Raw genomic sequence first — 113546 nt, forward strand, 5'->3', positions numbered from 1 at the left:
TAATACTAGTGTGAGACTTGATACTTTCGCTTATGCCAGACTCCGAAGAATCCGGCTCGCGTCGCGCATCAAGCGCCCACACTTATCGGCTGTTAATTTTTAAAGATCGAGTACGCATTCACTACCAAACCAGCACCGTGTCGCACACTTCGCAACCACCGGCNACCGCTTCGTTCTGCGTCGCTGCATCAGCAGCAGAGAAACGAGATTATGAAGAACTTTCGCTACATCGTCAACAGGTTTTTGAAACTTTCTTAACCCGCTCACTTCGCGCAAAGCCTTGCCACTACTGGCTCTCCCGCTTCCCGTGCCCCGGCGTCCGGAGCACGAAAGAGCGAGATTCTAGCGAGCCAGACCGGCCCTTGCAAGCGTTATCTGGGATTTATTTCAAGGCGCTTTTTCTATGCGCTTTTGCTCGTCGACAACCGGCACTTCCACGTCGGATGCCTGAGCGCGTGCTGCCGGGGCGCCAATCGTCCAATCGTGCAGCACGGTATAGGCAACCGCGAGCAACGTTGGGCCGATGAAAACACCAAGGAAGCCAAAAGCAAACGCACCGCCCAGGATACCCAGCATCACCAGGATCAGCGGCATGTCACTACTCTTGCCGATCAAAATCGGCTTGATGACATTGTCGGACATACCGACGACCAACACGCCCCACACAACCAGAAAGATGGCCCAACCCGTTGCATCGCCGTGATACAGCCAGATCGCCGCGGGCAACCAGACGACAACCGGCCCACCCGGTATAACTGACAGGAAAAACGTCGCCAATCCAAGTAGCGCCGGTGCCGGGACGCCCGCAATCCAGCAACCAAATCCGGCAAGAATGCCTTGCACAAGCGCGGTGCCGAGGATTCCATAAACCACGCCCTTCACCGTGCTGCCAGCCAGCGTCAGCAAGTAATCGGCGCGTTCGCCGGCGATGCGCCGCATGCCCGCCCGCAGCCATGCTGCCGCGCCCTCTCCACCGGTGTAAAAGAAGAACGCGAGCACGATACTGAGTGCCAGCAATCCCAGACCGTGCGTCACGGCGATCGCAGCCGCCAGAATCCACTTCCCAGCCGGCGCCGCAAGCGCACGCATTTGAGCAATCAGTTCAGAGTTGCTACTCGTTACGTTCGCCCAAAAGGTCTCGATGTTCGAACCAACCAGCGGGATTCGCCCCACCCACGGCGGTAAATCCGGCAAGCCAGCCTCGAAGAGCCTCTGCACCAGCGCGACGATCTCGTGAACGTGCGCACCGAAAGCAAAGCCCGCATAGACGAATGGACCAAGCACTACGACCAGAATGATGAGCACGATCAATGTCGCCGCCAGCTTTCGCCGGCCCCCAACTGCTGCAGTGAGGCGCCGGTACAAGCCCCACGAGCTATAACTGAGGATGGCGCCCCACAGTAGCGCGGTCGTAAAAGGCGCAAGCACCAGCAGGGAGCCGCCCACCAATATGATCAACGCAAATACCGCGGCGAGACGTTCAATCAGTTGGTCCGATTTCACTATGAATCTCCTGTTGTGCCAGACCACAGCGACGAATAGACACGCACCAGCCAGGTGCCCACTGACCACGGGCAGTATAGAAGCGAGCCCCGCCTCTGGGCATGTCTTATATCATCCGGCCAGGATGCCATGCAACGCGTCTGATGGCGCCAGCCACAGGCTTATTTTCAATGCGAGAACCTCCCAATCCATCCCGCATAGGCGGCCAAATAATATGCCGGCATAGAAAAGACTAGAATATAAGGTTCTGTGCTTCCCAATTCCTGGATTTATGCGCTCGCGAATCGCCAAACGTCTCCCTCCCGATGCCGACAAGCTTGTCGGTCTTTCGCTCGCGCTTTTCGCGTCGGGCAGCCGCACCGAGGACCGCTTCTGGGAAGCGAAACTCGATGTGTTGCTGGCCAAGATCATCCGCAACGCCAACCAGACAACGCTGGACGCCGCGCTCGACCATCTGCAGCAGAATCATCCTGATGCTTACGGCGCGCTCGCCGATATGGCGGAAACGCACAGCGAGTCGTTCATCGTCGAGCATGAAGGCGCTCCTTACGAAGCGCTGCTGATTGCCGCGCCGGTGCTGGCCTGGACTCGCTACATGATTCCATCCGGCCCGCTCAAAGCGGACGCGGCCGACGCGTTGCGCGCGCACCTGCAGGCGCATGTGCTCGCGGCCAATACGCGTGTCGCCATGGTGCCGTTCCTTTACAGCATCGACCAACTGCCGCGTCACCACGTCGAAACCTGGCGTATTGCCCAGCAGCTGGCTCAGGCAGCAATGGCTGGCGGCAACGTCAAACTTAATTTTGGCGAACTGCCGGAAACCTCGCCAATCCTGGCCGACCCGCGCTTTCTGCTAGCGGTGGTCGCAGCGCCAGTGGGCGAACCGGCGTTTCGCTGGCAGGAAGAAGAGAACGGCAGCCGGATCGAGCGCGGCCAATGCCTCGAACAATGGGCAACGCAAGGCGGCGCCAATCTGTCGCTGGTGCTGCCCGGATGTGAATTCGAGTGCCTGCTGCCGGACGCCTATTATTCAGCCTGCCGCGACGCCGACGAAAGCGTGCGCCCTCACACGGTTAGGACCGCCGTGCGTTATCTATTCGACACAATCGGCGCGGCGCCACAGGAGTTGCGCGCTGTTGTCGCAGGCTTCGGCGAGCGCCGTATCGACGAATATCGCGTCGGCTTCACACGCAAGGGCAGCAATGATGTGATCTACGGCGTCGTGTGGCCACTCTATGGCCGCGAAAACGGCGAACCCGGAATTGATGAAGAACCGCAAGAGACCGCTGCGTCAGACGATCCGCTCGAAGAAATCGTCGCACTGCTCAAGGAAACCGGTGTGACAGACGTACGCCGCCACGCGGGCCGCTTCGAGCCGGAATATTGCGATGACTGCGGCGTCCCGCTCTATGCAGACCCGCTCGGCGAAATCGTCCACGCCGAAATGCCGGAAGACGCGGAACCCGCGCAGCCGCATTTCCACTGATCTACCGGCGCGGCGTCATTGCGCCGCACCGTCGACATCAGAAAGCCCCGCTGCACGCGGGGCTTTTTTTATGTCATTCCTCCTATGCCTTTTGGACAGGCCGTCAAAGCGAAGGGAATTTGTCATCATAGTGCCGGTGGCGCTTCGCAATGCTCCTGGCACCTTCGCCAGCTAGCACGCATCGCGCCCCCTCATCCGATTCATCTGGAGACATGGCATGCGATTCTCAATACTCAACTCAGACGCGGAACGACGCGATGGGCTCAAAGCACTGCTGCGGCAAATCGACCGGCTGGCGCGCTTTAACGAAGCACAGGATTGGCGTCAGGTCGAACGCACGCTCAAGCGCCTGCGGCCCGACCTGCTTGTGATCGATTGGCAGGACTGGATGTCGGTTGGCGATACCCGTCATCTGCTTAGCCATTACCCGGACCTGCGCATTGCAGTGCTAACCGACGAGGCCTCTCCAACCGTCGTTCGGAACCTCATGGACGAAGGCGTACTAGGCGTGGTTCCGCGCGAAACCGACCCGTGTCTGATCGTGCGCGCTTTCGAGATGGTTCTGCTGGGCGGTCACTATGTGCCGCCGGGCGCGTTGGCGCTCGATCCCCCGCTGCCTCCGGATGCCACCATCCGGCCATTCGACGAGAAGAATCCGCCGCCACGCCGAACCAGGCTTTCCAGCGGTCTGTCGCCCCGCCAGCAGCAGATCATGCGCTGCGTTCACATGGGCAGCACCAACAAAATGATCGCGCGCACGCTTGGCATCAGTGAAGGCACTGTCAAGATCCACCTGACCAGCATATTTCAGCAACTTGGAGCACCCAACCGCGCCGCCGCGGTAGCGCTCTACAACGGCTGGATGTCCGCTCACCTGGAAGTACTGCGCAACGACGACGATGGTCCGGTTCGTCCGGCCATGGGGCAAGCCGGCGTGGTGCCATTGCGGCGCCGTGCGCCGCGGCGCTTCCAGTATCCGTTGCCCGCGAACGACACGGCCGACACGCTGCCAATGGCGGCGGAACCCAACACGCCATACGGCGATGCGTCCGACGGGTTGGTGGCAGAGCAGGTCACGCAAGGTTCGGTATGACCTCAGCCGGCGCGCGCGCCAGAATCGTAACGCGCACTTTCTGGCTGCGTTCGTGTCGGCTGGCATGGAATCCGCTCACACCTTTTCTCGTCCAACGAGTAATATGAGATACATGGGTTTCCTCTACACACCGCTTCCGTTCTGGGTCGCTGTCGGTGGCTGGATCGCCACTGCGATAGTGGTCGCGCTCGCGCTGTGGAAAAATCCTTTCAAACGACTTCAGGACGGCACACTCCAGCATGTCTGGCTCGCGATTATCGTCGCGGTGTCGGTGCTGTGGGCGAGCAACGCATGGCTCGACGACGGCACGGTCATGCATCTGCTGGGCGCCACGCTAGTCGTCACGTTGTTCGATTGGGGACTGGCGCTGATCGCCATGGCGATAGTCACCGGTCTTGCCGCCGTCGTCTTCGACGCCCCCTGGCAGGGCATCGCGCTGACTTTCCTCGTGTTCGGTGCGCTGCCCGTCGGTATCTCGACGCTGATCCAGCGCGCCAGCATCGCCTGGCTGCCGCGTAACCTCTTCATGTTTATCTTCGGCCAGGGTTTTGTCTCACCCGCCATTGCCGTATCGCTCACGGCGGCGGCGGCGCTCGGCATTCACATCGTGCTCGCCGACGGCTCAATGGCTGTGGTGCCAGCCGGATACGCGTTCAGCGTGCTTCTGCTGGCCACCGGGGAGGCCTGGTTCACGGGTATGTCGACGGCATTGATCGCGGTCTATCGGCCGGCGTGGGTTACCACTTATGATGTGCGGCGATATCGATTGGGCGGGCCACGCACCTGACACGAGCGCGACGTCGAGCACATGTCCGCTGCAACTGGCCATCCCGGCCCATCAAACGCCTGAGTTCACGCACCACGACAGGACAAAATATTTGTGTCAGGATTGAACTCATTCCTCTCGCCAGGCATCTTACGTGCCTCATGTCTCATTAGCGTCTAACGAACTAGATGGATCGCACCAACGTACCGCGCCGATTGCGGCGGCTGGTCGGCCGGTTAGCAACACTTGCAGCGAGTCTCTCGCTCATTTGCGCTGCTCCCGCATACGCCGATCAACTCGAACAGCACAACGATCTCGTCAACAAATTTGTCAATGACATGCATGCGGACCCGCTTGTCGCAGACTGCGCCGCTCATGGCAATTTTGTTGCAAGTACATCGACCGCCTTCGACCATGTCGAATTCCCCCCCAGCTCTTTCGACAGCGCGCATGCATCGGTCACGCCCTGGAACGATTCGTTCGACGAGGGCAAGCAGCGCGTCAAGGTAGACAGCATCGTTACCGTCGAGGGTCTCGGCATCCCTCAGAGCGGCGGCGATCCAGCCGATCTCAAGTTCCGCTGCGGCTACGTCGGCTCACAGATGCTCGCGTTCAGCTGGAACGATCCCGTGCCGCCAGCCCGTGCGCATAGCTCCGGCTCCAGCGGAGCACGAGCGTCCTCGGGCAAGCATAAGAGCGTGAAGGGTAAGCACTCCGCTAGTGGTAAAACCACGAAGAAAGCGACCGGAAAGTCCTCGAAGGCAAGCTCGGGGAAATCTTCCCGAGCAACTTCCAGCAAATCTTCAGGCAAGCCTGCAGGCAAATCGACCGCGAAGAAGTCACCGGCGAAAAAGACTCAATGACGAGCATGGCTCCCGGCCGGTTCAACTGACCCGCGCGGCGGGTCATACCTCCCCCAAAAAACGGGGCACACACTTGCGAAAGTGTGTGCCCCGTTTTCATACGGCGTCCAGTCAGGCGAATGTCTCAACGTGCCGCAAAATCGCCTGCAGCATGGCGGCGCCCAATGACGCGCTACGCTCGCCGTTCCACCCCACCCGCTCGTCCGGCAAATTGGCGTTGTCCTTGAATGGCATCTCGAGCGTCAACGACAGGCAACCGAATTCGTTACCGATGTACTTCGACGCCAGCTTGAGCGCGTCTTCACGATACTTGCTCGCGGCATAGCCATATTTGTCCTGGAAATCGGGACTCGCATGTTTGAATGCTTCGATGAACGCTTTCTGCTCTTCGCCCTGACGCTCCGTGAAGCCCGGCAGCATTTCGGAGCCGGCCACGAACACGTACGGCAGCGCCTCGTCACCGTGGATATCGAAAAAGAGGTCGCAACCCAACGCGTGAATTGCATCACGCACCACCAGCACCTCGGGACTGCGAGCGGCGTCCGGCTCCATCCATTCGCGGTTCAGATTTGCGCCCGTCGCGTTGGTGCGCAGATTGCCGCGCACGCTGCCGTCCGGATTCATATTCGGCACGATGTAGAACACCGCGTGATCGTAGAGCTTGCGCGCCACCGGATCGCCCGCCCAATCGCCCCAACCCGCGAGACGCTTGACGAAGCCTTCGATGAACCACTCGGCCATCGTCTCGCCAGGATGCTGGCGCGCGATCAGCCAGATTTTCTTCTTGGCCACATCGCCGGTTTGCGGTGTGCCAAGCGTCAGCAGAGACATCGGCCGGCCCTCGACGGTCTTGCCCAACTCCGTCAGCGTGGCCTGTGGCATCTGCTGGATCGCACCGAGAAACTCCGAGTGACGTTCCTCGCTGTACGGCTCGAAATACGCGTAGTAGATGCGGTCGAAATCCGGCGTGTGGTCGATCGTCAACACCCGGCCGTCGTAGGAAGTCGGCACGCGGAACCAGTTCACCCGGTCATAGCTTGCCACTGCCTGGTAGTCGCGCCAGCCTTCGGCGAAGGCGCACGCCGCGGCATTTTCGAAGGTCATCACGCAGCGTTCGCCGGCCGCGCCCGACAACCGGAAATAAAACCACTGCGCGAACTCAGCGTGACTGTCGGGCCGCACGCGCAGACGGATGTTGCCGGCATCCTCGCAGGCCAGCACTTCGATCGCACCCGCATCGAAGTTGCTCGTAATCGATAACGTCATGATGTTCTTCCCTGCTTGTGTACGCCGCGATCGCCTAGTCAGCGATACGGCGACGGAATACGTAAGTGGAATCGTTCGAAGCCTCGGCGTTGAACGCGTAGCCTTCGGAGTCGAAGTCCTTCAGTTGCTCGGGCCTGTCGAGACGGTTTTCGACCGCGTAGCGCGCCATCAGACCGCGCGCACGCTTTGCATGGAAACTGATGATCTTGTAGCGGCCGCCCTTCCAGTCTTCAAACACCGGGGTGACGATCGGTGCTTCGAGCACCTTGGGCCTGACCGACTTGAAGTACTCACCGGAAGCACAGTTGACCAGCACGCGCGAGGCCGCTGCGCGCTTCTTCAGTTGCGCATTCAAAGCCTGCGTGATGCGCTCGCCCCAGAACGCGTACAGATCCTTGCCGCGAGTGTTGGCAAAGCGCGTACCCATTTCGAGGCGGTACGGTTGCAGCAGATCGAGCGGGCGCAGCAATCCATACAGACCAGAAAGCACGCGCACATGATTCTGCGCGTAATCCAGATCGGCCGAGGACAAGGTCCTGGCGTTGAAGCCTTCGTACACATCGCCGTTGAATGCGAGCACAGCCTGCTTGGCGTTGTGCGTGCCGAAACTGGGCGACCATTGCGCATAGCGCTCGAAATTGAGGTGGGCAAGCTGATCGGAAATGCTCATGAGCGAGCCGATCTGCTGCGGCGACAAAAGACGCAATCCGCCGATCAATTCGGCTGCATCGTCGACGAAATCGGGGATCGTGTGCTTTTTGACATGCGGAGGGGTTTCGTAGTCGAGCGATTTAGCCGGCGACAGAACGATTATCATAGAGGCCTTGCAGGCACGCCGTGCCTGGCGGTCAAAGACGAAAGCCAGATTGTAACGAATGCCCGGTTCCCATGCCTCACACGGCGCTTTGCGCGTCGTCCTCGACTCCAATGTCTGGATCGATATTCTCGTGTTCGACGATCCGCACACGCGGCCGATCCGCGCCGCGCTCGAAAGCGGTGCGCTCGCCGCGCTGATCGACGCGCGCTGCCTCGCCGAACTCACCTACGTGCTCGACTATCCGCAATTCGTGCATCGCAATGTCGACAAGGCGGCGGCGCTTGCCGTCGTCGCACGTCTTGCGCAGCTGGTCGAACCCGCCGCGCCCGCGGAAGATGCGAAGCCCTTGCCCAAATGCAAAGACCGCGACGACCAGAAATTCCTCGAACTCGCGCACGCCGCGCAAGCCGACTGGCTGGTGTCGAAAGACCGCGCGGTGTTGAAACTCGCCAAGCGGATTGCGCGCGACTTCGGTTTCCAGATTGCACAGCCGGCGCCGTTCGTTAGCGCGTGGATGGCGATCGCGGACGAACCCGCATCGGTATGAGACTTGGCCGGATGGCCAATGTTGAACCGGCTGCGCGCACGCAGCGCCGCGATTCCCTACAATCAGGCTTCGTCCTTTTCGAACGACGTCTTTCGCCAACTCACTCGACCACGCTCCGGACAGCGCCATGAATGCACCGCACGACACGCCCATGAGTCCCTCGTTTCCGTCTCGCCTGCCGGACGTCGGCACGACGATTTTCACCGTGATGAGCGCGCTCGCCGCCGAAAAAGGCGCAGTGAACCTCGGCCAGGGTTTTCCCGATTTCGGCTGCGATCCCCGCATTGTCGACGCGGTCGCGAACGCCATGCGCGACGGCCACAATCAATATCCGCCGATGGCCGGCGCCGCGCCGCTGCGTCAGGCGATTTCGGACAAGATCGCAAACCTCTACGGCCGCCGCTACGATGCGGCAAGCGAGATCACCGTGACGGCGGGCGCCACGCAGGCGCTGCTAACCGCGATTCTCTGCACCGTACATCCCGGCGACGAAGTAATCGTGGTCGAGCCGACCTACGACAGCTACGTGCCGTCGATCGAACTGGCCGGCGGCAAGCCGGTATTTGTCACGCTGGACGCCCCTGACTACGCAATCCCGTTCGACAAGCTCGCCGCCGCGATCACGCCGAAAACGCGGCTCCTCCTGATCAACACGCCGCACAATCCGACCGGCACGGTCTGGCGCGCAGAAGACATGCGCAAGCTCGAGGAAATCGTGCGCGGCACCAACGTGCTGATCCTGTCGGACGAGGTGTACGAGCACATGGTGTACGACGGCGCGCCGCACGAAAGCGTTGCGCGCTATCCGGAACTGGCGCAGCGCAGTTTCGTGGTGTCGAGCTTCGGCAAGACCTATCACGTCACCGGCTGGAAAATCGGTTACGTGGCCGCACCCGCCGCGCTCACCGCTGAATTTCGCAAAGTGCACCAGTTCAATGTGTTCACGGTCAACACGCCGATGCAGGTCGGCCTCGCTGAATACATGAAGGATCCGGCACCGTATCTGGACCTCCCCGCGTTTTATCAGAAGAAACGCGACTTCTTCCGCGCCGGCCTCGCGAATTCACGCTTCAAGCTGCTGCCTTGCACGGGCACCTACTTCCAGTGCGTCGACTATTCGGCGATCAGCGATTTGCCCGAAGCCGAATTCGCACAGTGGCTGACCGGCGAGATCGGGGTCGCGGCGATTCCGGTGTCGGCGTTCTATCACGAGGCACATGAATCCGGCGTGGTGCGCTTCTGCTTTGCCAAGCAGGAGGCAACCCTCGCCACCGCACTCGACCGGCTGGCGCGGCTCTAGGGCGCCCCGCGCGATGTCGCGAACGAACCCACGTTCCTCGCCATCGCGCGCAGCGGCTCACGCGTGCGTTGCACGCCCGATTTCATGTCACCGGCAAGACACCCGTGGGTCAAGCCGGGCGCGAGGCCGCAATGTGCGCCTTGCGATCTTCGGTCACGCGCTGTGCAGCCGGACGGGCGTTGATCGCCTTCACATAGCTTTTCCAGTCCACGCCGGCGTCGAGCAGAAAATCGCGGCCGTAGACAATCTGCGTTGCCATGCCGACCAGCGGCAAGCTCACAAAACCCGCTGCGTCGGCGATACTGAAACGCTCGCCGCGCAAATACGGCCCGAATTTTGCGAGCCGCTTGAAGCCGGCAATGTGATGCGCGAGCAGCTTCTCGACACGCCCCTTGGTCGCGTCAGTCACGGTACCGCCGAAGAACGCTTCCTTGTAAAGATTGCGCACGGTCAGTTCGAGATGCACATCCACGAACGTGATCAACTCGCGCTCCTTGGCCGCTTCCCATGGGTCAGCAGAAAAAATCGCCTTGTCGGGAAAACGTGCGGCCAGATACTCGACGATGGCTTGCGATTCGCACAGATCGCCATGCTCGGTCTGGATATAGGGAACCTTGCCGAGCGGAGAATGCTCGAGCATCGTCTCTTCCTGACTCGGCATCACGAGCACTTCCTCGAACGGAATGCCGTGTTCGAGGAGCACAAACTTTACTTTGTTGTAGTAGTTAGAAAGCGCGAAACCGCACAGCTTGATCATCGGGTGTCTCCTTCCTTCGGGTTGTTTGAGACCGCGCCTCACAATCAAAGCAGCGGCCTGCGATCAATCATCCAGTAAATTGCACGATCGTGCTATTCTAAAATAACCATGGAGTCGAGCATCACAATGACCTCTCGCAATTTCAGCATCGAGACTATCGGCATTGTCGGAACCGGCGCAATGGGCCGCGGCATTGCCCAGATCGCCGCGCTGGCGGGTCTCACCGTGCGTCTTTACGACACCAACCCCGCTGCGATCGGCGCCGCACGCGACTACCTTGCCGAGACTTTCGCCAAATTGACCGCCAAAGGCAAGCTCGATCAGGCTCGCTCACTCGCCGCGCTGGCGAACGTGAGCGGCGCGCAGGTCGTCGGCGATCTGGCCGATTGCGATCTGGTCATCGAGGCGATCGTCGAAAAACTCGAGGTCAAGCAGGCCCTCTTTCGTGAGCTCGAAACGGTGGTGAGCGGCCGTTGCGTACTGGCATCGAACACCTCGTCGCTGTCGATTACGGCGATCGCGGCGGGCTGCACGAATCCGTCGCGAGTGGCCGGATATCACTTCTTCAATCCGGTTCCGCTGATGAAGGTCGTCGAGGTGATCGACGGCCTGCGCAGCGATCCCGCCGTTGGCGATGCGCTGATGGACCTCGCGCGCCGCATGGGGCACACGCCGGTGCGCGCGAAAGATATGCCCGGGTTCATCGTCAATCACGCGGGCCGCGGCATGAATACCGAAGGCTTGCGCGTGGCCGGCGAAGGCGTGGCGAGCTTCGCCGACATCGACCGCATCATGCGCGAGCAGGCAGGCTTTCGCCTCGGGCCGTTCGAACTGCTCGACCTGACCGCGCTTGACGTATCGCATCCGGTGATGGAATCGATCTATCACCAGTTCTATGAAGAACCGCGCTTCACACCCTCGCCGATCACCGGCACGCGCCTCGCCGGTGGCCTGATCGGCCGCAAGACGGGCGAAGGCTTCTATCGCTATGAAGACGGCAAGCAGCAAGTGCCTACGGAAGCGCCCGCGCCAACCGAACTGCCGCGCAGCGTGTGGGTCAGCAAGCGCTATCCGCAGGCGCATGATGCCGTCGTGCAACTCATCGCCAAGGCCGGCGTCAAGCTCGACGAAGGCGCAACGCCCACAGCGGATTCGTTGATCGTCGTGACACCGTTCGGTCACGACGCGACCACCGCCGCCGTCGACGAAGCACTCGATGCCGCCCGCGTTGTCGCTATCGACACCCTTTTCCCGCTGGCCACCGCACAACGCCGCACGCTCATGACGACGCCCGCCACCAGCCGCGCGGCACGTGAAACCGCGCACGCACTCTTTGCCGCCGACGGCGTTCCTGTCACCGTGATCCGTGACTCGACCGGCTTCGTCGCGCAACGCGTCGTGGCGACCATCGTCAACATCGGCTGCGACATTGCGCAAAAACAGATCGCGACGCCGGACGATATCGACCTCGCCGTAACGCTCGGCCTCGGCTACCCACGCGGGCCACTCGCACTCGGCGATGCCCTCGGCGCGAAAACGATTCTCACCATCTTGCGCAATATCTTTAGCGTGCTCGGTGATCCGCGCTATCGTCCATCGCCCTGGCTGGCACGGCGTGCGCAACTTGGCCTGTCGCTCACGCAACGCGACGCTGCAGACACTCAAACGGAGACCCAACAATGAGCGCCGAACTGCTGACCTCGCGCCCGACTGAAAGCGAATCGACGCTAGTCCTCACATTGTCGAACCCCGGCGCACGCAACGCGCTGCATCCCGACATGTATGCCGCGGGCATCGAAGCGCTCGAGTCCGTGGAGCGCGATCCTTCCATACGCGCGGTCGTGATTACCGGCGCTGACAATTTCTTTTGTGCCGGCGGCAATCTGAACCGCCTGCTGGAAAATCGCGCGAAAGATCCGTCGGTGCAGGCAGAAAGTATCGACCTGCTCGGCGAATGGATTTCGGCGCTGCGCCTGTCGTCGAAGCCGGTGATCGCCGCCGTCGACGGCGCAGCCGCCGGTGCGGGATTTTCGCTCGCGCTTGCGTGCGATCTGATAGTCGCCGCGGAAGACGCCAAATTCGTCATGTCGTATGCACGCGTGGGGCTCACGCCCGATGGCGGTGGCTCGTGGTTTCTCGCACAGGCCCTGCCGCGTCAACTGGCGACCGAAGTGCTGATCGAAGGCAAACCGATCGGCGCCGCGCGTCTGCACGATCTCGGCGTCGTCAACAAACTGGCGAAGACCGGCACCGTGCGCGACGCCGCGCTCGCCTGGGCCGACGAAATCGGCAAGATCTCGCCGAATTCGGTCGCGCGCATCAAGGGGCTCATCGGCGCGGCAGGCGCACAGCCGCTTGCTGAACATCTGGTCGCCGAGCGCGACAGCTTTGTTGCCTCACTGCACCATCGCGACGGGCTCGAAGGGATTTCCGCCTTCCTCGAAAAACGCGCGCCAGTCTACAAATGAACGCGAGTGAACCGAATTGAGCGAAGGGACCATGCCTGACTTTCAACTCCCCAAACGCCGCCGCATCTTTCTGATGCGTCATGGCGATGTGACCTACTTCGACGACTCCGGCCGCGCGATCGACCCTGAAACCGTGCCGTTGAACGCAAACGGCCGCGAGCAGGCAAGCGCGGCAGGCCGGGTGTTCGCCGAACAGCACATCCGGTTCGATCGGGTGATCGTAAGCGGTTTGCCGCGCACCGTCGAAACCGCCCAACGCGTGCTGGCCGAAACCGGTCAGCAGATCGAGTTCGATATCGAACCCGCGTTGCAGGAGATTCGCGGCGGCAAGCTCAGCAACATTGCGCCGCAGGATATCGAAGCAGCGTTTCTCGGCGCGTTCGACGGCATCGTGCCGGAAAGCACCCGCTTTCTCGACGGCGAAACCATCGGCGCGCTGTTCGACCGGGTGTTGCCCGCAGTGGCGGCGCTGCGCGAGGACACGTCATGGGACACCGTGCTGCTGGTGCTGCACGGGGGCGTGAATCGCGCGATTCTGTCGCATGCGCTCACTGCGGGCGGCCGTACTTTTTTCGGCCATCTGGCGCAGGCCACCGGTTGCATCAACGCGCTCGATGTCGGCGCCGCACCGCGCGACTGGGTACTGCGCACGATCAACTATGCCCCGCCGTCGCCCTTACACCGCGACGTTCGCAACACCACGATGGAAATGCTCTACGCACAATTCATTCAATACCAGCGTAGTTGAACCCGAACTGGAGGAGACACATGGTGCAAGCCACACAGACCGGCGAACCAGAACACAAGCCGGATTACTCGGCCTTCGAGGGCACGCGGCCTGTCAACGAGCGGCAACGCTTCGACAGCGACGCGCTCGCCGCGTGGCTAAGCCAGCATGTCGATGGGTTTTCCGGACCACTCACGCTGGAGCAATTCGCCGGCGGCCAGTCGAATCCCACCTTCAAACTCGTTACGCCCACGCGCTCGTATGTGATGCGCGCGAAGCCCGGGCCGGCCGCGAAGTTACTGCCCTCAGCGCACGCTGTCGAACGCGAATACCGCGTGATGCATGCACTCTCCGGCACCGATGTGCCGGTCGCGAATATGCTCGCTTTGTGCGAGGACGAAAGCGTGATCGGCCGGGCGTTCTACGTCATGGAGTTTGTCGAGGGTCGCGTGCTGTGGGACCAGTCTTTGCCCGGCATGACGCCTGCGGAACGCACGGCCATTTACGACGAAATGAATCGCGTGATTGCCGCGCTGCATAGCGTCGACGTCACGGCAATCGGTCTTGCCGACTACGGCAAACCGGGCAACTATTTCGCCCGCCAGATCGGCCGTTGGAGCAAGCAGTACATCGCGTCCGAAACCGAGCCGATCGACGCGATGCAACGCCTGATCGAATGGCTGCCACAGCATATGCCGGCGGAAACGGGCGAGCGCGCCTCGGTCGTGCATGGCGATTACCGGCTCGACAATCTGATCTTCCATCCCACCGAGCCACGCGTACTGGCCGTACTCGACTGGGAACTGTCAACGCTCGGCGACCCGCTCGCTGACTTCGCCTATCACTGCATGGCGTGGCACGTCGATCCCACGCAGTTTCGGGGCATTGCGGGCCTCGACTGGGCGGCCCTCGGCATTCCTGACGAAGCGCAATACGTCGAGCGCTATTGCAAGCGCACCGGCTTCGAGATCCACGGCGACTGGAATTTCTATCTGGCGTACAACATGTTCCGCATCGCCGCCATTCTGCAAGGGATCATGAAACGCGTGGTCGACGGTACAGCAGCCAGTGCTCAGGCGCTCGACGCCGGGCGCCGCGCGAAGCCGATGGCCGAACTCGCCTGGCGCTACGCACAGAAAGTACGTTAAGCCAATCGGCGCACCAGGTTGCGCTCCTGAACACACGTCATTCGTCATCCGCGAGGTCACACATGAATTTCGACTACACCCCGAAGGTTCAGGCGCTGCGCGAGAAACTGCTCGCCTTCTTCGACGAGCACATCTATCCGAACGAGCAGGCGTTCTACGCCGAGATTGCGCGCAATCGCCAGAACGGCAACGCGTGGCTGCCAACCGAGCTGATCGAGCAACTGAAACAGAAGGCGCGGGACGCCGGCTTGTGGAACCTGTTCCTGCCTGAATCGGTGCGCGGCGCCGGCCTGACGAATCTTGAGTACGCGCCGCTGTGCGAGATCATGGGCCGTGTACCCTGGGCACCGGAAGTGTTCAACTGCAATGCGCCCGACACTGGCAACATGGAAACAATCGAACGCTACGGCAGCGACGACAACAAGCGCGAGTGGCTCGAACCGTTGCTGCAAGGGCACATCCGTTCGGCGTTTCTGATGACGGAACCGGAGGTGGCATCCTCGGACGCGACCAATATCCAGACGAGCATCGTGCGCGATGGCGACACCTACGTGATCAACGGCCACAAGTGGTGGTCCTCCGGTGCAGGAGATCCGCGCTGCAAAATCTACATCGTGATGGGCAAGACTGACCCCGAAGCTGCGCGCCATGCACAGCAGTCGATGATTCTGGTTCCCGCCGATGCCACCGGCATTACCGTACACCGCCCTCTCACCGTGTTCGGCTACGACGACGCGCCGCATGGTCATATGGAAATTACGCTTGAGAACGTGCGCGTGCCGGCCACCAACATGCTGCTCGGCGAAGGACGCGGTTTCGAAATTGCCCAGGGCCGCCTCGGACCAGGACGCATCCACCACTGCATGCGTTTGATCGGTCTCGCCGAGCGCGCGCTCGAACTCATGGCGAAACGTTCCATGCAACGCATCGCTTTCGGTAAGCCGGTTGCCGCGCAAGGCGTCACGCAGGAGCGCCTCGCCGAAGCACGTTGCATGATCGAACAGGCGCGTCTGCTGACACTGAAAACCGCGTACATGATGGACACGGTCGGCAACAAGGGCGCGCGCGGCGAGATCGCCATGATCAAGGTGGTCGCGCCGAATATGGCATGCCAGGTGATCGACTGGGCGATCCAGGCGCATGGCGGCGGTGGTGTCAGCGACGATTTTCCGCTGGCGTATGCCTATGCTTGCGCACGGACGCTACGCTTCGCCGACGGTCCCGACGAAGTGCACCGCAACGCAATCGCAAAGCTCGAACTGGCACGCTACATGGATGCGGGCGCTGCGGCGCGCGTGGAGATGCCGGTTACGCGGGTTTGAACGCTTGAACGTATGAGCGGGCGTTCGAGCCTGGCTTCGCAGTGGTCGATCAGGCCGCGAAGTCGAGATCAGGCTCATAACGGCGCGCCCAGCAGCGTCGCTCGATCTGTGCTCTAATTTTCGTCAATTGTGGCGCCCTTTGCGGCGCCGCTTTCACAAAACGAAGGAGCCAGGATGATCGACGTCTATAGCTGGGCAACCCCGAACGGCCATAAAGTTCACATCATGCTCGAGGAAACGGGCCTCGCGTACGCGGCGCATGGCATCGACATCGGTGCAGGCGACCAGTTCAAACCCGAATTCCTTGCCATCAGCCCGAACAACAAGATTCCCGCGATCGTCGATCCGGAAGGTCCCAAAGACGCCGACGGCAAACCGTTCGCACTGTTCGAATCGGGCGCGATTCTGATTTACCTCGCGGAGAAGACCGGTAAATTCCTGCCCACCGATCCGGCCGCACGCTATGCGACGCTGCAATGGCTGATGTTCCAGATGGGCGGCCTCGGTCCGATGCTTGGGCAAACGCATCATTTCCGTATCTACGCGCCGCAGCCGCTCGAATATGCGATCAACCGTTACACGAACGAAGCGCGGCGTCTGTACGGCGTGATGGATACGCAACTTGGCAAGACGCGGTATCTGGCCGGCAATGACTACACGATCGCTGACATCGCGGCATTTCCGTGGACACGCTCGTGGCAAAACCAGGGCATCGAACTGGATGCGTTGCCGAATGTGAAACGCTGGCACGAAGAAATTGCCGCACGTCCGGCGGTGGTGCGCGGCGTCGAAGTGTTGGCGTCGGCCCGTAAGCCACTCATGGACGATAAAGCCAAAGAAATGCTGTTCGGTGCGACGCAGTACGCCAAGCGGTAGTCGTGCCGTCGATGCGCGGTCTCGGTGCGGTGCTCATTCGCATTGACGATGAGATGAGCGCAATCGCAGCATCTCCGTCCGTAGAGGCATCGACATAAAAAAGCGCGAGACGGCATCACGGCCGCTCGCGCTTTTTTTCCCAACCTGCCGGCTATGGACGGTTAGAAGTAGTGCCGCGTGATGAACTCCGCGACACATACCGGCCGCTCACTGCCCTGCCGCTCCAGCGTCACATTCCATTCAACCTGCACGCCTGCGTTGTCGACATCAGTGACGGCTTCCACTGCAAACCGTGCACGCAACTGCGAACCGACCGGCACGGGCGACGTGAATCGCACGCGATTCAATCCGTAATTGACACCCATGCGCTGCTCGAGCGCCACCGTCTTGCCGAGCAAGGCCGGAATCAACGACAGCGTAAGGAACCCATGTGCGACCGGACCACCGAACGGTGACTCACGCCGTGCCCGCTCGGGATCGACGTGAATCCACTGGTGATCGCCGGTAGCTTCGGCGAAACGATCGACGCTCGCCTGATCGACCGTCAGCCAGTCGCTGACGAGCGGTTCAGCGCCAATCAGCGCGCGCAAAGCCGCTGCGTCGCCAAACGTTGCGGCTGCCGCCGCACTGCTGCCCGTCACGACGCAGCTCCCGGATTGCGTAGTCCGAACAGGCCTTTGGAGCGCACAGTAATCACCGTCTCACCGTGTTGGTTGATGCCCTCCCACTGTGTCGACACGATGCCCCGATCCGGTTTGCTCTCCGAAACACGCTTGTCGAGCACAGCGTTCATCATCGTGATCGTGTCGCCGACGCGCACCGGCTTCAACCAGCGGATTTCGTCGATACCGGGCGACCCCATCGACGTAGAACCCGCGATCAGATTACGCACCAGCATGCCCATCATGACCGAACAGGTATGCCAGCCGCTTGCAATCAATCCGCGAAACGGCGACTCTGCGGCAGCGGCATCGTCCACGTGAAACGGCTGCGGATCGAACCTCTCCGCGAACTCGACAATCTCTTCACGCGTGAACGTATGCTTGCCGATTTCGGTAGTCGTGCCGACTACCATGTCCTCGAAACTCAAACCCATCGCCACACCTCCTTCCCATCCGATTCGACCGGCTGATCAAGCTTCGGCAGTGACAAAACCGGGCAGCGCGGCAAACCGCGCAAGATGGTGATCGACATCGCCCAAAGTGGTTTCGATAATAGCAAGGCGCTTGAACAGATGCGCCGCCGCGACTTCGTTCGTGACACCCATGCCGCCGTGCAACTGGACGGCCTGCTGCCCCACGAACCGCGCGGCCTGACCAACGCGTGCCTTCGCCGCGGAGACCGCACGGCGGCGTTCGTCGGCGTCTGCGCTCGTGTAGCGCATCGCCGCGAGATAAGTGACCGAACGCGCCTGCTCGGCCTGAATCAGCATCTCGACCATGCGATGCTGCAAAGCCTGAAAACGCGCGATCGGCTGACCGAACTGCTGGCGCGTTTTGGTGTATTCGACCGTTGCATGATTCAGCGCATCGAGCGCGCCAATCGCTTCGGCACAGAGCAGCACCGTGCCGTAATCCGCGATGTGCTCGAGTGCTGCGGCGCCGGCGTGCTTGCCCGTGAGCCGGCGTGCAGGCGTGCCCTCGAACTTCAGTGTTGCCGCGCGCTGGCCATCGATTGTGCGGTAGTCGGTCACTTTGACGCCCGCGGCATCGCGAGCGACCACAAAGAGCGCGATCTCGCCATTCAGTCGAGCCGGCACGATCCAGTAATCTGCTTGCGCGCCGTGCAGCACAACCGACTTCGTGCCGGTCAACGTCTGCTGATCACCCTGAGTGCTCGCCGCGGTCTCGACCTCGAACAGGTCGTAACGTGCATGCGGCTCGTGAAATGCCACTGCGAGCTTGATCTCACCCTGGGCCGAGCGTTCGAGCAGCGATGCGTCTTCGCCCTGCGCGCTGCCCGCCAGCCGCAGCGCTTCGACACCCACCGCAGTCGCCCAGTACGGCTCGACCACCAGAGCACGGCCGAGTTCCTGCATCACCACCAGCATATCGATCGGGCTGCCATTAAAGCCACCTTGCGCTTCCGGCACCGGCAACGCGGTCAGCCCCAATTCGGTGAAGGCCGCCCAGTGCGTATCCGATACACCGGCTTCCGATTGCACAATCGCCTGGCGCGCCTCGAATCCATAGCTCTTGTCCAGATAACGGCGCAGCGCGTCAGCAAATTGCTGTTGTTCGTCGTTGAAAGTGAAGTCCATGCGCCGCTCCTCAAAGTCCCAGAATCATCTGCGCGATGATGTTCTTTTGAATTTCGTTCGAGCCGCCGTAAATCGACGTCTTGCGGAAGTTGAAGTAGTACGCGGCCAGCGGCGCGGCGTCATCGTCGCCGGCGACACTATGTTCGCGTTCGCCTTCAAGGAAGGGCACGTCGAACGGTGCGGCGAGTGGTCCAACGGCTTCGAACATCAGTTCGGTTAGCGCCTGCTGCACTTCCGTGCCCTTGATCTTGAGCATCGAGGCTTCCGGTCCAGGCCCGCGCCCGCCGGTTTCATTGGCGACTACGCGTTGCACGGTGACTTCGAGCGCCATCAGTTCGATCTCGAGGCTTGCGACTTTCGCGGCGAACACAGGATCTTGCAGCAGCGGCTTGCCGTTCTTCTTCTGGTCCAGCGCGAGGCGCTTCAGGAATACGAGTTCGCGCTTCGATTGGCCGACGCGCGCAATACCCGTGCGCTCGTGTCCGAGCAGGTACTTCGCATAGGTCCAGCCACGATTCTCTTCGCCAACCAGATTGTCGAGCGGCACCTTCACGTCTTCGAAGAAGACTTCGTTGACTTCGTGGTCTTCGTCGAGCGTGATGATCGGACGCACCGTAATACCGGGTGTCTTCATGTCGATCAGCAGGAACGAGATGCCTTCCTGCTTTTTCGCGCCGCTGTCGGTGCGCACGAGGCAGAACATCATGTCGGCGTACTGGCCCAGCGTAGTCCAGGTCTTCTGGCCGTTGACCACATAGTGATCGCCAACGCGCTCGGCGCGTGTGCGCAGCGAGGCCAGATCGGAGCCGGAGCCGGGTTCGGAGTAGCCCTGGCACCACCAGTCCGTACCGTCGAGAATCCGCGGCAGATAGTGGCGCTTCTGCGCCTCATTGCCGTACTTCATCAGTACAGGCGCAACCATCGAGACGCCGAACGGCAACACGGACGGCGCGCCGATACGCGCGCACTCTTCGTCCCAGATATGCCGTTGAGTCGCGTCCCAGCCCGGGCCGCCGTATTCTTTCGGCCAGGCGACGACTGACCAGCCGCGCGTGCCGAGCAGCTTGTGCCAGCTCGCGAAGTCTGCGCGATTCAAACGCTTGTGGTTGAGTACTTTGTCGCTCAGCTCGCGAGGCAGATTCGCTTCGAGCCAGGCGCGGATGTCGGCGCGGAACGCGTCGTCAGCGGGGGAATAGTCCAGATTCATGCGTAGTGTCTCCTGGCCGCAACCGCCCGCTGCCAGTGAGCCACTGCGCTATTGCAGCGGTTCCTTCAAGGCAGCCGGGACCGGCAGCGGCATCACTTCGATGCCTTCTTCGACCAAGGCTTTCGCGTCTTCCGGTGTCGTAACACCGCGAATATTGCGTGCGGGCGCTTCGTTGTAGTGAATGCGCCGTGCTTCCTCGGCGAAGCGGTCGCCCACGTTCTCAGTCTTTTCCAGTACCTCGCGCAATGCGCGCATTACACGCGCCTGCATGTCCCCCGCGCCCGCAGGGACTTTCGTGTCGGTCGCGCCAGACAGATTCAGCCGGGGCGCCGACGGCAAACGGCTCACTTCGTGCGCACCGCAGATCGGACATTCGACGAGCTTGCGGAGCTGCTGCGACTCGAAGTCATCAGCCGAAGCAAACCAGCCTTCGAACCGATGGCCATGCGGACACTGTAAATCGAGGACCTTCATGTGGAATCAGGGCTTGCGTGCCAGTTTAGCGCAAAATGGAAATTTGTGAACGATCGTTCGTAAATTTTTACGGCCGACGCGTCGACACCAGGCGTCGCCTACAAATCGAACGCGGTGCGCGATTTTAACGCTTTGCGCAATAGACTGCCGGAGGTGGCCAAACCGGAGAATGGCACACCGGGAACCCGTGGATGAAATGGCGTGCTGATCGCATGGCACTCGTGGATCCGCGCGCATGCCGCCCCGCGCCGTTTAAGCCACGAGGAATCCGAGCCGGCGGTTAAGCCGCGGTTCGATCTGAAGCGCCTCTTTGGCGAGGTTGATCTGCTTGGCCGATGTCGCGACATCAAGTACGTCCGCCTTGATCTCATACCCGCCACGCGCAGTCAGCCAGCCAAGGATGTCCGACAGATGCCATACCGATGCGCTGCCCTCATGAACGGGCGGCGGGAAGTCGAGTGAGTGATTCAACATCAGCTTACGCATGTTTTGCCGTGAGACGCCCGCTACCTCCGCGACATCCGTGAGGCCGACAAAATCCGGCCCCGCTTCGACAAGGCGTGCGGACGGCACCGCCTGCTTGATATCCTGGAGCGCGCTAAAAAGCGCCTCGAATGCCGACGCGCCTTCGCGCGCGAAAACCAGCGCAATACGCCCCGGCTGCCCTACGCCGATCGTGGCGTCGTCGCATCCGGCCTCGCCCAGGCGCTCGACGATCTCGTCAAGGTCGCAATCTTCCGCCGCGAGCTGGTACTTCAAAGTGAATACATATTCCATAAGCTACTCCTGCCTTCATTCAGCTTCGGGTTCTACCCTTCGAACATTTCTACCGCCGGCGTGTCGTGCAATTGTCGACGATGCGCCTGAGGTGCTTAGCGTGGTTGTCGGGATTCTTCGGTGTACTCCACACACTCGAGATGCAGAACTCGCCGCAACGACATTCCGCGTCGTTGTATGGACAGTACATCTTTCCCCAAGCATGACCTTTGCCGCCGCCCTGGATGCGCCAGCCGTGGCTTTCCGCGTAAGCCATCGCAGCCTCAATCTCCTTTTTGGAATGGACTCCACGAACCATCTATACCCTCCAATCTAGTGCATACGTCCAAGGTTGTCAACTGACAACTTTTAACGCAATCAACTCCGCCCCACACCCTTCGTTATCCAAAATAAATGCGATAACAAACTTCACTGCCAGAGATCGATACTAGAGCGGTAACGCCCGCGAGGCGAGACTATCGAATGGCATAGGACAAAAGCCCTTCAGGGCACTGATGCGAGTTATTGAGTCGATACCGTGCCCCAATGACAAAGCCCCTGCCGGTCATAGACCAACAGGGGCTTTTTGGGTGGTTTATCCGCAGGGCGCGACTCGTGCTCACCCTGGGTTCAGGACTGAGCGTGTTACTGCGGCGCGGCCGTTGGCCACACCCCCGACATCACCTTCTCCAGCCAGAACGTGCCGATAACGGTTTTCACGTCAGTGATCTTGCCGGTACGCACCCACTCGGATACATCGGCAACAGTCGCCGTGAACAGCTCGAGGAACTCGCCGTCGTCGAGTTTGCGCTCGCCGGCAGTCAACCCACGCGCGAGGTAGATGTCGATGAATTCAGTCGAATAGGAAATGATGGGGTGAATGCGCGTCAAATAAACATATTCGCGCGCCGTATAGCCGGTCTCTTCCCGCAGTTCCCGTTTGGCGCAGGCCAGCGCGCCCTCGTTCGGGTCAAGCTTGCCCGCCGGATACTCCACCATGACCTTGCCCATCGGATAGCGATACTGGCTTTCCAGCAACACGCGGCCATCGTCGAACAACGGGATCACCATGACGGCGCCCGGATGCTGAACGTACTCGCGAGTGGCCTGCTTGCCGTCGGGCAAGCGGACCGTATCGCATTTGAGTGTCAGGAACGGCCCTTGATGGATCGTTTTGCTCTCGAGACAGGTCTCGGTGAGTGCTGCGTCGTGATCGGGAAGCTCAGCCATAGTGCGCCTTAGAACAGCGTGGTGCGCGACGGCGAGACGCCGTCAGCGACGTTTGACGAGATACTGGAAGGTGAAGCCGGGGAATGCAAACACGATGAACAGCGCGAATGTGATCGCGTAGAACTGCCACCCCTGTTCGAAGCGGTTACCCGCGCGCGCTTCCAGCAGAAAACCGAGCGCGCCGACCACAAAGTACAGCACGATCAACTCGGCAATCCGGATCCAGGCGCTCTTCTTCGCCGCTTTCAAGGGCACAGCGGCGAAGAGACGCTGATTCAGGAACGGCAGGTTGGCGCCGACCAGCGCCAACAATACGATAAACCAACCCGCAGCCGACATCAGAGCAGCAGCGTGTGCTGGATAGCCTGCAGGCAGGCCTTCAGCAGCGGGTCCGGCACAATGCCGAGCACCAGCACGGCAACACCATTGAGCGCGAGCAAAGCACGCGTGCTGGTGTCGGCGACGATCGGAGACTTGTCTTGCGGCTCGTCGAAGTACATCAGCTTGACGATACGCAGGTAGTAGAACGCACCGAACAGCGACGTAATCACGGCCAACACGGTCAGCCAGGTCAATCCGGCATTCATGGTTGCCTGCAGAACCGCGAGCTTGGCGTAGAAGCCGACCGCAGGCGGAATGCCGGCGAGCGAGAACATCATCACCATCATGACGAATGCGAACACCGGGCTGCGTTGATTCAGGCCCTTGAAGTCTTCGAGCGTGTCCGCTTCAAAATCACGGCGTGCCAGCAGCATGATGACGCCGAAGGTGCCCAAGGTCGTAATCAGGTAGACGATGCTGTAGAACATCGCCGAACCATACGCATTAGCGGCGCCCGTGGTCTTCTGATCCACCACACCAGCCAGCAGACCGAGCAGCACAAAGCCCATGTTCGAAATCGCCGAGTACGCGAGCATACGCTTGACGTTGCGTTGCACGATACCGGTGATGTTGCCGACGATCATCGACAGCGCAGCCAGAATCACCAGCATTTGCTGCCATTCGACCGCCAGCGGCAGCAGGCCCATCACGAGAAAGCGCAGGCCCCACGCGAATGCCGCCACCTTCGGGCCGCCGCCGACCATCAGCGTCATGGCCGTCGGTGCGCCCTGGTACACGTCGGGCACCCACATATGGAACGGCACCGCGCCCATCTTGAACGCCACGCCTGCCACGATGAAGATCACGCCGAACAGCAGCACGCTCGGATCGTAGTGGCTCGTGCCGATCGCCTTGAACACTTCGTTCAGGTCGAGCGAACCGGTCGCGCCATACAACATGGAAATGCCGTACAGCAGGAAACCGGAAGCCAGGGCGCCAAGCACGTAGTACTTCATTGCCGCTTCGTTCGAAGGCGCTGCGTCACGACGCAATGCGATCGCACCGTACAACGACAGCGACATCAGCTCCAGACCGAGGTACAGCGTCAGGAAGTTGTTGCCGGAGATCATCACGAGCTGGCCAAGCAGCGAGAACATGCCCAACAGGAAGAACTCGCCGCGGAACAACCCGCGATCATCGAGGTAGCGCCGCGAATAAACGATCGACACGGCATAGCCGAGCGTCACCACCGCCTTCATCACACTGGCGAACGAGTCCACCACATACATGTGACCAAAGAAGTAGTGCACCTGCGGATCGAACGCGTTCACCGCGAACCAGATGCCGGCAATCAGCGTCGAGAAGAACGCGATGAAATACGTGGTACGGCGACCGGCCTGGCCGACGAACGTGTCGTTGAGCCACGCAACGACAACGGCGAGCATCACCAGTGCGTCGGGCAACAGGGCAGTCATAGGGGCGTTTTGCATGATCTTTAAATTCCTCCGCTCTGCATTACTGTGGCAACGGCAGCTTGGACTGCGCGACGTGGGAGAGGAGGTTTTCCACGGATACGTGCATCACATCGGTAAAGGGCTTCGGATACAGACCCATGAACAACGTCAGTGCGGCGAGCACTGCCAGCATGAAAAATTCACGGCGGTTGATGTCGACGAGACTCTTCACGTGATCGTTGGCGATCGCGCCGAAATACACACGCTTGTACATCCACAGCGTGTAGGCCGCACCGAGAATCAGCGTGACAGCCGCGCCGCCTGCGATCCAGAAGTTGTACTGGACAGCAGCCAGAATCACCATGAATTCGCCAACGAAACCCGAAGTACCCGGCAAGCCGCAATTGGCCATCGAGAACAGCATCACGAATGCCGCGAACTTCGGCATTACGTTCACGACGCCGCCGTAATCGGCGATCTGGCGCGAGTGCATACGGTCATACAGTACGCCGATGCTCAGGAACATCGCGCCCGACACGAAACCGTGCGAAATCATCTGCACGATCGCGCCTTCCACGCCGAGCTGATTGAAGATGAAGAAGCCCAGCGTCACAAAACCCATGTGCGCGATCGACGAATACGCGACCAGCTTCTTCATGTCGGCCTGCACCATGGCGACCAGACCGATGTAAATCACCGCGATCAGCGACAGCGTGATGACGACCGGTGCGAGGAAGTGGCTTGCGTCCGGCGCGATCGGCAGGGAGAAGCGCAGGAAACCGTAGGCGCCCAGCTTCAGCATGATCGCGGCCAGCACGACCGAGCCGCCGGTCGGCGCTTCCACGTGGGCGTCAGGCAACCACGTGTGAACCGGCCACATCGGCACCTTCACGGCAAAGGCCATGAAGAACGCGATAAATAACAATATCTGCGGCGTCATGCCGATCTGCGCGTTCTGCCACGTAGCCAGATCGAACGTGCCGGTCTGGATGTACAGGTACAGCAACGCGACCAGCATCAACAGCGAACCCATCAGCGTGTACAGGAAGAACTTGAACGCCGCGTACACGCGGTTCGCCCCGCCCCACACACCGATGATGATGTACATCGGAATCAGCGTCGCTTCGAAGAACACGTAGAACAGCATGCCGTCCGCTGCGCTGAACACGCCGACCATGATGCCGGACAGGATCAGGAACGCAGCGAGGTACTGCGCGACGTTCTTCGTGATGACTTCCCACGCGGAGATCACGACGATCACCGTAATCAATGCGGTCAACACGACGAACCACATCGAGATGCCGTCGACACCGAGGTGGTACGTGATGTTGAAGCGCTCGATCCAGTTTGCCTTTTCGACGAACTGCAGATCGGCGGTACTCGAATCAAAACCAGTGATCAGCGGGATCGTCACGAGAAAACTGACGACCGAGCCGATCAGCGCAATCCAGCGCGCCGGAGCCGGGTTCCTGTCGGAACCAATAGCCAGGACCAGGAGACCTACGAGGATCGGTAACCAGATCGCGATACTGAGAATCGGATAAGCGTGCATTAGTGTCCCTCGCCTTATTTGCCGCCGAGCGTTACAAACAGGGTCAGGAGCCCCAACATGCCGATAATCATGGCAAACGCGTAGTGGTAGATGTAGCCGGATTGGAGGAAGCGGATCACGCCGGCAAACCAGCCGATAAAGCGTGCGCTGCCGTTGACGATGCCGTCGATAACCACGACGTCGCCTTCCTTCCAGAGACCACGGCCAATTGCCACGGCGCCCCGCGCGAACACGACTTCGTTGATCTTGTCCATGTAGTACTTGTTGTCGAGCAGCGTATAGATCGGACCGAACGCACGCTTGATGACAGCCGGCAGATCAGGACGAACCAGGTACAGGAACCACGCGGTCACCACACCCGCGAGCGCCAGCCACACCGGCAGACCTGAGACAGAATGCAGGCCCATCGACGCCCAGCCCTGGAATTCTTCCGCCATCTCATGCAGCGCCGGATGGTTTTCGCCGATGAAGATCACCTTGTCGAACGCCACGCCGTGCTGGAAGAAGTCGCCAAACAGCATCGGACCGACACCGATCGCACCGATCACGATCGACGGAATCGCCAGCAGCACCAGCGGCAGCCACACCACCCACGGCGTTTCATGCGGTTCATGCGCGTGGTCGTCGTGACCATGACCATGGCCGTGTGCATCATGGCCGTGACCGTCATGCGCGTGCGCGGCTGCTTCGATGCCCATCGGCGATTCCGGATGCTTCGGATCGCGGAAGCGCTCCTTGCCGTGGAACACCAGGAAGTACATACGGAACGAGTACAGCGCAGTAACGAACACGCTCGCCACCACCGCGAAATACGCGAAACCCGAACCCGGCAGATGCGACAGCTTCACTGCGTCGATGATCGAGTCTTTCGAGTAGAAGCCCGAGAAGAACGGCGTACCGATCAGCGCCAGCGAACCGACCAGCGACGTGATCCACGTGATCGGCATGTACTTGCGCAGGCCGCCCATGTTGCGGATGTCCTGATCGTGGTGCATGCCGATAATCACGGAACCCGCGCCGAGGAACAACAGCGCCTTGAAGAACGCGTGCGTCATCAGGTGGAACACGGCGACCGAGTAAGCCGATGCGCCAAGCGCAACCGTCATGTAGCCGAGCTGCGACAGCGTGGAGTAAGCCACCACGCGCTTGATGTCGTTCTGGACGATCCCGAGGAAGCCCATGAACAGCGCCGTGATCGCGCCGATCACCATCACGAACGACAACGCCGTATCCGACAGTTCGAACAGCGGCGACATGCGCGTCACCATGAAGATACCGGCCGTCACCATGGTTGCCGCGTGGATCAGTGCGGAAATCGGCGTCGGGCCTTCCATCGAATCCGGCAGCCAGACGTGCAGCGGGAACTGCGCCGACTTACCCATCGCGCCGATGAACAGGCAGATGCAGGCCACCGTTAGCAGACCCCAGTCCGTGCCAGGGAAGCTCAATGCCGCGAGTTCGGTGCGCTTCGCGAATACATCGCCGTAGTTCATCGAACCGGCGAACGCGAACAGCAAGCCGATACCGAGCAGGAACCCGAAGTCGCCGATGCGGTTCACGATGAACGCTTTCATGTTGGCGTAGATCGCCGTCGGACGCGTGAAGTAGAAACCGATCAGCAGGTACGACACCAGACCCACTGCTTCCCAGCCGAAAAACAGTTGGAGGAAGTTGTTGCTCATCACGAGCATCAACATCGAGAACGTGAACAGCGAGATGTACGAGAAGAAACGCTGGTAGCCGTCGTCATCGGCCATGTAGCCGATCGTGTAGATGTGCACCATGAGCGACACGAAGGTCACCACACACATCATCATTGCCGTCAGCGAGTCGACGAGGAAGCCGATCTCGAACTTGGTCTGGCCGATCTGCATCCAGTTATAGACCGTCGCGTTGAAACTTGCCCCATCCATCACCTGGAAGAAGACGACGGCCGAAAGGATGAACGAGATCGCGACGCCGAGGATCGTCACCGAGTGCGCCCCGGCTCGCCCTACCGCTTTCCCGAACAGCCCCGCAATCAGGGAGCCGGCCAGCGGTGCCAGCGGGATCGCCAGCAGCAGGTTTTCATTGAGTATCGTTGACATAACCGCTTTACCTGAAATTAACCTTTGAGCTGATCGAGATCCTCGACATTGATCGTGTCGAGGCTACGGAACAGGGTCACCAGAATTGCGAGTCCGATCGCCGCTTCAGCTGCTGCAACCGTCAGCACGAAGAAGACGAAGATCTGACCATGCACGTCGCCGAGGTAATGCGAAAAGGCGACAAAATTGGTGTTCACCGCCAGCAGCATCAATTCGATCGCCATCAGGATGATGATGACGTTGCGACGGTTCAGGAAAATACCCACCACGCTGATCGCAAACAGGATCGCGCCGAGGACAAGGTAATGAGCAAGGGTCAACATGATTTCTATCTCCTGTCCGCTCAGCTGTTTTTAGCGGGGGCCGAGTCGGCCGCTGCTGCTGCCGCTGCGGCGGCTTCTTCCGCCGCGACAGTTGCCGCGGTCTTTTCAGATGCCATCTTCACAATGCGCACGCGGTCCTGAGCACGCACCTTGACCTGCTCGCTGACGTTCTGACGCTTGCTGTCTTTCTTGTGGCTCGTGGTCAGCGCGATCGCCGCGATGATGGCCACCAGCAGCACGAGGCCGGCGACTTCGAACGCGAAGATGTAGTCGGTGTAGATAATCTTGCCGATCAGGCGGGTGTTCGACCAGTCGCCCATGCCGTTCGCCGCCGCCGTGGTGTCACGCAGCGCGGTGGCGGTTGCGCCATAGCCGTGCCACAGAATCAACGCGGTCTCGATCACGATGATCGCGCCCACTAGCGTGGCCATCGGCACGAAGCGTTTGAAGTCTTTTCGCAGCACGTCGATATTGATGTCCAGCATCATCACGACGAACAGGAACAGCACCATCACCGCGCCGACATACACCAGCACCAGCAGGATCGCGAGGAACTCGGCCTGCAACAGCATCCAGATGGCGGCTGCGTTGAAGAACGCCAGCACCAGAAACAGTGCGGACGAAACCGGGTTGCGCGAGGTGATCACCTTCAGCCCTGAAACCACCAGGAGCAGCGCGAAGATGTAGAACAGTACGGTCGTGAATTCCATGATTACCGGTTCATCGTTAGGCCATCGTCAGGCATTGTTCTTTGGCACGTGGCGGGTAAAAGCGGCCGAAACCGCCAGAACATCCGCACAGGTGCGCCGTGCCGCGGCGGTCAGACCGCGGCGCTCGGCCCGACAACAGGCCGTATTACTGCTGCATTTACTGCCGCATTTACCGCTTTAACAGAAGCGCTTCAACGATACGGTGCGTCGGCTGCCTTGTTCGCAGCGATCTCCGCTTCGTAGCGATCGCCCACGGCCAGCAGCATATCCTTCGTGAAATACAGGTCGCCGCGTTTTTCGCCGTGATATTCGAGAATGTGCGTTTCGACAATCGAATCGACCGGGCAACTTTCTTCGCAGAAACCACAGAAGATGCACTTGGTCAGGTCGATGTCGTAACGCGTCGTGCGGCGTGTGTTGTCCGCGCGGGTTTCCGATTCGATCGTAATGGCGAGTGCCGGGCACACCGCTTCACACAGCTTGCAGGCGATGCAGCGTTCTTCGCCGTTTTCATAGCGACGCAGCGCATGCAGGCCGCGGAATCGCGGCGAAATCGGGGTCTTCTCTTCCGGGAATTGCACCGTCACCTTGCGCTGGAACGTGTAACGTCCGGTCAGCGCAAGGCCTTTGAGCAACTCCGTCAGGAAGAAGGTCTTGAAAAAGTTTTGGATTGCGGTCATGGGTTCATCCGCCCTTTATTTCCAGATATTCAACGGCGACATGATCCAGAAGCCGACCACGATGAGCCACACCACGCAAACCGGAATGAAAACCTTCCAGCCCAGACGCATGATCTGGTCATAGCGATAGCGAGGGAACGTGGCGCGCGCCCAGATGAATACCGACAACAGGAAGAAAACCTTGGCGACGAGCCAAACGATGCCCGGGATAAACGACAGGAAGCCGAACGGTGCGCTCCAGCCGCCGAGGAACAGTGTTGCAGCCAATGCCGAAATCACGATCATGTTGATGTACTCGGCGAGGAAGAACAGCGCGAACGCCATCCCCGAGTAATCGATCATGTGACCGGCGACGATTTCCGACTCACCTTCCACCACGTCGAACGGGTGACGGTTCGTTTCGGCGATGCCCGAGATGAAGTACACGACGAACATCGGCAAGAGCGGCAGCCAGTTCCACGACAGGAAGTTCAAGCCGTAGCTGGCGAAAATGCCGCGTTCCTGCGAACCGACGATCTCCGACAGATTCAGACTGCCCGCAGTCATCAGCACGACGACGAGCGCAAAGCCCATCGAAATTTCGTACGAGACCATTTGAGCGGCCGCGCGCATGGCGCCGAGGAACGCGTATTTCGAGTTCGACGCCCAGCCCGCCAGAATCACGCCATACACGCCGACGGACGAGATCGCCATCGCGTAAAGCAGACCCGCGTTGATGTCGCCAAGGACCGCGCCAGCCTGGAACGGAATCACCGCCCAGACCGCGAAGGCCGGCACCACCACCATGATCGGCGCGATCATGTAGATCCAGCGGCTCGCCTGGGCCGGCTGAATCACTTCTTTCAGCAACAGCTTCAGCACGTCTGCGATCGGCTGCAGCAAACCTGCGGGGCCCACGCGATTCGGGCCGAGACGCACGTGCATCCAGCCGATCAGCTTACGCTCCCACAGAATCAGGTAAGCCACGCACAGCAGGATCACGACGGCCACCACCAGGATGCGCACCAGTGCCCACACCGTGGGCCATGCCACACCGAGAAGCTGGGTGCCGCCCGAGTTGATCGTATCGAACAAGCTCATTTACGCCTTCTCCACCACCAGTTCACCGAACAGGCTGCCCAGCGCTGCACCGGCAGGCGTAGCCGCCGATACGCGGACGACCGTCTCCGCAAGATTTGCGTCGCGCACGGCCGGCAACTGCACCGATTGCTCGCCCTGGCGCACGCGCACCGCGTCGCCTTCCTTCAAACCCAGTTTGTCGAACAACGCAGCCGGCAGACCGACCGAATTCGCTGCGCGCGCCGCTGCCGTCAGATGCAGCGATTCGGCGCGGCGCACCACAGCGTCGGCGTGGTAGATCGGCACGTTGGCGATACGCTCGAACTTGCCTTCCGCTGCCTTCGTTGCCTTGCCGCGCGCAACCGTAGCGCCCGTCTTGTTCGACAGACGCGATTTGATCTCGCCGTCACCAAGCGCTGCCGTGCGCACTTCTTCCGAGGTGTCGAATTCGAAGCCCGGCACGCCCAGCAGGCTGCCCAGCACACGCAACACCTTCCATGCCGGACGCGTATCGCCGAGCGGACGCACGACGCCATTGAACGTCTGCACCGTACCTTCGGCATTGACGAACGTGCCGGCCGTTTCCGTGAACGGTGCGATCGGCAGCAGTACGTCTGCATAGTCGGCGCCGATCTGGAACGGCGACATCACGACGACCATTTCCGCCTGCTTCAGCGCGGCCAAAGCCTGCACCGGATTAGCCGTGTCGAACTCAGCTTCGACATTCAGCAGCACATAACCCTTGCGCGGTTGCTCGAATACTTCGCGAGCGTTCAGACCGCCCTCACCCGGCAATGCGTTCACAAGATGCGCGCCGACCGTGTTGGCGGACTCCGTGAGGAAACCCAGCGTGGCGCCGGTCGTGTCTGCAATCCATTGCGCCGCGGCGTGGATCGCGGCGAAATCCGGATGACGGACCGCGGCGTTGCCGAGCAGCACGACACGCTGCTCACCGGTGACGAGCGACTTTGCGACGAGTTTGTCGGCGTCCGTCGGCTGCGTGCCGGCGAAGGCTTCCGGGAGTGCCGCGCCGTTCGCTTCCGACACCGCGCCAGCAATGCCAGCCAGTGCGTCGAGCCATGCCGACGGTGCGGCAACCACGCGTTGCGCTTGCGGAATCAGCGCGTCGTCATTGGTGGCTTGCACGAGCGTGAGTTTCGTCCCGGTCTTGGCGGCTTGACGCAAACGCGCGGCAAACAGCGGATGATCGCGACGCAGGTCCGACCCGATCACGAGCGCCGAATCCAGATTCGACAGATCGGCGATCGTCGTGCCAAGCCACGGTGCGCCAGTGACGGCTGCGGAGAAATCCGTCTGACGCAGACGGAAGTCGACGTTAGGCGTGCCGACCGCTTGCGCCAGTTGCTTCAACAGGAACAGTTCTTCGACCGTGCTGTGGGCGCTGCCGAGAGCGGCCAGCGCGTTCGCGCCGTGGTCGCCCTTGATGCCCTTAAGACCCTTGACCACGTATTCAAGCGCGGTTTGCCAATCGGTCTCGACCCACTTGCCGCCTTGCTTGAGCATCGGCTGCGTCAGACGTTCCGGGCTATTCAGGGCTTCGTACGAGAAGCGGTCCTTGTCCGAAATCCAGCATTCATTGATGGATTCGTTTTCGAACGGCAGAACACGCATCACGCGGTTGTTCTTGACTTGCACCACAAGGTTCGCGCCGACGGAATCGTGCGGGCTCACCGACTTGCGGCGCGACAGTTCCCACGTGCGGGCGCTGTAGCGGAACGGCTTGCTGGTCAGCGCGCCGACCGGGCACAGATCGATCATGTTGCCCGACAGTTCGGAGTCGACCGTCTTGCCGACGAACGACGTGATTTCCGAATGCTCGCCGCGGCCCAACATGCCGAGTTCCATTACGCCGGCGACTTCCTGGCCGAAACGGACACAACGCGTGCAGTGAATGCAACGCGACATTTCTTCCATCGAGATCAGCGGGCCGACGTTCTTGTGGAACACCACGCGCTTTTCTTCGCTATAACGCGACGACGACTTGCCGTAACCCACGGCCAGATCCTGCAACTGACACTCGCCGCCCTGATCGCAGATAGGGCAATCCAGCGGGTGGTTGATCAGCAGGAATTCCATCACGGCTTGCTGGCCCTTCACCGCCTTCTCGGACTTGGTGCGCACAATCATGCCGGCCGACACCGGCGTGGCGCATGCGGGCACGGCCTTCGGCATCTTTTCGACATCGACCAGGCACATCCGGCAGTTGGCCGCAATCGACAGCTTCTTGTGATAGCAGAAGTGAGGAATGTACGTGTCGACCTTATGCGCAGCCTGGATCACCATGCTGCCCTCAGGCACCTCTACTTTCTTGCCGTCTATTTCAAGTTCAACCATGATGGTCAATCTTCCTTAACCTGTTACCGCTCAATCGTTCGCCCTGTTCATCGCCCATTCCGGACAATGAATCCCGCGGTTGACGTGTTCTGGTGCGCTATCTGGCGTACTCAGGCAGCCACTGTTTCTGACGCCGCCGCCGCACCGGCGTGACCACCGACGAGGCAATGCTTGTGAGCGACGTGGTATTCGAATTCATCCCAGTAGTGCTTGAGCATGCCGCGAACCGGCATGGCTGCTGCATCGCCGAGCGCGCAAATCGTGCGGCCCATGATGTTTTCAGCAACTGAGTTCAGCAGGTCCAGATCTTCCGGACGGCCTTGCCCGTGTTCGATGCGATGCACGACGCGATACAGCCAGCCGGTACCTTCGCGGCACGGCGTGCACTGACCGCACGACTCTTCATAGTAGAAATACGACAGACGCAGCAGCGAACGCACCATGCAACGCGTCTCGTCCATCACGATAACCGCGCCGGAACCGAGCATCGAGCCAGCCTTGGCGATCGAGTCGTAGTCCATGTCGGTCTGCATCATGATGTCGCCCGGAATCACCGGCGCCGACGAGCCGCCAGGAATCACGGCCTTGATCTTCTTGCCGCCGCGCATGCCGCCGGCCAGTTCCATCAGCGTCGCGAACGGCGTGCCGAGCGGAACTTCATAATTGCCCGGACGCTCGACATCGCCTGCGACCGAGAAAATCTTCGTGCCGCCGTTATTCGGCTTGCCGATCTCGAGGTAATTCTGCGGACCGATCGCGAGCAGGAATGGAACCGCTGCAAACGTCTCGGTGTTGTTGATCGTGGTCGGCTTGCCATAGACGCCGAAGCTCGCCGGGAACGGCGGCTTGAAGCGCGGCTGGCCCTTCTTGCCTTCGAGCGATTCGAGCAGCGCGGTTTCTTCGCCGCAAATGTAGGCGCCGTAACCGTGGTGCGCATGCAGTTCGAACGAGAAGCCCGAACCCATGATGTTGTCGCCGAGGAACCCGGCGCGGCGAGCTTCATCCAGCGCCTGTTCGAAGCGCTTGTAGACTTCCCAGATTTCGCCGTGGATATAGTTGTAGCCGACCGTAATGCCCATGGCATACGCGCCGATGGCCATGCCTTCGATCAGCGAATGCGGATTGAAGCGAAGGATATCGCGATCCTTGAACGTGCCCGGTTCGCCTTCGTCCGAGTTGCAGACGAGATACTTCTGACCCGGGAACTGGCGCGGCATGAAGCTCCACTTCAGGCCGGTCGGGAAGCCCGCACCGCCACGCCCACGCAGACCCGACGCCTTGACGTCGGCAATCACCTGCTCGGGCGGAATCTTTTCTTCGAGAATGCGGCGCAACTGGGCGTAACCGCCGCGTGCCACATAGTCTTCGAGATGCCAGTTGTCGCCGTTCAGGCCGGCGAGAATCAGCGGTTTGATGTGACGATCGTGTAAAGACGTCATTTCGAAAGTTCCTCAAGCAGCTGGTCGATCTTCGCGCGGCTCATGAAGCTGCACATGCGATGGTTGTTCACCAGCATCACCGGCGCGTCGCCGCACGAACCCATGCATTCACCCTCTTTCAGGGTGAATTTGCCGTCGGCCGTGGTTTCGCCGAAGTCGATGCCGAGCTTCTGCTTCAGATATTCAGCCGCGCTGTCGGAGCCGCCGTCCGGGCCGAGCTGGCACGGCAGGTTCGTGCAGAGCGTGATCTTGTACTTGCCGACCGGCGAGGTCTCGTACATCGTGTAGAAGGTAGCCACCTCCTGCACGGCGACCGCCGGCATGCCGAGATAGTCCGCGACGAACTGCATGAGTTCGGGCGACAGCCAGCCATGCTCTTCCTGAGCAGTAGCCAGCGCCGACATCACGGCGGACTGTTTCTGATCGGCGGGATACTTCGCGATCGCACGATCGATTTCTTTCAGGCCTTCAGCTGAGATCATTTTCAGACACGACTCTTTCAATTCCTACCGAACGAAAACCCGTCGCGCGTTGCATGTTGCGACAGACCCGGCGTTCCTGTGCTTGACGCGTGCTTCGATGCCATCTGAAGGCACGCGCCGATGAATACGTCCTAGCGATCCACTTCGCCGAACACGATGTCCTGCGTACCGATGATCGTCACAGCGTCGGCGATCATGTGACCGCGCGCCATTTCATCCAGCGTGGACAGATGCGCATAGCCCGGTGCGCGAATCTTCAGGCGATACGGCTTGTTCGCGCCGTCCGAGATCAGGTAGATACCGAACTCGCCCTTCGGATGCTCGACCGCGGCATATGCCTCACCTTCCGGTACATGGAAGCCTTCCGTGAAGAGCTTGAAGTGGTGAATCAGGTCTTCCATGTTCGTCTTCATGCCGACCCGCGACGGCGGTGCGACCTTGTGATTGTCGACCATCACCGGACCCGGATTCTTACGCAGCCACTCAACGCACTGTTTCACAATCCGTGTGGACTGGCGCATTTCTTCGACGCGAACCAGATATCGGTCATAACAATCGCCATTCACGCCGACCGGAATGTCGAAATCCAGCTTGTCGTAAACCTCGTACGGCTGCTTCTTGCGCAGATCCCACTCGATACCCGAGCCGCGCAGCATTGCGCCCGTCATACCGAGGTTCAGCGCGCGTTCCGGGCTGACCACGCCGATGCCGACCAGACGTTGCTTCCAGATCCGGTTATCGGTCAGCAGCGTTTCGTATTCGTCAACGCACTTCGGAAAACGCGTAAAGAAATCGTCGATGAAGTCGAGCAACGAGCCTTGACGGTTCTCGTTCATCCTCGACAACGCCTTCGCATTGCGGATCTTCGACGCTTTGTATTGCGGCATTGCGTCAGGCAGATCGCGATACACGCCACCCGGACGGTAGTAGGCCGCGTGCATCCGTGCGCCGGATACCGCTTCGTACACGTCCATCAGGTCTTCGCGCTCACGGAACGCATACAGGAACACCGCCATCGCGCCCACGTCCAGCGCGTGTGCGCCGATCCACATCAGGTGGTTCAGGACGCGCGTGACTTCATCGAACATGACGCGGATGTACTGCGCACGCACCGGCACTTCGATGCCGAGCAGCTTTTCAATCGCCATCACGTAGCCGTGCTCGTTGACCATCATCGACACGTAGTCGAGGCGGTCCATATACGGCACGGACTGAATAAAGGTTTTGGTTTCCGCGAGCTTTTCGGTCGCGCGATGCAGCAGGCCGATGTGCGGATCGGCGCGCTGGATGACTTCGCCGTCGAGTTCGAGCACGAGGCGCAGCACACCGTGCGCGGCCGGATGCTGAGGGCCGAAGTTGAGCGTGTAGTTCTTGATCTCTGCCATGGCGTTCTCTTAGTGTTTCAGACCGCCATAGCGATCCTCGCGGATCACGCGCGGCGTGATTTCCCGCGGCTCGATCGTCACAGGCTGATAGACGACGCGCTTCTCTTCCGGGTCGTAACGCATTTCGACGTAGCCGGAGACAGGAAAATCTTTACGGAACGGGTGACCAATGAAACCGTAGTCGGTCAGGATGCGGCGCAGGTCCGGGTGACCCTCGAAGACGATGCCGTACAGGTCGAATGCTTCACGCTCGTACCAGTTGGCCGAGCTCCAGATATCGACGACTGACGCGACGATCGGCATTTCGTCATCTGGTGCGAAGACGCGCAAACGCAGGCGCCAGTTGTTCTGCACCGACAACAAATGCAAAACGGCCGCGAAACGCGGACCGTCATATCCGCCGTCGGCGTAGGTCTGATAATCGACGCCGCACAGATCGACCAGTTGCTCGAAACCGAGCGAGCGGTCATCGCGCAGACGCGTTGCCACATTGATGTAGTCGCTCGCCTTCACGACGATCGTCAACTCACCGATTGCCTCGGTGGTACTCAACAGGAGGCCGCCGAAGGCCGCCTCGAGGTTCGCTTTCAGGGTCTCGAGTTTGCTTGCCATATTGTGGGGGAGGCGTTGGCCTTATTGACGGGCGATTGTGTTGGTGCGACGGATCTTGGCCTGCAACTGGATCACGCCATACACCAGCGCTTCCGCTGTGGGCGGACAACCCGGCACGTAGACGTCGACCGGCACGATCCGATCGCAACCACGCACCACCGAATAGGAATAGTGGTAGTAGCCGCCGCCGTTCGCGCACGAGCCCATCGAAATCACCCAGCGCGGCTCGGCCATCTGGTCATAGACCTTGCGCAGAGCCGGCGCCATCTTGTTGCACAGCGTGCCGGCGACGATCATCACGTCCGACTGACGCGGACTCGGACGAAACACCACGCCGAAACGATCAAGGTCATAACGGGCAGCACCCGCATGCATCATCTCGACCGCGCAGCACGCAAGACCGAACGTCATCGGCCACAACGAGCCGGTGCGCGTCCAGTTGATCAGTTTGTCTGCCGTTGTGGTGACAAACCCTTCCTTCAAGACCCCTTCGATACTCATTTGCTTTCCACTCCAGACGGGGCGGCAAGCCTGGCCACCCACGCAAACCGGCGATTAATCCATCATTCCCAGTCGAGGCCGCCCTTCTTCCAGATATAGGCGAAGCCCAGCAGGAATTCGAGCAGGAAAATCATCATCGCCATGAAGCCCGTCCAGCCGATGTCGCGCAGGGCTACGCCCCACGGAAACAGGAACGCGGTTTCAAGGTCGAAAATGATGAAGAGAATGGCGACGAGGTAGTAACGCACATCGAACTTCATGCGCGCATCTTCGAATGCTTCGAAGCCGCACTCGTATGGTGCGTTTTTCTCGGTATCGGGCTTGTTGGGACCGAGGATCTTGCCGATGCTGACCAGTGCTACGCCTAAACCGGTGCCCACAATGAGGAACAACAAGACGGGGAAATAGGCTGCGAGGTTCAAGACTATCCTCTATCGGTTGGTTCTGAATGCCGCCAAGAGCATAGCACTCTTGACGCGAAATCACTTCGGCAACACACATGGTGCCCAACGCAAACCGTGCGTCAGAAGTGAAAATGCCAGCCGAAGCGAAGCAAGCGGCTGGCATTTAGATAACATTTGGTGCCGACGGCGAGACTCGAACTCGCACAGCTTTCGCCACTACCCCCTCAAGATAGCGTGTCTACCAATTTCACCACGTCGGCACTAATTGCAATCCGGGAAAACAACTTATAAAACCCGCGAATCGCTTCAAGACTTAGATTGTAACTGGTCTAAACAGTTTGTTCAACGCACAAAAGCACTTTGAACGAAAAATTTATTTCGGAACGTCGGTTGCCGGGACGGACGCAGCCGACGCCGGCAATACTGCCGAGCCAGCGACCGGCGCCGACGCGGCAGACGCTGCAACCGGTGCGGTCACAGCCGCGCCCAGCAAGCCTGCGGACGGTTTCGCGCGATACGCGCCGAGGTAGGTAAGCGTCAATGTCGTGACAAAAAACACGGCTGCAAGCACGGCCGTGGTACGCGACAAAAAGTTGGCCGAGCCGGTCGCGCCGAACAGGCTGCCGGATGCGCCGCTGCCGAAAGCGGCACCCATATCGGCGCCCTTGCCGTGTTGCAGCAAGACGAGGCCGATGACCCCAAGTGCCGACAACAGCTGAACGACGATAATCAATGTTTTCAAATACAGCATCACACTCACCTGAGTCTTTATTTAACCGCGCCACACAAACTGTGCCGCGCGGGATTGGGGCATCCTCGCCAAGGCGCCCTGCTTAACCGGCGACGCTCGTTGCGGCCGCCGCCCTGCAGATCGCCAGAAAATCCTGGTCTTTCAACGACGCGCCGCCGATCAGGCCACCGTCGATATCCGGCTCGCGGAACAATTCTTCCGCATTCTCCGGCTTCACACTGCCGCCATACAACAACGGCACGCCTGCCACCGCCACGCCTTTTGCCGCCAGACGGGAGCGCAGGAAAGCGTGCACCGCCTGCGCCTCGTCCGATGTAGCACTCTTGCCGGTACCGATCGCCCAAACCGGCTCATACGCGACGACGATGCGCGCCGCATCGTCTGCGGACAGCGCCGCCAGCACTTCATCCAGTTGCGCGCCGACCACCTGCTCCGTTGAACCGGCCTCACGCTCTTCGAGCGTTTCGCCGACACATACGATCGGGGTCAAACCTGCTTCCAGTGCCCGCTGCGTCTTGACCGCAACCAACGCTGAGCTTTCACGATGGTAAGCACGGCGTTCCGAGTGCCCAACAATCGCAAACGTGGCGCCAAAATCCACCACCATCTGCGCCGCCACTTCACCGGTATAGGCGCCGTGCGTGAATGCAGAGACATCCTGCACGCCCCACACGACCTTGCTGCCATCCAGCAACGATTGAGTCTGCGCGAGATAAGGGCACGGCACACAGACACCGACGCGCACCTCAGCGGGCAATTCGCCCGCACCTTGCGCCACGGCCTGCAACAGCGTTGCGTTCGCGGCGAGGCGCCCGTGCATCTTCCAGTTACCGACTACCAGCTTGGCTCGTTGTTTCGACATCGTCTCGTCTTGTATTGGCGGCGGACTTGGTTTGCGCCTATGCCCGCCTTTCGGATTCATGCGGCGTGCGCAAAACGCGCAATTTTACTGCGTGGGGTGGATCGGGTCAAACCGACCGTGTCAAGCGTCCTGACCCCAAGTCAGCACGATCTTGCCGACGTGCGTGCTGCTTTCCATCAGCGTGTGCGCCTCAGCGGCTTGCGCAGCGGGAAACACACGGTGCACCACCGGCTTGATGCGGCCGTCTTCGAGCTGCGGCCACACGCGCTCTTTCAATTGGGCGGCAATCTTCGCCTTGAACTCGATTGGCCGCGGACGCAACGTCGATCCCGTCACCGTCAAACGGCGACGCAATACTTCGTTCAGATTCAGCTCCGCCTTCGCGCCGCCGAGCAAGGCGATCAGCACGATACGGCCGCCGTCGGCCAGCGCGGTCAGCTCGCGGGGCACGTAGCTGCCCGCCACCATGTCGAGAATCACGTCGACACCGCGATCGTTCGTCAGCGACTTGATGACGTCGACAAAATCCTCAGTCTTGTAGTTGATCGCCCGCTCCGCGCCGAGCGCTTCGCACGCCCGGCACTTGTCGTCCGATCCGGCCGTGGCGAACACGCGAAAACCCAGCGCATGCGCGATCTGGATCGCCGTCACACCGATGCCGCTCGAGCCGCCCTGCACCAGCAGCGTCTCGTTCGGCGCGCCTTCGCCATTACCGAGTTGCGCGCGGTCGAACACATTGCTCCATACCGTGAAGAATGTTTCCGGCAGCGAAGCCGCCTCGACGTCCGACAAGCCCGCAGGCACCGGCAAGCACTGCAAAAGTGGCGCGGTCGCGTATTCCGCGTAACCACCGCCAGCGAGCAAGGCGCACACGCGGTCACCCACCTTCAGGTCGAACGGGTTGTTCTTCGCGTCGATGGTCCCGCCAACAATCTCACCCGCCACTTCCAGCCCCGGCAGGTCCGAAGCGCCCGGCGGCGGTGCATAGCCACCTTTGCGCTGGAACACGTCCGGACGATTGATGCCCGATGCCGCCACCTTGATCAGCACTTCGCCCGCTTTCGGCTGCGGCATGGGCCGCTCCGCCAGCTTGAGCACTTCCGGCGCACCGAATTCGGTGATTTCGATCGCTTTCATCTGCGTCAACTCCAAGATTGGATTGCGTTGCCTACTGTCGGAAATCGTCTGAACCGAGACGAAACGCCTCGCTCAGACAGAGTACCCGTTTGTGCCCGCTTGCACCTGCCGGCAACGCAATCCACCCTGCACCCCTCATGAAAAACGGCCGGCACGCATTCGCGCTGCCGGCCGTCGCCCTGCTACCGCATTACTGCGGCGTCGATTCGCCTTGCGGCGCGCCGTTCGGGGCGTCGTTCAGCAACGCCTTGGCCGACAGGCGCACGCGGCCCTTTTCGTCCGTCTGGATGACCTTGACCTTCACCTGCTGGCCATCTTTGAGATAGTCGTTGATGTCCTTGATACGCTCGTTGGCGATTTCGGAGATGTGCAGCAGACCGTCCTTGCCCGGCAGGATATTCACGATCGCGCCGAAATCGAGCAGCTTGAGCACGGTGCCTTCGTAGACCTGACCCACTTCGACTTCCAGCGTGATGTTCTCGATACGCTTCTTCGCTTCGGCCATACCTTCGCTGCTGGTGCTGGCGATGGTGACGACGCCGTCGTCCGAAATATCGATCGTCGTGCCGGTTTCTTCGGTCAGCGCGCGGATCACCGAGCCACCCTTGCCGATCACGTCGCGGATCTTTTCCGGATTGATCTTGATGGTGATCATGCGCGGAGCGTAGTCCGACAGCACCGTGTTCGCGCCCGACACAGCCGAGGTCATCTTGCCGAGGATATGCATACGGCCTTCCTTCGCTTGCGCGAGGGCAACCTGCATGATTTCCTTGGTGATGCCCTGGATCTTGATGTCCATCTGCAGCGCGGTTACGCCTTGCTCGGTACCCGCCACCTTGAAGTCCATGTCGCCGAGGTGATCTTCGTCGCCGAGGATGTCGGTCAGGACGGCAAACTTGTTGCCTTCCAGAATCAGGCCCATTGCGATGCCGGCGACGTGCGCCTTCATCGGCACGCCGGCGTCCATCAGTGCGAGGCAGCCGCCGCACACCGAAGCCATCGACGACGAACCGTTCGATTCAGTGATTTCCGACACGACGCGAATCGAGTAGCCGAACTCGTCAGCGCTCGGCAGGCATGCAGCCAGCGCGCGCTTGGCCAGACGGCCGTGACCGATTTCACGGCGCTTCGGCGAACCGACGCGGCCCGTTTCGCCGGTCGCGAACGGAGGCATGTTGTAGTGAAGCATGAAGCGTTCGCGATACTCGCCTTCGAGCGCGTCGATGTTCTGCTCGTCACCCTTCGTGCCCAGCGTTGCGACCACCATGGCCTGCGTTTCGCCACGCGTGAACAGTGCCGAACCGTGCGTACGCGGCAGCACGCCGGTACGGATTTCGATCGGGCGCACGGTGCGCGTGTCGCGGCCGTCGATACGCGGCTCGCCGTTCAGGATCTGCGAACGGACGATCTTCGCTTCAATGTCGAACAGCACATTGCCGACGCTAGCCTTGTCCGCCGCAACCGTGCCGGCTGCCGCAGCTTCTTCTTCCAGCTTGGCCGACGTCGCTGCGTAGACTTCCTTCAGCTTCGCCGAGCGAGCCTGCTTGTCGCGGATCTGGTATGCAGCGAGCAGATCGGCTTGCGCCAGCTCAGACACGCGGGCAATCAGCGGCTCATTCTTGGCGGCCGGCTTCCAATCCCATTCCGGCTTGCCGCCTTCGGCGACCAGTTCGTGGATCGCGTTGATCGCGATCTGCATTTGCTCGTGGCCGAACACCACGGCGCCGAGCATCACTTCTTCGGTCAGTTGCTGCGCTTCCGATTCCACCATCAGCACCGCGCGTTCCGTACCGGCGACGATCAGGTCGAGCGCCGATTCCTTCATTTGCGGACGCGTCGGGTTCAACACGTATTCGTTGTTGATGTAGGCCACGCGTGCTGCGCCGACCGGGCCGTTGAACGGCAGACCGGACACGGCGAGTGCCGCCGACGCGCCGATCAGCGCGGGAATGTCAGCGGGAATTTCGGGGTTCAACGACAGGACGTGGATCACGACCTGGACTTCGTTGTAGAAGCCTTCCGGGAACAGCGGACGCAGCGGGCGATCGATCAGGCGCGAGATCAGCGTTTCGCCTTCCGACGGGCGGCCTTCGCGGCGGAAGAAACCACCGGGGATCTTGCCTGCAGCGTAGGTCTTTTCGAGGTAATCGACGGTCAGCGGGAAGAAGTCCTGGCCGGGCTTGGCGGTCTTGGCGCCGACCACGGTAGCCAGCACAACGGTGTCTTCGACGTCGACGATCACCGCGCCGCTCGCCTGACGAGCGATTTCGCCCGTTTCGAGGCGAACGTTGTGTTGTCCCCACTTAAATTCTTTGACGATCTTATTGAACATAGTCATTGCTTTTCCTCTTCGTTATGCCGCGCGGACCAGAAGCGGCGCGGCAACGCCAGGACCGGCGCCACAGGGGAAGAGTAGTGTTATGCCATTCCAGAGAACCACGCCCTACGTGATGTACGCGCGCGAACCGCTGGAATGACACAAAGCTCTGCCCTGAGGCCCGGCCGTATTTCTGCTTTTTTGCTACTTTCTTACTGCTATTTTCCTGCTAGCCGCCACATGAATCGTCACGCTACCGCGACTGGCAGGCGGCGCGCATCACATGAAGCGCACCGTGCAAAAACAAAATGCCTGTATCAGTTGAACTGACACAGGCATCTTGCTGAACGACCGGCCGATTACTTACGCAGACCCAGCTTCTCGATCAGTGCGCGGTAACGATCCGCGTCCTTACCCTTCAGGTAGTCGAGCAGCTTACGACGGCGGCTCACCATGCGCAGCAGACCGCGGCGGCTGTGGTGATCCTTCGTGTGAGCCTTGAAGTGAACGGTCAGTTCGTTGATACGGGTCGTGAGCAACGCGACCTGAACTTCGGGGGAGCCGGTGTCGTTAGCTGCGCGTGCGAATTGCGCAACGACGTCGGACTTCTTGCTTGTTTCAACTGCGGACATGTCGATTTCCTTGAGAACTAGACAGGCGGTCACGGAAGAAAGGCCGTGCCGTGGGTTACCCGTGTATGCATATTTCTAGCCATGCCTTACAACGGGACGCGTATTGTAGCACAGCCCGATCCGGCCGCGAACCCTGCTGCGCCGGGCGGGATCATGGACCGCCCGGGTGGCCCGGGGACCGCTCGATGGCCACTTTACGGCCGCTTCATCCTGCAAACGGTCGGCGGAACGGTTCGCTCGGCCGGCAGCGCCAGCACCGTGCGGAAACCGTATCCCGAGCCTTCGTTGTCGAACTTGACGCCCGGGGTGCCGGCCTTGTCCATCTCCATCACGTAAAGGGGCTGGATCAGCTGGTGGTCTTCCGCGCGCATCCACGATGCATGGAAACCGTTATCGAATTTGATGCCTTCGAGCGCCTTGGCGACAGCCGTCGGGTCGGCACTGCCGGCGCGGTTCATTGCGGCGGCGAGGGTTTCGATCATCAGCGGCATGCGCAACACCGGGTAATCGTCCTGTGCCTGAGGGAAACGGGCACGAAACGCCGCGTACCAGGCGTCGGAGGGCGCGCCGCCGGCGTTCGGGTGCCAGTCGGCTACCGCGATCACATGTTTGACGCCGGCGTCGCCCAACGCGGCCGGCGCGCCGAGACTGTTGCCGTAGAACGTGTAGAACTTCGTATCCAGACCCTGCTCCCTTGCCGCCTTGACGAGCAGTGTCAGGTCGTTGCCCCAGTTGCCGGTGATGACGGCGTCCGCGCCGCTCGCGCGGATCTTCGCGATGTATGGCGCGAAATCCTTCACGCGGCCGATGGCATGAAATTCGTCGCCCACTACCGTGATATCCGGCCGCTTGGTGGCCAGCGTCGAACGCGCGAGGCTGCTGACGTCGTGACCGAAGCTGTAATCTTGATTCAGCAGATAGACTTTCTTCACCGATTTATCGCGCTGGATCACGTCACCGAGCGCATCCATCCGCATGCCCGCGTGCGCGTCGAAACGAAAATGCCAGAAACTGCAGTCCGCGTTGGTCAACGCGGGATCGTCGGCGGAATAGTTGAGGAACAGTTCGCGATTACCCGGCTCGCGGCTGTTCTGCTTGTCGATCGCGCCGATCAGCGCCGCGGCGACCGCCGAGCTGTTGCCTTGCATGATGTAGCCGATATGGCGATCGGCGGCAGCGCGCAGTTGCACGAGCGCTTCTTCGGTGCTGCCTTTGCTGTCGAGCACGACGAGTTCGAACGGATGCGTGCCGTCGGCGAGCTTCACGCCGCCTTGCGCGTTCACCTGCTCGACGCCGAACCGTAGATTGCGCTCCACCGCCGCGCCCGCGTTCGCGAACGGGCCGGACATGCCTTCGATCAGCGCCAGCTGGATCGGCGCGCCTGTGGGCTTATTGACCGGCTTGCCTGCCGGACCCGATGCCGCCTCTGCCGCGGCGTGAGACGCCACGGCCGTCGAAATCGCCGCCAGTGCGATGACTGCCGCTGCTGCCGCCCGTTGCCACTTCGCCATCGTCATTGCCCCGTCTGATTCGTTGAAGCGCGGATCATAGGGCGTTCCGGACGGAATAAGCAAGCCGGCGAATTCGTTAATGTGCATTCAGCGGCGCCGTGCACGAAGCGCAAATCTTTTGCTGCCGCCCGTGTCAAAATAATGCGTCTCGATGATAAAAACCGCTACTCAAATGCCATCGGAGGAATTCATGTTCAACCGCCATCCATTCACGGCGGCCTCGACCGAAGTTCAGCCCGCCGCACGCCTGCGCCGCGCCGCGCTCGTCTGCCTGAGCGCGCTCACGCTCACGGTTACCCTCGCCGGTTGCGCACAGCCGTGGCAGCAGTACCAGCAAGGCGCGGACGAATCGACCATCGTCGCCCGCCTCGGCGCACCGCGTGAAAGCTACGATCTGCCCAACGGCGGCAAGCGCCTGATGTGGCCGACCCAACCGATGGGTGAAACCACCACCGCCGCCGACATCGACGCGTCCGGCAAGATCGTCACCGTGCGCCAGGTGCTGCAGCCCAACGAGTTCTACCGGGCGGAAATCGGCAAGTGGACAAAGAGCGACGTGCTGGTGAATTTCGGCCGCCCGGTCGAAACGTCGTACTTCCCGCTGATGAAGCGTGAGGTCTGGACGTATCGCTATCTGGAAGACAACGTCTGGTACATGATGTACAGCTTTTATTTCGACGATCAGGGCATTGTGCGGCTCACGCAGAAAACGCCTGATCCGCTGCACGATCCGGATCGCCGCAGCCTGTTCTGAGCACCCGCGCGAACCTGTTGCGCATGAATCTGCGAAGCCGCCTCCTCAGGCGGCTTTTTTTTATTTATGTCGCATGACGGCGAATTTTATTTCGTGCACGGCGGATTTATTTTTTGATAGAAAGCTATTCGTAAGCATTGATTCGGCGTTGTCCACGCTCCCGCGGTCCGCGCACAGCCGTGAATCCGGCTACGAATCGGTGCACCCTTCTTACGGAACCGCTATCGATGAACCGTCCGAAACGCCTGCTGGTCGCCAACGTCGCGTGGGCGCACGAAACCGCCGCGCGCAACCCCGAATTTTTCCGTGATCTGGTGCGAGGACAGAATCCGCACGTGCTGTGGGTCGGCTGCTCGGACAGCCGCGTGCCCGCGGAAACCATTACGCATTGCGAGCCGGGCGATCTGTTCGTTCACCGTAACATCGCCAACCTCTTCCATCCCGACGACGACAACACCGCGAGTGTTCTCGAGTACGCGGTGCGGGTGCTGAAAGTGGGCCACGTGATCGTCTGCGGCCACTACGGCTGCGGCGGTGTGCGCGCCGCGTTGCTGCCGCCGGAACCGACATTGCCGCACGTGAATCGCCGGATCGCGCCGTTATGCGCGCTAGCAAAAGCACATGACGCCGAGCTCAAAAGTCATGCGCGCGAGCAGGAGCGTGTCAATCGCCTCGCGGAACTGAACGTGCTCGAACAGGTGCGCCAGTTGCGCGCGAGTTCGATCGTGCGGGACGCCGGCCCGGCGCCTCTTGTTCACGGCTGGATCTTCGCGCTCGAGGACGGGCGCATCAAGGTACTCACGTCCGGCTATGAAGCCGACGACGCGATGACCTGCACCACCGCCGCCCATAGTGCGGCCGCCTGATGCGCAGCTTTCAGCGCGAACGGGCCTCGGTTTGACCCTCGCCGCCTGCGCGACTCCACACACTACCGCACCGACTCCATGAACCTTCGAGCTTTTTTGTCCACGTTTCAACGCGATCTGCTGGCCGGCACGGTCGTTTTCCTGGTGGCGTTGCCGCTATGTCTGGGCATCGCCAATGCGTCGGGCGTCGAGCCATTTGCCGGGCTTGTGTCGGGCATCGTCGGCGGCCTCGTGGTTGCCGTGCTGAGCGGCTCGCGCCTGAGCGTCAGCGGGCCGGCGGCGGGCCTCGTCGTAATCGTCGTCGACGGAATCGCGCAACTCGGCAGTTTTTCCGCGTTTCTGCTGGCCGTGCTGCTGTCCGGCGCGATCCAGTTCGGCTTCGGCATGTTGAAAGCCGGTAGATTCGCGGCCTATGTGCCCTCGCCGGTGATCAAAGGCATGCTTGCCGCGATCGGCGTGCTGCTGATCGTCAAACAATTCCCGCTTGCACTCGGCCTGTCCGGTTCGAATACGCCGGCTGGGTCGCAAGCTGCCGCTCAGGTGGCCGGCAGCGTCACCACCCCGTTCGGCTCGATATCGCTCGCGGCCTGCGTGATCACGTTGCTGTCGCTGGCGATTCTGGTGGGTTGGGAAACGCGCGCGCTACGCCGCTTCAAGCTCGTGCGTCTCGTCCCCGCACCGCTCGCCGTGGTTCTGCTGGGGATCGGCGCGACGTTGTTGCTCAACCTGCTCGGCCCGTCGTTCGCGCCGCCTGCCGAGCATCGCGTGGCGCTGCCGTCGCTCGAATCGTTCGGCGCGTTGCGACTTGCCCTCGAATGGGTCGACTTCGGCCCGCACTTCGCGCAACTGCTCAATCCGGATGTCTGGCGCGTCGCCATCACACTGGCGATCGTCGCGAGTCTCGAAACGCTGTTGAGCCTCGAAGCCGTCGAACAGATCGATCCCGCGCGCCGCACCGCGCCACCGGATCGCGAACTGAAGGCACAAGGGGTGGGCAATCTGATCGCCGGCGCGATCGGCGGTCTGCCGATCACCTCGGTCATTGTTCGCAGTTCCGCCAACGTGCATGCGGGCGCGCAGAGCCGGCTCTCCGCGATCATCCATGGCGTATTGCTGCTGGTGAGCGTGTTCGCGCTCACCGGTGTCATCAATCTGATTCCGCTTGCCTGTCTCGCCGCAATTCTTATCTTCACCGGCGTGAAACTCGCCAAGCCTTCGTTGTTCGTCGCCGTCGCGAGGCAAGGGTTCGCGCCGTTTGCGCCGTTCATCGTCACGCTGGTTGGCGTGCTCGCCACCGATCTGCTGATCGGTATCGTGCTCGGCATTCTGTGCAGCGTGCTGCTCGCACTGTACGCGAATCTGCGCAGTCCGATCGTGCTCGCGCAACATGGCGATCACTATCTGCTGTCGTTTCGCAAAGACGTATCGTTTCTCGGCAAGGTGCCGCTCAAGCATTATCTGCAGCAGATTCCCGATGGCGCGACCTTGATCGTCGACGCAACACGCGCCGACTTCGTCGATCACGATGTGCGTGAATTGCTGGACACGTTTGTCGCCGATGCGCCGCGCCGCGGGATCGCGGTTGAAGTGCGGCATCAGGTGCAGGCACAGGCCCGCGCGGCACGTGGGTGGTCAATGCGGCGCGCGGCCACGGAGTAGCGCGAGCCGGGATCATGCACATGGCGGCGGCTGCAAAAACGCGAAACCCCGTGCTTTTCAGGGCACGGGGTTTCGCGTCAATCTGCTTCAGCTAGCACGCAACCGGCGCGCCGGCCCTTTCACTCCGAACGTTGCGGATTCAACTTGTCGGCGTTCGAATACAGTTTGTTGAGCGCCGAGATATAAGCCTTCGCAGAAGCCGCGACGATATCCGGATCGGTGCCCACACCGTTCACGATCCGGCCGCTCTTCGACAGCCGCACGGTCACTTCGCCCTGCGCCTGCGTACCGGTTGTGATGGCGTTCACCGAATACAGCAGCAGTTCCGACCCGCTTCCCACTTCCGTTTCGATCGCATTGAGCGTTGCATCCACCGGACCGTTGCCGCGCGCTTCCCCGGTTACTTCCTTACCTTCGACCGAGAACACGATCTTCGCGTGCGGCTGCTCGCCGGTTTCCGAATGCTGCGACAGCGACAGGAACTTGTAGTGCTCTTTCTCCTGCGCTTCGGCCGATTCCTCGGTGACGATCGCGATGATGTCCTCGTCGAAGATTTCGGATTTGCGGTCGGCCAGCTCCTTGAAGCGTGCGAACGCGGTATTCAGTTCGCCTTCGCTATCGAGCGCGATGCCCAGTTCCTGCAGACGCTGCTTGAACGCATTGCGGCCCGACAACTTGCCCAGCACGATCTTGTTCGCGCTCCAGCCCACATCTTCGGCACGCATGATTTCGTATGTGTCGCGCGCTTTCAGCACGCCGTCCTGGTGAATGCCGGACGCGTGCGCGAATGCGTTCGCGCCGACCACCGCCTTGTTCGGCTGCACGACAAAACCGGTGATCTGCGACACCAGCTTCGAAGCCGGCACGATCTGCGTGGTATCGAGACCAATATCGAGGCCGAAGTAATCTTTGCGGGTCTTCACCGCCATCACGATTTCTTCGAGCGACGTATTGCCCGCGCGCTCGCCGAGACCGTTGATGGTGCATTCGACCTGGCGCGCGCCGCCAATCTGCACGCCGGCCAGCGAGTTCGCCACCGCCATGCCAAGGTCGTTATGGCAGTGCACCGAGAACACCGCCTTATGCGAGTTCGGAATCCGCTCGCGCAGCGTCTTCACCAGCTGGCCGTACAACTCCGGCACGCCATAGCCGACCGTGTCAGCGATATTGATGGTGGTGGCGCCCTCGGCAATCACCGCTTCCAGCACACGGCACAGGAAGTCCATGTCCGAGCGGCTGCCGTCTTCCGGCGAAAACTCGACGTCGTCCGTGAACTTGCGGGCAAATCGCACCGCCAGTTTCGCCTGCTCGAACACCTGATCCGGCGTCATGCGCAGCTTCTTTTCCATATGCAGCGGCGACGTTGCGATGAACGTGTGGATGCGGAAATGATCGGCCGGTTTGAGTGCGTCCGCAGCGCGTTGAATGTCTTTGTCGTTGGCACGGGCCAGCGAGCAGATCGTGCTGTCCTTGATCAGGCCCGCGATCGTCTGGATCGAATCGAAGTCGCCATTCGAGCTGGCCGCGAAGCCGGCTTCGATCACGTCAACTTTCATCCGTTCGAGTTGCTTCGCGATACGGATTTTTTCTTCCTTCGTCATCGACGCGCCGGGCGATTGCTCGCCGTCACGCAACGTAGTGTCGAATATGATCAGTTTGTCGGACATGTCGGGTCTCCTGGGGAGTCGGTCAATTGCGGGGATCGGATCTTGGAATGTTGGCGTTTGCGCCACCGTTAGCGACGCTACAAACCACAGACGAGGCAGACGGAGGGCAAAAAACCCAGCGATCAGCGAGGGTAACGCGCCGCACTAGCGCGCCTCGCCGAGCACCGGCTTGTTGAGGCTCATGTGGTGGCTCAAATGGGAACGCGAACGCATTTATCAATCGACTATAGCGGCATTCCCCTCATCGTGCAATTGGCGTCAGACCTGCCTGCCGCGCACCACGGGAGGGGGCCCAGAACGAAAAACGGCAGCCTGGAAAGGCTGCCGTTTTCTCATGTCGCTTTCATGCACCGACGGAGGCGTTTTATCTGTCCCGCGCCACGGAGCGAGCCGGATTCGCCCGGCCCCGCAGCGCCTGGTAGCCCCAGAACACGTAGCCCGACAGGCCGTACAGCACGAACAGGCCAAACAGCATCAGCGGCGGATCGGACGACACCAGCACGAACGCCACCACCACCAGCAGAATCACGCCGAACGGCACGCGATGCCGCACGTCGAGCGCCTTGCCGCTGTAGAACGGCGCGTTGGACACCATCGTCACACCCGCGTAGATGGTCAGCACAAAGGCAACCCACGGCAGCCACACGAGCTTGAGCGGCACGCGGTTGTCGGTGGCGAGCCACACGAAACCGGCGATCAACGCCGCGGCAGCCGGACTCGGCATGCCCTGGAAGAAACGCTTGTCGACCACGCCGATGTTGGTGTTGAAGCGCGCGAGCCGCAACGCCGCCCCTGAACAGTAGACGAACGCGGCAAGCCAGCCCCAGCGCCCGAGATCCTTCAGAATCCACTCGTACATCACGAGCGCCGGGGCCACGCCGAACGACACCATGTCCGAGAGGCTGTCGAACTGCTCGCCGAATGCACTCTGCGTATGGGTCATACGGGCAACGCGCCCGTCCATGCCGTCCAGCACCATCGCCACGAAGATCGCGATCGCCGCGATTTCGAAGCGCACGTTCATTGCCTGCACCACGGCGAAGAAACCGCAGAACAGCGCGGCGGTGGTGAACGCGTTCGGCAGCAGATAGATGCCACGTTTTCTCAGGAACTGCTGACGCTGCGCGCGCCGGCTGTCGACTGCCGGCGACTCCGCCACGATCGGCTTGTTACGGCGGAACGGACGCGGGAGCGGTCCACTGTTACGGGGTCGACGCGGTTTGAATGCGGCCATTCGGAAAACCTCCTTGGTGCCGCTTTATAGTTCAGCGAGGATCGTGGACGACGCGGAAACCTTCTCGCCGATCGACACCCGCGGACGGCTGCCAACCGGCAGATACACGTCGACGCGCGAGCCAAACCGGATAAATCCATAACGTTGACCACGCGTGAGCGGCTCACCCGCCCGCACGTAGCAAAGAATACGGCGTGCGATCAGGCCGGCGATCTGCACCGAGGTCACCGTCTGGCCGCCGGCCATTTCGATCACCACCGCGTTGCGCTCGTTTTCGGTCGAAGCCTTGTCCACAGCGGCATTCAGATACGCGCCCGGAAAATATTCGACCTTGGAGATCGCGCCATCCACCGGCGAGCGTTGCGAGTGGACATTGAAAACGTTCATGAACACGCTGATTTTCAGCGCTTCACGGTTGGCATACGGGTCATGCGCTGTTTCGACCGCGACGATACGGCCGTCGGCCGGACACAGCACGGCATTCGCCTGGGTCGGAATCGGGCGTGCCGGATCGCGGAAGAACTGCACCACGAAGATCAGGATCAGCCAGAACAGCCATGCAATGCCGAACCCCGCGAAGGCGTGAACCAGTAAAGCAACAACGGCCGCGATGGCGATGAACGGCCAGCCTTCTCGCGCGATGATCGGATGAGGGTAATTCATGGATGGCTTCAGTATTTTTGTAAAACCGTAGGATAGCAAAAGCCGCCCAGGGTTCAGCACCCTTGGACGGCTTTTTGCATTACCGGCTGCAGCGACGATGCGCCGCGCCGGTCAGATGCGGTAAAGCTGGCTTCTTAGTTCTTCGACTGGTCGACGAGCTTGTTCGCAGCGATCCACGGCATCATCGAACGCAGCTTCGCGCCCACCGTTTCGATCTGGTGCTCGGCCGTCAGACGGCGGCGCGATTGCAACGTCGGTGCGCCGGCCTTGTTTTCGATGATGAAGCTCTTTGCGTACTCGCCGGTCTGGATGTCCGTCAGCACAGCCTTCATCGCCTTCTTCGTTTCAGCCGTCACGATACGCGGACCCGTCACGTACTCGCCATATTCGGCGTTGTTCGAGATCGAGTAGTTCATGTTCGCGATGCCGCCTTCGTAGATCAGGTCGACGATCAGCTTCAGTTCGTGCAGGCACTCGAAGTACGCCATTTCCGGCGCGTAGCCGGCTTCCACCAGCGTTTCGAAGCCGGCCTTGATCAGGTCGACCGTACCGCCGCACAGCACGGCTTGTTCGCCGAACAGGTCGGTTTCCGTTTCTTCACGGAAATTCGTCTCGATGATGCCGGCACGGCCGCCGCCGTTCGCTGCTGCGTACGACAATGCGATGTCACGTGCTGCGCCCGACTTGTCTTGCGCAACTGCGATCAGGTGGGGCACGCCGCCACCTTGCGAGTACGTGCCGCGAACCGTGTGGCCCGGTGCCTTCGGCGCGATCATGATCACGTCGAGGTCGGCACGCGGGATCACTTGACCGTAGTGCACGTTGAAGCCGTGTGCGAAGGCCAGTGCCGCGCCTTGCTTGGCGTTAGCGTGCACTTCCTTTGCGTAGACTTCAGCGATCTGCTCGTCCGGCAGCAGCATCATGACGACGTCCGCGCCCTTGACGGCTTCCGCCACTTCCTTGACTTGCAGGCCGGCGTTCTCAGCCTTGCTCCACGATGCGCCGCCCTTGCGCAGACCGACCGTGATGTTCACGCCGCTTTCCTTCAGGTTCAGCGCGTGAGCATGGCCTTGCGAGCCATAGCCGATGATGGTGACTTGCTTGCCCTTGATGAGGGAGAGGTCGGCGTCCTTGTCGTAGAAAACTTTCATGTCGGTTCCTTGGCTAAATTCGGTGAAATCAGTGAAATACAAATACTGCGAATGTTGTGTTGCTGGCCGGGCGGCGCGAGGTGCAGGCACTGCCCGGCTTCGATCGAGACGGTTAAGACGCTTAAGACGCTCAATAACCGCAACTCAGCGCGCGCGTCAAACCTTCAGAATGCGCTCGCCGCGGCCGATACCCGAACTGCCCGTGCGGACGGTTTCGAGAATCGCGGTCGCGTCGATCCCTTCGATGAAGGCATCGAGCTTGTCGCTCGCGCCCGTCAGTTCGATCGTGTAGGTCTTTTCTGTGACGTCGATGATGCGGCCGCGGAAAATATCCGACATCCGTTTCATCTCCTCACGTTCCTTGCCGACCGCCCTCACCTTGATCAACATCAGCTCGCGCTCGATGTGGGCGCCCTCGGTAAGGTCGACCACTTTCACCACCTCGATCAGGCGGTTCAGATGCTTCGTGATCTGTTCGATCACGTCGTCCGAGCCAATGGAGACGATGGTCATGCGCGACAGCGAACGGTCTTCGGTCGGAGCCACCGTCAAGGTTTCAATGTTGTAGCCGCGTGCCGAGAACAGACCAACCACGCGTGACAACGCGCCCGGTTCGTTTTCCAGCAGGACTGAAATGATGTGTCTCATGTTTCGCTTCTTCCAGATGTTTTGTCGATGTATGCGAGCCGGTTCGCGCCGCTTCGTCCGCTTTCGCCCTTTGTGAAGGCGTGCATGACGAAGCCAACGCTGCGTTTATCTCAACGCGCCGTCGTTATAGATCTTCCGATCCCATGAGCATCTCAGTGATGCCCTTGCCGGCCTGAACCATCGGCCAGACGTTTTCGGTCGGATCGGTCTGGAAATCGAGAAACACCGTGCGATCTTTCAGGCGCAGCGCTTCCTTCAACGCCGGCTCCACGTCGGCCGTGCGTTCGATACGCATGCCGACATGGCCGTACGCTTCGGCGAGCTTCACGAAGTCAGGCAGCGCATCCATGTACGAATGCGAATAGCGCTTGCTGTACTCGATCTGCTGCCACTGGCGCACCATGCCCAGATAGCGGTTGTTCAGCGAAATGATCTTCACCGGAGTCTCGTACTGCTTGCAGGTCGAGAGTTCCTGGATACACATCTGGATCGAGCCTTCGCCCGTGATGCAGAGCACGTCGTCGTCCGGGTGCGCCATCTTCACGCCCATCGCCGCCGGCAGGCCGAAGCCCATCGTGCCGAGGCCACCGGAATTGATCCAGCGGCGCGGCTTGTTGAAGCGATAGAACTGCGCCGCCCACATCTGGTGCTGGCCGACGTCGGAACACACGAAGGCATTGCCGTCGGTCAGCTCCCACGCCTTTTCCACCACGTACTGCGGCTTGATAATGTCGCTCTTGCGGTCGAACTTCAGGCAGTCTTTGGCGCGCCAGGCTTCGATGTCCTTCCACCAGTCGGCGAGCGCCGCGGTGTCGGGGCCATGCTCGGCCGTTTGCAGCTGCTCGATCAGCTCCTTCAGCACTTCCTTCACGTCGCCGACGATCGGAATATCGACCTTGACGCGCTTGGAGATGGAAGAAGGATCGATGTCGATATGGATGATCTTGCGCGGGCGCGAAGCGAAGTGCGCCGGGTCGCCGATCACACGGTCGTCGAAGCGTGCGCCGATCGCGATCAGCACGTCGCAGTGCTGCATCGCCATGTTGGCTTCGTACGTGCCGTGCATGCCGAGCATGCCGAGGAATTTCTTGTCGCTCGCGCGGTAGCCGCCCAGACCCATCAACGTATTGGTAATGGGATAGCCGAGCAGATCGGCGAACTGGTTCAGCTCACGCGACGCATCCGCGAGGATGATGCCGCCACCGGTGTAAATGTACGGACGCTTGGCCGACAGCAGCAAGGCAACCGCCTTGCGGATCTGGCCGGAGTGTCCTTTCGTGACCGGGTTGTACGAGCGCAGCGAAACGGTCTTGAGCGGTTCGTACTGGCACGGCGTCTTCGACACGTCTTTCGGAATGTCGATCAGCACCGGGCCGGGCCGGCCGGTACGGGCAATATAGAAAGCTTTCTTGACGGTAGCGGCGAGGTCGCGCACGTCCTTCACGAGGAAGTTGTGCTTCACGCAGGGACGCGTGATGCCGACCGTATCGCACTCCTGGAACGCATCCTGACCGATTGCGGCAGTCGGCACCTGGCCGCTGATCACCACCAGCGGAATCGAGTCCATGTAGGCGGTGGCGATGCCGGTCACCGCATTGGTGACGCCGGGACCGGAGGTCACGAGGCACACACCCACTTTGCCGGTGGAACGCGCATAGGCGTCAGCGGCGTGGACTGCGGCTTGTTCGTGGCGCACGAGGACGTGCTGGAATTTGTCCTGCTTGTACAGCTCGTCGTAAATGTAGAGTACCGAGCCGCCGGGATAGCCCCAGACAAACTCGACGTCTTCGTCGGCCAGTGCCTTCATGAGCACGGTGGCGCCGATAGAGTCAGCTTCGGGATGGGGGGTCGTATCCGACGTGGAGAATTCCGCGCTGGGCATATTCATTTATTCACCTTTCGAATTTTCGGCAAAAAATTGATCGGGTGCTCTCTGCCGGGCTTGTGGCTCGGGTTCAAGCGGCGCGTCCAGTTGACAGGTGAGCTTCTTGGGCCACACCTCAATTGAGACAAGTCACTTATGTTGCGAACCAGCGACGATATCTGCAGATGTCCGCGCGGTCAAGCAAATATTGCCCTGGCGGGCACCCCCGAATCTCACTAATGAATAAAAACGACCGAAAACCTGTTATAGAGATGCAAGGTAGGGCGGGTTTCGCCCCAGCGGAGCGAAAGTTTGTTAGCATCCGCGAGTTTTACGACATTTTTCGACCGATTACGCGCACGCACGCTGCGCCGACCCCCAAACGGATGGCATCAGACAAGGAACTCGCCGATTTTCTGGCGGGCGTCGAAAGGCGCGCATTCAAGCAAACGGTCTACGCCGTGCGGGACGACGACGCCTCGCTCGATATCGTGCAGGACGCGATGATCAAGCTCGCCGAAAAATACGGCGACCGTCCTCCCGCCGAACTTCCGCTCCTGTTTCAGCGTATTCTCCAGAATGCGATGCACGACTATTTCCGTCGTGCGAAAGTGCGCAATACTTGGGTTAGTCTGTTTTCTTCGCTCGGCAACGCCGACGACGACGAATTCGACCCCCTCGAAACATTCGAGGCACAGCAAGGCTCGGCGGGCTCCGAGAGCAACGAACAGAAACTCGAACGCGAACAGGTCTTACAGTTAATCGACGACGAGATCCAAAAATTACCGGCACGTCAACGGGAGGCGTTTCTCATGCGTTATTGGGAAGATATGGATGTCGCCGAGACTGCCGCCGCGATGGGCTGCTCCGAGGGTAGCGTGAAAACGCATTGCTCGCGGGCCACGCACACGCTGGCGCAAGCGCTCAAGGCTAAAGGAATCACGCTATGAGCTCCCTAGAAACCAAAGAACTCGAGTTCGCCCGCCAGGTGCGCCGCGCGCTCGACGAAAACGCCGCCAGTATCCCCGCCGCCACCGTCGACCGGCTCGCTGTGGCGCGCCGCGCCGCGCTTGCCCGCAAGAAGCCCGAAGCCGTGAGCGCGCCGGTGTTCGTGCCCGCTTTCGCCGGTGCCGGCATGCCGGCTGGCATGCCGCAAGTCGACATGCCACAGCGCCGCCGTTCGCCGCTGCGCCGCTTTGCGCTTGCGTGGCCGCTCGTCGCGCTGGTCGTCAGCCTCGTGGCTATCGCCTACTGGGAAGACCAGCAACGCACCGCCGAACTCGCCGATATCGATGCAGCCATGCTAAGCGACGACTTGCCGCTCAATGCCTATCTCGACCACGGTTTCAACGCGTACCTATCACGCGCCCACTGAGCGGGAGATTCTTCGGGTGAGTTACAAGCGCGGCTTGGCCGTTGTTTTCGGATGCGCGATCGCGGCCCTGGTGTCGTTTGCCGCGACGTATCCGCGCTTTTATCCGAGCCCGTCGACCGCCAGCGCGCCTGCCGCAGGCGGCAACGCGCCCGCCAAGGCCCCCGCGCCCACCCTCGCTGTCGAACTGCCGGGCCTGCCCGGCAGCAAGAGTCCGATGGCATGGTCCCGCCTGAGCGCGGCCGACCACGTCGCACTCGCGCCGTTCGCCAGCCAATGGGACTCCTTTAGCGAAGAGCGCAAGCGCAAATGGGTCAAGATCGCATCACGTTACCCGAAGTTGTCGCCTGAAGACCAAAAACGCCTGCATGACCGAATGACTGAATGGGTGCGCATGACACCCGATCAGCGGCGTGTTGCACGCGAAAACTACCAGGTGTCGAAGGAATTGCCGCGCGAAACCCGCCAGAACGCCTGGAAGGCTTATCAGCAATTGCCGGAAGAGCAGAAGGAGCGGCTCGCGGCGAGCGAGCGTAAGCGCCGGCCGAGCGTGGTGAGCGCACCGCCCTCCGGCAAGACCGAGATCAAGGGTCTGGATCGCCTCGTCAACGCCCGGGAGCACGAGGCGAGCGGCGCCGCAGCGGCGAGTGCCGCGGCTGCCGCCGCGCTGCCGAGCCCCGCCACCACGCCGGCGATTCCGGCAGCGGGCAGTTTCGTGCCCGCCATTCCGGTGCCGGTTTCGCCGTCCGAGGCGCCGTCGATCTTCAACGGCTCCTGAACGGAGCCCCGACCGTGTCCCAACCGCTCGCCACCTCGACACTGCCCGCCGATTCATCCTGCATTGCCCCCACGGTGCGCCGGCGCCTCGCCACGCTGCTCTACGAAGCCGTGATCCTGTTCGGCGTCGTCTTCATTGCGGCCTATCTGTTCAGCACGTTGACGCAGCAGCGCAACGGCCTCACCCATCACAACCTGCTCGCGGCATGGATCGGCCTCGTGGTCGGTCTGTATTTCGTCTGGTTCTGGACCCACAGCGGCCAGACACTGCCGATGAAAACATGGCATCTGCGCGTTGTCGCGGCCAACGGCGCGCCGCTGTCCACGGGACGCGCGGTCGTTCGTTACGTGCTGGCGTGGCTGTGGTTTTTGCCGCCGCTCGCACTGCATCCGCTGCTGGGTCTCTCCGTGCCGCAGACGCTGGTGATCGCCGCGATCTGGTTCGTGCTGTGGGCCGCCACCGGCCGCTTCGATCCGCAGCGCCAATTCCTGCACGACCGCCTCGCCGGTACGCGGATCGTTAGCGTCGCACGCTGAGCAAGCCAGCCCCCGGGCATTCACGCGCCCGCGGTTCGCGTTTGCCTGACAGCGTGTACCGCCTGCCACGACGCTTCTTCCCGCGCCGGCGCTCCCGTTGCGCCGCCCCCTCCTCCCGACACAGTAATAAGAACTTCTCGTGACTGTCACGGCACGGTCACGCGCGACTGGCGCAATACGGGCACCGCAACTCGACGCGTGAGCCATGGACCCCAAAACGTCCGCGACTTCCCTGTTCCGCCAGACCGGCCCGAGCGTCGACCCTGTCGCGTTCCGCCCGGAACCCAACCCTAGTCACGGACGGTCCTTGCCTGTGCCGTCACTGCCACTCGACGCGCAAGCCGGCCATCAGGACGATGAGCACGGCGAACCGCACCGCTATCGCACCATCTGGCTGTCCGATATCCACCTCGGCTCAAGCGGTTGTCAGGCGCCGTATCTGCTCGACTTCCTGCGGCACAACGAGTCGGAATATCTGTACCTGGTGGGCGACATCATCGACGGCTGGCAGCTGAAAAAAGGCTGGTACTGGCCGCAGGCGCACAACGACGTCGTGCAGAAGGTGCTGCGCAAAGCGCGCAAAGGCACCCAGGTCATCTACGTGCCGGGCAATCACGACGAAGCCGCGCGTCAGTTCTGCGACCTCGCGTTCGGCGACATCCACGTGCGTGGCGAAGCGTTCCACACCACGCTCGCCGGCAAGCGCCTGTGGATCGTGCATGGCGATCTGTTCGACGGCGTGATCCAGCACGCCAAGTGGCTCGCCTATCTCGGCGACACGCTCTACACGATGATCCTGATCCTGAACCGCTGGTTCAACCGGATCCGCAGCCGCCTCGGTTTTCCGTACTGGTCGCTGTCGCAGTACCTGAAGCATCAGGTGAAGAACGCGGTCAATTTCATCTCGTCGTTCGAGCGCGTGATGACCGACGAAGCACGCCGCCGCGGTTGCGACGGCGTGGTCTGCGGGCACATTCACAAAGCGGAAATCCGCGAGATCGACGGTGTGCTGTATTGCAACGACGGCGATTGGGTCGAAAGCCTGTCGGCACTCGTCGAGACGTATGAAGGCGAACTCAAGGTGATCTACTGGACTGTGATGCGCGCGCCGGAAGTCAGCGTGCAGAAAGCCCGGGCGACCGCGTAGTCCCTCTCCACTTCTATTGGGCCGAAACCGATGAAGATCATGATCGTCACCGACGCATGGGAACCGCAGGTCAATGGCGTCGTGCGTACGCTGAAAAACACCACCCGCGAGCTCACCGCACTCGGCCACCGCGTCGACTTGCTGACGCCGCTCGAATTCAAGACGATCCCGTGCCCGACCTATCCTGAGATTCGCCTGTCGCTGCTGCCGCGCCGCAAGCTGCGCCAGCGCATTGACGAATTCGCGCCCGACGCGCTGCACATCGCCACCGAAGGCCCGCTCGGCATGGCCGCGCGCGCCTATGCAATCCAGCACAAGCTGCCGTTCACGACCGCCTATCACACGCGCTTTCCCGAGTACGTGCAGGCGCGTTTCGGCATTCCGCTTGGGCTTACCTACAAGTTTCTGCACTGGTTCCACAAGGCGTCGCTGGCGGTGATGGCGCCCACGCCGGTGGTCAAGTCCGACCTCGAAAAGTTCGGCTTCACCAACGTGGTGCTGTGGACTCGCGGCGTCGATCTCGACATCTTCCATCAGATGGACTCGAAGGTGCTCAACACCGCGCGGCCGATCTTTCTGTATGTGGGACGGGTGGCGGTCGAAAAGAACGTCGAGGCGTTTCTCAAGCTCGATCTGCCCGGCTCGAAGTGGGTCGCGGGCGAAGGCCCCGCACTCGCCGAACTGAAGTCGCGCTATCCGCAAGCGAATTACCTGGGCGTCCTGACGCAAGCCGAACTGGCCAAGGTCTATGCCGCCGCCGACGTATTCGTGTTCCCGAGCCGCACCGATACGTTCGGGCTCGTGCTGCTCGAAGCGCTGGCCTGCGGCACGCCGGTCGCGGCGTATCCGGTGACCGGTCCGATCGACGTGCTCGGTGACGGCGGCGCGGGCGCCATGCACGAAGACTTGCGCGAGGCCTGCCTCGAAGCGCTGAAGATCGAACGCAGCCATGCACGCGCGTGGGCCGAACGCTTCTCGTGGGCTGCGGCGTCCGAGCAATTCGCGGCACATCTGAAACCGCTGCCGCGCACGTCGTATAGCGAGGAAAGCGCCGCCGCATGAAGCGACGCGCCGAGCCGCTTATGCCAACCCGACACTCCAACGCAGCGCGCACGTCGAACGGCGCGTTGCGCGCTGTCAAAGCCGGCAGCGACGACGCCAGCATCGAGCCGTTCGAAGACGTGAGCGAGCACGGCGCGCCGAATCATGCTCATCACGCGAACGGTTTGCGCGGCATGAACGGCGCGGGTTCCGAGGGTCCCGAACGGCCCGGGGACATCGATCACGAGCCCCACCACGAACCGCTCAGCCCCGACGACCCGTTCGCGCCGCTCCCCTTCAACCCGTACAAGGGCAATCGCGGCCTGACCCGCGCGTGGCACGCGATGAAAAATTCGCTTGCCGGGTTTCGCGTGGCGATCCGCGAGGAAAGCGCGTTTCGCCAGGAGCTCACGCTCGCCGCGATCCTGATTCCGTGCGGCGTGCTGGTGCCGGTCGATCCCGTGTCGCGCGTGTTGCTGCTCGGTTCTGTACTGCTGGTGCTGATCGTCGAACTGCTGAATTCGAGCGTCGAGGCGGCGATCGACCGGATTTCGCTCGAGCGCCACGAGTTGTCGCGCCGCGCCAAGGATCTTGGCAGCGCGGCGGTGATGGTCGCGCTCGGCATGTGCGTGATGACATGGGGGCTGATCGTCGGCCCGCTCGTCGTGCACTGGATCAGGGCGTGGCTATGAGTGTGACGGCGGCCGCCGCCCTGCGCCGCCTCGCACACCCCATCCGCCGCGCCAAAGAATGAAAACCCTGAGTATCCGCTTGGTATTAGAACGGTCGGTTTATAATCGTCCGACAGCCCCACAGAAAATCGCTGGGGCGCTCAATATACCAACCGCGTCCGGGTGGATCACGCTAGAGCGGCAAGCCGCCACGCGCCCAGCCCGGCGTAACCAGGGCCGGACGACATGGAAGCCAAACCTCCCCGCCGCACCCGCGAACGGATCCTCGAACTGTCGTTGAAACTGTTCAACGAAATCGGCGAGCCGAACGTCACGACGACGACGATCGCCGAGGAAATGGAAATCAGTCCAGGCAACCTGTACTACCACTTCCGCAACAAAGACGACATCATCAACAGCATCTTCAGTCAGTTCGAGCAGGAGATCGAAAAGCGTCTGCGCTTTCCCGACGATCACCGCGCGACCATCGACGAGATGTGGTCGTATCTGCAGTACATGGTCGATTTCACGTGGCGCTATCGTTTCCTGTATCGTGATCTGAACGATCTGCTGGCGCGCAACCGCACGCTCGAAACGCACTTCAAGCAGATCATCAGCCACAAGGTGCGGTTCGCGAGCCAGTTCTGCGAGCAGCTCGTGACGGACGGCGAAATGGTCGCGACGCCCGAAGAACTGAATGTGATCGCCACCAACATCGGCGTGATCGCAACGTACTGGCTGTCGTACCAGTTCGTGATGAACCCGCGTAAATACAACGAGCAGGAAACCATTCGCGCCGAACTGCATCAGGTGAGCGTGCAGATCGTGTCGCTGATGGCGCCTTATCTGCGCGGCCGCTCGCGGCAGATTTTCGACGACCTCGTGTCAGGCAAGCTGCCCAAGCGCGAGTTCTACGACTACCTGCCACCGAAGGAAGGCGCCGCGCCCCGCAACGAACCGAAGGACGTTTGAGCATGAAGTCGGTGTGTGTGTATTGCGGCTCCTCCGACGGAGCCAGACCGTTGTACGCTGAAGCCGCGCGCGCCTTTGGCCGCGCGCTGGTGCAGGCCGATCTCGCGCTCGTCTATGGCGGCGGCAAGGTCGGCCTGATGGGCGTGATCGCCGACACGGTGATGGCCGAAGGCGGCCGCGCAATCGGCGTGATTCCCGAGTTGCTGCTCAACAAGGAAGTCGGCCATAACGGCTTGACCGAGTTGCACGTGGTACCCGATATGCATCATCGCAAGAAGATGATGGCCGATCTGTCCGATGCGTTCGTCGCCATGCCGGGCGGCGCGGGCACGCTCGAAGAACTGTTCGAGGTCTATACGTGGGCGCAACTCGGCTATCACCAGAAGCCGGTGGCACTGCTGAATATCGACGGCTTCTACGATCCGCTGATCGCGCTGCTCAAACACACGGTGGACGAGGGCTTCATGCGGCAGACCTACTTCGACATCCTGCAGAAAGATGCCGACCCGGTCGCGCTGATCGACAAGCTGCAACGCTATCAGCCGCCTACCAGTGACAAATGGGCAATCAAACGCGACGCTGTTTGAGCCAAGCCCGCCTGACGCGCCCTTCACCCCGCTGAATGAACCTTGGCCGCGCACTCCCGCGGCCACCGCCAAACCATGAGGTTGCGATGACGAAAACCGTTCTGATCACCGGTGGCAGCCGCGGCATTGGCCGCGCAACCGCACGTTTGTTGGGCGCGCGCGGCTGGTCGGTGGGCGTGAACTATGCGCAAAACCTCGCGGCGGCGCAGGAAACCGTGGCCGACGTGGAACGCGCCGGTGGCCACGCGTTGGCGATTGCCGGCGACGTCGCCAGCGAAGGCGATGTGATCGCGATGTTCGACGCGGTCCAGCAGAAGTTCGGCCGGCTCGACGCGCTCGTCAACAATGCCGGAATCGTCGCGCCGTCGAGCCAGCTTGCCGACATGGAGTTCGCGCGTCTGAAGCGCATGTTCGACGTCAACGTGCTCGGCGCCTACCTGTGCGCACGCGAAGCCGCGCGCCGCCTGTCGACGACCCGGGGCGGCAACGGGGGCGTGATCGTGAACATCTCGTCGGCGGCCGCGCGTTTGGGCTCGCCGAACGAATACATCGACTATGCCGGCTCGAAAGGCGCCGTCGACACCATGACGCTCGGCCTCGCCAAAGAACTCGGCCCGCAGGGCGTGCGCGTGAACGCGGTGCGCCCCGGCCTGATCGATACCGAAATCCACGCGAGCGGCGGCAAACCCGAGCGCGCCGCCCAGCTCGGCGCGACCACGCCGCTCGGCCGCCCCGGCAGCGCCGACGAAGTCGCCGAGTCGATCGTCTGGTTGCTGAGCGACGCCGCCTCGTACGTGACAGGCGCACTGCTCGACGTCACCGGCGGACGCTAGGCGGGCTGCAGAGCGCCCTGCTCCCTGCCTGCACGGCCAGCGGTTCACGCGGCCGTTTTCCCCTTCCGACTCCCCATTCCCGTCGATTTGGCGAGGAATCGGCGCAATCCGTTCGATTCGCCACGATATTCTTCGCTTATTCTGTAATCGTCCGTAACAAACTGGGTCTACAATCGCAGCATTCGCATGCAGCCGTATGCGATGCACAGCCAGACCACAAGCCCGCGGCCCACGTCGCCGCATAGGGCAATCAGAGATTCTCATGTACGAAAACCCATCCGCGCCTTGGCGCACGGGGGACGTCGCGGTTGCGACACCTGCACTTGCCGGCCCTGCCGACGGTGCGCCGGGCACGCATTCCGGCCCGGCACCGCTCGCCGAATCCGGCGCGGTCTTGCCGGACGGCCATACCGCCGCCGTCGACGCTGCAGCGCCCGCAAGGCCCGCCGCGCCAGGCGCTGCGGCGCCGGTTCCCGCTTCGCGTGGCGCCCGGCGCTTGCGTGCGCTCACGGCTGCCCGTCCGCTCATGTGGCTGGTCGCTCTGGTGATTCTGTGTGCGTGGCTCCTGCCCGGCACCTTGGGTCACGAGCCGTGGAAGCAGGACGAGACCTACACGTTCGGCATCATCCAGCACATGCTCGATACCGGCGATCTGGTCGTGCCGACCAACGCCGGCCAGCCCTTCGTGGAAAAACCGCCGATCTACGACTGGGTCGCCGCCGGCCTCGCGTGGATGTTCGGCCGCTACCTGCCGCCGCATGACGCTGCACGCCTCGCGAGTGCGCTCTTCGCCGGCCTGACCGTCTACTACACGGCACGCGTCGCACGTCGCGCGGTAGCTGCGTCCAGCTGGTTCGATATCCGCGTGATCGGCACGCTGGCATTGTTCGCGAGCACGCTCGTCGTCATCAAGCACGTGCACGACATGATGACCGACGTCGCGCTGATGGCCGGCGCCGCGCTCGGTTTCTGCGGACTGTTCGAACTGGTGCTGGTGCATCTGCGCGACGACGCGCGCCTGCTGCCGGTCGACGAGCGCCGCCGGCGTCACGCAATTCTGAGCGGCGCGGCGATGTTCGGCGCGGGCGTCGGCGTGTCCTTGCTGGCCAAGGGCCTGTTCGTGCCGCTGGTATTCGGTGCGACCGCGGCCGCCGTACTGGTGCTGTATCCCGCCTGCCGTACTCGCAGCTTTGCAGGGGCGCTCGGCGTCGCCGCGCTGGTCTGCGCGCCCTTCGCGCTAATCTGGCCGATCTGCTTCTATCTGCGCTCCGAGGCGCTTTTCAAGGTCTGGCTGTGGGACAACAACATCGGCCGCTTCTTTGGCTTTTCGGTGGCGGAACTCGGCTCTGAAAACGAAAGCCACTGGTTCGTGCTGCGCACCGTGCTGAGCGTCGGCTTTCCGGTCGTGCCGCTCGCGGTGGCCGCGCTCGCCGGCGGCGGATGGCGCCGCCGGCGCGATCCGCGCGTGGCGCTGCCGGTAATTTTCGCAGGTACCGGTTTCGCTGTACTGCAGACGTCGGCAACGGTGCGCGAGCTGTACATTCTGCCGTTCATCGCCCCGCTCGCCCTCGTGGCGATGCAAGGCATCGACAAGCTGCCGCAACGCCTGCACGCAGGCTGGGACATGGCAAGCCGCGTGCTGTTCGGCAGCACGGCTGTGCTCGCATGGATCATCTGGTCGATCATGAGCGACCCGGCCAACACGCATGCGTCGCTGCACTGGCTCGGCCGCTGGTTGCCGCTCGACTGGGTGTTGCCGGTCAAGCCCGCGCTGATCGCAGCCGCACTGCTGATGACGCTAGGCTGGCTGTGGCTGCTGCCGGTTTTCAGGCACACCGGCAAATGGCGCGGCGCGCTGAGCTGGTGCAGCGGCGCGATTCTCGCGTGGGGACTGGTGAGCACGCTGCTGCTGCCCTGGCTCGACTATGCGAAGAGTTACCGCTCCGTGTTCGAGAATCTCGGCGCCAGCATGAATATCGAATGGAACGACGGCGATTGCATGGCCAGCAAGGGGCTCGGCGAATCCGAAGCGCCGATGCTGTACTACTACACCGGGATCGAGCATCAACCGGTCGCCAACACCGCGGCGACCGAGTGCACGTGGCTGATCGACCAGAGCCGCCGCGACAATGCTCGCGCGCCGGCAGGCGATTGGCGGCTGTTCTGGTCGGGTGCGCGCCCGGGCGACACCGACGAACTGCTGCGTGTGTTCGTGCGGACGCCGGCCACACCCACGCAAGGCGAATAACACACCACGGCACACGGCACGGGGCCCGTGTCCGGGTGGTTCCCTCGCAGCTAGAACGACGAGCCGGGTTGTTTCAGGAAGGCGGCTTCTTCATCCGTCGACGGGCGCCCGAGCACCGCATTGCGATGTGGAAAGCGTCCGAAACGCTCGATGATTCTGGCGTGCTGGACCGCCGACGAGTAATACGATGCACCGCCCGGCTCTGACTTCAACCGCGTGAAAAGACGCACCGATTCGTGCTGGCTGGCGAGCGTTTCGTCGTGTTCGAACGGCAAGTATGCGAACGCACGATGATGCGCGGTAGGCAATACGAGATCGGCACCGCTTGCGATCATCTGTTGCGCGACGCGCAGCGCGCGATGGTCCGCCGCGAAAGCGCGCGGTGTATTGCGATGACAATTGCGGGAAAACTGATCCAGCACGATGACCAGCGCCAACGCGCCGAGCGGCGTTTCCGTCCAGCTGTCGAGCGTACCTTCGAGCGCCGCGTCGATTAGTGGCCCGAAGCGTTCCAGCAGCATCGCATCGAAGGTCTGATCGCGGGCAAACCAGAGCTTGCGCGTCTGGCCGAAGGTGGGCGTATCCGGAGCGCCAAACCAGCAGTCGAGAACCGCGCGCACTTCCGCCGCTTCCTGCACGGCCGCCCGTTCAACCATTGCGATTGCGCATCCAGTCTGCCGTCTCGAAGAACGACGCCAGCAAGCGTTCCCGCAACGGCTCGGAGAGCCCGACGTCCTGCATCGCCCACGCCATGCAGCGCAGCCACTGGTCCCGCTCGCTGGACGCGATCGGAAACGGCATGTGCCTCGCCCTCAATCTGGGATGGCCGAAGCGGCTGATGTAATGATCGGGTCCGCCCATCCAGCCGCACAAGAACCAGAAAAACTTGTCGCGCGAACCATCGAGCGATTCCGGATGCAAGGCCCGGATCCCGGCGAATTCCGTTTCGAGATCCATCAGGTCATAAAACCGGTCGACCAGTTCGCGCACGCGCGCTTCGCCGCCTACCAGCTCGAAGGCCGTCGGCTGTGCCGCGGACACTTCGTCGTTAAGATCGCTCATACCCAATCACAAAAAAACCAGAAGAGAAAAATCACGCATCCCGCAGCGATTGCAACGCGGGCCGCGTCAGCACATGCCGCAAGCTGATCCAGCCGCCCACGCCCGCGCAGGCGATCCCGGCTGCGATACCCGCCGGCAACAGCCAGGGATCGAAGCTCAGATAGAACTCGAACACCCGCGTCGCCAGCAACCAGCCGATCACCTGGGCACCGAGCGCCGCCATCAACCCCGCGAGCGCCCCCACCGCCACGAACTCGGCGATCTGCACCGCCCGCACCTGGCGATGCGAGGCGCCCAGCGCGCGCAGCAGCGCGGATTCTCGCATACGCTCATCGCGCGTGCCGGCAAGCGCCGCGTAGAGCACCAGCACGCCGGCCGCGAGCGTGAACGCGAACAGGAACTGCACTGCGCCGATCACCTGCTGCAAGACACGCTGCACCTGCGCGAGAATCGGACCGGTGTCGATTGCAGTGAGGTTCGGATAGGCGGCGATCAAGCCGTCGATGGTCGACTGTTTTTCCGGTGGCAAATGGAAACTGGTGATGAAGGTCGCCGGGAAATCCTGCAAGGCGGCCGGCGGCATCAGCACGAAAAAGTTGACCTTGAACGAGCCCCAGTCGAGCTTGCGCACACTCGTCACCGGCGCATCGATTTGCAGACCCGTCACATCGAAGCGCAGCGTATCGCCAGGCTTTACGTTGATCAGCTTCGCGAGTCCCTGCTCGATCGAAATCTGCGGCGTCTTCGTCTCGCCATACCAGGTGCCGGCGGAAAGACGATTGTCGTCGGGCAGCTCGGTCGTGTACGACAGATTGAATTCCCGATCGACGAGGCGCCTGGCGTCATCGCCCTTGAACGAATCCGGATTGACCGGCTTGCCGTTGATCGCGATCAGCCGGCCGCGCACCATCGGCGAGAGCACGGTGCCGGACACGCCGTGCGTGCCCAGATACTGCGTGACGGCGTCGCGCTGATCGGGCTGGATGTCGATGATGAATTCGTTCGGCGCATCGGGCGGCGTCGATTTGCGCCAGCCGGCCACGAGATCGTTACGCGTCATCGCGATCAGCAGGAGGCACATCAGACCGATGCCGAGCGCGGTGATCTGCAACGCGCTCGCACCGCTGCGCCGCTCCAGCGACGCCAGCGCGTAGCGCCAGCCGATACCCGCGTTCACGCGCTCGCTGCGCACCACGCGCGACGCGCCCCACAACGCCAGTCGCGCGATACACGCGAACACCAGCAGTCCACCGGCAAAACCGCCCGCGACAATGCCGCCCAGCTTCAACTCGCCCGCGGCGACGATCAGGAGCGCGCCAAACAACGCGATGCCAAGCGCATAGGCGGCCCACGCGGTGCGCCCCGCTTCGCCCCATTCGCGACGCAGCACGCGCACCGGCGGCACGCGCGTGAGCGGCAATAGCGGCGGCAACGCGAAACCGAGCAGCAGCACAAGACCGGCTGCGATACCTTCGAGAGCAGGCCAGGCGGTGGGGTACGGCAACGTGACGTCGATCAGACTGCCGAGCCACGTCAGCAACGCCATGTGCCCCAGATAACCGAGCACCACGCCCAGCGCGCCGCCGGCCAAACCCAGGCCGATGAACTCAAGCGTGAACAAGGTGCGCAGCGTGGACTGACTGACGCCGAGACAGCGCATCGCCGCGCAGCCGTCCAGATGCCGGCGCATATACCGATGCGCGGCCATCGCGATCGCCACCGCCGCGAGCAACGCGGTGAGCAACGAGACGAGCGTGAGGAAGTGACTCGCGCGATCGAGCGTTTGACGCACCTGCGGCTGGCCGTCCTGCAAGGACTCGAGCGCGACGCCACGCATCTTGCCGCCGTCCACCCTGTCATGCGCGAATTGCGCGAAGCGCGCCACCGCTGCATCCTGGCCCGCCACCAGCAACCTGTATGTGACACGGCTGCCGAAAGTGATGAGGCCGGTTGCCTCTACATCGTCGGCGCGCATCATCAAACGCGGCGAGAAATTGACGAAGGAGAAACCGCGATCGAGTTCGCGCGTAATCATCGCGCCGATCGTGAAGCTGCGCGACCCAACCTTCACGGCGTCACCGACGTGCAGCTTCAATGCATCGAGCAATGCCTGATCGACCCATACCGTACCCGGCGCAGGAATCGAATGAGTGGGATGGTCCACTGCGCCCGGCGCCGACGCGATCCGCAATTCACCGCGCAACGGATAGCCCGGCGACACCGCCTTGACGGCGGCCAGCCGCGAGACCGGCTGCGCGCCGGTGGAGTTGATCATGCTGGGGAAGATCGCCGTGCTGGCGGTATTCAAACCGAGCGCGCTCGCCTGCTGCGCGAACTGCGGATCGACCGGATGATCGGCACGTACGATGAAATCGGCGGCGATCATGCGCCGTGCATCGCGCTCAAGCCCCTGGTGTAGACGGTCAGCCAGAAAGCCGACACTCGACAACGCCGCGACGGCCAGCACCAGCGCCAGCAGCAGCATGGTCAACTCGCCCGCGCGCCAGTCGCGCGCCGTCATGCGGATGGCCTGGCGCAGCAGGTCCGCGCCGCCCAAGCGGCGCGTGGGCACCGAGGCCGCCCGCGCCGTCACACCCCGTACCGTATCGCTCAATCGTGCCGACTCCTGGCAAAGCGCGACACCATATGCGTCGCCATCCCGCGAAAACCGCCCTGCACCCCACGCCACAGACGCGGCAACGCCCAGCCGGCCAGCATCAGGAAGCCCACCATCAATACCAGGAACAGAAGCGGCACGAATAGCGCGAGCAGCATGCCACCGAACACGAGACCGTCTTCAGCCGTCGAGGTCACGACATTCGACACCGGTTCCGGCGACAGATTGATCAGCGCGCGCGTGCCCGCTTTGGCCAGATGCGCGGTACCCGCCAGTGTGCCGCCCGCGAGCGCCGCGACTGTCAGCAGTGCCGGATCGGCATGGCCGAGCGCGCCGGCCGCGAGCACCGCGCCGGCGGGAATGCGGATAAAGGTATGAACCGCGTCCCATAGGGAATCGAACGCGGGAATCTTGTCGGCGAGAAATTCAGTGACCGTCAGCACACCGGCGACGCCAATGACCCACGGCGATGACAGCGCGGACAGCGTATCGGGAAGATGGATGAAGCCAAGACGTGCGAACACGCCGGCCAGCAGGACTGTCAGATAGAGGCGCAGACCGCTGCCCCATGAGAGGCCCGCAGCGAGCGAAAGTGATTCAAGCATGGCCGCCTCCAGGCGCGCTGTGCGTGCCGGGCGCTTCGACGGGCAAAACAAGGGGAGCTGCCACACCGAAGTCGTCAGACCCGCGCCAAGCCGGCCGCGCCAACCAGGCCGCGGACAATTTCAGGTTGGATTCGATCTCATTATAGCCACGTTAATTCGCAGAACGCAGAGTGGCGAACAAATGGTGGCCTCTAATGACAAGCAGTTGGCGTCCGGTTCGAGCGCGCGCGGACACGTGCGGACAGGATAATCCGCCTGAACAGCGTGGTTTCAATGAGGGCTCAATGCCCCGACGACAGCTTCAACCCGATCAGTCCGATCACGATCAGCGCCGCGCTCGCCACCCGCGCGACCGTCAAGGCCTCGCCCATCATGACGATGCCGAAGATGAATGCGCCGACCGCGCCGATCCCCGTCCACACGGCGTAGGCCGTGCCGAGCGGCAACTGGCGCATCGCCATGGCAAGCAGAACGAAACTGCCGAGCGCGGTCACGAGCGTGAATACGGACGGCCACAGCCGGGTAAAGCCTTCGGAGGTTTTAAGACCGGCCGCCCAGGCAACTTCGAGCAAACCGGCAATCAGCAGAAGAATCCAGGACATGAGACAGCTCCATGGTCAGATGGGGCCGTCCCCGTTTGAAGCAGATGCGTAAGGTCGTCCTTACGATATGTAATTATATCAAATTCACGTCAAACCGCGCCAACCAGCCGGTAGCCCACACCCGTTTCCGTGACGATGTGCTCCGGTTGCGCCGGGTCGCGCTCCAGTTTGCCGCGCAAATGCGCCATGTAGATACGCAGATAATGATGGCTCTCCACATGGGAGGGTCCCCACACGTCGCGCAGCAATTGCCGGTGCGTCAGCACACGGCCCGCATGGCGCACCAGCGTCGCGAGCAGGCGGTACTCGATCGGGGTGAGATGGATGGCGGCGCCGTCGCGGGTCACCTGACGCAAGGCCAGATCGACCGTCACCGCGCCGAAGCGCACCAGCGGCGATTCATTCGCGCCACCCTGATTGCGGCGCCGCATATGCGCGCGAATTCGCGCCAGCAGTTCGGAAACGCCGAATGGCTTGGTGAGGTAATCGTCCGCGCCGGCGTCGAGCGCTGCGACTTTCTCGGTTTCCTGAGTGCGCGCCGACAACACGATAACGGGCAACTCACTCCAGCCGCGCAACTCGCGAATCACATCGAGACCGTCGGTATCGGGCAAGCCGAGATCGACGATGACGAGATCGGGTTTGCGCGTGGCGGCTTCGACGAGGCCTTGCTTGCCGGTCTCGGCGTCGTGCACGACGATGCCCTCGCCTTCCAGTGCTGTTCGCACAAAGCGGCGAATCTGCTTTTCGTCTTCAATCAGGACGACGGTGATGCTCGGGTCACTCATGGCTAGGCTTGGAAAGCAGGTTAGGAGTTGAGTCGCGCTCGGGCAAAACGTCGGCGTCTTCGTCTTCCAGCGCATCTGGCGCTTCGGGCGGCGTTTCCACCGGCAACGTGAACCAGAAGCGCGCGCCTTCGACGCGCCCGTCCGGCGACAGACGATTGAGCGCGCCGATTGTACCGCCGTGCGCTTCCACGATCGCGCGGCAGATCGCGAGGCCAAGGCCGATGCCGGGCTTGGCCGACTCCTTCTCGCCGCGCGTGAATTTCTCGAACACCCGCGCTTCCATGCCGGCCGGCAGACCGGGGCCGTTATCGTCGACCGCGACACGAACGAACGATTTGCCATCGGCGTCCAGACGCTGCGCGCCGATCGTCAACGGCGTATCCGGCGGCGTATATTTGGCCGCGTTCTCGAACAGGTTCGAAAAGAGCCGCTCCATCAGCACGGCATCCAGATGCAGCAGCGGCAAATCCGCCGGCAGCTTCACTTGCACCGGATGATTCGCCAGCACGCGCTTGCAGGCCCGCAGCGCGGCGCCGACCGTTTCCTCGAGAAGCGTCCATTGCTGATTCAGTTGCAGGCTGCCTGCCTGCAGGCGCGCCATGTCGAGCAGATTCGTGACGATGCCGGTCATGCGCAGCGCCTCTTCGTGAATCGCGTCGACGAGATCGTCACCGGGTTGCGCGCCAGGATGCGCTTCGCGCGATTGCGCCAGCATCGACGAGAAGCCGACGATCGTCGTCAACGGCGTACGCAGGTCGTGCGAGATCGCCGACAGCAGCGAATTGCGCAAACGCTCCGATTCCATATTGACGAGCGCGTCGCGCGCGATGTCGACGTAATGCACTCGCTCCAGCGCCAGCGCGATTTGCGCGGCGAATGCGTCGAGCATGCGTTGTTGCTCCGGCACGTCCAGCTCGCGCTCGTCGCGCATCACGACCGCGAGCACGCCACGTGTGCGCATTGGCGCCTTCAGCGGCAAGTACAGCGCGGCGGCGGCCGGCAGCGTATCGGTACCGTGTCCGGCCGGCTTCTGCTGATCGTAGACCCATTGGCCGACGTCGATATCGAGCATCTCGCCTTCGAGCGTGATCGTCGCGTCGGGGTCTTCGATCTTCTGCTTCACCTGATCGACACTGTCCGGCAACAGGATCGCGACACGCGCGCCGAACACTTCGCTGACATGCCGGCTGCCGATGCCGACGATCTGCTCGGTGGTCAGCGCCGCCGCCAGTTCACGCGCCATCGCATACATCGCGCCGGTGCGTTGCTCGCGACGCCGCGCGACGCTCGCCTCGCGGCGCAAGCTCGACGTGAGATGGCTGATGACGAGCGAGGTCAACAGCATGCCGATGAAAGTCAGCAGATATTGCGTATCGGACACCGACAGCGACATGCGCGGCGGCACGAAAAAGAAATCGAACGCGGCCACGCTCATGAACGACAGCACGACACCCGGCCCGCGCCCCAGCTTCACCGCCGTGAAGATCACGCCGAGCAGGTACAGCATGACAAGGTTGGTCAGATCGATATGGTCGATCAGCTGGCTCGACAGCAGCGTAATAGCCGCGCAAATCGCCAGCGCGAAACCGTAGGCGCGCGGCGGCGAACGGCGTTCGCGCGCCGTGCTCAGCGCTTCGCGCCATGCATTCGCCGTGGTGTTGAGCAGGCGGCGCTGCTCGCCGCCGTCGCGTTCCGACGACGCGCGAATCAGCGTGAGATCGAGATCGCCCGCGCGTTCGGCAATGCGCTCGCCGAGAGGCCGGCGCACCCAGCGCCTGAAACCCGTACGGGCCGACGCGCCGGCCACCAGCTTGGAGACGTTGCGCGCCTGCGCGTAGCCGATCAGCGCAGCGACCGCGTCGGTGCCTGCCAGCGTCGCGGTTTCGGCGCCGAGCTCGGCGGCGAGCTTCAGGGCGTTCAGCGTGCGTTCGCGGCGCGCGTCGGGCAAGCGCTGCAGTGCGGGCGTTTCCACATACACGGCGATCCAGTCGGCCTTCAGGCTGGCGGCGAGGCGTGCCGCCGCGCGCACCAGCATGGGCGCTTCGGGACCCGGACCGACGCACACCAGCAAGCGCTCGCGAGCCTGCCAGATCCGCTCGATCGAACGGTCGGCGCGATACTCCCGCATCTGCGCATCGACACGGTCCGCGGTGCGGCGCAACGCAAGCTCGCGCAGCGCGATCAGATTGCCCTTGCGAAAGAAGTTGCGCACCGCGCGCTCGGCCTGCTGCGGCAAATACACTTTGCCGTCGCGCATCCGGTCGAGGAGTTCCTCGGCGGGCAGGTCAACCAGCGTGACTTCGTCGGCGCGATCGAACACCCGGTCGGGCACCGTCTCCCAGACACGGATGCCGGTGATCTGGCCGACCACGTCGTTCAGGCTTTCGAGATGCTGGACATTGACCGTGGTGTAGACGTCGATGCCCGCGTCGAGCAGTTCGTAGACGTCCTGCCAGCGCTTCAGATGCCGTGCGCCCTGCACGTTCGAATGCGCGAGCTCGTCGACGAGAATCAGTTGCGGCTTGCGGGCAAGCGCCGCGTCGAGATCGAATTCGCCGAGCTTGCGGCCGCGATACTCGATCACCGCGAGCGGCAATACGTCGAGGCCTTCGAGCAGCGCAGCGGTTTCGCCCCGGCCATGCGTTTCGGCGATGCCGACCACCACGTCCGTGCCTTCGTCGGCACGGCGGCGCGCGGCTTGCAGCATCGCATAGGTCTTGCCGACGCCCGCCGAGGCGCCGAAGAAAATCTTCAGCCTGCCCCGTTGACGCTTTTCTTCGTCGCGTTGCAGCTTGTCGAGCAGTTCGTCAGGATCGGGGCGGTTCATGCTCAATGGTTTTCATGATAATGCGAGCGATAGTGCTTGCATGGTGGCACGGCAGAGGCCGCACCGCAAACGGCAATCGCAAATGGCGAAGGCGGCACCGCAGGGTCGCCGCCTCCTCGAAACACAGCCATCAACCACGCTGCCCGGCGCTCAGCCGTGTTTCATCTCGTCCAGCGCCAGATTCAGCTGCAACACGTTCACACGCGGTTCACCGAGCACGCCGAACTGGCGGCCGGTCGTATAACGGTCGACCAGCGCCTGCACATCGTTGGTGGCGAGCTTGCGCGCCTTGGCAACGCGTTCGATCTGATACGCGGCGGCCGCCGGGCTGATCTCGGGATCGAGACCGCTACCCGAGGACGTCACCAGATCGACCGGCACCGGCTTCGACATATCCGTGCCGGCCGCCTTCAACGCGTCGATACGGCCTTTGATTTCGTCGGTCAGCGCCGGGTTGGTCGGGCCGAGATTCGAACCGCCCGAGTTGGTCGCGTTATACGGCATCGGGCTGGTGGCCGACAGACGGCCCCAGAAGTACTGCGGCGCGTCGAACTGCTGGCCGATCAGCTTCGAGCCGACCACCTTGCCGTCCTTCTCGAGCATGCTCCCGTTGGCCTGGTTGTTGAAGGCCGCCTGACCGACCGCGGTCATCACGGCGGGATAAGCGAGTCCGGTGACAGCGGTCAGTACCGCGAAGATCACGATCAGCGGACGGAACAGATTTTTCATGACAGGTAACTCCTTTTAAGCTGCCGCTTCTCAAACCCAGCCGAACGCGGCCAGCACCATATCGATCAGCTTGATGCCGATGAACGGCACGATGATCCCGCCCAGACCGTAGACCAGCAGATTGCGGCGCAGCAGGATCGCCGCGCCCAGCGCCCGGTACTTCACGCCCTTGAGCGCCAGCGGAATCAGCAGCACGATGATCAGCGCATTGAAAATCACCGCCGACATGATCGCCGAGGCCGGCGTGGCCAGATGCATCACGTTCAGCGCATTCAGTGCCGGATAGGTGGTCGCGAATGCAGCCGGGATGATCGCGAAGTACTTGGCGACGTCGTTGGCGATCGAGAACGTGGTGAGCGAGCCGCGCGTCATCAGCATCTGCTTGCCGATCTCGACGATCTCGATCAGCTTGGTCGGATTCGAATCGAGGTCGACCATGTTGCCGGCTTCCTTCGCCGCCTGCGTGCCCGTGTTCATCGCCACCGCGACGTCGGCCTGGGCGAGCGCCGGGGCGTCGTTGGTGCCGTCGCCGGTCATCGCCACGAGCCGGCCTTCGGCCTGGTGCGAACGGATCGTGGCGAGCTTGGCCTCAGGCGTGGCTTCGGCGAGGAAGTCGTCGACGCCGGCTTCGGCTGCAATCGCCGCGGCCGTCAGGCGGTTGTCGCCCGTCACCATGATGGTCTTGATACCCATCTTGCGCAGTTCGGCGAAACGTTCCTTGATACCGCCCTTCACCACGTCCTTCAGTTCGATCACGCCGAGCACGCGTGCGCCCTGTTCGCCTTTCTCGGCGACCACCAGCGGCGTGCTGCCGCGGCGGGCCACTTCGGCCACTGCCGTGCTGACTTCGTTCGGGAAACGGCCGCCATTCGCTTCGACGTAGTTCTTCACTGCGTCGGCCGCGCCCTTGCGGATTTCACGGCCCGGCAGATCGACACCGCTCATCCGCGTTTGCGCCGTGAACGCCAGGAATTCGGCGTGCAGGGTGGCCATATCGCGTTGACGGATATTGAAGCGCTGCTTGGCCAGCACGACGATGCTGCGGCCTTCCGGCGTTTCGTCGGCGAGCGACGAAAGCTGCGCGGCGTCGGCCAGCGCTTCTTCAGTCAAGCCCGGTGCCGGCACGAACTGCGATGCCTGGCGGTTACCGAGCGTGATCGTGCCGGTCTTGTCGAGCAACAGCACGTCGACGTCACCGGCCGCTTCCACGGCGCGGCCCGAGGTGGCGATCACGTTCGCCTGCATCATGCGGCTCATACCGGCCACACCGATCGCCGACAACAGCCCGCCGATGGTGGTCGGAATCAGACACACCAGCAGCGCGACCAGCGCCGTGATCGTAACCACGTGCCCGGCCTTCGCGGCTTCGACCGAGAACATCGAGAACGGCAGCAGCGTGGCGGTAGCCAGCAACATCACGATCGTCAGCGCGACCAGCAGAATCGTCAGAGCGATTTCGTTCGGCGTTTTTTGACGCTTCGCGCCTTCCACCATCGCGATCATGCGGTCGAGAAAGGCTTCGCCCGGATTGGCCGTGACACGCACGACAATCCAGTCCGACAGCACGCGAGTGCCACCCGTCACCGACGAAAAATCGCCACCCGACTCGCGGATCACCGGCGCGGATTCACCGGTGATCGCCGATTCGTCGACTGACGCGACACCGTCGATCACTTCACCGTCGGCCGGAATCACGTCGCCGGTTTCGACCAGCACGACGTCGCCTTTACGCAGATCGGACGCCGTCAGAATGCGGATCGGCGACTTCGGATGCGGCTCGTTGAGCTTCTTGGCCATCACGTCTTTCTTCGCACTGCGCAGCGACGCGGCCTGGGCCTTGGAACGGCCTTCGGCGAGCGCTTCCGCGAAGTTCGCGAACAGCACCGTGAACCACAGCCACAAGGTGACCGCGAGAATGAAGCCCGCGGGCGCCTCGGCCTGGCCGCCGAGCGCGGCGATCCACAGAATGGTCGTGAGAATACTGCCGACGTACACGCAGAACATCACCGGATTGCGGAACTGCGTGCGCGGCGTGAGCTTCTTGAAGGAGTCCACGATCGCCGGGCGCACCAGCGCCGGGTCGAACATGGACCTCGTTGCATTATGTTCAGTCATTGAATCCTCGAATTTCCCGTTTGCGCGTGTTCACTCGTTGGGTCGCAAGGGCCGCCTCAGTGGGCGCCCATCATCATCAGATGTTCGACACCAGGTCCGAGTGCAAGCGCGGGCACATAAGTCAGCGCGCCAACCAGCAGCACCGTGCCGAGCAGCAGCACGACGAACAGCGGGCCATGAGTCGGCAGCGTGCCGCCCGTCACACCGATGCGCTTCTTGGCGGCGAGCGAACCCGCAATCGCCAGCACCGGGATGATCGTGCCGAAGCGGCCGAACCACATCGCGATAGCCGTGAGCCAGTTGTAGAACGGCGTGCTCACTGTCAGGCCGGCAAAAGCGCTGCCGTTGTTATTCGCGGCCGAACTGAACGCGTAGAGGATTTCAGAGAAGCCGTGCGCGCCAGGGTTGGCGATACCTGCCTTGCCCGCGTCGGTCAGCACCGCGATCGACGTGCCCACCAGCACCAGCAGCGGCGTGAGCAGCACCACGATCGACACCATCTTCATCTCATACGCTTCGATCTTCTTGCCGACGTACTCAGGCGTGCGGCCGATCATCAGGCCTGCCACGAACACGGCCAGCAGGGCGAACACGAGCATGCCGTACATACCGGAGCCCACACCGCCGAAGATCACTTCGCCGAGTTGCATCAGCAGCATCGGATAGAGACCGCCGATCGGCGTCAGCGAGTCGTGCGTATTCGCTACCGCGCCGCAGGAAGCCGCCGTGGTCGCTACCGTGAAGATGCCCGACTGGGCGATACCGAAGCGCGTTTCCTTGCCTTCCGCATTACCGCCCGACTGCAGCGCATTGGCCGACTGATCGACATTCAACGCAGCGAAGGCCGGATTGCCGCCTTGCTCCGCGCTGATTTCGCCGACCACGCATGCAGCAAATGCAATCGTCATCGCGGCGAGAACGGCGACGCCCTGTTTGCGGTCCGCGATCATGCGTCCGAACACCAGCGCCAATGCAGCCGGAATGATCAGGATCGAGAAGATCTGCAGGAAGTTCGAGAACGGCGTCGGGTTTTCATACGGATGCGCCGAGTTGCCGTTAAAGAAGCCGCCACCGTTGGTGCCGAGCATCTTGATCGATTCTTGCGAAGCAACCGGGCCCATCGCGATGGTTTGCGTCTTCACCGGCGTATCGACCGTGACCGGGTTGCCCTTCGCGTCCTTCACCGGGTTGCCTTGTGCATCGAGCTTCGGTGCGGCGTACGTGGTGGTTTGCAGCGTCGGCACGTCCTGATAGGCCTTGAAGTTCTGCACCACGCCCTGGCTCATCAGAAGCGCGGCGACGATTGCCGCCATCGGCAGCAATACGTAGAGCGTCACGCGCGTGATGTCGACCCAGAAGTTGCCGATGGTTTGCGTCGTGTGACGCGCGAAACCGCGAATCAGCGCGATCACCACCACGATGCCGGTCGCCGCCGACAGGAAGTTCTGCACGGTCAGGCCGAGCATCTGCGTCAGATAGCTGACGGTTTGCTCAGGCGTGTAGTCTTGCCAGTTCGTGTTCGACACGAAGCTGACCGCCGTATTGAAGGCGCCATCCACCGTCATCGGGCCGAACTGCTGCGGATTGCCAGGCAGCCAGCCTTGCACGCGCAGCAGCACGTAAAGGAACAGCACGCCGAGCACGTTGAACGCGATCGTGGCGATCGCATAGTGCTTCCAGCTCATTTCCGCCGACGGATCGACGCCCGCGATGCGATACAGCAAACGTTCGAGCGGGCCGCCAAGGCGCACCACGCGCGAGCTGCCATCCATCACGTTGCTCAGATAGCGGGACATCGGCACCGCGGCTGCCAGCAGCACGACGATGAAAAGGCCCGCTTGCAGGACATTGTTCGAGTTCATTCAATGTCCTCCGCGCGCAACAGCGCATAGACCAGGTACGCAAACAGCAGCGCGGTAGCCGCGCCCGACAACCAGAGAATCCAGTTCATGAGCGGGCTCCCTGGCCGCGCCGGAACTGCATCAACTTCTCGCAGCCGGCAATCAATGCAAAGGTCAGCGCGGAAAACAGCACCAGCCCCCCGACATACAGCACATCCATTTTTGTTCTCCATACACGGACTTTGGATAGGTGGAACGTTATGCCGAAGCGCGTAAAGGGTTGGTCAAAGATCTGAGACAGGGTGTAAAAATCGCGTAAACGGAAAAGGCCGTTCCATCGTGAGATGGAACGGCCTTGTGCCGATGGGGTGCGGGTTTGCGGCAGGGCGCGCCGACCGGTTTGCCAACCGGCGGGCGCGTCGTGGCGCTGTGGTTTTTACACCCGTGCGGTGCTTCGCGCCGCGCCCAGGGGGCTTGCGTTTACGGCAGCAGAATCGTCGAACCCGTGGTGCGGCGGCCTTCCAGATCGGCGTGCGCCTTGCCCACGTCCGCCAACGCGTAGCGCTGGTTGATGCTCGCCTTCACCTTGCCCGATACCAGCACGTCGAACAATTCGGCGGACATCGCTTCGTAGTCGCTGCGTTTGGCGATATAGGTAAAAAGCGTGGGGCGCGTAAAGAACAGCGAACCGCGTCCGGCGAATTCCGATGAGTCGATCGGCGGCAACGGTCCCGATGCATTGCCGAAGCTCACGAACATGCCGAGTGGTGCGAGGCAGTCGAGCGAACCCGTAAACGTGTCTTTACCGATCGAGTCGTACACCACCGGCACACCCGCGCCATTGGTGATCTCGCGCACGCGCTTCGTAAAGTTTTCGCGCGTGTAGACGATGGCGTGATCGCAGCCATGCGCCCTGGCGATCTCGGCTTTCTCATCGGAGCCGACCGTGCCGATCACCGTCGCGCCTAATGCTTTCGCCCATTGGCAAGCCAGCAGGCCGACGCCGCCGGCCGCGGCCTGGATCAGAATCGTGTCGCCGGCCTTCACCGGATAGGTACGGCGCAGCAGATACTGCGCGGTCAAGCCTTGCAACATGACGGAGGCCGCCTGCTCGTCGCTCACCGCGTCCGGCACCTTGACGACTTGCGCCGCCGGCAGCACGCGCTCCTGGGTGTAGGCGCCAGGAGGACGCGCCACGTATGCCACGCGGTCCCCCGCCTTGAGACCGCTCACGCCAGCACCGACCGCGGTGATCTCGCCCGCCGCTTCCATCCCGAGGCCACCCGGTAAGGGCAACGGATACAAACCCGTGCGGAAATACACGTCGATATAGTTCAGGCCCACCGCGGTCTGCCTGATGCGAATCTCGCCCGCACCCGGCTCGCCCACTTCGACGTCCACCCATTTCATCACTTCAGGGCCGCCGGTTTTATCGAATCGGATTGCTTTGACCATCATGTCTCCTTGGTTTGTGATGCCGATCGGCCGCACAGCATGCGTGCGCTCAGACCTGCTGCGTGAGGCGCAAAGTGAGCACGTCGAGAATCATGCGTGCGGTCGAAATATTGGTGGCGCACGGAATGTTGTGAACATCGCAGGCCCGCACCAGCGCATTGATATCCGGTTCGTGCGGCTGCGGCGTCATCGGGTCGCGCAGAAAAATCACCATGTCCACCCGCCCTTCCGCGAGTTGCGCGCCGATCTGCAGATCGCCGCCGTGCGGGCCGGACAACATGCGCTCGACCGTGAGGCCATGCGCGTCGCCGATACGTGTGCCGGTGGTGCCGGTTGCGATGATGTCGCAACGCCTGAGCGTATCGACGTATTCGCCGGCCAGTTTGACGATGTCGTCCTTCTTGTGATCGTGTGCGATCAGCGCAATGCGGGTGGTCATGACGTAAGACTCCTGAAACCGTTGTGATTGTCGTTGTTGTAGTGGTGGCGATGCCGGCGCTTCAAAGCGTGCCCGCTCAGAACGTACCGGGGTAAGCACCGCCATCGATCAGCCAGTTCTGGCCGGTGATGTAGCCGGCATGCACGCTGCACAGGAAAGCACAGGCGCGGCCGAATTCGTCGCGCGTGCCGAAGCGGCCGGCGGGGATCGTCTTCATGCGCTGCTGGCGCGCTTCGTCGACGGAAATGTGATGCGCCTTGGCTTGCGCCGTGAAGGTGGTGGCGATGCGGTCGGTGTCGAACAGCCCCGGCAGCAGGTTGTTGATCGTCACGCCCGCACCGGCCACCTTGCTACGCGCAAGCCCCGCCACGAAGCCGGTCAGCCCCGAGCGCGCACCGTTGGACAGGCCGAGCACGTCGATCGGCGCCTTGACCGCCGAACTCGTGATGTTGACGATGCGCCCGTAGCCGCGCTCGCTCATCCCGTCGATGGTCGCGCGGATCAGCTCGATCGGCGTGAGCATGTTGCTCTCCAGCGCGCGAATCCAGTCTTCTTGCGTGAAATTGCGAAAATCGCCAGGCGGCGGCCCGCCGGCGTTGTTGACCAGAATGTCCGGCTGCGGACAGGCGGCGAGCGCCGCGGCACGGCCTTCGGGCGTGGTGATGTCGCACGCCACCGTCTTCACTTCCACCCCGCTCTGCTTGCGGATCTCGGCGGCGGTCGCCTCCAGCGTCTCCACGGTGCGCGCGACGATTGTCAGGTTGACCCCTTCGGCTGCCAGCGCTTCCGCGCAGCCGCGCCCCAGTCCCTTGCTGGCCGCGCAAACCAGCGCGGTGCGTCCTGCGATTCCCATGTCCATGTGCGTATCCTTGTGGCGTAATCGTGGCGCGGGCGGCCCCGCGGTTGCCCCGCAGTTGCCCAACCGTTGCAAAGTTTCCCCCGATTCTAGAAGAATCGGTGCCGGACTGTGCCGGACCCATGCAATCTCCGGTATCTTCCGGCGCCACTCTTTCGGTAAACTTGCGCCGTGGTGCGTCCGCCGGCCGATTTCAGAGCGGGCGGCGCACCAAACCGATCCCTCTAGCCGCCGCTTGCGCCCCCGCCATGACTCAGGACAGCCGTTTTCCCAATCTTTTCATCCTCGATCACCCGCTGATCCAGCACAAGCTGTCGCATATGCGCGACCGGGACACCTCCACCCGCACGTTCCGCGAACTGCTGCGCGAGATCACGCTGCTGATGGGCTACGAGATCACCCGTAACCTGCCGATGACCACGCGCCGCATCACCACGCCGCTGGTCGACATCGACGCGCCGGTGATCGCCGGCAAGAAACTGGCGATCGTGCCGGTGCTGCGCGCCGGCATCGGCATGTCGGACGGCCTGCTGGAGCTGGTGCCGTCGGCGCGCGTGGGCCACATCGGCGTGTATCGTGCCGAGGATCATCGCCCGGTCGAATACCTGGTGCGCCTGCCGGATCTGGAAGACCGTGTGTTCATTCTGTGCGACCCGATGGTCGCGACCGGTTATTCCGCCGTCCATGCGGTGGACGTGCTCAAGCGCCGCAACGTGGCCGGCGAGAACATCCTGTTCCTCGCGCTGGTGGCGGCCCCGGAAGGCGTGCAGGTGTTCCAGGACGCCCATCCGGACGTCAAACTGTACGTTGCGTCGCTCGATTCGCACCTGAACGAGCACGCTTACATCGTGCCGGGTCTCGGCGACGCCGGTGACCGCCTGTTCGGCACGAAAAACTGACAGCAGGCCGAGAAAACCAGCGGCGGCGGGCGCAAAAACGCCGCCGCCGTTCGATTTCCGCGCTGTTTTCGCGCGGTTTCCCGCTATGCCCCCCTCTGCCCCGCCCTCACGCCGTGATAAAATTCGAATCCGCTCAAAGAGCGGCTCGACTTGCACTGCCACCCGGTGCATCGCGCCTTTACGCGGGATCTGCCGGAACCGGCACGCTTGGTGTGTCAAATGCGGCGCTAAATTCGGTGCCAAATGTGGCGCCAATGCGGCGCCGCTGAGCCCCCGCTGACCGCACTGCCCCGTCTCCAACCGCGCTGCCGGCTTCCGGCTTCGCTAGCTTGGCCTCGCGGGGCGCGATCAAGCTGATGAAGGCCTGACACCGGGCGGTCCGGCGCCGAGCGGTTTGACATCGAGGCGCAAGGTCGCAATCACACGCGTACGCGCCCGACATCGCAACGACAATTGCACTATGCGTGCGCCCCAATGGCGCGCGCGACGGAGAAAGGTATGGCGGGTCATTCGAAATGGGCCAACATCAAGCATAAGAAAGCAGCGGCCGACGCCAAGCGCGGCAAGGTCTGGACGCGGCTCATCAAGGAAATTCAGGTGGCGGCCCGCATGGGCGGCGGCGACATCGACTCGAACCCGCGCCTGCGGCTCGCCGTCGAAAAGGCGTACGACGCCAACATGCCGAAAGATAACGTCAACCGTGCGATCCAACGCGGTGTGGGCGGTGTCGACGGCGCAAACTACGAAGAAATCCGCTACGAAGGCTACGGCATCGGCGGCGCGGCGGTGATCGTGGACACCATGACCGACAACCGCACCCGTACGGTGGCGGACGTGCGTCACGCGTTCTCGAAGAACGGCGGCAACATGGGCACGGACGGCTCGGTGTCGTTCATGTTCGATCACGTCGGCCAGTTCCTGTTTGCCCCCGGCACGCCGGAAGACAAGCTGATGGAAGCCGCGCTCGAAGCCGGCGCCGACGACGTCCTCACGAACGAAGACGGCAGTATCGAAGTGCTGTGCCCGCCGAACGATTTCCCGAAGGTGAAGGCCGCGCTTGAAGCTGCGGGCTTCAAGGCCGAAGTGGCCGAGGTAACGATGAAACCTCAGACGGAAGTCGAATTCACGGGCGACGACGCGGTGAAAATGCAGAAGCTGCTCGACGCGCTGGAAAATCTGGACGACGTGCAGGAAGTCTATACAAACGCCGCGATCGCCGACGAGTGAGCGTGCCCCGGCGGCGTCTGGCGCGTGGATCGGTCGGCATCGAACCACCCGCCCACGCCGCCAGTTGGCCCTCGCGTTGCGGCTGAACGCGCGTTGGTCGAGCGTTGTTTGGGCTCTTCCACACCGCATCAACCCAGGTTCGCCATGTGCCCTGCGCCACTGTCCGGCTGCGGGCCCATTGCAAACCTTGCTGTTATTTCACGGCTGAGCGTGCTGCGTCAGCCGTTTATGGTTTTTAAGTCTCGGGGATTCACATGAAGTTACTCGTCGTCGGTTCCGGCGGTCGCGAACATGCGCTCGCATGGAAGCTCGCGCAATCGCCACGGGTCCAGCTCGTCTACGTTGCTCCTGGCAACGGCGGCACCGCCCAGGACGAGCGTCTGCGCAACATCGACATCACCGATCCGGCCGAGCTCGCCGATTTCGTCGAGAAAGAACAGATCGCCTTCACGCTGGTCGGACCCGAAGGGCCGCTCGCCGCGGGCATCGTCAATCTGTTCCGCTCGCGCGGTCTGAAGATTTTCGGGCCGAGCAAGGAAGCCGCGCAGCTCGAAAGCTCGAAAGATTTTGCCAAGGCGTTCATGAAGCGCCACGCGATCCCGACCGCCGAATACGAAACCTTCGCTGACGTCGCTGCCGCGCATGCGTATCTGGACGCCAAGGGCGCGCCAATCGTGATCAAGGCCGACGGCCTCGCCGCCGGCAAGGGCGTCGTGGTGGCGCAAACGCTGGAAGAAGCACACGCCGCGGTCGACATGATGCTGTCGGACAACAAGCTGGGCGACGCCGGCGCACGCGTCGTGATCGAGGAATTCCTCGCCGGCGAGGAAGCCAGCTTCATCGTGATGGTGGACGGCAAGCACGTGCTGGCGCTCGCCTCGAGCCAGGACCACAAGCGCCTGCTCGACGCCGACCAGGGTCCGAACACCGGCGGCATGGGTGCTTATTCGCCCGCCCCGATCGTCACGCCCCAACTGCATGCCCGCGTGATGCGCGAAATCATCCAGCCGACCGTGCGTGGCATGGAGAAAGAAGGCATCCGCTTCACCGGCTTTCTGTACGCCGGCCTGATGATCGACGCGCAAGGCAATCCGAAGACGCTCGAATTCAACTGCCGGATGGGCGACCCGGAAACGCAGCCGATCATGGCGCGCCTGAAAGGCGACTTTTCGAAGGTCGTCGAACAGGCCATCGCCGGCACGCTCAACACGATCGAACTGGAGTGGGACCGCCGCACCGCGCTGGGCGTCGTGCTCGCCGCGCACAACTATCCGGACACGCCGCGCAAAGGCGACCGGATTAGCGACATCCCGGCTGAGACCGATGATTCGGTAACGTTCCATGCCGGCACCACACTGGCGGACGGCAAGCTAACCACCTCGGGCGGCCGCGTGTTGTGCGTGGTCGGTCTGGCGGATTCGGTGCGCAGCGCGCAATCGGTCGCGTATGAGACCATCAACCAGATCTCGTTCGACGGCATGCAATATCGCCGCGACATTGGCTACCGCGCATTGAACCGCAAGCACGACGTCAAGACTGACGGCAAGCACTAAGCCCGCCCCACTCGCCCGCGTGTGGCGCCAACGGCGCTACACTGCGGGTTTTCGCGGCCGTTGCGGCGCCCACCGCACCATATGGGCGCGCGCCGGTTGACCGGCATTTCAGCCGGCCCGCATGACCGGAATGACCCTGGCGCCGCGCCTTCGCAGGACTATCCTGACAAAGGCCCGGCCCTCGCCCTTCCCGAAGAACCCGCGGCGCGACAAGCGTGCCGCCCTCAGCACCTGCATTCATGACCGATTCGAGCTTCGACGCACAGGCCGTGCGCAGCTGGCTGCAAGGCCTGCAAACGCATATCGCGGACACGCTCGGCGCGTTCGACGGCCAGCCGTTCGCGACTGACGCATGGCAGCGCGCCCCCGGCGAAAAACTGCGCGGCGGCGGCTGCACGCGGATTCTGGAAGGCGGCAACTTCTTCGAGCGGGCCGGCATCGGCTTTTCGGACGTCGCCGGCGATGCATTGCCGGGTTCGGCGAGCGCCGCGCGCCCGCAACTGGCCGGACGTGGTTTCGAAGCCATGGGCGTCTCGCTCGTGCTGCACCCGCACAATCCGCACTGCCCGACCGTGCATATGAACGTGCGTCTGCTGATCGCCACCAAAGCCGGCGAAGAGCCGGTGTTCTGGTTCGGCGGCGGCATGGATCTGACGCCGTACTACGGCTACGAGGATGACGCGCGGCATTTCCACCAGGTGTGCCGCGATGCGCTGCAGCCTTATGGCGCGGACCTCTACCCGAGTTTCAAGCGCTGGTGCGACGAGTATTTCTTCCTCAAGCATCGCAACGAAGCGCGTGGTATCGGCGGGATTTTCTTCGACGATTTCTCGGCGGCGGGCTTCGACCAATCGTTCGCGATGGTGAAGAGTGTCGGCGAGGGATTCCTCAAAGCGTATCTGCCGATCATCGAAAAGCGCCGCAACATTCCGTATGGCGAAGCCGAGCGGGACTTCCAGGCATACCGGCGCGGCCGCTACGTCGAGTTCAATCTGGTCTTCGACCGTGGCACACTGTTTGGGCTGCAAAGCGGCGGACGCACCGAATCGATTCTGATGTCGATGCCGCCTGTAGTGAACTGGCGCTACAACTGGCAGCCCGAACCGGGCACGCCGGAAGCGCGTCTTTACAGCGATTTTCTCGTGCCGCGCGAGTGGGTGTGAGGCGCTAAGCCCACGCCGCACACCACGCGACCACGACAAAGGATCTTCACCTGAAGCCGAACGCTCATCCTGTCGCCCTGCCTCGCCGGATCGGACTGCTCGGCGGCACTTTCGATCCGATCCACGACGGCCATCTCGCGCTCGCGCGGCGTTTCGCCGAGGTGCTGAACCTGACCGAGCTGGTGCTGCTGCCGGCCGGCCAGCCGTGGCAAAAAAAGGACGTGTCGGCCGCTGAGCACAGGCTGGCCATGACCCGCGCCGCCGCCGGCGCGTTAGTGCTGCCGGGCGTCACCGTGCGGGTGGCGACCGACGAGATCGAACACGACGGCCCGACCTACACGATCAACACGCTGCAGTTGTGGCGTGAACGCGAAGGTCAGGATGCGTCGATTGCGCTACTGATCGGCGCGGATCAACTGGTGCACCTCGACACGTGGCGCGACTGGCGTCATCTGTTCGACTTCGCTCACATTTGCGCGGCCACGCGTCCCGGTTTCGACCTTGCGTCGATTCCGCCCGTGGTCGCACAGGAAATCGACGCGCGCCGTGCCCGCGCCGACGTTCTGCAAGCCACGCCCTGCGGCCACTTGCTGATCGATACGACGCTTGCGTTCAACGTCTCGGCCACCGATATTCGCGCGCATCTGCGCGAACAGGTGACCCAACGGCTTGCCCTCGCGGGCGGCGAACAGCAGGACAAAGGCCAGGCCCGGGCCGCAAGCCATGTCCCCACCGCGGTGTGGGACTATATTCTTCAACATCATCTGTACCACCGGTAACCCCATGGATATTCGCAAACTGCAACGCGTGATCGTCGACGCCCTCGAAGACGTCAAAGCGCAAGACATCAAGGTGTTCAACACCAGCCACCTGACCGCGCTGTTCGATCGCGTGATCGTCGCCTCCGGCACCTCGAACCGCCAGACCAAGGCGCTCGCTTCGAGCGTGCGCGAGAGCGTCAAGGAAAACGGCGGCGACGTCATCAGCACCGAAGGCGAGGACATCGGCGAATGGGTGCTGGTCGATTGCGGCGACGCGATCGTGCACATCCTGCAGCCGGCGCTGCGCCAGTACTACAACCTCGAAGAAATCTGGGGTGACAAGCCGGTGCGCATCAAGCTGTCCACGCCGAATCCGTTCGGCGGCGCCAGCGCGAGCGAGCCGGACGACGAAGACGAAGAGGACGAAGCGCCGGCTGCCAAAAAGCCCGCACGCAAGACGCCGGTACGCCGCAAGTAAGCGCTTTGCCAGATATAGCGCTTAGTTTGCGATTACATCCGCGATTTCATCCGTAATGAAACTGCACATCCTCGCCGTCGGCCACAAGATGCCGGACTGGATCGCCACCGGCTTCGACGAATACGCGAAACGCATGCCGCCCGAGCTGCGCATCGAGTTACGCGAGATCAAGCCCGAGCAGCGTTCGTCGGGGCGGCCGGCCGAAAGCGTAATGGCGGCCGAGCGGCAGAAAATCGAAGCCGCGTTGCCGAAGAACGCGCGCATTGTCGCGCTCGACGAACGCGGCAAGGATTGGACCACGATGCAGCTCGCCGGCGCTCTGCCCGGGTGGCAGCAGGACGGCCGCGATGTGGCGTTTCTGATTGGCGGCGCCGACGGGCTCGATCCCGACCTGAAAGCGCGCGCGGATATGCTGCTGCGTGTCTCCAGCCTGACGCTGCCGCACGCCATGGTCCGCGTGCTGCTCGCCGAACAGCTTTACCGCGCGTGGACCATCACGCAGAATCACCCCTATCACCGCGCCTGAGCGAACGAGGCCGCGAACAGATCGCGCGTTTGGGTCTCGTTGCCTGCGCCGATTGGCGCGCTTGTGGCCGCCCTTTTGGCCACATTTGTCGCCGCGCTTGTAGCCACGCTTGTTGCCACGCTTGTTGCCACATTTATCGCCGCATTAGTGGCTGCGTTTGCAGGCTTGCTTGTCGACCTGCTTGCAGACAGATTGATCGACCTGTCTATCGGCGCGCCCCCCGTCGTGTTCGGTGTCGTATCCTTCGGCACGTCGATCGTCGCTTGCCTGATAAGCTCATCGCGCGCTTCTCGCGCATTGACGCAACCCGCCTCATCGAGACCTGTTCATGCCCACGCCCGCCGCTTCGCTGCATCCGTTCGTCTACCTCGCCTCCCAGAGTCCGCGCCGTCAGGAGCTGTTGCAACAGCTCGGCGTGCGTTTCGAATTGCTTCTGCCGCGTCCCGATGAAGATGCCGAAGCGCTCGAAGTCGAGCTACCCGGCGAGCGCGCGCGCGACTACGTGCAGCGTGTGTGCATCGCCAAGGCGCACGCCGCGCGCGCGCGTCTCGTGGCAGGCGGCCATGCCGAGCGGCCGATCCTCGTGGCCGACACAACCGTCACGATCGACGACGCGATTCTCGGCAAACCCGTCGACGCCGACGATGCCGTCGCGATGCTCACGCGCCTCGCGGGCCGCGATCACGAAGTGCTGACGGCCGTCGCGGTGGTCGATGCGCAAGGCACGCTGCTGCCCGCGGCGCTATCGGTATCGAAGGTGCGTTTTGCTGCACTGCAAGCGGACGCCGTGCGCCGCTATGCCGCGAGCGGCGAGCCACTCGGCAAGGCAGGCGCATATGGGGTGCAGGGGCGCGCCGCCGAGTTTATCGAACATATCGACGGGTCCTATTCAGGTATCATGGGTTTGCCGCTTTTTGAAACCGCTGCCCTCCTGCGGGCAGCGCGCATCGACTTCTAAAATAACACTATGAATGAAGAAATCCTGATCAATGTCACGCCGCAGGAAACGCGCGTCGCGCTCGTCCAGCAAGGCGCCGTCCAGGAACTTCACGTCGAACGAACGCTGTCGCGAGGACGCGTCGGCAATGTCTATCTCGGCAAAGTCGTCCGGGTGTTGCCGGGCATGCAATCCGCCTTCATCGACATCGGTCTGGAACGCGCCGCGTTCCTGCACGTAGCGGATATCTGGCATCCGCGCATTGCGGGCGAACCGCAACATCAAACGCCGCATCAGCCTATCGAGAAGATCGTCTTCGAAGGCCAGACGCTGATGGTGCAGGTCGTGAAGGATCCGATCGGCACGAAAGGCGCGCGGCTCTCCACGCAAGTGAGTATCGCCGGGCGCACGCTCGTGTATCTGCCGCAGGAGCCGCACATCGGCATCTCGCAGAAGATCGAAAGCGAGGCTGAGCGCGAAGCCGTGCGCGCGCGTTTGACCGCGGTGCTGCCCGCCGATGAAAAAGGCGGCTACATCGTACGCACCATTGCTGAAGATGCGACCAGCGAAGAGTTGGCAGCGGATGTCGCGTATCTGCGCAAGACGTGGGCAACGATCATCTCGCAAGGTCAGCGCATGCCGCCGACCAGCCTGCTGTATCAGGACCTGAATCTCTCGCAACGCGTGCTGCGCGATTTCGTGAACGACGAGACCTCGCGCATTCAGGTGGACTCGCGCGAGACCTATCAGATGCTCGCGGATTTCGCGGCGGAGTTCACGCCGGCCGTGTCGTCCAAGCTGCATCACTACACCGGCGAGCGGCCGCTCTTCGATCTGTACAACATCGAGGCGGAAATCCAGCGCGCATTGTCACGCCGGGTGGATCTGAAGTCGGGCGGGTATCTGGTGATCGACCAGACCGAAGCGATGACCACGATCGACGTGAACACCGGCGGCTACGTCGGCGCGCGCAACTTCGACGATACGATCTTCAAGACCAATCTCGAAGCCGCGCACACGATCGCGCGGCAATTGCGGCTGCGCAATCTGGGCGGCGTGATCATTATCGATTTCATCGATATGGAGAATGTCGAACATCGCGATCAAGTGCTCGGCGAATTGAAGAAGGCGCTGTCGCGCGATCGCACGCGCGTGACCGTGAATGGTTTCTCGCAGCTTGGGCTCGTGGAGATGACGCGCAAGCGTACGCGCGAGTCGCTGGCACATGTGTTGTGCGAGCCCTGCCCGGTATGTCAGGGCAAGGGGCAGGTCAAGACGCCGCGTACGGTGTGCTATGACGTGCTGCGCGAGATTTTGCGCGAGTCACGGCAGTTCAATCCGCGCGAGTTCCGCGTGGTGGCGTCGCAGCAGGTGATCGACCTGTTTCTTGAGGAAGAGTCACAGCATCTGGCGATGCTGATCGATTTCATCGGCAAGCCGGTGTCGTTGCAGGTGGAGTCGAATTTGAGCCAGGAGCAGTACGATATTGTGCTGATGTGAACGGCTTCGAGTCCTATACGTCAAGGCGCTCACGACGTTGCTTCCAGGAGGAAGCCCGCTAGCAGCACGAACGGGCAATCGAAAACCCGGCAAGAGAAGACCGACCCGCGATGGTCGGTTTTTTCGTTAACGCGGAGAATCGGGAAAGGCATGAGTAACGCTCTATTGGAGATGAGGATATCGAAGAGGGCGCAGAGCTGATCGACTCAATCATCGCTCCTGCGTGACTTGCACCGCCTATTCGGCCCTCAATTTCCCCGTTGACGCTATCAGGACAAGGCGCGTATAACCATCCCATTGGATGTTAATTGGATGGCTATCGGATGCCAAACGAACAAAAAATGGCCGACCTCAAACTCATCGACACCTCCCGTCCCAAAGGCGGCGAGACCGAAAAAATCACCATCAACCTCGGCCCGGTCGACCTGGGCCAGATCGATCTGCTCGTCGAAGAGGGTTTCTACACGAACCGTACCGACCTGATCCGCACGGCGATCCGCAACCAGCTCGCCGTACACGCACAGGTCGTCACGGAAACGGTGACCCGGCGCGCGCTGGTGCTCGGCTTGCAACACTTCTCGAAGCAAGACCTCGAAGCCGCCCGAGCCGCAAACGAACGGCTGGACATTCATGTGCTCGGCCTCGCCAGCATCGCCGCCGATGTAGCGCCGGAACTGGCGGCAGCCACGATCGCATCGGTGGTGGTGCTCGGCGCATTTCACGCATCGCCCGCAGTCAAGGCGGCGCTCGCCGGCCGTATCAGATAGGTGCGTCCGAGCGTCCATTGACGGGGTCCCTGTGATTAAACCCATGCCGAAACCATGAAGCGCGTCGCCTGACCCGGCCACGCTCAAAGCAAGTCAACGCAGTCGCCTACGATCATGAAAATGAATGAAGATTTCCTGAAGTCGATGAAAGAAGCCTTCGATCTGCTCCGCACGAAGGGGCCGAAGGAAGCGACCGCCGCGGTTCAGCGCGCGCTCGCGAAAGGCACGGCCGAAGCCGGCCACGCGCAAACCCCGCACATGCCGCAGAGCGTCAACGAATGGGCGCAAGCGTGGCAGCAGGCACAAAACCAGACGCAGTCACACACGGCGCCACACGCCCCTGCCGAGCGCGTTTTCGATGCCGACACGCCCGGCACCTTCAGCACCCACACGTTCAGCAACAGCGCCGGCCAACGCCAGTACAAGCTCTACGTACCGGCCGTCTACAACAACCAGCCGTTGCCGCTCATCGTGATGCTGCACGGTTGCACGCAAAACGCCGACGACTTCGCGGCCGGCACGCGCATGAATGAAATGGCCGAGCGTCACGGCTTCATCGTGGTGTATCCGAATCAGTCGCAGGCGGCCAATCATTCGTCGTGCTGGAACTGGTTCAAGCCGGACGATCAGCAGCGCGACCAGGGCGAGCCGTCATTGATCGCGGGTATCACGCGTGAGGTGATCGCGCGCTATCGCGTCGATCCGGCGCGCGTGTACGTGGCAGGTCTGTCCGCAGGCGGCGCAATGGCGGACGTCATGCTGAAGACCTCGCCGGATCTGTATGCGGCGGCCTGCATACACTCCGGCCTCGCCTACGGAAGTGCGAAGGATTTGCCCTCGGCGCTCGCCGCGATGAAGGGCGGCAAGGCTCATCGCAACCGCACGCCCGGCGAACCGCAGCGCCCGCTCATCGTGTTTCATGGCGATGCGGATACGACAGTGCATCCTTCGAACGCGACGGCGCTCGTGGCGGGCTTCGATGCCGGCGTCTCGACAGTCAGCACGCCGCCGCCTAAGGCAGGCATGGCGAGCGGCCAGCGCGATTGCACGGTGCAGCGGCTGGTCGCGGCGAACGGTGTCGAAGCGGAGGTCTGGTCGATTCATGGCGCGGGCCACGCATGGGCGGGCGGCAACCCACGCGGCTCGTACACGGACCCATCCGGCCCCGATGCGACAGCCGAGATGCTGCGCTTCTTTTTCGCCCATCCGCGCACGTCAGGCACACACTGACGCTGAGCGCAGTCAGCCAGCCGCCAGGCAGCCACCGGACAGCCGGCCTGTTCGAGCGCGGCCTGGGCATGGTCGTGCAGGTCGTGTCACGTCGTGCCCAACGGCTTCAGCAGATTGCGCAACGCCGCAACGGTAATAGGCCGCGAAAACCAGAATCCTTGCGCCTCGTCGCAGCCCAGCGCTTCCAGTTGTGCGGCCTGTTCGGCTGTTTCCACGCCCTCGGCCGTCACCCGCAGCTTCAACGCGTGCGCCATGGCAATAATGGCGCCGACGAGCGCCGCGCATTGCGGATCGGTACTCATGCGCATCACAAACGAACGATCGATTTTCAGGCGATTCAGCGGAAAGCGCGTGAGATAGGCGAGACTCGAATACCCCGTGCCGAAGTCATCCACCGCAACTTCAACGCCCAACTCGCGCAACGCGTGCAGCGTTTGCAAGGCCTGCTCGGTGTCGCCGAGCAGCACGCCTTCGGTGATCTCCACTTCGAGATATGAAGGGTCGAGTGCGGCGTCTTCGAGCGCCCCGCGAATTGTCTCAAACAGATTTTGCCGCTGGAATTGCTGCGGGGACACGTTCACGGCAAACCGTGGCAACGTGCCGGTGAGCCTTAGCAATTTACCGGCATCGCGGCACGCGGTACGGATCACCCACTCGCCGATCTGCTCGATCAGACCCGCCTCCTCCGCGACCGGCACGAATTCGACCGGGCTGATCAAACCACGCTGCGGATGATTCCAGCGCAGCAGCGTCTCCACTTGCGCGATGCGTCCGTCGGCGAGCGTCACCTGCGGTTGATACACGAGATGCAGTTGCTGACGTTCGAGCGCTTCGCGCAGCATCCCCGCCAGTTCGAAGCGGCGCGCAGCCTGCCCTTCGAGCGCGGTGGAAAAGCGCCGCACCGCATTGCCGCTCACTGCCGATGCCGCCGACAACGCCACGCCCGCGCGGCGCATCAACGTCGGCGCATCCGCACCGTCGGCGGGATAGGCGACGATGCCAATGCTTGCCGTGATGTTCAACGCGGTGCCCGCGTAGTCGATCGACTCGGAGATACGGCCCAGGGCCTCCGCCGCGAAAGCATCGGCCGCCGCGCCAGTTTCGTTGATCAGCAGCGCGAATTGTGTCCCACCGACCGAGGCAATCGTACCGTCGTTGGGAAAGAGACCGCGCAGCCGCTCGCCGACGATCTGCAACACCAGTTCGGCCGCATGCAAACCGAGCGCGTCGCGCAACTTGCGCAAATGATCGAGCTCGGCGATCAGCACGGTAAAACCGTTGCTGTTGCGCTGACAGCGCGCGATTGTCAGTTCGAGGCGTTCGGTGAAGAGTGTCTGATTCGGCAGCCGTGTCACGCCGTCGTGATGCGAGACATACCACAGGCGCGCCTCGGATTGCGCGTAACGCGTCATGTCGATGGTAATGCCGACATAACGGGCGGGTCCCGTGGCCATGCCACCGGAATGCCCCGGCTCGACAATGAGCGGCGCCAGCGCGAACACCACGCGAATCGGGGTGCCGTTGCGCCGCACATAGGTCCATTCGCCTTCATAGCGCGAACCTAGCGCCGACAGTGGTGGCAATTCGGCGCGCCGCCTCGCGAGTTCGGCCGGGTCGAGCAGGGACTCGAAGGTGTGCCGGCCGATCAGTTCCTCGGCGGTAAAACCCGTCAACTTTTCGAAAGCCGCGTTGACCGAGTCGAGCGTGCCGTCCGCCGTGCAGATGAACATGCCGTATGGCGCCGCCGCAAGCGCGGCGTCGCGCGTGCGCCCGTCGGCGTAGTAGTGGTCTTGCATCGCGCCGGCCTTTGAATTTCCTGAATATTGAAAGCGAGTGAGCGTTTTTCTTGATGCCTACGGCGCAACCGGCAAAGCCGGCGAATTCGGTCCAATCCGCCGGATGATCGTCACTATGATAGCGGCTTTCCTGGTCGACACCGCCGCGCCAGCCGCGCATTCCTGGCGGCGCTCGCCTTCCTTGGTGTATTCCCCAATCCCGCCACTAACACAGGCTTCATCGCGCACATCATAAAGAGTTCGCTATTACCGGGATACTCCGGGCCTCATGACTCAGGCTATATCGGCTTTCGACGCCTTCGCACAGGGCTTTGACGGATTGACGACCGCTATATCCGCCGATATATTTTGCTCGCGATCCCTCGATAGAAAACCACCGCCCCACTGCATGGATCCGCACGAAACAGGATCCCGCTTTTCATGTCCAAGGAAATCATCGATTCACACCTTCTCAAGGTGTTGCACACGCTGCTAACCGAATCGAGCGTATCGCGCACGGCAACGCTGCTCGGGCAATCGCAGCCTACGGTCAGCGTGGCGCTGCGCAAATTGCGTGACATGACGGGTGATCCGCTGCTGGTGCGCAGCGGCAGCCGGATGGTTCTCACCGCGCATGCACTCACACTGATCGAACCCACGGCGCAAGCGCTGAACAGTATCGCGGCCATTCTGCACCCCACCACGTCGTTCAATCCGGCTACCACCAGCCAGACCTTTCGCATCGGCTCGCCGGATTATCTCGATGCGTTCTTCGTCCCTGCCGTGGTCGATGCGTTTCATCGCGAAGCGCCCGGTGCGAAGCTCGAGTTCAGGCATCTGATGATGGTGGACGGTGGCTACGAACACGGTCTGGAAAGCGGTTTTCTCGATCTGGTAATCGGCAACTGGCGCACACCGCCGGAGCATCTGCATTTACAACCGCTGTGCAAGGACGAACTGGTGTGCCTGATGCGCAACGGCCATCCGATCAAACCGGGACGGCTCAGCAAGCCCGTCTACGAGGAAGCGGAACACCTTGCCGTGATGACCTACAACACCACGTCCTGGGGCACGGTGGATGTCGAGCTCGCCCGCAACGGCCTATCGCGCACCGTCACCACGACGCTGCCCTACTTCGGCATGGCACCCTACGTACTGGCGCGTTCCAATCTGCTGTTCACCACCACCCGTGCGCTCGCCACGCACTACACCAGGATGCTGCCGCTGCGCATCGAGCCGATTCCCGGCGAACCGCAGGCACTCACCTACTATCAACTCTGGCACGACCGGACGCATCGCAGCGTCGCCGCGATCTGGCTGCGCAGGTTGATCGCCAACGTCGCCAAAGATCTGGTTTCCTAAGCTTTCGCCAGCGATACGCGTGTCTTGCACGCGTCTCTTTCGAGCGATTTCACCCAGGCATTTCAGGCAGATAAAAAAACGCCGCAAGCAAAGCTTGCGGCGCGAATGCGATCATCGGATGTGTTGCAGGTGACAGGCCCTTTAAAACTCCGAGCGATCACAAAGTGAGGTCGGTCAGACGGAAGATTGTTATGGGTTAGCTAGCCGCCAATGGCCCCTCTGTCATGGCCTTGATCAACGCGGCTTTGCCTTCGATTGCCGCACCCAGCAGGGCGAATCCCACCGGACGGTCGCTGGCGGCATGCCGGCATACTGCGCGCGCCGCATGCTTCGCCGCGCCGCTGGTGGTTTCAATCGACCATGCGCCCTCGCCCTCGGGCGTCACGACGACAGCGGGACTCGCCGGCGTCTTCACGGTAATCGGCATCACCGGGAAAGCGACGCGCGTGGGCTGCCCGGCCAGCGTGCGCGCGAGCGCTCGCGCTGCATGCATGATCGGCAGGACATACGGCTGCACCTTGCCGTCGATCGCGGCACAGTCGCCGAGCGCGTAGATATCCGGCGCGCTGGTCCGGCACCACGCATCGGTTCGAATGCCCTGATCGATTTCAAGGCCCGCTGCCGCGGCAAGCGCCGTGCGCGGCGCAAGGCCGATCGCCGACACGACCAGATCCGCGTCGATCGGCGCGCCTTCGTCGAACGTCAACCGATAGCCATCGGCCAGGCGGTCGATACGATTCACGCTGCGGCCAGCATGAAAACGGATGCCGCCATCGTCCAGCGCGCGGGCGAATATCTCGCCCACGTCTTGCGGAAGCAAACGAGCCAGCGGTGTCGAGGCAGGATCGATCAGGCTGACCGCATAACCGGCAGCGGCCAGATCGTTGGCGAACTCGCAGCCGATCAGCCCCGCGCCCAGAATCGCCACCGAACGGCAACGCGTGAGCGCCAGCCTGAAGCGCGCATAGTCGCCGAGATCGTTGATCGACATCACGTCAGCCGCACCGTCACCCGCCACCTTCAGGCGGCGCGGGTCCGCGCCCGTGGCAAGCACCAGCTTGCTGTAGCCGAGCAACGCGTTGTCGGCAATCAGCGTGTGCTCGGCCGGCAAAATGCGCTCGACATGCTGATGCACGCGAATCCACGCGCCCAGCTGCGACGCCATCGCGATGGCGTCGAAACTCGCCAGCGCTTGCGGCTCTTTCTTCATCGCCAGTGCATTCGACAACATGGGCTTCGAATAGAAGCTGCCGTCGTCGCGGCTGATCATCACGATCGGCACGGTGCTGTCGAGCTTGCGCAACTCGCGCGCAACCGTATAGCCCGCCATGCCCGTGCCGACGATCACCACCGGCAGTCCCTTGTCATTCTGCTGAGCGGCCGTCATGCGATCACCTGCATTTCAAAGTCGTGTTTGCCGGTCGCGCAGTCGGGGCACAACCAGTCGTCCGGCACGTCTTCCCAGCGCGTGCCTGGTGCAATGCCCGCCTCCGGCAAACCCAATGCTTCGTCATAGCGAAAGCCGCAGATCACGCATTCCCATACTTTCATGGCTTCTCTCCCGAATCACGCATCCCGATTCCCGAATCACGCCGCGAACTAGCGCACATAGTTCTGGCCGAGACCGATTTCGGCCAGAGCCCGACGGTAGGCGCCCGACGAACGGTCGGCAAGAATCGGCGCTTCCGCCGCGCGGTCGATCGGCAGATCTTCCGGGCGCTGCTGTTCGACAATCGCGCGATCTTCTTCGAACACCTGACGATTGAATGCGTAGACGTCTTCGAGCGGCAAATCCTTATCGAAGTTACGCACGATCGGCACGAACAGACGTGTCTTGCGCGCGGACACCGGGCTCGCGGCATTCAGGATCGACAGGCGGCCGTTTTCAGGGAAATGAACGGTCAGGCGCGCAAAAAACGGCACGTCCACGTCGAAGAAGCGGTGCCACAGATAGCCCTCCGGCGCGCGATGCTGCATCGACTTCGGGAAGTTGCTGACCGTGCTCACGTACTCCGCATGCATGCCGCGTTCGCGCCGCTCAACCGAGTACTGCGGCACCACCGGGTTGTGCCGGTCGGCGAAACTGTCGTGGTGAATCCACGCGAAATGCGCGACGTCGATAAAGCCTTCGGTCTGACGTCCCGCCGAGGCGTTGATGTCGATCGAGGGCGGCAGGATCTGCTGGAAGTCGGGGTCATTCCAGTGGGGAAACGCGGGCAACGCTTCGGTGCCGCCACCCAGCGAGACCCACACGAGACCGTAGGCTTCCTGCGTCGCATACGTGACGAGGTGCAGACGCTCGGGAATCGGGCCGTCCGTTTGCGACGGAATGTGCTTGCACTTGCCGTCGCCGCCGTACGCGAGACCGTGATACGGACACACGATATTGCCGTTATCGACCCACCCCTGGCTGAGCGGCGCGCCACGATGCGGACAGATATCGCGCGCGCTCACCAGTTGTCCGTTAGAACGGAACACGACCAGCGGTTCGTCGAGCAGCGTCACGCTGACGGGTTTGTCGGTCACGTCGGCGGCGAACGCCACCGGATGCCAGTAGCGGCTGAGAATCTCCCAGTCGTGGCTATCGAAAGTGCAGTGACGGGGTAAAGCGGGGGAACGCTGAAATGTCAGCGGCGCGGTGCTAGCAGTGGCGATGGCGGAACTCATACATGTCTCCAAAACCTGTGGGGGTTCTTCGCGCTTATGGTCTGTCCCCGGGGAGATTTCCTGCGGGGCGTCTTGAGCGCGTGGAGAGAACGATAGCGGGATGAGGTCCGCCGACCCATCCCCGGAAGTGCATCTAGTCTATGTACGAAAAAGCATAGGGTGGCGTCGTATCGCTGGATCGGCGCCTGCTGAAACGCCTACGACGCGCGTGGCAGCGCGGCTTCGATGAACACTGCGCACAACGCTTCCATGCCCTTCGCGTCTTCGGCGTCGAAGCGCGCGACAACCGGGCTGTCGACATCCCACACGCCGATCAACGTGCCGTCCGGTGCGACCAGCGGCACGACGATTTCCGATTGCGATGCCGAATCGCAGGCGATATGGCCGGGGAACTCATGCACATCGCGCACCACTTGCGTCTGACGCGTTTGCGCTGCCGTGCCGCACACGCCCTTGCCAAGCGCGATACGTACGCAAGCGGGCTTGCCCTGGAACGGCCCGACCACCAGTTCGCGGCCGTCATGGAAGTAAAAGCCCGCCCAGTTCAGATCGCTGAGGGAATGGAAAACGAACGCGGAAAAGTTCGCGGCGTTGGCGATCCAGTCGGATTCGCCGGCAAGCAGCGCGCGCGCCTGGGCGACCAGTTCTTCGTATTGCGCGGCTTTGGGCAGATGCGAGGCGGAGGAGATTTCGAACATGACGGCGTCCGTGATGAGAGCGGAAAGAGGAACGGCAAGGCGTGCAGTGTAAAGCAAGCCGCTGTTTCCTTCACGGTGCGCCACGTTCGGCATACCGCCCTCTTTCGGCGCGCGCTGCGTGCGCCACTACGCGCGTTCTGACGGCGCTATCCGGACAATAGCGCCGTAGACAAATCAAACGTGAAGCCTTATTCGACGCCGACGATCACGCTCGATGCCTTGAAAATCGCCGTCGCCGCTTTGCCGCTCGCGAGGCCAAGGCGATCGACGCTTTCATTGGTGATGATCGCAGCGATCTGCGCACCGCCCGCGCTGATCGTCACTTCCGAATTCACAGCGCCCTTGGTGACCGCCGACACCGTACCGGCGATGCAGTTGCGCGCCGACACCTGGCTCTTCGTCACGTCGACCATCACGATCACCGACGACGCCTTGACGAGGGCAAACGCCTTCTTGCCGGCGGCGAGGCCGAGCGAGGTCGCGCTGCCGTGCGTGATGATCGCGACGATCTCGAGACCGTCCTGGGTGCGCAACGTGACTTCGTCGTTCACCGCGCCGTGTTTGACTTCGGCGACTTCGCCGGCGAATTGATTGCGTGCGCTGGTTTGCATGTTGTTCTCCTGGTTGATGAGCCTCGTAGAAGACGCTTCGAGGCGATAGATCCGATGTGACGAAACGCTCAGCCCGAGTGGCTGTTAGTGCCTGAAGTGCGATGTCGCACAGCCGCGATTGACGATTCGAACCCCAATGAAACCACATAAGGGTTGTATAAATACACTCATAACGCTGTGAAAACACAGGCATCCTCCGTCTGGCCCGTCGTGCGACACCGTATCATCGTGCCCTTGGACCTCTCACTGTCGAACCTTATGCCTGTCGCCGTCCTGCCCCGCGCTGCCGCCCGCTTTGCCGCGCGTTTTGCCGTGTGTTTTACCGCGCGTTTTACCGAACACCTCGCCGCCCGGTTGCCGGACCTCCGCCGTGCTGCAACCTTATGCGTGGCGCTTACCGCCGCCGCGACTTTCACAGCCTGCAGCAATCCATCGCCGGCGCGCGACGCCCACGCGAACGTCGACACGATCGCGTTGTTCCCGATCGCCAATTACGACCAGAACGTCGACCACTGGCTTGACCCGGACAGCCCCGGCTACGACCAGCCGTTCCTGAGCGCCGCGGATCAGCACGCGCACTTCATGGCCCTCTACGCGCGCTATTTCGGCACCGGCACGAGCGCGCCGTCGCCGTGGAATTCCGCCTACGTGGCGATGCGCGTCTATCGTCAGCAGGGCGCGGACATTGTTGCGTTGCAGCAGCGCCGCATCGATAAATTCGACAACACGGGCAAGAGCGGCGCGGCGCTTGGTTACGGCGAAAATTTCCGCCCGCACGACAAGGCGTGGATCGACGCGATCGCGCAGAACATGGCGGTCGAACAGTTCACGCAGAAGGCCGCCTACACACCCGAACGCCGCGCGATCGCCACCGGCAACCTGATGGTGCGCGAGCTGCCGACCATGGACCCATCGTTCTACGACCGGCACCTGGCCGGCGAGGGCTATCCGTTCGACAACCTGCAGATCTCGGCGGTGCGCCCCGGCACGCCGCTGTATGTGCTGGGCACCAGCGCCGACGGTGCGTGGCGCTACGTGCAGACGCCCGACGTGCAAGGCTGGGTGCGCAGCGACGGTGTCGCGCTGAGCGACGACACCTTCGTCGACACGTGGCGCGCCGCCGCCGCGAAGTCGCTTGGCGCCGTGACGGTCGCATCGGCGCCGGTGCGCGACAGCCACGGCGTGTTCCGCTTCGACGCGCCCGCCGGCACCCTGCTGCCACTCGTCCCCGGCAACGCCACGCGGCCCGCAACCCAACCTGACGAGGCGGCCAGCGCAACCGCCGATGTGCCAGCCTCCCGCAAACTGCTGGTTCCGGTGCGCGACGTGGACGGCCAGGCGATCATCCGCACCGCTCAACTGAACGACGCGCAAATCGCTCCCATGCCGCTCGCCGCCACCCCGCGGCATCTGGCAATGCTGATGAAAACGTTGATCGGCCGGCCCTACGGGTGGGGCAATAGCGGCCTCTATAACGATTGTTCGTCGGAACTGCAGAGCATCTTCGCGACCTTCGGCGTGTGGCTGCCACGCCATTCGTCGACCCAAATGAGCGCGGGACGCATGATCGATCTGTCCGCGTCGACACCTGCGCAACGGCTCGACTACCTCGCCGAGCACGGCGAAGCGTTGCGCACGCTGATCTACATCGGCGGCCACGTGATGCTCTACATCGGCAACACAACTCGCAACGGCGTCACGGTGCCGGTGGTCTATCAGGACGTATGGGGCTTACGTCCAGCCGACAATAGCCGGCGCGCGGTGATCGGCGGCTCGGTGATCCTGCCGCTGCTCGAACACATCCCGGAAGACGCGACCTTGCAGTCGCTCGCGGCCACCCCGACGTTCCAGATCAGCATTCTCGGCGCGCCGGGCGGTGCTGCGGCGCCGTCCACGCCCGCCGCACCGGCTGACGACGACAATCCGGCCGGTTGAAATAGCGCGGCAAAGAGACATCCGGGCCGGTCGAACCTGCACGGCGTCGACGTGCTGCACGAGCATGGCCAAAAATATTTTTCCCGGAGTGTCGATTCGAAGGCGGCTCACACGTCATAACGTTGAAGACCTGGCTCACGCAGCCGGTCTTTCAATTCACGAACCTGTTACTTCAAGGAGTCGCCGTCATGTCCAGCCCCGCTGTCAAACCGATCCCGGACGGGATGCACTCGCTGACCCCGTATCTGATCTGCGCCAATGCCGCGGACGCGATCGCGTTCTACGCCAAGGCTTTCAACGCCGTCGAGCAATTCCGCCTGCCCGGGCCCGGCGGCAAGGTGATGCACGCCTGTCTGAAAATCGGCGACTCCATGCTGATGCTGACCGACGAATGGCCTGACCACAACGCGCTGGGCCCGAACTCGCTGAAAGGCACACCGGTTACGATTCATCACTACGTCGAAGATGTCGACGCCAGTTTCAAGCAGGCCGTCGATGCGGGCGCGACCGTCGCCATGCCGCTTGCCGACATGTTCTGGGGCGACCGCTACTGCCAGTTGAAGGATCCGTTCGGCCACAGTTGGTCGCTTGCCACACACAAGCGCGACCTGAGCCCGGAAGAAATTCAGAAAAATATGCAGGGTATGGAGTGCGGCTAAAACCAGGCCGCGCCTTACCCACGATCGGCATCGTGTAGCTCGATTGGGCTTATCGGCGCGATCGGCGCAATCTTTGATAGGATCGGTCTCGACCCATAAACGGCGGGACATGAACGGTGCGCGTCAACCATCAGGCTTTCTTCTGCTCGCTGTTTGTCGCGCGTCTCGCCGATCAGGTGCTGCTGTTTCTCGTGCCGCTCGTCGTATTTCAGACGACACACCAGGTATCGTGGTCAGGGCTCGCGTTTTTTATCGAAACGCTGCCGCGCTACCTGGTCTTTCCCTTCTTCGGTGCGTTATGCGACCGCGTCTCGCCGCTGCGGCTGATGCGGGTCAGTCAGACCGTGCGCGCGCTGGTGTGTTTCGGCGGCGTGCTGGCGTATGTGCTGTTTGGCGGCATCGGCTGGCTGATCGCTTTGTCCGCGTTGTGCGGTGTGCTCACGAGCCAGGGGCTGGTTGCACGCGAAGTGATGCTGCCGCAAATTTTCAGCACGCAGCAGTTTCAGCGGGTACTCGCCTACTCGCAGTTGGCCGATCAACTGGGCTTCGTACTGGGTCCGATGCTGGCCGCGCTGCTGCTCGGCTTGTGGCGCTGGGAGTGGGTGGTCGGCGCAACCGGCGCGCTGTTTTTACTGGCCGATGCGACGCTGCTGCTGTGGGAGCGCACCAGCGGTTTCCGCGCCAGCGCTCCGCATCCGGCTGAACCCGGTCATTGGACGATGCCGCTGCGCATCGCGCTGCGCCATGTGCTGGTGCTGCCTGGCCTGAAAAAAGTCGTGCTGCTCGCCGCCGCCGAAAATCTGGTGATCGGCGTGACCCTTGCGACTTCCGCCGCGATGGTGACCGGCTTTCACGCGCAATCGAACCGCTACTATGCTGGCCTGCAAACGGCCGGCGCCGTCGCCACGGTGCTGATTCTTTTGACGATCGCGCGTAACGCCTGGCCCGCGCGCATGCTTGGTCTCGTCGCCTTCATCTCAATCTGTGCGGGCGGCGTGATCGCCGGCGCGAGCGCGGCACCGTGGGGCTACGCGCTCGGTTTTCTGCTGATCGTGGGCTTCGACAAGATGTTCAACGTCTACATCCGCAGCGCGCGGCAGAAAATCATCCCACCCGAAGACTACGGCAAGACGACCGGCGTAGTAATCCTGCTGAACAACATGACGCAACCGCTCGCCGGTTTGCTGGTCGGCGTGTTTTCGGCGCGGGCCCAAACCGGCTTGTTGATCGTGGCTCTTTCAGCGGCGATGGGCTGCATCGGCGCGGCGGTATCGATCGGCGCCGCGCTATCGCGGCGCAGGCGCCCGCTAGCGCTTGGGGAATAAAACCGCGGACAGACCTGAAAACCACAAAAAACACGGCTCGTTTGAAAGGCCCACGAGCAACCAGAGTAAATGAGTCGATACAAACGAAGACACTAAGCGAAAAGAAACACGAGAACAAAACCCTACAACTGGTTTCATGAAGCACCGTTCGGCGCGCGCAGCGCCGCCGGAAGTATGACGCCCTTGTCACGAGCGCCGAATGTGCGGGGGCACAGATTCCAGATGCACCACTACCGTGGCTGCGCGGGGGACCCGCTTATACGCTGGCGGTGTGAAGCCGCTTTCTTTGCTTATCTTTCTTTGCGGCGGCAAAGAAAGTAAGTGCCGCCCCGCACAGGGGCAACACTAATAAACCAATAAGAAATCAAGGAAAGGCCAAAGAAAAATCCAGAACAAGCCCCGCACTAAATCCTCTCACAAACAACATCAAACCTCACCAACTCCGTAGGCCCAAACGCATTACTGATAGCAACATCCGCGGCATCCCTCCCCCGCGCCATCAAAACCCGCCCCGTACGGGGCACATTATTCCGCGGATCGAAGGTCTGCCAGCACCCACCGACATACGCCTCGAACCAGGCAGCAAAATCCATCGTCGAGTATGGCGGTTGCGTACCGACGTCGCTGATATACCCCGTGCAATATCGCGCCGGTATATTCATCGCCCGGCACAACGTCACCGCAAGATGCGCGAAATCCCGGCATACCCCCTTACGCTCCTGCCAGGCCTGCCACGCGGTCTTGGTCGAGCGTGCGAAATCGTAGCCAAACACGATGTGCTCGTGCACGTAGTTGCAAATCGCATCCACGCGCCCACGCCCGAGCGGCAGCTTGCCGAACGTCTGCCAGGCAAATTCGGATAACAGATCAGTTTCGCAATAGCGGCTGCCCAGCAGAAACACCAGCGAATCATCAGGCAACACCTCCACCGCATGCTGCTCAGTCAACGGCGGCCGCCGTTCCGGCTCCGACGACACCTCGAGCACCGCGCTCGTCGACAACGCAAGCCGTCCCTGCGGCGCGACGATGCGGCTGCACAAATTGCCGAAGCCGTCGCGATACTGACTGATCGGCACCGGCGGATCGACCGCCAGCAGATCCGCACTCAGCACGTCCTTCGCGTGCGAATAGTGCGTGTTCAACATCAGCATCATCGGCGTCGGTTGCACGCACTCATAGACCAGCTCGTAGCCAACGCGCAATTTCATTACGGCGCCCTCTTCCAGTTGATACGTTCAATGGACGCGTCCGGTGAGCAACCCGAGTTGACACCCTCAGCTAACACGCTCGATCTGTACAAACCCATTCACCCTGCGGCTTGCCCGTCACTCGCTTTCGTCACGCTCACATCGACCTGCAGGCCGCGAAACGAGTGCGACGCGCCATGCCATGTGCCCCACAACGGCAGTGCCTGGTAGTAGTTCCATGCCACCGCCACCCGAATCAGATGGCGATTGCCAACGATGCTATTGGTCGGATCGAAATCGACCCAGCCGGCCCCGGGCAAATAAATCTGCAGCCACGCATGCGTCGCACCGCCGCCCTGCGTCGCGTCATGCTCGGGCACGAACAGATAACCACTGACAAAGCGCGCCGCGAGACCGAGCGAGCGCACCGCGTCCATCATCAGCACCGCAAAATCGCGGCAACTGCCGCTACGGTTGCGCAAGGTGTCACCGGGGCGGTTCACCCCCTTTTCCGTACGGCGCACATAGAAAAACGTGCTTTTTATCTCGAGCGTCATCGCGCGCAGTAACGCCATCGTGCCGCCAGTGCCGCTCTTGCTGCCCTGCACGGGAATGAAGCGGCGCGCCCACTCGTCCACCTCGTTGTCCGGATACTGGCGGCTGCGCGCGTTCACGAGATCGGACGCTTCCTCGTTGGTGTACGCGAACGGCCAGCTCATCGCATACGGTTCGAGTGCATAGTCGGGCATGGGCGTTTCGAGGTGTTCGAGCGTCGCTTCGCTATCGAAGCGCAATTCACTCGCCTTGCCCGCGAAACTCGCCACCGCCACCGAGTTGTCGAACACGTCGTGCAGCCAGTGCAGCCGGGACGGCGTCGGCGTAATCACCAGTTGATTCGTGACGAGGCGCAAGTCGTGGCTGGCGCGCGGGCGGAACATCATCCGGTGTTCGCCGAACCGAACGGGTTCCGAGTAGCGGTAGACGCTGACGTGACGCACCGTGAAGCGCTGTGGCTCAGTCATCCGACTGGCCGGTGGATGCAATTGGGTTCGTCCTGAGCATCACGTTCACGCTGATAAAACCCGCTGCCTCGGCAAGCGCCAGGCACCCGCCGCGGTTTGATCCTGAATGAGCCACGACTTGGGTTGGGCGTGGTGGAATGCTGCCGGGTTCAGCATACACCCGCCATATTGGTTGAAATGACTCATTTGGCGACGGTGGCCGCGTGTACGGAAGTTATCAACAGAATCTGTTCGCAAATCTGTGCATAACTATCCGGCAAAACCGGCAAGCTCTTGATACGCCTGCTGTTTTTCCCGCCATATCGAACTTGGGCAAGCAAGGCGCCTGTCTGTGTCGTGCAGTGGTTGTCGTTGAGTGGTGGTCCTATCGCGACTGTAACCACATCTCACCACCGAATTCTCTCTGCCGCCCGCGGGCGTCAAGCATATCAATCACGCACCGCGCCCGCCGCATGCTCGCGGCCGGCATCCAGTGAAGCCGCTGCGCCACGCGCTTCTTCGCGCCATTGCTGACGCGAACGCACCATTCTCTGAACAGCGAGGCGCGCCATCTTCACCCAGCCCGACGGACGCGGGTCGGCGAGCATGCTAAGCGCACGTGCATAGTCGAGCGTGAGACCGGGCGTCCACGCCATCGTCGCGGCGCGTTTTCGCAATTGCGCGGCCACCCACAATTCCGGCGTTGCAATCACGCGCAAGAATGGCCGCCAGCCCCCCGCGCTCCCCCACACGCGTGCCGACGCACCTTCGATCGCCGCTTCCAGCGCACGCGAAACGCTGCTTGAACAATTGCGGTGCGTCAGGTTGTAGGTCGCGTCCTGACGATAGGTGTCCCAGAAACGGCGCAGCCGCACCGGATCGTAGTTGCGTATGCGCACCTGAACCGTCGACGGGCACCATGCTTTCGATTCGGTCGGATAGTCGGGCTGGAATAAACCGGGCACGTCGTTCTCTCGCGTCGCGCGCAGAAGCCGCGCGAAATCGTCGGGTGAACGATCGATCTCGACACCCGGATACAAGCTGATATAGATGCCCTCAGGCGATTCGAGCGCGGCGTGTCCGGTCGAAATCACACCGTTACGATCCACCGCCGCGATGTAACGATCGACGATCAACTGCCGCCGCGCCCCGCCTTTGGACGAGCCCACCGGCGTCCACACGTGCACGGTCAGCGCGTCTTCATCTGCGCTGGGCGGGCCGTCCCACTCAACCGCGCCCCGCCGGCCGGGAGCGAGCGCACTCGCGGCGGAATTGGCTGCATCAGCCGTTGCATCGTCCGAAGCAACCGCGGGATTCGACGCGAGACGCCGCACACGCGTACTCAGCAAAATCATGTTCCAGCCGCCGAATATCAGGCCAAGGCCGAGACAGTACGGCACGGTGCCCACATAGTGCGTCGGATACGGTTGATAGAAGAAAACCGCCAGTGCGATTTCAACGCCCCCGCCGATCATCGCGAGCCGCCACGTGCGATAGCGCACGACCCTCGCGGAGACGATCTGCAGCAGACCGTCGGCCAGAAAGAGCGTGCCGAAGATCATCGACAGAATGAAGTTGCCGTGATGATGACCAACGAGAATCAGCGCCGCCGCAAAGCAGAATGCGAAGCCCTTTACATAGCGCAGCGTGCGTTGCCCGCCCATGCCGGTCCAGGCGACGGCCAGCGTGGCGAGCCCTTCGAGCAGCAGCAATACAGCGAACGGCGTGATCGGAAAATAGAGCGCGCTATCGAGTGCGTCGATGAAAACGACCACGCCGAGCACCAGGCTCACCCAGCCGACCAACTGCAGCGAGCGCCAGCGCGTGCGCAGATAATCGACACCCAGCAGGATCATAACCAGTCGAACCATCGCCAACTCTCCGTGATCGATGCGTCTTTCTGGTCCTAATCTTACCCATATTCAGGGTGATGACGTTGCCGGTCCCACTATGGCGATGGTCCGCATGCGGCGACGCTGCCACCCGGCGCCACCAAGCGAATGCGCGAGTTGCATCAAGCGCCGGCGCCGCTTGCCCGCAGCGAGATCCCTGCTAGCGAACCTCACGCAGCACGACGTGGCTCAGGCCGCCGCGGCTTGCGGCATCGCCTCGCCCTGCTCGCTGCCCAACGCGTCGAGCAGATCACACAGCATGCGGTCGAGTTCGGCGGTCATCAGCGTGAAGTCGGAATCGAAGCGTTCGTCGTCGTTCTGCGCGGTCGGGTCGCTCGCTTCCTTGAGAACGTCGAGCGGTGCGATACGCTTGATCGTGAGCGTTGGCGTCAGCACGAACGACACACGATCTTTCCACGTCATCGCAAGCCGCATGCATTGTTTGCCGGCCTCGATATGACGACGCATATCTTCGGCGTCCAAAGTATGTCCAACGTAGCGCACCGTTGCATTACCTTCCGCCGGCGAGCGCAATTCGGTGTCCTGGTCGAGCGTGAAGCCTGCGGGACCTTCACCGGAGAGCAACCACTCGGTCATTGCCGCAACCGGCGACTGCGTGACGCGCACGGTACCGAGCGGCAATTGATCGATCGACTTCACCAGCAGGCCACGCACTTCGTCGGCAACCGCCTGCGAGCCCGCATCGATCACGAGCCAACCGTTCCGGGTATCGATCCACACACGCGTGTCGCGGCGAATGCTGAAGGCGCGCGGCAGCAGTTCATCGGTCACCTGTTCCTTGAGTTCGCGCATCTGCTTGCGGCCGGGTTTGAAGCCTTGTTGCTCTTCAAGTTCGAGCGCGCGCGCCTTGGTTACCTGCGTGACGACCGAAGCCGGCAACAGTTTCTTTTCGGCGCGAAACACCAGCAGCATCTGGCCATTGAGCGAGTACACCAGCGCGTCGTTGTCGCGCGGCGACGCCCAGCCGTGGCTTTGCATCTCGACGCTGTTGCCGGGCGCGAACGCGCACGGCGCAAGCCATTTCTCGATTTGTTCGGGGGTGACGGACCACGGAGCGGGGAGACGGTGCAGCTGAAGGTTTTTGAACCACATGGGCGAGGTCTTGTACGGGCAAAGCGCGTCATTCTATCTGACGCGGCGAGGATGGCGTGGTCAGACACGTACCCTGCACGCCCCGTGCCGGAATAGGGTCAGCGCAAACGTGGTTTTCGCTTTGCGTTCAAATCACCTAGACTTTTCAGGAGGCGCGTGACATAGACGGAGGCGGCCATGGCCGATGAAACCGCACCCTGGCGGATCGTGGAGTACGAGGGTTTCGAAATTCACGTAGCACCGTTTCTGAAGAACCCGCCCGACGAGTCGAAGCCTTCAGCCAGGCCCGATAGCCGCTGCACGTATGTCGGTTACGTGTGCCATCCTGGCGCCGATCCGGCCATTCCCGGACATTCGGTGCCGTTCCATGCGGACGGCGAAGAAAGCTTCGCCAGCGTCGAAGATGCGCTCTACGAAGGCATCCATGTAGGGCGCAGCATCGTCGACGGCACACACCCGGATTTAACGGTGTTGCCGCTGGTGACAGGCGGCGTGTAGCGCGCCCGCTTCAGCTGAACGCACGCTTGATGCGCGACTTGAGCAGGGCGCGCCGCAAGCGGCTGGTCTGCTCGGGTTCGCCGACCGCCTGCGCACCTTCCACCGCCGTGCCGCGGCGCAGAAAATAACGATCGAAGGTAGCCTGCGTCATGCCCCATTTGTTCAGGAACTGACGGCGCCCATCGTTCTTGACGACCTTGCCGGTGCTCTTCTGCTGGAAGTGATAAACCAGACTGTCACCAACGCCGAGGAACACGCGGCAACCGGCGTCCCATAGTTTCATCGAAAAGTCGTTGTCGCTGCTCATGCCGGGGCTCAGTTCGCTGCTATAGCCGCCGAGCTTGTACCACCAGTCGCGATGCACGAGCGTGGGCGGCCACGTGGCGCCACGCCAGTCGGCGCGCACGAGTTTCGGCGTTGCGGCCACCAGCTCGTCGGCGCGGAAGTTTTCCACGTCGCGGCCAAAGTTCTGCACGACAACGCATGGATTGCCGGAGTCGACCGGTTCGACCATCGTGCCGGACAACATGAACAGATTGTCGGCCGGCATCTGCGCGAGACGCTTCGCGAGCGCGTCGTCCCAGCCGGGGCAGCAGTACATGTCGTCGTTCATGTAGACGATATAGTCCTGCGTGGCGCGCGCCGCCGCGATGTTGACCGCGTGGCAGATGCCGATGTTACCGGGCGATGCCGTGTGTTCGATACCCTCTTCGCGCACCCAGGCCAGTGTGCCGTCCGAACCGTCGTTCACGTGCACGATGATCTGATGCGTATGCGTGGAATGACGCCGCAGGCTTTCGATCACGAGCCGCAGGTAGGGCAGATTGTTCCAGGTCGGGATGATGATTGAGAACATCGAATACGTTTTTCCGTGGTGATTGTCCGCGCGAGCCGTTCGCGCCTGTCAACGGCTGCGCGGATCGGTTGCCGCGGGTTGTGATACGCGGCGGGCTTTTCAGCCTAGTTATCCCTCTTGCCGCCGAACGGCTTCATGAACGTCAGCTTCGCGGGCAAGTCCGGCTCCCAGCCTTCCAGATCCTCGAACGGATAACGGCCGAGCGCATAGAGTACCCGCTTGAAGCGGCTTTTGAACGGCGCGCGCGGAATATTCGGCAGAGAACCCGCCTCGGCCGAAGCCGTCCGCCGGATGTAGTCGCGATTGAAGTCGCGCTGCAAAATGCCCCACTTCATCAGAAACTCGCGGCCACCACGATTGCGGCGGATGCGGCCGGTGGATTTGCAGCCGAAATGATAGATGCGGCTCGCGCCCACCGAGCGGAACACCCGGCAACCGACGAGCCACAGCTTCATCAGGAAGTCGTCGTCGCTGCTCATGCCGGGGCCGAACTCGATGCTGTAGCCACCCACTGCATGCCACAACTGGCGGCTCACCAGCATCGGCTGCAAGGCGACGCCGTCGCGATCGGCCGACTTCATGCCGGCGGTGTAGGCGAGCAGGCCCGCTTCGTCGAAGTTTTCGGGGCCGGTGCCGAAGTCGGCAGCGGTCACGTTTACATTACCGGTGTCGGTCGGCTCGATCAGCGTCGAGGACAGATACGCGCACGAATGGCCAAGCCCGCGCAAGCTCGTATCGAAGGCGAGATCCCAGCCCGGCGTGCAGAACATATCGTCGTTCAGGAACAGGATCCAGTCGCGCGTGGCGAGCCGCGCCACATCGTTCAATGCGAGACAGACGCCGACGTTGCCCGTGCTCCACGTGTGCTGGATCCCTTCCGAGCGGACCCATTCCAGCGTGCCGTCGCTGCCGTCGTTCACATGCACGATGATCTCGTGATCGAACGCCGAATGACGGCGGATGCTGTCGATGCACAGTTTCAGGTACGGCAGGTTGTTCCAGCTCGGGATCAGGATACTGAACATGAGGGGATGACGATTCTCATTGAGTGGGAGTGCGCTGCGCGCGCACGGCGACACGGTCCGCCTGCCTGCCGGAGTGAGCGCCGCCGTTCCTGTCCGCATACGCGGAGGCAGCCGCCAGGATCGCGATCACAGTGGCATAGAAAGATACGGTTATCTTCAGATCGAACGTTTCGACCGTCAGACCGAAAATCCAGAAAGATACGACAAACGTCAGCCCCATCAGCGCGGCCCGGCGAGCCGGGTCGGTCGGCGCGGCAAGCCGCCGCCAGAAGAGCACGCCCGGCACGACATAGATGGCCAGCACGGCAAGTCCGCCGATGATGCCGTAATCGGTCATGTACGCGAGTATCTGGTTGTGAGCTTCGCCCCGGCCAAACTGCGCAGCAGAAGGCGTGAGCAGCCCCGAATCGGCAAACGACTGCATGCTGTTGCGAAAGCCGTCGGCGCCGAGCCCGAGCAGCGGATGGCTCGCGACGATGCGCCCCGCTGCCTCGTAAAGCTGCAAACGGATGCCCAGCGACGTGTCCTTGTTGCCATGCGTGTATTGCACCGCGTCTGACGAAAGATCGCCGACGCGGTCGCGAGCAGTCGGCGAAAACACGTACACACCGGCCAGAATCGCGACGATCGCAAGCGGCAGCAGCACCTTCCATTTGCGCGACTTGCCGCGGCTGCGCAAGTAAAGAGTCATCGCGGCCACCACCGGGATCGCCACCCAGCCGCCACGCGAGCCGGTGATCAGCGAGGCGGACAAGCCCGCAAAAAGGCCTGCCACCTTGATGGCGCGCACGAGCAGCCGGTCCTTGCGCCACCAGTTCAGCGAGAGGATGGACAGCGCCCCCATCGCCAGCGCGATATCGCCGAAGTGAATCGGGTTCAGGAACTGGTTGCTGAGCCGGCCGAGTCCCCAGTCGCGTGGCGCAATCAACAGCACGCCGAGCGACGCGAGACCGGCAAACGCGAACGACAGATCGGCCCATGCAAGGGTGCTCGGCAAAGCACGCCGCAACACGAGGAATACCGGCACGGTGGCAAAGAAACGGGAAGGCGAATCGAACTCGTTGGCGACGACTTTGCCGTGCCATACGCCGCCAAGCAGCACGACAAGCACCGGACTCGCCATGGCGACACACAGCACCAGATCGGTGCTGTCCCACTGAAACGGCTGCAGGCCGGTCCAGGCTTTCGGCAGGGCCAGCAAGGCAAGCGAAACAACCACGGCCGCGATCGACAACGCGCTGCCAGCACCGTGTATCAGCAAGGTGGCCGACGGGTACGTAAGCAGAAATAACGCTGGTAGCAGGCTTCGTGAGTGGACGCTCAGGGAAGATTTATTTGCGGGCGTCGACATGTCTGATGAATTTAACCGCCCGCCGCGACAATTGCCGCGCGCGACCGGGTTTGGAGGCTGCTGTATTGTACCGGGTTCCCGTCCTTATCTGATTAATGCGGCGGCGCCGGTACCCCCGCCACGGACAATGGCGCTCGCGCCTCGACGCGTTAAGACTCGCGCCGGAAGCTGCTCGAAAGCATGTAAGCGTCTGCTGGTACCATACTGGCCACACGCGGGCCACGCCCCGCCGCAGCGGGTGGCCGGCCCTGGTGCACCGCAACACCACGCCGGCAGAGACCCAGAATTTCCCCCTGGCAGCCAAACAATGAAACGACTAATGCGCGCGCTCTATCGCAGCGCACCCGCCGCCGTGCAAAGAGCCGTGGATACGGCCGTCGACCGCTCCACCCGCATTCCCTATGCGGGCGTCGCGCATGAACCCGACGTGTTTCTGCGCAAGGCTTCGCGGGCAAGCATCGTGAAGAAGTATTTGCACAAACA

110 protein-coding genes and 1 tRNA gene (1 of these 111 running past the window's edge) are annotated in these 113546 nt (G+C 62.2%); 43 read left to right on the plus strand and 68 right to left on the minus strand.

Annotation, left to right across the window (positions count from 1 at the left end; translation table 11 throughout):
• Positions 1-387: 387 nt before the first annotated feature.
• Positions 388-1503 carry an AI-2E family transporter gene (locus BCY88_RS18350; RefSeq protein WP_183081397.1) on the minus strand — a complete coding sequence of 372 codons (1116 nt, stop codon included), beginning with the start codon at positions 1501-1503 and terminating at the stop codon, positions 388-390.
• Positions 1504-1774: 271 nt separating this feature from the next.
• Between BCY88_RS18350 and BCY88_RS18355 the strand changes: the two genes are divergently transcribed.
• The 4 genes from BCY88_RS18355 (at position 1775) to BCY88_RS18370 (ending at position 5711) form a co-directional block, all read left to right on the plus strand.
• Complete coding sequence (locus tag BCY88_RS18355; RefSeq protein ID WP_120345649.1) at positions 1775-2989, plus strand: DUF2863 family protein; 1215 nt, start codon at positions 1775-1777, stop codon at positions 2987-2989.
• A gap of 217 nt (positions 2990-3206) precedes the next feature.
• Positions 3207-4082, plus strand: a complete 876-nt coding sequence (locus BCY88_RS18360) for a response regulator transcription factor (protein ID WP_120345650.1) — start codon at positions 3207-3209, stop codon at positions 4080-4082.
• A gap of 112 nt (positions 4083-4194) precedes the next feature.
• Positions 4195-4869 (plus strand): energy-coupling factor ABC transporter permease, encoded by a 675-nt coding sequence (locus BCY88_RS18365; RefSeq protein ID WP_120345651.1) that lies wholly within the window; start codon positions 4195-4197, stop codon positions 4867-4869.
• Between the two features lie 167 nt (positions 4870-5036).
• Positions 5037-5711 (plus strand): BspC domain-containing protein, encoded by a 675-nt coding sequence (locus BCY88_RS18370; protein ID WP_120345652.1) that lies wholly within the window; start codon positions 5037-5039, stop codon positions 5709-5711.
• 111 nt (positions 5712-5822) lie between these two features.
• Here the strand turns inward: BCY88_RS18370 and BCY88_RS18375 are convergent, their stop codons facing one another.
• Positions 5823-6977 (minus strand): M14 family metallopeptidase, encoded by a 1155-nt coding sequence (locus BCY88_RS18375; RefSeq protein ID WP_120345653.1) that lies wholly within the window; start codon positions 6975-6977, stop codon positions 5823-5825.
• Positions 6978-7011: 34 nt separating this feature from the next.
• Complete coding sequence (yaaA, locus tag BCY88_RS18380) at positions 7012-7794, minus strand: peroxide stress protein YaaA (RefSeq protein ID WP_120345654.1); 783 nt, start codon at positions 7792-7794, stop codon at positions 7012-7014.
• A 58-nt stretch (positions 7795-7852) separates the two neighbouring features.
• Here yaaA and BCY88_RS18385 point away from each other — a divergent pair, with 58 nt between their 5' ends.
• Positions 7853-8341 (plus strand): putative toxin-antitoxin system toxin component, PIN family, encoded by a 489-nt coding sequence (locus BCY88_RS18385; protein ID WP_120345655.1) that lies wholly within the window; start codon positions 7853-7855, stop codon positions 8339-8341.
• Between the two features lie 127 nt (positions 8342-8468).
• Positions 8469-9641, plus strand: a complete 1173-nt coding sequence (locus BCY88_RS18390) for a pyridoxal phosphate-dependent aminotransferase (protein ID WP_120345656.1) — start codon at positions 8469-8471, stop codon at positions 9639-9641.
• Between the two features lie 109 nt (positions 9642-9750).
• On the opposite strand, the gene BCY88_RS18395 is transcribed toward BCY88_RS18390, so the two are convergent.
• Positions 9751-10398 carry a glutathione S-transferase family protein gene (locus tag BCY88_RS18395; protein WP_120345657.1) on the minus strand — a complete coding sequence of 216 codons (648 nt, stop codon included), beginning with the start codon at positions 10396-10398 and terminating at the stop codon, positions 9751-9753.
• Between the two features lie 126 nt (positions 10399-10524).
• On the opposite strand from BCY88_RS18395, the gene BCY88_RS18400 reads away from it, so the two are divergent.
• From BCY88_RS18400 to BCY88_RS18425, 6 genes are all read left to right on the plus strand, one after another.
• Positions 10525-12081 (plus strand): 3-hydroxyacyl-CoA dehydrogenase, encoded by a 1557-nt coding sequence (locus tag BCY88_RS18400; RefSeq protein ID WP_120345658.1) that lies wholly within the window; start codon positions 10525-10527, stop codon positions 12079-12081.
• Positions 12078-12866 (plus strand): oxepin-CoA hydrolase, alternative type, encoded by a 789-nt coding sequence (locus tag BCY88_RS18405; RefSeq protein WP_120345659.1) that lies wholly within the window; start codon positions 12078-12080, stop codon positions 12864-12866. The genes BCY88_RS18400 and BCY88_RS18405 overlap by 4 nt, the downstream gene beginning before the upstream one ends.
• A 31-nt stretch (positions 12867-12897) precedes the next feature.
• Entirely contained in the window at positions 12898-13614 is a 717-nt protein-coding gene (locus BCY88_RS18410) for a histidine phosphatase family protein (RefSeq protein ID WP_120345660.1), read from the plus strand.
• A gap of 20 nt (positions 13615-13634) precedes the next feature.
• Positions 13635-14741, plus strand: coding sequence for a phosphotransferase (locus tag BCY88_RS18415; protein WP_120345661.1), 1107 nt, complete (start codon positions 13635-13637; stop codon positions 14739-14741).
• Between the two features lie 62 nt (positions 14742-14803).
• On the plus strand, positions 14804-16063 hold the full coding sequence (locus BCY88_RS18420) for an acyl-CoA dehydrogenase family protein (RefSeq protein ID WP_120345662.1): 1260 nt from the start codon (positions 14804-14806) through the stop codon (positions 16061-16063).
• Between the two features lie 174 nt (positions 16064-16237).
• Positions 16238-16939, plus strand: a complete 702-nt coding sequence (locus BCY88_RS18425) for a glutathione binding-like protein (protein WP_120345663.1) — start codon at positions 16238-16240, stop codon at positions 16937-16939.
• Positions 16940-17100: 161 nt separating this feature from the next.
• Here BCY88_RS18425 and BCY88_RS18430 read toward each other — a convergent pair whose 3' ends face one another.
• The 30 genes from BCY88_RS18430 to BCY88_RS18575 all read right to left on the minus strand — a co-directional run bounded on the left by BCY88_RS18430 (position 17101) and on the right by BCY88_RS18575 (position 45446).
• Complete coding sequence (locus BCY88_RS18430) at positions 17101-17580, minus strand: MaoC family dehydratase (RefSeq protein WP_120345664.1); 480 nt, start codon at positions 17578-17580, stop codon at positions 17101-17103.
• Complete coding sequence (locus tag BCY88_RS18435) at positions 17577-18035, minus strand: MaoC family dehydratase (protein WP_120345665.1); 459 nt, start codon at positions 18033-18035, stop codon at positions 17577-17579. The genes BCY88_RS18430 and BCY88_RS18435 overlap by 4 nt, the downstream gene beginning before the upstream one ends.
• A 36-nt stretch (positions 18036-18071) precedes the next feature.
• Positions 18072-19199, minus strand: a complete 1128-nt coding sequence (locus tag BCY88_RS18440; RefSeq protein ID WP_120345666.1) for an acyl-CoA dehydrogenase family protein — start codon at positions 19197-19199, stop codon at positions 18072-18074.
• A gap of 10 nt (positions 19200-19209) precedes the next feature.
• Entirely contained in the window at positions 19210-20406 is a 1197-nt protein-coding gene (locus BCY88_RS18445; protein ID WP_120345667.1) for an acyl-CoA dehydrogenase family protein, read from the minus strand.
• A gap of 48 nt (positions 20407-20454) precedes the next feature.
• Complete coding sequence (locus tag BCY88_RS18450; RefSeq protein WP_120345668.1) at positions 20455-20880, minus strand: DUF1178 family protein; 426 nt, start codon at positions 20878-20880, stop codon at positions 20455-20457.
• Between the two features lie 252 nt (positions 20881-21132).
• Positions 21133-21657, minus strand: a complete 525-nt coding sequence (locus BCY88_RS18455) for a helix-turn-helix transcriptional regulator (RefSeq protein ID WP_120345669.1) — start codon at positions 21655-21657, stop codon at positions 21133-21135.
• A 49-nt stretch (positions 21658-21706) separates the two neighbouring features.
• Positions 21707-21955 carry a hypothetical protein gene (locus BCY88_RS40405; RefSeq protein WP_120345670.1) on the minus strand — a complete coding sequence of 83 codons (249 nt, stop codon included), beginning with the start codon at positions 21953-21955 and terminating at the stop codon, positions 21707-21709.
• A gap of 326 nt (positions 21956-22281) precedes the next feature.
• Positions 22282-22866 carry an NUDIX domain-containing protein gene (locus BCY88_RS18465; RefSeq protein WP_120345671.1) on the minus strand — a complete coding sequence of 195 codons (585 nt, stop codon included), beginning with the start codon at positions 22864-22866 and terminating at the stop codon, positions 22282-22284.
• A gap of 42 nt (positions 22867-22908) precedes the next feature.
• On the minus strand, positions 22909-23205 hold the full coding sequence (locus tag BCY88_RS18470) for a DUF2818 family protein (RefSeq protein WP_120298134.1): 297 nt from the start codon (positions 23203-23205) through the stop codon (positions 22909-22911).
• Positions 23205-24677, minus strand: a complete 1473-nt coding sequence (gene nuoN, locus BCY88_RS18475; protein WP_120345672.1) for an NADH-quinone oxidoreductase subunit NuoN — start codon at positions 24675-24677, stop codon at positions 23205-23207. The genes BCY88_RS18470 and nuoN overlap by 1 nt, the downstream gene beginning before the upstream one ends.
• A 25-nt stretch (positions 24678-24702) precedes the next feature.
• Positions 24703-26193, minus strand: a complete 1491-nt coding sequence (locus BCY88_RS18480; RefSeq protein WP_120345673.1) for an NADH-quinone oxidoreductase subunit M — start codon at positions 26191-26193, stop codon at positions 24703-24705.
• A gap of 14 nt (positions 26194-26207) precedes the next feature.
• Positions 26208-28280: an NADH-quinone oxidoreductase subunit L gene (gene nuoL, locus BCY88_RS18485; RefSeq protein ID WP_120345674.1), complete on the minus strand. Its 2073-nt coding sequence runs from the start codon at positions 28278-28280 to the stop codon at positions 26208-26210.
• A gap of 17 nt (positions 28281-28297) precedes the next feature.
• Positions 28298-28603 (minus strand): NADH-quinone oxidoreductase subunit NuoK, encoded by a 306-nt coding sequence (nuoK, locus tag BCY88_RS18490; protein WP_013339863.1) that lies wholly within the window; start codon positions 28601-28603, stop codon positions 28298-28300.
• A 20-nt stretch (positions 28604-28623) separates the two neighbouring features.
• On the minus strand, positions 28624-29313 hold the full coding sequence (locus tag BCY88_RS18495) for an NADH-quinone oxidoreductase subunit J (RefSeq protein ID WP_120345675.1): 690 nt from the start codon (positions 29311-29313) through the stop codon (positions 28624-28626).
• Between the two features lie 191 nt (positions 29314-29504).
• Positions 29505-29993, minus strand: coding sequence for an NADH-quinone oxidoreductase subunit NuoI (gene nuoI / locus BCY88_RS18500; RefSeq protein WP_012432383.1), 489 nt, complete (start codon positions 29991-29993; stop codon positions 29505-29507).
• 15 nt (positions 29994-30008) lie between these two features.
• Positions 30009-31073, minus strand: coding sequence for an NADH-quinone oxidoreductase subunit NuoH (gene nuoH, locus BCY88_RS18505; RefSeq protein WP_120345676.1), 1065 nt, complete (start codon positions 31071-31073; stop codon positions 30009-30011).
• Positions 31074-33407, minus strand: a complete 2334-nt coding sequence (nuoG, locus tag BCY88_RS18510) for an NADH-quinone oxidoreductase subunit NuoG (RefSeq protein ID WP_120345677.1) — start codon at positions 33405-33407, stop codon at positions 31074-31076.
• Between the two features lie 110 nt (positions 33408-33517).
• Complete coding sequence (gene nuoF, locus BCY88_RS18515) at positions 33518-34846, minus strand: NADH-quinone oxidoreductase subunit NuoF (protein ID WP_028196944.1); 1329 nt, start codon at positions 34844-34846, stop codon at positions 33518-33520.
• On the minus strand, positions 34843-35328 hold the full coding sequence (nuoE, locus tag BCY88_RS18520; RefSeq protein WP_054034960.1) for an NADH-quinone oxidoreductase subunit NuoE: 486 nt from the start codon (positions 35326-35328) through the stop codon (positions 34843-34845). Before nuoE ends, nuoF begins: the two co-directional genes overlap by 4 nt.
• Before the next feature lie 131 nt (positions 35329-35459).
• The gene (locus BCY88_RS18525; RefSeq protein WP_120345678.1) at positions 35460-36713 is read right to left on the minus strand and encodes an NADH-quinone oxidoreductase subunit D; all 1254 of its coding nucleotides are present in this window, start codon (positions 36711-36713) and stop codon (positions 35460-35462) included.
• A gap of 9 nt (positions 36714-36722) precedes the next feature.
• The gene (locus BCY88_RS18530) at positions 36723-37325 is read right to left on the minus strand and encodes an NADH-quinone oxidoreductase subunit C (RefSeq protein ID WP_120345679.1); all 603 of its coding nucleotides are present in this window, start codon (positions 37323-37325) and stop codon (positions 36723-36725) included.
• A 21-nt stretch (positions 37326-37346) separates the two neighbouring features.
• Positions 37347-37826, minus strand: coding sequence for a NuoB/complex I 20 kDa subunit family protein (locus BCY88_RS18535; protein ID WP_006052903.1), 480 nt, complete (start codon positions 37824-37826; stop codon positions 37347-37349).
• Positions 37827-37888: 62 nt separating this feature from the next.
• Positions 37889-38248 (minus strand): NADH-quinone oxidoreductase subunit A, encoded by a 360-nt coding sequence (locus BCY88_RS18540; RefSeq protein ID WP_025496704.1) that lies wholly within the window; start codon positions 38246-38248, stop codon positions 37889-37891.
• Between the two features lie 157 nt (positions 38249-38405).
• Positions 38406-38490, minus strand: a tRNA-Leu gene (locus BCY88_RS18545).
• Between the two features lie 113 nt (positions 38491-38603).
• A complete protein-coding gene (gene secG, locus BCY88_RS18550; protein ID WP_120345680.1) occupies positions 38604-38981 on the minus strand; it encodes a preprotein translocase subunit SecG in 378 nt (125 codons plus the stop codon).
• Between the two features lie 82 nt (positions 38982-39063).
• The gene (tpiA, locus tag BCY88_RS18555; protein WP_120345681.1) at positions 39064-39843 is read right to left on the minus strand and encodes a triose-phosphate isomerase; all 780 of its coding nucleotides are present in this window, start codon (positions 39841-39843) and stop codon (positions 39064-39066) included.
• 120 nt (positions 39844-39963) lie between these two features.
• Positions 39964-40980 (minus strand): NAD(P)H-quinone oxidoreductase, encoded by a 1017-nt coding sequence (locus BCY88_RS18560; RefSeq protein WP_120345682.1) that lies wholly within the window; start codon positions 40978-40980, stop codon positions 39964-39966.
• A gap of 190 nt (positions 40981-41170) precedes the next feature.
• Positions 41171-43318 (minus strand): polyribonucleotide nucleotidyltransferase, encoded by a 2148-nt coding sequence (gene pnp, locus BCY88_RS18565; RefSeq protein ID WP_183081398.1) that lies wholly within the window; start codon positions 43316-43318, stop codon positions 41171-41173.
• 338 nt (positions 43319-43656) lie between these two features.
• Positions 43657-43929, minus strand: coding sequence for a 30S ribosomal protein S15 (rpsO, locus tag BCY88_RS18570; RefSeq protein ID WP_025496081.1), 273 nt, complete (start codon positions 43927-43929; stop codon positions 43657-43659).
• Between the two features lie 194 nt (positions 43930-44123).
• On the minus strand, positions 44124-45446 hold the full coding sequence (locus BCY88_RS18575) for a branched-chain amino acid ABC transporter substrate-binding protein (RefSeq protein WP_120345740.1): 1323 nt from the start codon (positions 45444-45446) through the stop codon (positions 44124-44126).
• Between the two features lie 184 nt (positions 45447-45630).
• Between BCY88_RS18575 and BCY88_RS18580 the strand changes: the two genes are divergently transcribed.
• The 3 genes from BCY88_RS18580 to BCY88_RS18590 all read left to right on the plus strand — a co-directional run bounded on the left by BCY88_RS18580 (position 45631) and on the right by BCY88_RS18590 (position 48719).
• On the plus strand, positions 45631-46194 hold the full coding sequence (locus tag BCY88_RS18580; protein WP_120345741.1) for a hypothetical protein: 564 nt from the start codon (positions 45631-45633) through the stop codon (positions 46192-46194).
• A 227-nt stretch (positions 46195-46421) separates the two neighbouring features.
• Positions 46422-47060 carry a carbonic anhydrase gene (locus BCY88_RS18585; RefSeq protein WP_120345684.1) on the plus strand — a complete coding sequence of 213 codons (639 nt, stop codon included), beginning with the start codon at positions 46422-46424 and terminating at the stop codon, positions 47058-47060.
• A gap of 78 nt (positions 47061-47138) precedes the next feature.
• Positions 47139-48719: a SulP family inorganic anion transporter gene (locus tag BCY88_RS18590; RefSeq protein ID WP_120345685.1), complete on the plus strand. Its 1581-nt coding sequence runs from the start codon at positions 47139-47141 to the stop codon at positions 48717-48719.
• Positions 48720-48838: 119 nt separating this feature from the next.
• Here BCY88_RS18590 and BCY88_RS18595 read toward each other — a convergent pair whose 3' ends face one another.
• The 6 genes from BCY88_RS18595 to BCY88_RS18620 form a co-directional block, all read right to left on the minus strand.
• Complete coding sequence (locus tag BCY88_RS18595) at positions 48839-50386, minus strand: 2-isopropylmalate synthase (protein ID WP_120345686.1); 1548 nt, start codon at positions 50384-50386, stop codon at positions 48839-48841.
• Positions 50387-50750: 364 nt separating this feature from the next.
• Positions 50751-51620, minus strand: coding sequence for a CDP-diacylglycerol--serine O-phosphatidyltransferase (pssA, locus tag BCY88_RS18600; protein WP_120345687.1), 870 nt, complete (start codon positions 51618-51620; stop codon positions 50751-50753).
• Positions 51621-51644: 24 nt separating this feature from the next.
• Complete coding sequence (locus tag BCY88_RS18605; protein ID WP_120345688.1) at positions 51645-52283, minus strand: phosphatidylserine decarboxylase; 639 nt, start codon at positions 52281-52283, stop codon at positions 51645-51647.
• Positions 52284-52417: 134 nt separating this feature from the next.
• The gene (gene ilvC / locus BCY88_RS18610) at positions 52418-53434 is read right to left on the minus strand and encodes a ketol-acid reductoisomerase (protein WP_074763518.1); all 1017 of its coding nucleotides are present in this window, start codon (positions 53432-53434) and stop codon (positions 52418-52420) included.
• 156 nt (positions 53435-53590) lie between these two features.
• The gene (ilvN, locus tag BCY88_RS18615; protein ID WP_011487482.1) at positions 53591-54082 is read right to left on the minus strand and encodes an acetolactate synthase small subunit; all 492 of its coding nucleotides are present in this window, start codon (positions 54080-54082) and stop codon (positions 53591-53593) included.
• 124 nt (positions 54083-54206) lie between these two features.
• Positions 54207-55970 (minus strand): acetolactate synthase 3 catalytic subunit, encoded by a 1764-nt coding sequence (locus BCY88_RS18620; protein WP_120345689.1) that lies wholly within the window; start codon positions 55968-55970, stop codon positions 54207-54209.
• Between the two features lie 362 nt (positions 55971-56332).
• On the opposite strand from BCY88_RS18620, the gene BCY88_RS18625 reads away from it, so the two are divergent.
• The 11 genes from BCY88_RS18625 (at position 56333) to BCY88_RS18675 (ending at position 66131) form a co-directional block, all read left to right on the plus strand.
• Positions 56333-56896 (plus strand): RNA polymerase sigma factor, encoded by a 564-nt coding sequence (locus BCY88_RS18625; RefSeq protein WP_063495282.1) that lies wholly within the window; start codon positions 56333-56335, stop codon positions 56894-56896.
• Positions 56893-57321, plus strand: a complete 429-nt coding sequence (locus BCY88_RS18630) for a DUF3619 family protein (RefSeq protein ID WP_120345690.1) — start codon at positions 56893-56895, stop codon at positions 57319-57321. The genes BCY88_RS18625 and BCY88_RS18630 overlap by 4 nt, the downstream gene beginning before the upstream one ends.
• A gap of 16 nt (positions 57322-57337) precedes the next feature.
• Positions 57338-58096 carry a DUF3106 domain-containing protein gene (locus BCY88_RS18635; protein WP_120345691.1) on the plus strand — a complete coding sequence of 253 codons (759 nt, stop codon included), beginning with the start codon at positions 57338-57340 and terminating at the stop codon, positions 58094-58096.
• Positions 58097-58110: 14 nt separating this feature from the next.
• On the plus strand, positions 58111-58632 hold the full coding sequence (locus tag BCY88_RS18640; RefSeq protein ID WP_120345692.1) for an RDD family protein: 522 nt from the start codon (positions 58111-58113) through the stop codon (positions 58630-58632).
• A gap of 205 nt (positions 58633-58837) precedes the next feature.
• Positions 58838-59779 carry a UDP-2,3-diacylglucosamine diphosphatase gene (locus tag BCY88_RS18645; protein ID WP_120345693.1) on the plus strand — a complete coding sequence of 314 codons (942 nt, stop codon included), beginning with the start codon at positions 58838-58840 and terminating at the stop codon, positions 59777-59779.
• 30 nt (positions 59780-59809) lie between these two features.
• Complete coding sequence (locus BCY88_RS18650; RefSeq protein WP_120345694.1) at positions 59810-60841, plus strand: glycosyltransferase family 4 protein; 1032 nt, start codon at positions 59810-59812, stop codon at positions 60839-60841.
• A 20-nt stretch (positions 60842-60861) separates the two neighbouring features.
• Complete coding sequence (locus tag BCY88_RS18655) at positions 60862-61512, plus strand: diacylglycerol kinase (RefSeq protein ID WP_120345742.1); 651 nt, start codon at positions 60862-60864, stop codon at positions 61510-61512.
• Between the two features lie 225 nt (positions 61513-61737).
• Entirely contained in the window at positions 61738-62463 is a 726-nt protein-coding gene (locus BCY88_RS18660) for a TetR/AcrR family transcriptional regulator (RefSeq protein WP_120345695.1), read from the plus strand.
• A gap of 2 nt (positions 62464-62465) precedes the next feature.
• Positions 62466-63050: an LOG family protein gene (locus tag BCY88_RS18665; protein WP_120345696.1), complete on the plus strand. Its 585-nt coding sequence runs from the start codon at positions 62466-62468 to the stop codon at positions 63048-63050.
• An 86-nt stretch (positions 63051-63136) separates the two neighbouring features.
• The gene (locus BCY88_RS18670) at positions 63137-63883 is read left to right on the plus strand and encodes an SDR family oxidoreductase (protein WP_120345697.1); all 747 of its coding nucleotides are present in this window, start codon (positions 63137-63139) and stop codon (positions 63881-63883) included.
• A gap of 262 nt (positions 63884-64145) precedes the next feature.
• Complete coding sequence (locus tag BCY88_RS18675) at positions 64146-66131, plus strand: ArnT family glycosyltransferase (protein WP_120345698.1); 1986 nt, start codon at positions 64146-64148, stop codon at positions 66129-66131.
• 50 nt (positions 66132-66181) lie between these two features.
• Here BCY88_RS18675 and BCY88_RS18680 read toward each other — a convergent pair whose 3' ends face one another.
• The 15 genes from BCY88_RS18680 to BCY88_RS18750 form a co-directional block, all read right to left on the minus strand.
• Complete coding sequence (locus BCY88_RS18680; RefSeq protein WP_120345699.1) at positions 66182-66787, minus strand: DUF924 family protein; 606 nt, start codon at positions 66785-66787, stop codon at positions 66182-66184.
• Complete coding sequence (locus BCY88_RS18685; RefSeq protein ID WP_120345700.1) at positions 66780-67193, minus strand: group II truncated hemoglobin; 414 nt, start codon at positions 67191-67193, stop codon at positions 66780-66782. Before BCY88_RS18685 ends, BCY88_RS18680 begins: the two co-directional genes overlap by 8 nt.
• Before the next feature lie 31 nt (positions 67194-67224).
• Complete coding sequence (locus BCY88_RS18690) at positions 67225-69807, minus strand: ABC transporter permease (protein ID WP_404935703.1); 2583 nt, start codon at positions 69805-69807, stop codon at positions 67225-67227.
• Positions 69804-70415, minus strand: coding sequence for a DUF4126 domain-containing protein (locus BCY88_RS18695; RefSeq protein WP_120345701.1), 612 nt, complete (start codon positions 70413-70415; stop codon positions 69804-69806). The genes BCY88_RS18690 and BCY88_RS18695 overlap by 4 nt, the downstream gene beginning before the upstream one ends.
• A 281-nt stretch (positions 70416-70696) precedes the next feature.
• Positions 70697-71017 carry a quaternary ammonium compound efflux SMR transporter SugE gene (gene sugE / locus BCY88_RS18700; protein ID WP_120345702.1) on the minus strand — a complete coding sequence of 107 codons (321 nt, stop codon included), beginning with the start codon at positions 71015-71017 and terminating at the stop codon, positions 70697-70699.
• Between the two features lie 89 nt (positions 71018-71106).
• On the minus strand, positions 71107-71805 hold the full coding sequence (gene kdpE, locus BCY88_RS18705) for a two-component system response regulator KdpE (RefSeq protein WP_120345703.1): 699 nt from the start codon (positions 71803-71805) through the stop codon (positions 71107-71109).
• Positions 71798-74632 carry a DUF4118 domain-containing protein gene (locus tag BCY88_RS18710; protein WP_120345704.1) on the minus strand — a complete coding sequence of 945 codons (2835 nt, stop codon included), beginning with the start codon at positions 74630-74632 and terminating at the stop codon, positions 71798-71800. Before BCY88_RS18710 ends, kdpE begins: the two co-directional genes overlap by 8 nt.
• A gap of 150 nt (positions 74633-74782) precedes the next feature.
• The gene (gene kdpC, locus BCY88_RS18715) at positions 74783-75361 is read right to left on the minus strand and encodes a potassium-transporting ATPase subunit KdpC (protein WP_120345705.1); all 579 of its coding nucleotides are present in this window, start codon (positions 75359-75361) and stop codon (positions 74783-74785) included.
• Between the two features lie 30 nt (positions 75362-75391).
• A complete protein-coding gene (gene kdpB / locus BCY88_RS18720) occupies positions 75392-77476 on the minus strand; it encodes a potassium-transporting ATPase subunit KdpB (RefSeq protein WP_120345706.1) in 2085 nt (694 codons plus the stop codon).
• A gap of 56 nt (positions 77477-77532) precedes the next feature.
• Positions 77533-79338, minus strand: coding sequence for a potassium-transporting ATPase subunit KdpA (gene kdpA / locus BCY88_RS18725; RefSeq protein ID WP_120345707.1), 1806 nt, complete (start codon positions 79336-79338; stop codon positions 77533-77535).
• Complete coding sequence (kdpF, locus tag BCY88_RS18730) at positions 79335-79427, minus strand: K(+)-transporting ATPase subunit F (protein WP_007583461.1); 93 nt, start codon at positions 79425-79427, stop codon at positions 79335-79337. Before kdpF ends, kdpA begins: the two co-directional genes overlap by 4 nt.
• Complete coding sequence (locus BCY88_RS18735) at positions 79424-79537, minus strand: potassium ABC transporter ATPase (RefSeq protein WP_120345708.1); 114 nt, start codon at positions 79535-79537, stop codon at positions 79424-79426. Before BCY88_RS18735 ends, kdpF begins: the two co-directional genes overlap by 4 nt.
• A 260-nt stretch (positions 79538-79797) precedes the next feature.
• Positions 79798-80772 (minus strand): quinone oxidoreductase family protein, encoded by a 975-nt coding sequence (locus tag BCY88_RS18740; RefSeq protein WP_120345709.1) that lies wholly within the window; start codon positions 80770-80772, stop codon positions 79798-79800.
• A gap of 49 nt (positions 80773-80821) precedes the next feature.
• Entirely contained in the window at positions 80822-81211 is a 390-nt protein-coding gene (locus BCY88_RS18745; RefSeq protein WP_115782284.1) for a methylglyoxal synthase, read from the minus strand.
• Positions 81212-81287: 76 nt separating this feature from the next.
• Positions 81288-82070 (minus strand): SDR family oxidoreductase, encoded by a 783-nt coding sequence (locus BCY88_RS18750; RefSeq protein WP_120345710.1) that lies wholly within the window; start codon positions 82068-82070, stop codon positions 81288-81290.
• Between the two features lie 245 nt (positions 82071-82315).
• Here BCY88_RS18750 and upp point away from each other — a divergent pair, with 245 nt between their 5' ends.
• From upp to BCY88_RS18805, 11 genes are all read left to right on the plus strand, one after another.
• The gene (gene upp, locus BCY88_RS18755) at positions 82316-82966 is read left to right on the plus strand and encodes a uracil phosphoribosyltransferase (protein ID WP_028196914.1); all 651 of its coding nucleotides are present in this window, start codon (positions 82316-82318) and stop codon (positions 82964-82966) included.
• Between the two features lie 498 nt (positions 82967-83464).
• Positions 83465-84193, plus strand: a complete 729-nt coding sequence (locus BCY88_RS18760; protein ID WP_115782281.1) for a YebC/PmpR family DNA-binding transcriptional regulator — start codon at positions 83465-83467, stop codon at positions 84191-84193.
• A gap of 254 nt (positions 84194-84447) precedes the next feature.
• The gene (gene purD / locus BCY88_RS18765) at positions 84448-85746 is read left to right on the plus strand and encodes a phosphoribosylamine--glycine ligase (protein ID WP_120345711.1); all 1299 of its coding nucleotides are present in this window, start codon (positions 84448-84450) and stop codon (positions 85744-85746) included.
• Between the two features lie 239 nt (positions 85747-85985).
• Positions 85986-86909 carry an oxygen-dependent coproporphyrinogen oxidase gene (gene hemF, locus BCY88_RS18770; protein ID WP_120345712.1) on the plus strand — a complete coding sequence of 308 codons (924 nt, stop codon included), beginning with the start codon at positions 85986-85988 and terminating at the stop codon, positions 86907-86909.
• Positions 86910-86959: 50 nt separating this feature from the next.
• Positions 86960-87688: a nicotinate-nucleotide adenylyltransferase gene (locus BCY88_RS18775; protein WP_120345713.1), complete on the plus strand. Its 729-nt coding sequence runs from the start codon at positions 86960-86962 to the stop codon at positions 87686-87688.
• Positions 87689-87692: 4 nt separating this feature from the next.
• Positions 87693-88148, plus strand: coding sequence for a ribosome silencing factor (gene rsfS / locus BCY88_RS18780; RefSeq protein WP_120345714.1), 456 nt, complete (start codon positions 87693-87695; stop codon positions 88146-88148).
• 55 nt (positions 88149-88203) lie between these two features.
• Complete coding sequence (gene rlmH / locus BCY88_RS18785) at positions 88204-88674, plus strand: 23S rRNA (pseudouridine(1915)-N(3))-methyltransferase RlmH (protein WP_063495252.1); 471 nt, start codon at positions 88204-88206, stop codon at positions 88672-88674.
• A 328-nt stretch (positions 88675-89002) separates the two neighbouring features.
• Entirely contained in the window at positions 89003-89632 is a 630-nt protein-coding gene (locus tag BCY88_RS18790; protein ID WP_120345715.1) for a Maf family protein, read from the plus strand.
• A 9-nt stretch (positions 89633-89641) separates the two neighbouring features.
• Complete coding sequence (rng, locus tag BCY88_RS18795; protein ID WP_120345716.1) at positions 89642-91111, plus strand: ribonuclease G; 1470 nt, start codon at positions 89642-89644, stop codon at positions 91109-91111.
• A 341-nt stretch (positions 91112-91452) separates the two neighbouring features.
• A complete protein-coding gene (locus BCY88_RS18800; RefSeq protein ID WP_120345717.1) occupies positions 91453-91878 on the plus strand; it encodes a CopG family transcriptional regulator in 426 nt (141 codons plus the stop codon).
• A gap of 114 nt (positions 91879-91992) precedes the next feature.
• A complete protein-coding gene (locus BCY88_RS18805; RefSeq protein WP_120345718.1) occupies positions 91993-93108 on the plus strand; it encodes an extracellular catalytic domain type 1 short-chain-length polyhydroxyalkanoate depolymerase in 1116 nt (371 codons plus the stop codon).
• Between the two features lie 86 nt (positions 93109-93194).
• On the opposite strand, the gene BCY88_RS18810 is transcribed toward BCY88_RS18805, so the two are convergent.
• The gene (locus BCY88_RS18810; RefSeq protein WP_120345719.1) at positions 93195-94904 is read right to left on the minus strand and encodes a putative bifunctional diguanylate cyclase/phosphodiesterase; all 1710 of its coding nucleotides are present in this window, start codon (positions 94902-94904) and stop codon (positions 93195-93197) included.
• Positions 94905-95324: 420 nt separating this feature from the next.
• On the opposite strand from BCY88_RS18810, the gene BCY88_RS18815 reads away from it, so the two are divergent.
• The gene (locus BCY88_RS18815; RefSeq protein WP_120345720.1) at positions 95325-96245 is read left to right on the plus strand and encodes a LysR family transcriptional regulator; all 921 of its coding nucleotides are present in this window, start codon (positions 95325-95327) and stop codon (positions 96243-96245) included.
• 196 nt (positions 96246-96441) lie between these two features.
• Here BCY88_RS18815 and BCY88_RS18820 read toward each other — a convergent pair whose 3' ends face one another.
• The 5 genes from BCY88_RS18820 to BCY88_RS18840 all read right to left on the minus strand — a co-directional run bounded on the left by BCY88_RS18820 (position 96442) and on the right by BCY88_RS18840 (position 100221).
• Entirely contained in the window at positions 96442-97632 is a 1191-nt protein-coding gene (locus BCY88_RS18820; protein ID WP_120345721.1) for an NAD(P)/FAD-dependent oxidoreductase, read from the minus strand.
• Complete coding sequence (locus tag BCY88_RS18825; RefSeq protein ID WP_093639504.1) at positions 97629-97796, minus strand: rubredoxin; 168 nt, start codon at positions 97794-97796, stop codon at positions 97629-97631. Before BCY88_RS18825 ends, BCY88_RS18820 begins: the two co-directional genes overlap by 4 nt.
• 48 nt (positions 97797-97844) lie before the next feature.
• On the minus strand, positions 97845-98912 hold the full coding sequence (locus tag BCY88_RS18830) for an aromatic ring-hydroxylating oxygenase subunit alpha (protein WP_120345722.1): 1068 nt from the start codon (positions 98910-98912) through the stop codon (positions 97845-97847).
• Between the two features lie 197 nt (positions 98913-99109).
• Positions 99110-99610, minus strand: a complete 501-nt coding sequence (locus tag BCY88_RS18835) for a GAF domain-containing protein (protein WP_120345744.1) — start codon at positions 99608-99610, stop codon at positions 99110-99112.
• A 188-nt stretch (positions 99611-99798) separates the two neighbouring features.
• On the minus strand, positions 99799-100221 hold the full coding sequence (locus tag BCY88_RS18840; protein WP_120345723.1) for a TOBE domain-containing protein: 423 nt from the start codon (positions 100219-100221) through the stop codon (positions 99799-99801).
• A 258-nt stretch (positions 100222-100479) separates the two neighbouring features.
• Between BCY88_RS18840 and BCY88_RS18845 the strand changes: the two genes are divergently transcribed.
• The 3 genes from BCY88_RS18845 (at position 100480) to BCY88_RS18855 (ending at position 104140) form a co-directional block, all read left to right on the plus strand.
• Complete coding sequence (locus BCY88_RS18845) at positions 100480-102156, plus strand: SH3 domain-containing C40 family peptidase (protein WP_120345724.1); 1677 nt, start codon at positions 100480-100482, stop codon at positions 102154-102156.
• 188 nt (positions 102157-102344) lie between these two features.
• Entirely contained in the window at positions 102345-102815 is a 471-nt protein-coding gene (locus tag BCY88_RS18850) for a VOC family protein (protein WP_120345745.1), read from the plus strand.
• A 116-nt stretch (positions 102816-102931) separates the two neighbouring features.
• Positions 102932-104140 carry an MFS transporter gene (locus BCY88_RS18855; RefSeq protein ID WP_120345725.1) on the plus strand — a complete coding sequence of 403 codons (1209 nt, stop codon included), beginning with the start codon at positions 102932-102934 and terminating at the stop codon, positions 104138-104140.
• A 404-nt stretch (positions 104141-104544) separates the two neighbouring features.
• Here the strand turns inward: BCY88_RS18855 and BCY88_RS18860 are convergent, their stop codons facing one another.
• From BCY88_RS18860 to BCY88_RS18875, 4 genes are all read right to left on the minus strand, one after another.
• Positions 104545-105348: a transglutaminase-like domain-containing protein gene (locus tag BCY88_RS18860; RefSeq protein WP_120345726.1), complete on the minus strand. Its 804-nt coding sequence runs from the start codon at positions 105346-105348 to the stop codon at positions 104545-104547.
• 98 nt (positions 105349-105446) lie between these two features.
• A complete protein-coding gene (locus tag BCY88_RS18865) occupies positions 105447-106349 on the minus strand; it encodes a transglutaminase family protein (RefSeq protein WP_120345727.1) in 903 nt (300 codons plus the stop codon).
• Positions 106350-106777: 428 nt separating this feature from the next.
• Positions 106778-108199, minus strand: a complete 1422-nt coding sequence (locus BCY88_RS18870; RefSeq protein ID WP_120345728.1) for an HdeD family acid-resistance protein — start codon at positions 108197-108199, stop codon at positions 106778-106780.
• A gap of 210 nt (positions 108200-108409) precedes the next feature.
• Positions 108410-109333, minus strand: coding sequence for a recombination-associated protein RdgC (locus BCY88_RS18875; RefSeq protein WP_120345729.1), 924 nt, complete (start codon positions 109331-109333; stop codon positions 108410-108412).
• A 177-nt stretch (positions 109334-109510) separates the two neighbouring features.
• Between BCY88_RS18875 and BCY88_RS18880 the strand changes: the two genes are divergently transcribed.
• Complete coding sequence (locus tag BCY88_RS18880; protein ID WP_120345730.1) at positions 109511-109831, plus strand: hypothetical protein; 321 nt, start codon at positions 109511-109513, stop codon at positions 109829-109831.
• A gap of 10 nt (positions 109832-109841) precedes the next feature.
• Here the strand turns inward: BCY88_RS18880 and BCY88_RS18885 are convergent, their stop codons facing one another.
• The 3 genes from BCY88_RS18885 to BCY88_RS18895 all read right to left on the minus strand — a co-directional run bounded on the left by BCY88_RS18885 (position 109842) and on the right by BCY88_RS18895 (position 112946).
• Positions 109842-110687: a glycosyltransferase family 2 protein gene (locus tag BCY88_RS18885; RefSeq protein ID WP_120345731.1), complete on the minus strand. Its 846-nt coding sequence runs from the start codon at positions 110685-110687 to the stop codon at positions 109842-109844.
• A gap of 104 nt (positions 110688-110791) precedes the next feature.
• Entirely contained in the window at positions 110792-111712 is a 921-nt protein-coding gene (locus BCY88_RS18890) for a glycosyltransferase family 2 protein (RefSeq protein ID WP_120345732.1), read from the minus strand.
• A gap of 16 nt (positions 111713-111728) precedes the next feature.
• The gene (locus BCY88_RS18895) at positions 111729-112946 is read right to left on the minus strand and encodes an O-antigen ligase family protein (RefSeq protein ID WP_259461445.1); all 1218 of its coding nucleotides are present in this window, start codon (positions 112944-112946) and stop codon (positions 111729-111731) included.
• Between the two features lie 424 nt (positions 112947-113370).
• Here BCY88_RS18895 and BCY88_RS18900 point away from each other — a divergent pair, with 424 nt between their 5' ends.
• A protein-coding gene (locus tag BCY88_RS18900) for a glycosyltransferase family 9 protein (RefSeq protein ID WP_259461446.1) crosses the window boundary here: on the plus strand, positions 113371-113546 show its 5' portion. 988 nt of this gene lie beyond the right edge of the window; the window shows 176 of its 1164 coding nt (coding positions 1-176); the start codon lies at positions 113371-113373; its stop codon lies off the right edge, out of view.

The organism is Paraburkholderia fungorum (genome assembly GCF_003610895.1).
Taxonomy (GTDB): domain Bacteria; phylum Pseudomonadota; class Gammaproteobacteria; order Burkholderiales; family Burkholderiaceae; genus Paraburkholderia; species Paraburkholderia fungorum_B.

What these genes read in the sequence shown, in the direction of transcription:
- upp (WP_028196914.1), top strand. Translation starts at nt 82,316, where the DNA reads ATGACTCAGGACAGCCGTTTTCCCAATCTTTTCATCCTCGATCACCCG.
- sugE (WP_120345702.1), bottom strand. Translation starts at nt 71,017, where the DNA reads ATGTCCTGGATTCTTCTGCTGATTGCCGGTTTGCTCGAAGTTGCCTGG.
- BCY88_RS18695 (WP_120345701.1), bottom strand. Translation starts at nt 70,415, where the DNA reads ATGCTTGAATCACTTTCGCTCGCTGCGGGCCTCTCATGGGGCAGCGGT.
- BCY88_RS18530 (WP_120345679.1), bottom strand. Translation starts at nt 37,325, where the DNA reads ATGGCAAGCAAACTCGAGACCCTGAAAGCGAACCTCGAGGCGGCCTTC.
- rlmH (WP_063495252.1), top strand. Translation starts at nt 88,204, where the DNA reads ATGAAACTGCACATCCTCGCCGTCGGCCACAAGATGCCGGACTGGATC.
- BCY88_RS18800 (WP_120345717.1), top strand. Translation starts at nt 91,453, where the DNA reads ATGGCCGACCTCAAACTCATCGACACCTCCCGTCCCAAAGGCGGCGAG.
- BCY88_RS18680 (WP_120345699.1), bottom strand. Translation starts at nt 66,787, where the DNA reads ATGGTTGAACGGGCGGCCGTGCAGGAAGCGGCGGAAGTGCGCGCGGTT.
- BCY88_RS18625 (WP_063495282.1), top strand. Translation starts at nt 56,333, where the DNA reads ATGGCATCAGACAAGGAACTCGCCGATTTTCTGGCGGGCGTCGAAAGG.
- BCY88_RS18650 (WP_120345694.1), top strand. Translation starts at nt 59,810, where the DNA reads ATGAAGATCATGATCGTCACCGACGCATGGGAACCGCAGGTCAATGGC.
- BCY88_RS18835 (WP_120345744.1), bottom strand. Translation starts at nt 99,610, where the DNA reads ATGTTCGAAATCTCCTCCGCCTCGCATCTGCCCAAAGCCGCGCAATAC.
- BCY88_RS18580 (WP_120345741.1), top strand. Translation starts at nt 45,631, where the DNA reads ATGTTCAACCGCCATCCATTCACGGCGGCCTCGACCGAAGTTCAGCCC.
- BCY88_RS18740 (WP_120345709.1), bottom strand. Translation starts at nt 80,772, where the DNA reads ATGGTCAAAGCAATCCGATTCGATAAAACCGGCGGCCCTGAAGTGATG.
- BCY88_RS18425 (WP_120345663.1), top strand. Translation starts at nt 16,238, where the DNA reads ATGATCGACGTCTATAGCTGGGCAACCCCGAACGGCCATAAAGTTCAC.
- BCY88_RS18885 (WP_120345731.1), bottom strand. Translation starts at nt 110,687, where the DNA reads ATGTTCTCAATCATCATCCCGACCTGGAACAATCTGCCCTACCTGCGG.
- BCY88_RS18400 (WP_120345658.1), top strand. Translation starts at nt 10,525, where the DNA reads ATGACCTCTCGCAATTTCAGCATCGAGACTATCGGCATTGTCGGAACC.
- ilvN (WP_011487482.1), bottom strand. Translation starts at nt 54,082, where the DNA reads ATGAGACACATCATTTCAGTCCTGCTGGAAAACGAACCGGGCGCGTTG.
- BCY88_RS18820 (WP_120345721.1), bottom strand. Translation starts at nt 97,632, where the DNA reads ATGACGGCCGCTCAGCAGAATGACAAGGGACTGCCGGTGGTGATCGTC.
- BCY88_RS18750 (WP_120345710.1), bottom strand. Translation starts at nt 82,070, where the DNA reads ATGGACATGGGAATCGCAGGACGCACCGCGCTGGTTTGCGCGGCCAGC.
- kdpB (WP_120345706.1), bottom strand. Translation starts at nt 77,476, where the DNA reads ATGACTGAACATAATGCAACGAGGTCCATGTTCGACCCGGCGCTGGTG.
- hemF (WP_120345712.1), top strand. Translation starts at nt 85,986, where the DNA reads ATGACCGATTCGAGCTTCGACGCACAGGCCGTGCGCAGCTGGCTGCAA.
- BCY88_RS18360 (WP_120345650.1), top strand. Translation starts at nt 3,207, where the DNA reads ATGCGATTCTCAATACTCAACTCAGACGCGGAACGACGCGATGGGCTC.
- BCY88_RS18665 (WP_120345696.1), top strand. Translation starts at nt 62,466, where the DNA reads ATGAAGTCGGTGTGTGTGTATTGCGGCTCCTCCGACGGAGCCAGACCG.
- BCY88_RS18660 (WP_120345695.1), top strand. Translation starts at nt 61,738, where the DNA reads ATGGAAGCCAAACCTCCCCGCCGCACCCGCGAACGGATCCTCGAACTG.
- BCY88_RS18840 (WP_120345723.1), bottom strand. Translation starts at nt 100,221, where the DNA reads ATGCAAACCAGCGCACGCAATCAATTCGCCGGCGAAGTCGCCGAAGTC.
- BCY88_RS18585 (WP_120345684.1), top strand. Translation starts at nt 46,422, where the DNA reads ATGAACCGTCCGAAACGCCTGCTGGTCGCCAACGTCGCGTGGGCGCAC.
- BCY88_RS18710 (WP_120345704.1), bottom strand. Translation starts at nt 74,632, where the DNA reads ATGAACCGCCCCGATCCTGACGAACTGCTCGACAAGCTGCAACGCGAC.
- BCY88_RS18395 (WP_120345657.1), bottom strand. Translation starts at nt 10,398, where the DNA reads ATGATCAAGCTGTGCGGTTTCGCGCTTTCTAACTACTACAACAAAGTA.
- rsfS (WP_120345714.1), top strand. Translation starts at nt 87,693, where the DNA reads ATGGATATTCGCAAACTGCAACGCGTGATCGTCGACGCCCTCGAAGAC.
- BCY88_RS18595 (WP_120345686.1), bottom strand. Translation starts at nt 50,386, where the DNA reads ATGTCCGACAAACTGATCATATTCGACACTACGTTGCGTGACGGCGAG.
- BCY88_RS18525 (WP_120345678.1), bottom strand. Translation starts at nt 36,713, where the DNA reads ATGGCAGAGATCAAGAACTACACGCTCAACTTCGGCCCTCAGCATCCG.
- nuoH (WP_120345676.1), bottom strand. Translation starts at nt 31,073, where the DNA reads ATGAGCTTGTTCGATACGATCAACTCGGGCGGCACCCAGCTTCTCGGT.
- kdpA (WP_120345707.1), bottom strand. Translation starts at nt 79,338, where the DNA reads ATGAACTCGAACAATGTCCTGCAAGCGGGCCTTTTCATCGTCGTGCTG.
- BCY88_RS18385 (WP_120345655.1), top strand. Translation starts at nt 7,853, where the DNA reads ATGCCCGGTTCCCATGCCTCACACGGCGCTTTGCGCGTCGTCCTCGAC.
- yaaA (WP_120345654.1), bottom strand. Translation starts at nt 7,794, where the DNA reads ATGATAATCGTTCTGTCGCCGGCTAAATCGCTCGACTACGAAACCCCT.
- BCY88_RS18590 (WP_120345685.1), top strand. Translation starts at nt 47,139, where the DNA reads ATGAACCTTCGAGCTTTTTTGTCCACGTTTCAACGCGATCTGCTGGCC.
- rng (WP_120345716.1), top strand. Translation starts at nt 89,642, where the DNA reads ATGAATGAAGAAATCCTGATCAATGTCACGCCGCAGGAAACGCGCGTC.
- BCY88_RS18760 (WP_115782281.1), top strand. Translation starts at nt 83,465, where the DNA reads ATGGCGGGTCATTCGAAATGGGCCAACATCAAGCATAAGAAAGCAGCG.
- kdpE (WP_120345703.1), bottom strand. Translation starts at nt 71,805, where the DNA reads ATGAGTGACCCGAGCATCACCGTCGTCCTGATTGAAGACGAAAAGCAG.
- BCY88_RS18455 (WP_120345669.1), bottom strand. Translation starts at nt 21,657, where the DNA reads ATGGAATATGTATTCACTTTGAAGTACCAGCTCGCGGCGGAAGATTGC.
- BCY88_RS18410 (WP_120345660.1), top strand. Translation starts at nt 12,898, where the DNA reads ATGCCTGACTTTCAACTCCCCAAACGCCGCCGCATCTTTCTGATGCGT.
- tpiA (WP_120345681.1), bottom strand. Translation starts at nt 39,843, where the DNA reads ATGTCGAAACAACGAGCCAAGCTGGTAGTCGGTAACTGGAAGATGCAC.
- BCY88_RS18480 (WP_120345673.1), bottom strand. Translation starts at nt 26,193, where the DNA reads ATGCACGCTTATCCGATTCTCAGTATCGCGATCTGGTTACCGATCCTC.
- rpsO (WP_025496081.1), bottom strand. Translation starts at nt 43,929, where the DNA reads ATGTCCGCAGTTGAAACAAGCAAGAAGTCCGACGTCGTTGCGCAATTC.
- nuoL (WP_120345674.1), bottom strand. Translation starts at nt 28,280, where the DNA reads ATGTCAACGATACTCAATGAAAACCTGCTGCTGGCGATCCCGCTGGCA.
- BCY88_RS18390 (WP_120345656.1), top strand. Translation starts at nt 8,469, where the DNA reads ATGAATGCACCGCACGACACGCCCATGAGTCCCTCGTTTCCGTCTCGC.
- BCY88_RS18805 (WP_120345718.1), top strand. Translation starts at nt 91,993, where the DNA reads ATGAAAATGAATGAAGATTTCCTGAAGTCGATGAAAGAAGCCTTCGAT.
- BCY88_RS18365 (WP_120345651.1), top strand. Translation starts at nt 4,195, where the DNA reads ATGGGTTTCCTCTACACACCGCTTCCGTTCTGGGTCGCTGTCGGTGGC.
- BCY88_RS18880 (WP_120345730.1), top strand. Translation starts at nt 109,511, where the DNA reads ATGGCCGATGAAACCGCACCCTGGCGGATCGTGGAGTACGAGGGTTTC.
- BCY88_RS18445 (WP_120345667.1), bottom strand. Translation starts at nt 20,406, where the DNA reads ATGAATCTGGACTATTCCCCCGCTGACGACGCGTTCCGCGCCGACATC.
- purD (WP_120345711.1), top strand. Translation starts at nt 84,448, where the DNA reads ATGAAGTTACTCGTCGTCGGTTCCGGCGGTCGCGAACATGCGCTCGCA.
- nuoN (WP_120345672.1), bottom strand. Translation starts at nt 24,677, where the DNA reads ATGCAAAACGCCCCTATGACTGCCCTGTTGCCCGACGCACTGGTGATG.
- BCY88_RS18865 (WP_120345727.1), bottom strand. Translation starts at nt 106,349, where the DNA reads ATGACTGAGCCACAGCGCTTCACGGTGCGTCACGTCAGCGTCTACCGC.
- BCY88_RS18675 (WP_120345698.1), top strand. Translation starts at nt 64,146, where the DNA reads ATGTACGAAAACCCATCCGCGCCTTGGCGCACGGGGGACGTCGCGGTT.
- BCY88_RS18830 (WP_120345722.1), bottom strand. Translation starts at nt 98,912, where the DNA reads ATGAGTTCCGCCATCGCCACTGCTAGCACCGCGCCGCTGACATTTCAG.
- BCY88_RS18815 (WP_120345720.1), top strand. Translation starts at nt 95,325, where the DNA reads ATGTCCAAGGAAATCATCGATTCACACCTTCTCAAGGTGTTGCACACG.
- BCY88_RS18850 (WP_120345745.1), top strand. Translation starts at nt 102,345, where the DNA reads ATGTCCAGCCCCGCTGTCAAACCGATCCCGGACGGGATGCACTCGCTG.
- nuoG (WP_120345677.1), bottom strand. Translation starts at nt 33,407, where the DNA reads ATGGTTGAACTTGAAATAGACGGCAAGAAAGTAGAGGTGCCTGAGGGC.
- nuoF (WP_028196944.1), bottom strand. Translation starts at nt 34,846, where the DNA reads ATGACGTCTTTACACGATCGTCACATCAAACCGCTGATTCTCGCCGGC.
- BCY88_RS18470 (WP_120298134.1), bottom strand. Translation starts at nt 23,205, where the DNA reads ATGTCGGCTGCGGGTTGGTTTATCGTATTGTTGGCGCTGGTCGGCGCC.
- BCY88_RS18735 (WP_120345708.1), bottom strand. Translation starts at nt 79,537, where the DNA reads ATGGATGTGCTGTATGTCGGGGGGCTGGTGCTGTTTTCCGCGCTGACC.
- BCY88_RS18370 (WP_120345652.1), top strand. Translation starts at nt 5,037, where the DNA reads ATGGATCGCACCAACGTACCGCGCCGATTGCGGCGGCTGGTCGGCCGG.
- BCY88_RS18605 (WP_120345688.1), bottom strand. Translation starts at nt 52,283, where the DNA reads ATGAATTACCCTCATCCGATCATCGCGCGAGAAGGCTGGCCGTTCATC.
- BCY88_RS18890 (WP_120345732.1), bottom strand. Translation starts at nt 111,712, where the DNA reads ATGTTCAGTATCCTGATCCCGAGCTGGAACAACCTGCCGTACCTGAAA.
- pssA (WP_120345687.1), bottom strand. Translation starts at nt 51,620, where the DNA reads ATGGCCGCATTCAAACCGCGTCGACCCCGTAACAGTGGACCGCTCCCG.
- BCY88_RS18495 (WP_120345675.1), bottom strand. Translation starts at nt 29,313, where the DNA reads ATGGAATTCACGACCGTACTGTTCTACATCTTCGCGCTGCTCCTGGTG.
- BCY88_RS18870 (WP_120345728.1), bottom strand. Translation starts at nt 108,199, where the DNA reads ATGGTTCGACTGGTTATGATCCTGCTGGGTGTCGATTATCTGCGCACG.
- BCY88_RS18575 (WP_120345740.1), bottom strand. Translation starts at nt 45,446, where the DNA reads ATGACGATGGCGAAGTGGCAACGGGCGGCAGCAGCGGCAGTCATCGCA.
- BCY88_RS18560 (WP_120345682.1), bottom strand. Translation starts at nt 40,980, where the DNA reads ATGAAAGCGATCGAAATCACCGAATTCGGTGCGCCGGAAGTGCTCAAG.
- BCY88_RS18355 (WP_120345649.1), top strand. Translation starts at nt 1,775, where the DNA reads ATGCGCTCGCGAATCGCCAAACGTCTCCCTCCCGATGCCGACAAGCTT.
- kdpC (WP_120345705.1), bottom strand. Translation starts at nt 75,361, where the DNA reads ATGAAAAATCTGTTCCGTCCGCTGATCGTGATCTTCGCGGTACTGACC.
- BCY88_RS18790 (WP_120345715.1), top strand. Translation starts at nt 89,003, where the DNA reads ATGCCCACGCCCGCCGCTTCGCTGCATCCGTTCGTCTACCTCGCCTCC.
- BCY88_RS18845 (WP_120345724.1), top strand. Translation starts at nt 100,480, where the DNA reads ATGCCTGTCGCCGTCCTGCCCCGCGCTGCCGCCCGCTTTGCCGCGCGT.
- kdpF (WP_007583461.1), bottom strand. Translation starts at nt 79,427, where the DNA reads ATGAACTGGATTCTCTGGTTGTCGGGCGCGGCTACCGCGCTGCTGTTT.
- nuoE (WP_054034960.1), bottom strand. Translation starts at nt 35,328, where the DNA reads ATGATCTCAGCTGAAGGCCTGAAAGAAATCGATCGTGCGATCGCGAAG.
- BCY88_RS18670 (WP_120345697.1), top strand. Translation starts at nt 63,137, where the DNA reads ATGACGAAAACCGTTCTGATCACCGGTGGCAGCCGCGGCATTGGCCGC.
- nuoI (WP_012432383.1), bottom strand. Translation starts at nt 29,993, where the DNA reads ATGACCGCAATCCAAAACTTTTTCAAGACCTTCTTCCTGACGGAGTTG.
- BCY88_RS18825 (WP_093639504.1), bottom strand. Translation starts at nt 97,796, where the DNA reads ATGAAAGTATGGGAATGCGTGATCTGCGGCTTTCGCTATGACGAAGCA.
- BCY88_RS18450 (WP_120345668.1), bottom strand. Translation starts at nt 20,880, where the DNA reads ATGAAGGTCCTCGATTTACAGTGTCCGCATGGCCATCGGTTCGAAGGC.
- pnp (WP_183081398.1), bottom strand. Translation starts at nt 43,318, where the DNA reads ATGACTATGTTCAATAAGATCGTCAAAGAATTTAAGTGGGGACAACAC.
- BCY88_RS18875 (WP_120345729.1), bottom strand. Translation starts at nt 109,333, where the DNA reads ATGTGGTTCAAAAACCTTCAGCTGCACCGTCTCCCCGCTCCGTGGTCC.
- BCY88_RS18535 (WP_006052903.1), bottom strand. Translation starts at nt 37,826, where the DNA reads ATGAGTATCGAAGGGGTCTTGAAGGAAGGGTTTGTCACCACAACGGCA.
- BCY88_RS18620 (WP_120345689.1), bottom strand. Translation starts at nt 55,970, where the DNA reads ATGAATATGCCCAGCGCGGAATTCTCCACGTCGGATACGACCCCCCAT.
- BCY88_RS18645 (WP_120345693.1), top strand. Translation starts at nt 58,838, where the DNA reads ATGGACCCCAAAACGTCCGCGACTTCCCTGTTCCGCCAGACCGGCCCG.
- BCY88_RS18655 (WP_120345742.1), top strand. Translation starts at nt 60,862, where the DNA reads ATGCCAACCCGACACTCCAACGCAGCGCGCACGTCGAACGGCGCGTTG.
- BCY88_RS18415 (WP_120345661.1), top strand. Translation starts at nt 13,635, where the DNA reads ATGGTGCAAGCCACACAGACCGGCGAACCAGAACACAAGCCGGATTAC.
- BCY88_RS18435 (WP_120345665.1), bottom strand. Translation starts at nt 18,035, where the DNA reads ATGGGTTTGAGTTTCGAGGACATGGTAGTCGGCACGACTACCGAAATC.
- secG (WP_120345680.1), bottom strand. Translation starts at nt 38,981, where the DNA reads ATGCTGTATTTGAAAACATTGATTATCGTCGTTCAGCTGTTGTCGGCA.
- BCY88_RS18440 (WP_120345666.1), bottom strand. Translation starts at nt 19,199, where the DNA reads ATGGACTTCACTTTCAACGACGAACAACAGCAATTTGCTGACGCGCTG.
- BCY88_RS18465 (WP_120345671.1), bottom strand. Translation starts at nt 22,866, where the DNA reads ATGGCTGAGCTTCCCGATCACGACGCAGCACTCACCGAGACCTGTCTC.
- BCY88_RS40405 (WP_120345670.1), bottom strand. Translation starts at nt 21,955, where the DNA reads ATGGTTCGTGGAGTCCATTCCAAAAAGGAGATTGAGGCTGCGATGGCT.
- BCY88_RS18405 (WP_120345659.1), top strand. Translation starts at nt 12,078, where the DNA reads ATGAGCGCCGAACTGCTGACCTCGCGCCCGACTGAAAGCGAATCGACG.
- BCY88_RS18630 (WP_120345690.1), top strand. Translation starts at nt 56,893, where the DNA reads ATGAGCTCCCTAGAAACCAAAGAACTCGAGTTCGCCCGCCAGGTGCGC.
- BCY88_RS18375 (WP_120345653.1), bottom strand. Translation starts at nt 6,977, where the DNA reads ATGACGTTATCGATTACGAGCAACTTCGATGCGGGTGCGATCGAAGTG.
- BCY88_RS18810 (WP_120345719.1), bottom strand. Translation starts at nt 94,904, where the DNA reads ATGCAAGACCACTACTACGCCGACGGGCGCACGCGCGACGCCGCGCTT.
- BCY88_RS18745 (WP_115782284.1), bottom strand. Translation starts at nt 81,211, where the DNA reads ATGACCACCCGCATTGCGCTGATCGCACACGATCACAAGAAGGACGAC.
- BCY88_RS18685 (WP_120345700.1), bottom strand. Translation starts at nt 67,193, where the DNA reads ATGAGCGATCTTAACGACGAAGTGTCCGCGGCACAGCCGACGGCCTTC.
- ilvC (WP_074763518.1), bottom strand. Translation starts at nt 53,434, where the DNA reads ATGAAAGTTTTCTACGACAAGGACGCCGACCTCTCCCTCATCAAGGGC.
- nuoK (WP_013339863.1), bottom strand. Translation starts at nt 28,603, where the DNA reads ATGTTGACCCTTGCTCATTACCTTGTCCTCGGCGCGATCCTGTTTGCG.
- BCY88_RS18860 (WP_120345726.1), bottom strand. Translation starts at nt 105,348, where the DNA reads ATGAAATTGCGCGTTGGCTACGAGCTGGTCTATGAGTGCGTGCAACCG.
- BCY88_RS18420 (WP_120345662.1), top strand. Translation starts at nt 14,804, where the DNA reads ATGAATTTCGACTACACCCCGAAGGTTCAGGCGCTGCGCGAGAAACTG.